The organism is Escherichia sp. 20412-1 (genome assembly GCF_003027595.1).
In the GTDB taxonomy this organism is placed as follows: domain Bacteria; phylum Pseudomonadota; class Gammaproteobacteria; order Enterobacterales; family Enterobacteriaceae; genus Escherichia; species Escherichia marmotae.
Map to the genome: position 1 here is coordinate 1 of NZ_PYQM01000007.1, position 114,849 is coordinate 114,849.

The window sequence follows — 114,849 nt, forward strand, 5'->3', positions numbered from 1 at the left end:
GACGGCGCTTGCGTAGCGTTACAGTACCTGATTCGGCAAGGCAACGAGAGATGAGTTCGGGGTCGAGGTAATCCCCCAGAGAAGTCAGTGGGTTACGCAGAGAATCGTAACGGGATACCAGATCAAGAGCCTGTCCAATGTGCATAAAAAAATCCGGAAACGAGTGAGCGTTTCCGGATTCTTACACAGCCACTGGATCGGTCAACTGATCCTTAACTGATCGGCATTAGAGCAACGTCTCCGGTTTTTTGTGCTTAACTCCGGCCTTAATTGGTCGCCGGATATTCCTGAATCGTAACCTGCAACGTTAACTGCTTATCGTCACGCATCACTACAACCGGGATCACCGAACCAGGGCGAATTTCTGCTACCTGATCCATCGTCTCCAGAGCAGAGATAGCCGGTTTGTTATCCACAGAGATAATCAGATCGTTGACCTGGATACCCGCGTTAGCTGCCGGGCCATCAGGTGACACTTCATTAACCACGATCCCTTGCAGTTGATCGATGCCGCCACCCTGGGCGTGCAGAGGAGCAATCTCGCGTCCACCGATACCAATGTAGCCACGGATCACGCGACCATCGCGGATCAACTTATCCATAATTTTGGTCGCTAACTGGAAGGGAATTGCAAAGCCGATACCTTCCGGCGTTTCGCCATCGTTACTCTTATCAAACGACAGCGTGTTGATGCCCATCAATTCGCCCAGCGAGTTAACCAGCGCGCCGCCGGAGTTACCGTGGTTAATGGAGGCATCGGTTTGCAGGAAGTTTTGCCGTCCGGTTGGGTTCAGGCCGATTCGACCCGTGGCGCTGATAATCCCCTGAGTAATGGTTTGTCCGAGGTTGTACGGGTTACCGATCGCCAGCACCACATCGCCAATGTGCGGTACGCGACGAGCATTAATTGGGATAGTGGGTAAACCGCCAGTGGCATTAATTTTAAGCACTGCCAGATCGGTCAGAGAGTCAGATCCCACCAGTAACGCTTCAAAAACACGACCATCCTGTAAGGCGACGATGATCTGATCGGCGTCGTTGATCACGTGTTTGTTGGTGATGATATAACCGCGTTGATCCATGATCACACCAGATCCCAGCGTGCGGATCTCAAGCTGATTGTGTGAGGTCGTATTTAAACCACGGTTATAGACGTTGACTACTGCTGGCGCAGCGCGGCGAACCGCCAGATTATAGCTGGCAGGCGTCTCATCGGTACTGTCGAATTGCGGCGTGGAAAGCGGGTTAATGCTGCGCAGCGAAGGCATGGCAACCAGCAGAATAGCGCCGACAATTAATCCAATCGCAACGGAACGTAAGAGCTTCACAAACATGATGGAGGCGTCGTTAATAAAGGGAACGGCAGCAGCATACCACGAGTTAACCGGACATCACACGTCAGCCTGATGCCCGGTTTGCGACATTAACGCATTAGTAAGTAGATGCTTTCATTGCCGCGTACAATCTGCAGGGCGATGATGGCTGGTTTGGTTGCCAGCACTTTGCGCATTTCAGCAATTGAGTTCACCCGATCGCGGTTTACGCCAATGATCACATCGTCTTTTTGCAAACCAGCCTGGGCGGCAGGGCTACCTTTAACCACTTCATCGATCTTAATGCCTTTGCTGCCATCTTTTAGCTGACCATCGCTCAACGTTGCGCCTTCCAGCGCTGGTGTGATCATCTCAGCACTGGCGGATGATGACGTGCTGGTATCGAGGGTCACTTCCACTTCCAGCGGCTTGCCGTTACGCAGCAGACCGAGCTTCACTTTCGTGCCCGGCTCGGTGGTCGCGATGCGCGAACGCAACTCGGCAAAGCTATTAAGTGGTTTGCCATTGAGGCTGGTAATAATATCACCCGCTTTCACGCCCGCTTTTGCTGAGCCAGAACCTGGTAGCACTTCGCTGACAAATGCTCCGCGTTGTACGTCAAGGTTGAAGGCTTTAGCGATATCGGCACTCATCTCTGTACCTTTGATACCTAACAGGCCGCGTTTGATTTCACCGAAGTCGATAAGTTGCTGTGCCAGGGTGCGGGCCATATTACTCGGAATGGCAAAACCAATCCCGACGCTACCACCGCCAGGAGCAAGGATTGCTGTGTTGATACCAATTAATTCACCGTTAAGGTTTAACAGCGCACCGCCGGAGTTACCACGGTTAATGGAGGCATCGGTCTGGATAAAGTTTTCCAGACCTTCAAGATTCAACCCGCTGCGACCTAATGCGGAAACAATCCCGGAGGTAGCGGTTTGCCCGAGTCCAAACGGGTTACCGACCGCGACGGCAAAATCACCGACGCGCAGTTTATCGGAGTCGGCAATGGCGATCTGCGTTAACTTGCCAGGATTCTGGATTTGCAGCAGGGCAATGTCGCTCTGGTCATCGCCGCCAATCAGCTTCGCATCAAACTCACGCCCGTCATTGAGCTGAATACTGATTTTCTGCGCCTGATTAATGACATGGTTGTTGGTCAGCACATAACCTTTACTGGCATTGATAATGACGCCGGAGCCTAAACCTTCGAAGGGTTGCGCTGGTTGATCCGGTAAATCATCACCAAAAAACTTTTTGAATTCTTCCGGAATTTTCTGCTCCTGGCTGGCGGTTCCTTCGACTCGAACGCTTACTACCGCGGGAAGCACTTTTTCCAGCATCGGGGCCAGACTGGGCAGTGGCGCTTGACCGGCAACCTGAGCGGGAATCGATGCGATGGCCTGAAACGGCGCCGAGAGAGTTAACCCGACACTTAACGCTAATGCACTCAACAGCTGGGTTTGTTTTTTCATTTATTCCTGCTCTCGTACCTGAATGATAAGAAAAAGAGATTCAAAACAGTTTGATGTTATTGAATTTTCAGATGGCTAACAATGAGACATCAAATTAAATGATAGTCGGAGGCGGGAGAAGAGGAGGGCGCAATGGCTGCGCCCGAAAAATAAATTAGTCGCGCTTCGCGCCAGTACGCAGCAGACCGGATGCGCCTTCAGAATAGTCACGCGGCATCTGCACTGGAGCCTGATCGTTGCTGGCTTCAGACTCGGCCAGACGATTGCGGAACGGGTTGGCCTCTGCGGACAGTTCCGGTAGCAGGCTGCTGGAGCTTTTCGCCATGTGTTGATATAGCTGGCGATAGTCGTGCGCCATGGTATCCAGCAATTCCGCACTGCGGGCAAAGTGATTAACCAGCTCTTCGCGATACTCGTCCAGTTCAGCTTTATTTTTTTCCAGTTCGTACTGTAACGCCTGTTGCTGGCGTAACTTGCGATTACCAAAACGCATGGCCACAGCACCAATAATGATGCCGACGACTAACCCAATTAGCGCATATTCCCAGGTCATGAACATCTCCCGTTGTCTTTTGTTTCCGTAGGGTGTTGGCTTCAGGCTCCATGCCTGCGGCTGATTATGCCACTATAACCGTTAATTCCACAGAAGTGGAATCCCGACTGCATATCGCGTAGTGTAGAACGGCCTTTTTTTCGTCAACCGTGAACAACGGTACACCGATTATTCAAGGAATAACAATAACATCATGCAAAGCGTTACCCCGACATCGCAATACCTGAAGGCGCTCAATGAAGGCAGCCATCAACCCGACGACGTACAAAAAGAGGCCGTCAGTCGCCTGGAAATTATTTATCAGGAACTCATCAGTAGCACGCCACCAGCCGCCAGGGTGAGCGGGATAATGGCGCGGGTCGGTAAGCTATGGGGTAAACGTGAAGATACAAGCAACGCGCCGGTGCGTGGCTTATATATGTGGGGCGGTGTAGGGCGTGGAAAAACCTGGTTGATGGATCTGTTCTATCAAAGTTTGCCGGGAGAGCGAAAACAGCGCCTGCACTTTCACCGTTTTATGCTGCGTGTGCATGAAGAATTAACCACATTGCAGGGGCAGAGCGATCCGCTGGAAATTATTGCTGATCGTTTCAAAGCTGAAACCGATGTGCTCTGTTTTGACGAATTTTTTGTCTCGGATATTACCGATGCTATGCTGCTGGGCGGCCTGATGAAAGCGTTGTTTGCTCGCGGTATAACGCTGGTGGCGACGTCAAATATTCCGCCGGATGAACTTTATCGAAATGGTTTACAACGTGCGCGTTTTCTTCCGGCTATCGACGCCATTAAACAGCATTGTGATGTGATGAACGTCGATGCTGGCGTTGATTATCGGCTGCGCACGCTCACTCAGGCGCATCTGTGGCTGTCGCCGCTCAATGATGAAACGCGTGAACAGATGGATAAGCTGTGGCTGGCACTGGCAGGTGCAAAACGAGAACAATCCCCCACACTGGAAATCAATCATCGACCGCTGGCGACAATGGGCGTAGAAAACCAGACACTGGCAGTGTCATTTACCACGCTGTGCGTCGATGCCCGTAGCCAGCATGACTATATTGCGCTCTCACGTCTGTTTCACACGGTGATGTTGTTTGATGTGCCTGTCATGACGCGGTTGATGGAGAGCGAAGCGCGGCGTTTTATTGCGCTGGTGGATGAGTTTTACGAGCGCCACGTCAAGCTGGTGGTGAGCGCGGAAGTCCCTTTGTACGAAATTTATCAGGGTGAGCGACTAAAGTTTGAGTTTCAGCGCTGTCTGTCACGTTTGCAGGAAATGCAAAGCGAAGAGTATTTGACGCGTGAGCATTTGGCGTAATTTATGCCATACGTCTTATCCTGACAGCGTACAAACAACCGCGTCATTGCTGATAAAACCTGCCACAAATCACAAAAAGGGGTCGATCTTTGACCCCGACTTCTCTATAATCCTGCGACCCCACGTTACAAGAAAGTTTTTTTCCCAAAACTTTTTGTGTGCTGGCATAGGCTATTCGAAGGGGTAGGTTTGCCGGACTTTGTCGTGTGAACCTCAACAATTGAAGACGTTTGGGTGTTCACCAACGTGTAACTATTTATTGGGTAAGCTTTTAATGAAAACTTTTACAGCTAAACCAGAAACCGTAAAACGCGACTGGTATGTTGTTGACGCGACCGGTAAAACTCTGGGCCGTCTGGCTTCCGAACTGGCTCTGCGCCTGCGCGGTAAGCATAAAGCGGAATACACTCCGCACGTAGATACTGGTGATTACATCATCGTTCTGAACGCTGACAAAGTTGCTGTAACCGGCAACAAGCGTACTGACAAAGTGTACTATCACCACACCGGTCACATCGGTGGTATCAAACAAGCGACCTTTGAAGAGATGATTGCTCGCCGTCCTGAGCGTGTGATTGAAATCGCGGTTAAAGGCATGTTGCCAAAAGGCCCGCTGGGTCGTGCTATGTTCCGTAAACTGAAAGTTTACGCGGGTAACGAGCACAACCACGCGGCACAGCAACCGCAAGTTCTTGACATCTAATCGGGATTATAGGCAATGGCTGAAAATCAATACTACGGCACTGGTCGCCGCAAAAGTTCCGCAGCTCGCGTTTTCATCAAACCGGGCAACGGCAAAATCGTTATCAACCAACGTTCTCTGGAACAGTACTTCGGTCGTGAAACTGCCCGCATGGTAGTTCGTCAGCCGCTGGAACTGGTCGACATGGTTGAGAAACTGGATCTGTACATCACCGTTAAAGGTGGTGGTATCTCTGGTCAGGCTGGTGCGATCCGTCACGGTATCACCCGCGCTCTGATGGAGTACGACGAGTCCCTGCGTTCTGAACTGCGTAAAGCTGGCTTCGTTACTCGTGACGCTCGTCAGGTTGAACGTAAGAAAGTCGGTCTGCGTAAAGCACGTCGTCGTCCGCAGTTCTCCAAACGTTAATTGCTTTCTGCTTCGGCAGAATACAATTTGCGAAAAAACCCGCTCCGGCGGGTTTTTTTATAGCTTAAGTCTGAATCTGTGTAAAAACAGAAAACGTGCTTTTTACTGCCACCCAACAGGAGGTAAAGGCAAAAACAACATCGCTGATAAGGGATTAAGTCAACCATTTCAGGCTAAGGAACATCTCTTTTTCCCCATTTCCGGCATCGACTTACCACAAAGGTCGCAAAATCTGGTAAACTATCATCCAATTTTCTGCCCAAATGTCGAGTATTGCTCATTTTTTGTTTGATTTTCGAACAGTGAAGGCAATTCCTCATTGGGTAACATAACTTCTGACCGGCCACCTGGTGGCTGGTAGCAGTAAAAATTCTGACTATACCTGGAGGTTTTCATGGCTGTCGCTGCCAACAAACGTTCGGTAATGACGCTGTTTTCCGGTCCTACTGACATCTATAGCCATCAGGTCCGCATTGTGCTGGCTGAGAAAGGTGTAAGTTTCGAGATCGAACACGTGGAAAAGGACAATCCGCCTCAGGATCTGATTGACCTCAACCCGAATCAGAGCGTTCCGACCCTGGTGGATCGTGAGCTGACCCTGTGGGAATCTCGCATCATTATGGAATACCTGGATGAGCGTTTCCCGCATCCGCCACTGATGCCTGTTTACCCGGTAGCTCGCGGTGAAAGCCGTCTGTACATGCACCGCATCGAAAAAGACTGGTACACGCTGATGAACACCATCATCAACGGTTCAGCCTCTGAAGCGGATGCCGCACGTAAGCAACTGCGCGAAGAACTGCTGGCCATCGCGCCGGTCTTCGGTCAGAAACCGTACTTCCTGAGCGATGAGTTCAGCCTGGTCGATTGCTACCTTGCTCCGCTGCTGTGGCGTCTGCCGCAACTGGGCATCGAGTTCAGCGGCCCGGGTGCGAAAGAGCTGAAAGGCTATATGACTCGTGTCTTTGAGCGTGACTCTTTCCTTGCTTCTTTAACTGAAGCAGAACGTGAAATGCGTCTGGGCCGGAGTTAATCTGTATGGATTTGTCACAGCTAACACCACGTCGTCCCTATCTGCTGCGTGCATTCTATGAGTGGTTGCTGGATAACCAGCTCACGCCGCACCTGGTGGTGGATGTGACGCTCCCTGGCGTGCAGGTTCCTATGGAATATGCGCGTGACGGGCAAATCGTACTCAATATTGCGCCGCGTGCAGTTGGTAATCTGGAACTGGCGAATGATGAAGTGCGCTTTAACGCGCGCTTTGGTGGCATTCCGCGCCAGGTTTCAGTACCGCTGGCTGCCGTGCTGGCTATCTACGCCCGCGAAAATGGCGCAGGAACGATGTTCGAGCCTGAAGCTGCCTACGACGAAGATGCCAGCATTATGAATGATGATGAAGCATCGGCAGATAATGAAACCGTTATGTCGGTCATTGACGGCGATAAGCCAGATCACGATGATGACCATCATCCTGACGATGAACCTCCGCAGCCCCCCCGCGGTGGTCGCCCGGCATTGCGGGTTGTGAAATAAATGATAAACAGGCCCATGTGGCCTGTTTTGCTATCTACCTTCTTTTCGCCTGATTTTAATACTGTGTTACGATAACTTCGCTATTATCCGTCAACATATTTTCCCAGAAGAGCCCTATGAACGCATTTGATCCGCAAGCAGAAGATTCTCCGGCTACTATCGGTCGTAACTTGCGTCGTCGTCCGCTGGCGCGTAAAAAACTCTCCGAAATGGTGGAAGAAGAGCTGGAGCAGATGATTCGCCGTCGCGAATTTGGCGAAGGTGAGCAACTGCCGTCTGAACGCGAACTTATGGCGTTCTTTAACGTTGGGCGTCCTTCGGTGCGTGAAGCGCTGGCGGCGTTAAAGCGCAAAGGTTTGGTACAAATTAATAACGGCGAACGCGCTCGCGTCTCGCGTCCTTCCGCGGATACCATCATTGGTGAGCTATCCGGTATGGCGAAAGATTTCCTTTCCCATCCTGGTGGGATAGCCCATTTCGAACAACTACGTCTATTCTTTGAGTCCAGCCTGGTGCGTTATGCGGCTGAACATGCCACCGATGAACAAATCGATTTGTTGGCAAAAGCACTGGAAATCAACAGTCAATCTTTGGATAACAACGCTGCGTTCATTCGTTCAGACGTTGATTTCCACCGCGTACTGGCGGAGATCCCTGGCAACCCGATCTTTATGGCGATCCACGTTGCTCTGCTTGACTGGCTGATCGCAGCTCGTCCGACAGTAGCTGACCAGGCGCTACACGAACATAACAACGTTAGTTATCAGCAGCATATTGCGATCGTTGACGCGATCCGGCGTCACGATCCCGACGAAGCCGATCGCGCATTGCAATCGCATCTCAACAGCGTCTCTGCCACCTGGCACGCCTTCGGGCAGACCGCAAACAAAAAGAAATAATGCCACTTTAGTGAAGCAGATCGCATTATAAGCGTTCTGTATGATGTGTTGCTTATTTGATCTGGTATAACAGGTATAAAGGTATATCGTTTTTAACAGGCAAGCATCACTTCAGAGGTATTTATGGCAACGAATTTACGTGGCGTAATGGCCGCACTCCTGACTCCTTTTGACCAACAACAAGCACTGGATAAAGCGAGTCTGCGCCGCCTGGTTCAGTTCAATATTCAGCAGGGCATCGACGGCCTGTACGTAGGTGGTTCAACCGGTGAAGCCTTTGTGCAGAGCCTTTCCGAGCGTGAACAGGTACTGGAGATTGTCGCTGAAGAAGCAAAAGGCAAGATTAAACTCATCGCTCACGTAGGTTGCGTCAGCACTGCGGAAAGCCAGCAACTTGCGGCATCTGCTAAACGTTATGGCTTTGATGCTGTCTCTGCGGTCACGCCGTTCTACTATCCTTTCAGCTTTGAAGAACACTGCGATCACTACCGGGCAATCATTGATTCGGCGGATGGTTTGCCGATGGTGGTGTACAACATTCCGGCACTGAGCGGTGTAAAACTGAGTCTGGATCAGATCAACACCCTGGTTACGCTGCCAGGCGTAGGGGCGTTGAAACAGACCTCTGGCGATCTCTATCAGATGGAACAGATCCGTCGCGAGCATCCGGATCTGGTGCTCTATAACGGTTACGACGAAATCTTCGCCTCCGGCCTGCTGGCGGGCGCAGACGGTGGTATTGGCAGTACTTACAACATTATGGGATGGCGTTATCAAGGCATCGTGAAGGCGCTGAAAGAAGGGGATATCCAGACCGCTCAGAAACTGCAAACCGAATGTAATAAAGTCATTGATTTACTGATTAAAACGGGCGTATTCCGCGGTCTGAAAACCGTTCTGCACTATATGGATGTGGTGTCTGTGCCGCTGTGTCGCAAACCGTTTGGTCCGGTGGATGAAAAATATCTGCCAGAACTGAAGGCGCTGGCCCAGCAGTTGATGCAAGAGCGCGGGTGAGTTCTTTTCCCTCACCCGCCCCTACCGGGTGAGGGGAAATAACCGCATCTGTACCCTACAACTTTCATACCAAAGCGTGTGGGCATCGCCCACCGCGGGAGACTCACAATGAGTACAACGATCCAGAATATCCCGTGGTATCGCCATCTCAACCGCGCACAATGGCGGGCATTTTCCGCTGCCTGGTTGGGATACCTGCTTGATGGTTTTGATTTCGTTTTAATTGCCCTGGTACTTACTGAAGTACAGGGTGAGTTTGGGCTGACGACGGTACAGGCAGCAAGCCTGATCTCCGCAGCCTTCATCTCTCGCTGGTTCGGCGGCCTGATGCTTGGCGCTATGGGCGACCGCTACGGACGTCGACTGGCAATGGTCACCAGTATTGTTCTCTTTTCTGCCGGTACACTGGCTTGCGGCTTTGCGCCTGGCTACATCACTATGTTTATCGCGCGTCTGGTGATCGGTATGGGGATGGCGGGTGAATACGGCTCCAGCGCTACTTATGTAATTGAAAGCTGGCCAAAACACTTGCGCAACAAAGCCAGTGGTTTTCTGATTTCAGGCTTCTCTGTGGGGGCTGTAGTTGCCGCTCAGGTTTACAGTCTGGTGGTTCCGGTCTGGGGCTGGCGTGCGCTGTTCTTTATCGGCATTTTACCCATCATCTTCGCTCTCTGGCTGCGTAAAAACATCCCGGAAGCGGAAGACTGGAAAGAGAAGCACGCAGGTAAAGCGCCGGTACGCACGATGGTGGATATTCTTTATCGCGGTGAACATCGCATCGCCAATATTGTGATGACGCTGGCAGCGGCTACTGCGCTGTGGTTCTGCTTTGCCGGTAACCTGCAAAATGCCGCAATCGTCGCTGTTCTCGGGCTGTTATGTGCTGCGATCTTTATTAGCTTTATGGTTCAGAGTACGGGCAAGCGCTGGCCAACGGGCGTGACGCTGATGGTGGTTGTGTTGTTTGCTTTCCTTTACTCATGGCCGATTCAGGCGCTGCTGCCGACGTATCTGAAAACCGATTTGGCGTATGACCCACATACGGTCGCCAATGTCCTGTTCTTTAGTGGCTTTGGTGCGGCAGTTGGCTGCTGCGTTGGTGGCTTCCTCGGTGACTGGCTGGGAACGCGCAAAGCCTACGTTTGTAGCCTGCTGGCCTCGCAATTGCTGATTATTCCGGTATTTGCGATTGGCGGTGCAAACGTCTGGGTACTCGGTCTGTTACTGTTCTTCCAGCAAATGCTTGGTCAGGGGATCTCCGGGATCTTGCCGAAACTGATCGGCGGTTATTTTGATACCGACCAGCGAGCGGCGGGACTGGGCTTTACCTACAACGTTGGTGCATTGGGTGGTGCACTGGCACCGATCATTGGTGCGCTGATTGCTCAACGCCTGGACCTGGGGACGGCTCTGGGATCGCTCTCGTTCAGCCTGACGTTTGTGGTGATCCTGCTGATTGGTCTGGATATGCCCTCCCGGGTTCAGCGCTGGTTGCGCCCGGAAGCATTGCGTACTCATGACTCCATCGATGGCAAACCATTCAGCGGTGCGGTGCCGTTTGGCAACACCAAAGATGATTTAGTCAAAACCAAAAGTTAATCCTGTAGCCCGGTTCTGAACCGGGCCTTTCGCGAAGGGAAGAAGTATGTCGTTACTTGCACAACTGGATCAAAAAATCGCCGCTAATGGTGGCCTGATTGTCTCCTGCCAGCCGGTTCCTGACAGCCCGCTCGATAAACCCGAAATCGTCGCAGCTATGGCATTAGCGGCAGAGCAGGCCGGTGCGGTTGCTATTCGTATAGAAGGAGTGGCAAACCTGAAAGCCACTCGTGCGGTAGTGAGCGTGCCGATTATCGGGATTGTGAAACGCGATCTGGAGGATTCGCCGGTACGTATTACCGCCTACATTGAAGATGTTGATGCGCTGGCACAGGCGGGCGCGGACATTATCGCGATTGATGGCACCGATCGCCCGCGTCCGGTGCCTGTTGAAACACTGTTGGCACGTATTCACCATCACGGATTGCTGGCGATGACCGACTGCTCAACGCCGGAAGACGGCCTGGCTTGCCAAAAACTGGGTGCTGAGATTATTGGCACGACGCTTTCTGGCTATACCACGCCTGAAACCCCGGAAGAGCCTGATCTGGCGCTGGTGAAAACGTTGAGCGATGCCGGATGTCGGGTGATTGCCGAAGGGCGATACAACACGCCAGCGCAGGCGGCAGATGCCATGCGTCATGGCGCATGGGCGGTGACAGTCGGTTCAGCCATTACGCGTCTTGAGCACATTTGCCAGTGGTACAACACAGCGATGAAAAAGGCGGTGCTATGACCATACTGGCGATTGATATCGGCGGTACTAAACTTGCTGCCGCGCTGATTGGTGCTGACAGGCAGATCCGCGATCGCCGTGAACTCCCCACGCCTGCCAGCCAGACACCGGAAGCATTGCGTGAAGCCTTAGCCACATTAGTCGCACCGTTGCAAGCTCATGCGCAGCAGGTGGCCATCGCTTCAACCGGGATAATCCGCAACGGCAGCCTGCTGGCGCTAAATCCACATAATCTCGGCGGATTGCTGCACTTTCCGCTAGTCAAAACGCTGGAACAGCTTACCGACTTGCCGACGATTGCCATTAACGACGCACAGGCCGCAGCGTGGGCAGAGTATCAGGCGCTGGAGAGGGATATTACCGACATGGTGTTTATCACTGTTTCCACTGGTGTTGGCGGTGGGGTAGTCAGCGACGGCAAACTGCTTACTGGCTCAGGTGGCCTGGCGGGGCATATTGGACATACGCTGGCTGATCCTCATGGTCCAGTCTGCGGTTGTGGACGTGTCGGCTGTGTGGAAGCGATTGCTTCCGGTCGTGGCATTGCGGCTGCGGCGCAGGGTGAGCTGGCGGGGGCGAATGCGAAAACCATTTTTACGCGCGCCGGTCAGGGCGACGAACATGCACAGCAACTGATTCACCGCTCCGCACATGCGCTGGCAAGACTGATTGCCGATGTTAAAGCTACGACCGATTGCCAGTGCGTGGTGGTCGGTGGCAGCGTCGGGTTGGCAGAAGGGTATCTGGCGCTGGTGGAAACGTATCTGGCGCAGGAGCCAGCGGCATTTCATGTTGAGTTACTGGCGGCGCACTACCGCCACGATGCAGGCTTACTTGGGGCTGCGTTGTTGGCCCAGGGAGAAAAATTATGATGATGGGTGAAGTACAGTCATTACCATCTGCCGGTTTGCATCCGGTATTGATGGATGCGTTAACGCTGGCGTTAACCGCCTGCCCACAAGAGAAATCGCCAGGTCGTTATGAACTGCGCGGCGATGATATCTTTATGAATGTGATGACATTTTCTACTCAGCCCGCAGAGAGTAAAAAAGCGGAACTACATACGCAATATGTTGATATTCAGCTTTTACTGAGTGGCGAAGAACGGATTAACTTCGGTGTCGCGGATTCCGCCCGTGCGTGCGAAGAGCTGCATGTGGAAGAGGATTATCAGCTTTGTAACGCCATTGAGAATGAACAAACCATTATCATGAAACCGGGGATGTTCGCCGTGTTTATGCCGGGAGAACCGCATAAGCCCGGGTGTATTGTTGAGTCCGTTGCTGAGATTAAGAAGGTGGTGGTGAAGGTGAATCGCCACATTCTTTAGCGCTATACTTTTAGCCCGGCTGAACCGGGCTTATTACTTTCTCAGGTTTGGGCGGAGCGCGATCACACCCCGACATTCCCGGCCTACAACTCTTCCATCAGATACTGGAAATAACACTCGGTCGTAAATTGCCCCGTACCCGCCGTATTGACTTCAACCGCAATGTTACTCAGCGTTTGGTCGTACGGCGAACTGTCAGCGACGACCGCCGTGACGTTACTGTTGCCACCCTCGACGTTTGTACATCCCTGGCTTGTGAGTTGGGTCATTTGGCTGACATAGCGACAGTAGCTGCCACGCGTATCATTCAGACTACCGTCACACAATTTGCCGCTTTCCATCAGATAGGTCGGCAGGTTGGCATGAACGACACCCCCCGTTGAGGCGATGTTGAGTAACTTGTCATTCTGGACGCGATCTTTACTCCAGGAAATATCAAATGATGCCACGGGAACGGTGGGGCAGATGGAACCATGAGAGACAGGGCCGTCATAGATACCATGGTATATACTTGCTGATGTCGCCCAGATATCGGCTACCCACGGGCAGCCGTAGGAGTCTGTCTGCGTATCCACTTTAATTTCAAACCAGGCACAGTTCCAACCATCCGGCAACGGGCCACAAAGAGCATTATCGACGTTGACATTATCATAATCAGTCACGGTAATCGTAGGATTCGGTGGAAGAGGCCCAGGGCCGTTGGCGAGGCTCCAAGTGGACATGTGATAGGGGACACCTCGAGCCATGTCACTGTTTAACGTACCTGTAAACAGGCCATTTGGCGTCAGGATATTTACATGGAGCTCCAGGCGGGTACGGCCGATATCATCTACGACGTAATATAACCTTTGGGTGTTGAATTGGACTTTGAGGTTAGGTTTAGCAAAACAGCTATTCGCGAATCCAATCGCTAATAACAAAAAGAGTAAAAACGAAGATATTTTTTTCATATCAGAAATACTCAAAAGTGGCGGTCATACTGGCGGAGAACTCGCCTGGTACAATCGTGACGCCGGGTTCAACCTGAAGCCAGGCATTGAAATTGAGCGTGGTATTCGGGGCGGTAAGCGGGAATGTCACTCCCGCTGTGCTATTAACCGGTACGGCGGTTCCGTTACTTGTTTCAATTCCAATACCGACCCCGCTGGCGCGTGAGCCCGAGGCGAGCGCGAGGAAACCCGCCGCCAATAACGGGTCTTCAGTGCCGGAAAATGTCACCTTGACGTTTTGCAGAGAACTTTCACAGTTCGCCAGTTTCAGCGTCACCGGCACGCGCGCCGACTGCCCGCTGGCCTGTAAATCTGCTGCATCTGCGGGCGGAAAGATGATTTCTTCCATCGCAGTTCCGACAATGACCGGCGAACAGGAGCCCGCCAGCAGGTTACCCGTGAAGTGGACGTTGTTCGCCGCATGAGCCGACGCCGCTAACATCCCGCACAGCGACAGCACCGATACTATTCGTTTCATCATTTCGCTCCCTGCTGTTATTGGTAATCCACGCGTAGCGTCGCCCAGGCCTCGAAATTCTGTTCGCTGAGGTTCGCGCTGACGCTTTTAACGGGGACAGCTTCCAGAACGGGCAAATTTGCCTCATCGACAGTAATGGTGCTGCCTGGCTTAAAGGGCTTACTGTTTTCCCAGATTTTGATCCCTAATCCGTCGGCATTGGTTTTGATGGCGGCGTCGTCAAAGTCCACGACATCTCCTGTTAGCGTCAGGGTCATTGCCATCGAATTATCGCGGACGCTTGAGTCGCAGGTAATTTTGTACTCCAGCGGCTGCCTGTAATTGTTGCCATCGATTCGCGTGATGATCACATCACGGAAATTGACGTCTATTCTGGCGTTGTTGCTGATGGTGCAAACAGGCGGTGTCACCAGGTGGCCAATAAAGGTCAGATTATCGGCATGACAAAGGCTGCATGCGGCTAAAAGTATCGTGCATACAATTGTTTTCATTGATAATCCACCACCAGTGTCGCCCCTGCGGTAAAGTCGCCTGAACTGAGCGTTGTCGCTGAATTTTTTACCGGTGTTGCTTCCAGCGCCGGGCCGCTGCCTGAAAAATTAAAATGGAACCAGGATGTGCTCCCTGGCTCGAGGAGGGTATGTTCATTCACCGTACGGACCCGTATTCCCAGCCCATCCACATTCGTTTTCAGTACGGACTCGCCGTTGATGGTGACAACCGTACCCTGCAACTGCATTTTCAGTGCATTCGCAATTCGCTTATCGCAATTCAGGCTGTAACCCACCGTTTGGGTATAGTTTGTGCCGTCGATTTTGGTCGTGAGCACATCGTTAAAGTTCACCGTTCCGCCGGTGACGGTGCAAGGTGGCGGCGCGTCGACGGCGATACGTAACGTCATTTTTACGCTTTTATTCCCTGCATATACCGATGCACTCAGTAACATCAGAGCGCTCAATGACAGTGAAAGAGGGGCACTGCTTCGCCTTCTCATTAAGCCTCCGAATTATCCTTTACTACTTCTGGCATCATCGACATGGCACTCTGCACCGCTGCACTGGAAATAGAGAGGCAGTCGTCCGCCGTAGTCGTTGACATACGTCAGTACCGGCGCACTTCCCAGATCGGATGCGCGGCCTTTCATCTCCTGACTGGTTGCGGGAGGCATCACCAGCGGTTCAAAGCCTGTGATGGGCTGACCGCCTTTCTGTGTGCTGGCGGAGCTGATAATGACGTAATAACTGGTTGGGTTTTTGACCAGGTAATGATCTCCCTGGCGACTCAGAGTGACCTGATGTTGCCAGGGGTGCTCAGGATCGACCTTTTTGGCCAGCGCGGCGGGGCGATAGAACAGTTTGATACGCGTTTGCAGCGCAATTTGCAGCGAATTGGGTTTATCGCTTTTCGGCGGAATTTCTCGCACATTAAAGTAAAACAGCGTCTCTTTATCCTGCGCTAAGGTGCTAATGTCAGGCATCCCCTGCACTTTGACCTGACCTTCCGTTTTCGCCTCAATGCGCTGCACGGGCGGCAGAACAGCCAGTGGCGAGGTGATTTTCTCGCCTTTTTCGTTTTCAACCCACGTCTGCGCTAAATAGGGCAGGGTTTGGCTGTCATTTTTGAGCGTCACGCTGATCGATTTCTCGCCGCCTTTATAGACCAGACGCGTGCGGTCTGGCGCAATGGCGGCCTGCGCGCAGGAGGTAAAAAAGAGAATTGCGCTCAGACAAGAAATATTCGTCTTCCACATCCCTGGTGCGTAAATGTTGTTATTTACCATGTTCCCTGTTCCTGAATAATTAATAGGCGTTGTCTGATAATGCTTCTGGTTTAGCCGATGGCGTAATGCGCTGTGTCTGCTCCTGGATAATCGGTTTTATCTCCATAGCAGGGTGCGGTTTATCCGGGTTGGCTAACTGACACGGCAATAACAAACCACTAAATAGGTTTTTCGGTAACGGGTCGGGCAATGAGACGTCACACTGTTTTTCGCCTGACCAGTAAACCTGTAAGTTTTCACCCGCTTTTACGCCAGCGAGATAGACATGCCCGTCGTCATCAACCAACCCGATTTGCTGCTGGTGGCTGTTTTTAACTTCCGCGCCAAAGGGGGGAGAGTCGCCATTTTCCATGCGCAGAACGGCCATCGCTTTTTCACCACTGATGACGCCAAATTCGCGATAGCCAATCGCACCTTCGGTAAGCGTGGCCTGCACAGTAGATTGCGTTGCCTCGGCATCTTCAGGCAATTGATTGATATCAATGCGAATTTGGTTGCGGTAATAGTCATTGACGTCCGTCAGAACGGCCTTGCCGAACCTATTGGAATAGACCGGAGAGTTGTAGCCGCCGATGGGGACATCAGCGACGCCGCCGGTATCGACCAGAATACGGCTGCCGCCAGAGAGATTCGTGCGATGTAACGCCCCACCTTTTGCGGTTAACGTTGCGCCGCCACGCATCGTCAGACCCGCAGAGGTGTAATCGCCTTCCTGATAGTTTGCGCTGACGTCAACGTCCACATAACTCCCTTCATGGCTGTAGAACCCTTCAGCCCGGGTGTTATTGCCGGACTGGCCCAGACTTAATTGATAGTTGCTGCGATCGTTCAGGCGCTGGTAATAACTGACCTGGCTGGAATTGTCGTCGTCGCTAAACATGCCGTTGTAGCTGATGGACTTATCGTTGCCCCAGGGGATCATCAGTGAAACATAGACACCATCGTCGGATTCATTGTCATATTCACTGCGATACGCGGTCAGAGAGAGGCTCATATTCTTCATTGAACCGATGTCAAAATAGTGAGAGACCATGAGGTTGTAGTTGTTCTGGTCTCCTCTGTCCCAATATGTCCGGCGGTTCCAGGTCAGGTAAACGTTGAGCGCGGGGTCGCTAAAATTCTGGCTATAGCTGACGGTGTACATCTCTTTATCGTGGCCTGCACGGACGTTGTCATCATGCAGCGCATCGAGATATTCGCTCATCGTCATGTAGTTTTCTTCGGAAAACCGATAACCGGCAAAGGTAAAGCGGCTGTTTAACTGATCAAAATCTTTGGCGTAGCTGATGCGATAGGAGTTCCCCTGGAGAGTACCGTGTCCATATTCGCCCGCTTCCGGGAGTTGAGTTCGTGAATGGGTGACGTCAAGGGCGAGCGCTCCCAGTACCGCCATATCGCGGCCGATACCAATGGCGACGGCCTGATAATGTTCTTCACCCACAGCACCGCCGTACAGCGACCAGCTATTGGCAAAGCCCCATGATGCTTCACCAGCGGCAAACGCGTTACCTTCAGCGTGATGGTTCCAGTCCTGTGGACGCCCCACCGTGCCTTTGTAACGCACCATGCCCTGGCGGGTTAAAAAGGGAATGGAGGCGGTACTGACGTCATATTCCTGAACCTGGCCGCTTTGCTCTTCAATGCGGACATGTAAATCGCCGGATACCGCTTCGTTGATATCCTGAATATGGAATGGGCCAGCAGGAACCTGTGACTCATAAATAACGCGACCTTGCTGCGTTACGGTGACTTTCGCATTGGTACGCGCGACGCCAGAGATGTCCGGTGCATAGCCACGCAGGTTTGGCGGAAGCATTTGATCATCGGTTTGTACGCTGGCACCGAGGTAGTTAAAGGTGTCGAAGATATTCGAGGCAAGAGCGTCTTCACCGAGCGTCAGTTTTGCCCCAAGGCCGGGTAATGCACGCCATGCGTAATAGCGGCTCCATTCCCAGTCACGCAGATCTTGCCTTTCACTGTCGCTGGTATTCAGATAACTGGCCTGCCAGTCAGCACGTAAGCGCCATGCGCCCAGGTTACCGCCAACAGTACCGTTCGCCGTGATGTCATGTTCATCGACGCCATCATTCTGCTGATGGCGAACCTGAGCATTCATGTTGTAATCGAATATCAACCCGGGAATACCTTCATCCCAGCGCGAGGGCGGATCCCATTCTGCGTCGGTATATTCCAGCCAGGCCTGGGGGATCGTCACCTCAAGCTGGGACTGACTTAAATTTGCCTGTATTACCATGCCTTCAATCTGGCCCGGTTGCAGGCATTGGCCGTCTTTAATCCATTGTAATGTTTCGACTAATTCTGGTTTTAGTCCCAGCTTTGATATGACATCGGGAGAAAGACAAGGGAAGCTGTTACTCGGGTCATCCTCTTTAGGATACCAATGAATGTCATTCTCCTCTGCCAGAGGATATTTATTTACGACAACCTGCAAGTTGTAATTTCCCGGAAGGACATAACCTTTATGGGAAAATTTCCCTAAATCAATTTTTGTCCCACCTTTTACGTCAAGAAATTGGGTATTAAATTCAACAGCCTCTTCTGCATTGCTTTTCCCGGAGAGACCGGTCAGCGTCATCATGATTGCCAGACTTAATATTCGTAAGCGGAAAGGGGCATGGTGTTGCATCAGATAAACCGTCCTGATAATAACAATAATGAGTGTTTTTAATTTTTATTAATGCCCTGACATTCCTTGTTCAGGGCATTGCACTTATTACAGCGGGTAAATTACAGGTAGCTAATCTGGAAATTAACCTGGCTATTGAATTCGCCAATATCAATTGTGCCAGTTGCGTCGCCTTTCACCCATGCGCTGAAATCGACTTCCTGGTTAGGCAGGCCTTTGGCCGGAGTGTTTCCATCCATCTGCAGTTTGGTTTCTGACGCAGTACCCAGTTTGAGTGCTGCACCTTTGCTGGTTCCGATAACAATACTGACCCCATTCATTTCACCGCTGGACCCCATCAGTGCCAGGTTGCCTGGGTTGGCCGTTGATTCGTTACCTGCTGCGCTGAACACCGTGGACATTTTGGTTTCAGTGGTGAATACGCAGTGTTCCATACGGATTTTAAACGGCACAGCCGTGGAGGATTTGCCGCCAGCCAGAGAGCCTGTACCGATATGGCCGAGGTTGATGGTCTGATGTTCGTCACCCACCACAATGGAGCACGGAGAGTCTTCAATCGTGCCGATGAAATTGACTGTGCCGGTATTGCTGCCCGCCGCATTTGCATAAGATGAAAATCCCATAACCATCGCCGTTGCCAGTGCAGCTTTTACTAACTTTTTCATTATTTGTCCTTAAATTTAAATGTGAATAAGCACTGTTTTCCGTTAACAGTTAACGTGAGAGCCGTGCTTGCGCTTTAAATTTTTATAGGGGCTATTAATAAATATATTATTTATTCTTGTATTTGGGTCTAAATAAAATATTGTTTGCTGACTTTTTTGTTGAATAACCCACGCATAAATAATTTACCCGAGGTAAATATTAATGCGGAAAGTCTACGGCGTTATTTAATATTATGGTAAATCTTTTTTTGTGGTTGATTATCAGATTAGTACCTGATTAATGATTTAATATATGTTATTCATGTTGTGAATTTAATTTGTCGTAAGGGTATTCTTAATTGTTGGGAGATAGATGCTTTTTTCGCTTAAAAACCGAACGGCTATTTTGCATTTTAATGTAATCTATACTATTTATTTCTACTTTGAATATGTTGGCATTAATATTTTATTAAAAATTAATGAGAATAACATTCACGCTGTGAATTGTTTTATCAATAATAATGTTTTTTAATTAGGTTTGATTAATGATTTTTTACCACTGTATTTATTACGACTTCATTTATTAAGTGAGATATTCAAATTTATTGTCAGGGGGGGAAATACTTTCAGACACAGAGTGTAATTTTCAGGAGAGAGATGTTTCGGGGGAGGGCTTCAGCCCTATCACCGGCCAGATAAAACGGATGATGATAGAGCCGTGAGAGGTTTTTGTTATACTTCCAGCCAGTTCATGATCCCGTCAGCAGCTTTGCGGCCTTCGGCAATTGCCGTTACCACCAGGTCTGAACCTCGCACAATGTCACCACCGGCGAAGATTTTCGGGTTGCTGGTCTGGAAGGCGTTGTCGCTTCGCTCTGGAGCGATAATGCGGCCCTGGGGATCCAGTTCGACGCTGTGTTGTGCCAGCCATTCCATGCTGTGTGGACGGAAACCAAACGCCATGATCACCGCATCTGCCGGAATGATATGTTCAGAGCCTGCGACAATCTCCGCGCGGCGACGGCCTTTAGCATCGGGTTCGCCCATTTCGGTACGCACCATTTTCACGCCGCTGACTTTGCCGTTGCCATTCACTTCAATACCCAGCGGCTGGACGTTGAATTTGAACTCCACACCTTCTTCCCGCGCGTTTTTCACTTCGCGACGGGAACCCGGCATGTTCTCTTCATCACGACGATAGGCACAGGTGACGTGCTTCGCTCCCTGGCGCACGGAAGTGCGCACGCAGTCCATCGCGGTGTCGCCGCCGCCAAGTACCACTACGCGTTTGCCTTCCATGCTGACGAACGGTTCTTCGTTGGTTTCGCCAAAACCCATTAACTGTTTGGTGTTGGCGATGAGGAACGGCAGCGCCGCGTACACGCCGTCGGCGTCTTCGTTTTCCAGTCCACCGCGCATTGACTGATAGGTCCCGACACCGAGGAACACTGCATCGTAATCGTTCAGTAGATCGTCCAGTTGTACGTCACGACCCACTTCGGTATTGAGTTGGAACTCAATGCCCATGCCGGTGAAGATTTCACGGCGGCGCGTCATCACCTCTTTTTCCAGCTTGAAGGCCGGAATGCCAAAGGTCAGCAGACCGCCGATTTCCGGATGACGGTCGAAGACGACAGCTTTCACACCGTTGCGCGTTAACACATCCGCACACGCCAGCCCCGCCGGACCTGCGCCGATAATCGCCACTTTTTTACCGGTCTGTTTTACGCCAGACATATCCGGACGCCAGCCCATTTCGAACGCTTTATCATTGATATAGCGTTCAATGTTACCGATGGTCACCGCGCCAAATTCATCATTCAGGGTGCAGGAGCCTTCGCACAGGCGATCCTGTGGGCAGACGCGTCCACACACTTCCGGCAGGGTATTAGTTTGATGCGACAGTTCTGCCGCTTCAAAAATCCGCCCCTCGTTGGCGAGCTTCAGCCAGTTTGGGATGTAGTTGTGTACCGGGCATTTCCATTCGCAGTATGGGTTGCCACACGACAGGCAGCGGTCAGCCTGCGCTTTGGCCTGGCCTTCGGAAAACGGCTCGTAAATTTCGACGAACTCAATTTTGCGGATCTTCAGCGGTTTCTTTGGCGGATCAACGCGCTGCAGGTCGATAAATTGATAAACATTCTGACTCATTGTTGCTACCCCTTACTGCGCCTGCACGCGCAACTCTGCTGCACTACGACTACGGTGACCCAGCAGTGCTTTTACATCACTGGACTTCGGTTTAACCAGCGCGAATTTGCTGGCGAAGGTTGACCAGTTAGCCAGGATCTCTTCACCACGCTGGGAACCGGTGTGTTGCACATGCTCGGTGATAAGACCACGCAGATGCTCTTCATGGATCGCCAGGGAGTCAACGCTTAACACTTCCACCAGTTCCGGGTTAACGCGTTTGCGGAAATCACCACTTTCGTCGAGAACGTAAGCGAAGCCCCCGGTCATGCCTGCGCCAAAGTTAACGCCGGTTTTACCCAGAATACAGACGATACCGCCGGTCATATATTCACAACCGTTGTCGCCAATGCCTTCTACCACAGTGATAGCACCAGAGTTACGCACACCGAAACGTTCTCCTGCACGGCCTGCGGCATACAGACGACCACCGGTCGCGCCATACAGGCAGGTGTTGCCGATAATGCTCGCCTCATGGCTGCGGAAGGCCGAACCCACGGGTGGACGAATGGCGATTAAGCCGCCTGCCATGCCTTTACCAACATAGTCGTTAGCATCGCCAGTCAGATACAGCTCCACGCCGCCTGCGTTCCACACGCCGAAGCTCTGACCCGCGGTGCCGTTGAAGTACGCTTTGATAGGATCGGCTGCCAGCCCCTGATCGCCGTGTGTTTGCGCGATGTAGCCAGAGAGTGATGCGCCCACGGAACGGTCGGTGTTGCGAATATCGAACCAGAAGGTTTTGCTCTGGCGCTCATCGACAAACGGTTTCGCCTGTTGCAGCAACTGCGCGTTGAGTATGCCGTTATCAAACGGTGGGTTTTTCTCAGTGCAATAGAGCGCTTTACCCGGATGTGGCTCGGCGGTCTCCAGCAGGCGAGACAGTTCCAGTTTCTGTTGTTTTGCTGTGTAGCCGTCCAGTTCTTTGAGCAGGTCGGTGCGACCAATCAGATCGACCAGACGTGTTACACCCAGTTGCGCCATCAGCTCGCGGGTTTCACGGGCGATAAACTCAAAGTAGTTAGTCACTTTGAACGGTAAGCCGTGATAGTGATTCTTACGCAGTTTTTCGTCCTGAGTTGCTACGCCGGTGGCGCAGTTGTTCAGGTGGCAAATACGCAGGTATTTACAACCCAGCGCCACCATCGGACCGGTGCCAAAGCCAAAGCTTTCCGCGCCGAGAATTGCCGCTTTGATGATATCAACGCCTGTTTTCAGGCCGCCATCAACCTGCAAACGAATTTTATGGCGCAGGCCGTTAGCCACCAGTGCCTGCTGAGTTTCCACCAGGCCCAGTTCCCACGGGCAGCCTGCGTATTTCACCGATGAGAGCGGGCTTGCGCCGGTGCCGCCGTCATAGCCCGCGATGGTGATTAAATCGGCATACGCTTTCGCAACGCCAGTTGCGATAGTCCCGACGCCTGGTTCAGAAACCAGTTTGACGGAGATCATCGCTTTCGGGTTAACCTGTTTCAGGTCGAAAATAAGCTGCGCTAAATCCTCGATAGAGTAGATATCGTGGTGTGGCGGCGGGGAGATCAGCGTTACTCCCGGCACGGAGTAGCGCAGTTTGGCGATATACGGCGTGACTTTATCGCCAGGTAACTGACCACCTTCACCCGGTTTCGCGCCCTGAGCGACTTTAATCTGAATCACGTCGGCGTTAACCAGATACGCCGGGGTTACGCCGAAGCGGCCAGAAGCGACTTGTTTGATACGTGAGACTTTATTGGTGCCGTAACGCGCCGGATCTTCACCGCCTTCTCCGGAGTTAGAGTTACCGCCGATGCTGTTCATCGCTTCCGCCAGCGCTTCGTGGGCTTCCGGGCTTAATGCGCCGATAGACATCGCTGCGGTATCGAAGCGTTTAAACAGTTCACTGGCTGGTTCAACATCAGCAATGTTGACCGCATCATCACCCGGAGTAATCGCCAGCAGATCGCGCAGTGTCGTTGCCGGACGCTCGTTAACCAGCTTCGCGTATTCCTGATAGTCGCTGTACTCGCCACTCTGAACTGCCTGTTGCAGTGCGCGCACGACGTCCGGGTTGTAGGCGTGGTATTCGCCGCCATGCACGTATTTCAACAAGCCGCCCTGGCTGATGGGTTTACGCGCCAGCCAGGCACGTTTTGAAAGATTCAGCAGATCCTGCTGGAAATCTTCAAAGCTCGCGCCGCCAATGCGGCTGACTGCGCCCTGGAAGCACAGGCTCATCACGTCATCGTGCAGACCGACTGCTTCGAACAGTTTCGAGCAGCGGTAAGAGGCGATGGTGGAGATGCCCATTTTGGACATGATTTTGTACAAGCCTTTGTTGATGCCGTTACGGTAGTTCAGCATCACGGTACGATAGTCTTTGGCAATCGCATGGGTGTCGATTAAGCGTCCCAGCGTTTCATAGGCAAGGTACGGATAAATGGCGGTTGCACCGAAGCCCAGCAGCACAGCGAAGTGGTGCGGATCGCGGGCGCTGGCGGTTTCGACGATGATGTTGGCATCGCAACGCAGGCTTTGATCGACCAGACGGGTCTGGATCGCGCCAACCGCCATCGGAGCCGGAACCGGCAGGCGATCTTTACCGATATTTCGGTCTGAAAGTACCAGTAGCACGGTGCCGCTACGTACCATTTTTTCGGCTTTATCGCACAGCTCTTTAACCGTCGCTTCAAGCGTGGTTTTGCTAACGTCAAAGGTGATATCCAGCGTATCTGCGCGATAGTGCTCCTCTTTCATGGTCGTGAGCTGTTTGAAATCGGAGTAGAGCAGAATTGGCGATTTAAAGCTTAAGCGGTGCGCCTGGCCTTCTGCTTCGCAGAAGACGTTCATTTCACGACCGATGCTGGTGGCGAGCGACATGACATGCGCTTCACGCAGGGGGTCGATTGGCGGGTTAGTCACCTGGGCAAATTGCTGACGGAAGTAGTCGTAAATAATACGCGGCTGGCTGGAGAGCACGGCGAATGGGGTGTCGTCGCCCATCGAACCGACGGCTTCCTGGCCGTTTTCGCCCAGTACGCGGATCACGGAATCCAACTCTTCCGCGCTGTAGTTAAACTGTTTCTGGTAGCTGGCAAGCGTGTCGTCGTCCAGTTCGCGACTCCCCACTTCTTCATCAGGCAAGTCTTCAAACGGCACCAGACGGCGGACGTTTTTCGCCATCCACTCTTTGTACGGATGGCGGCTTTTCAGGTCATCATCGGTTTCCGACGAGTGCAGAATACGCCCACTGCGAGTGTCGATCACCATCAGCTCACCTGGCCCGACGCGGCCTTTTTCCACCACTTCATCAGGCTGATAATCCCAGATGCCGACTTCAGAGGCGCAGGTGATCAACTTATCTTTGGTGATGACGTAGCGTGCCGGACGCAGACCGTTACGGTCGAGGTTACAGGCGGCGAAACGACCGTCGGACATCACGATGCCCGCTGGACCATCCCACGGCTCCATATGCATGGAGTTAAAGTCGAAGAACGCGCGCAGTTCCGGGTCCATATCCGGGTTGTTCTGCCAGGCAGGTGGCACTAACAGACGCATGGCGCGGATGATATCCATCCCGCCCGCCAGCAGCAGTTCCAGCATGTTATCCATCGAGCTGGAGTCGGAGCCGGTTTCGTTCACAAACGGTGCTGCGTCGTGTAAATCGGGGATTAGCGGCGTCTGGAATTTATAAGTACGGGCACGCGCCCACTGACGGTTACCGGTGATGGTGTTGATTTCACCGTTATGTGCGAGGTAACGGAATGGCTGCGCCAGTGGCCAGCGCGGCACGGTGTTGGTGGAGAAGCGTTGATGGAACAGGCAGATAGCTGATTCCAGACGCAGATCCGCAAGATCCAGGTAAAAGCGCGGCAAATCCGCCGGCATACACAGACCTTTATAGATGTTGACCAGATTCGACAGGCTACAGATGTAGAAGTCTTTATCGGATTCGAGACGTTTCTCAATGCGGCGACGGGCGATAAACAGACGGCGTTCCATATCGCGCGGACGCCAGCCAGCCGGAGCGTTAACGAAAATTTGCTCAATGCGTGGCAGAGAGGAGAGGGCAATTTCACCCAGTACGCCTTCGTTGGTGGGGACATCACGCCAGCCCACAATCGACAATGTTTCGCGTTGCAGCTCTTCTTCAATGATGCGGCGTGCGGCAGCGGCGAGTTCGGGATCTTTATTCAGAAAGATCATCCCGACGGCGTAGTTTTTCGCTAAACGCCAGCCGCGTTCTTGCGCAACGATGCGAAAAAAGCGATCCGGTTTTTGTAACAGCAAGCCGCAACCGTCGCCGGTTTTACCATCAGCGAGAATCGCGCCACGGTGCTGCATGCGGGCCAGTGCGTGTATTGCCGTACGCACTACCTTGTGGCTAGGTTCGCCTTCTATGTGGGCGATCAGGCCGAAACCACAGTTGTCCCTCTCAAGGGATTTATCGTACAACATATCGTGAACCTCCCCCAGGCTCTGCGGGAACCCCACTTCCGAACCGTAACGCACGGGCACAGAAAGAGCGTGGCGACGGGGTTTGCGTTTCATACGCTTACCTCGCATTCGCCCCCTTTTTTTGTCCTTTTCGCATCGGTTAATACGGTGAAGAGGGGATCTCAATTACTGCATAAATATGATGAGCAGGCTGCTCATCCAGAAAGCTTCCAGCGGATTTCCAACTTATCGGTAAAGGCGACACAGGTCAAATGGCAAGCTTATTGGTATAGAAATGTGCTTTAGCGCAAAAATATTCATTAATTTATTGAAATTAAATGAAATATCTTATTTTGAATTAAAGTGGGGTGAAAAAGGAAAACGTTGAGTTCCTGACTACTATAGAGGCGTGTTAACCCTTATCCTGCCTTGAACTGACGCTTAAACCAGCATTTTATACTGCATTGAGAGATAAAGGCGTTTCATACTACTGTTTTTGTTTAAAATCCATTAGCGGATAAAAAAATCCGACGCAAGATAAGGAAAAGTAATTAATACGATATTGCATTAAATCTCAGTAATTGTGATTGAATATGCAGTTGGTAAAGGCAGGCCAGGGCGATTGATCCAGGTCATCGCGGAATTGAGCTAAAAATGGCAGGCTTTGGCCTCTTTTCAAGGCGCGGTCTATCAGATTATGCAGTTACAGAAATTAGTCAATATGTTTGGTGGAGATCTTACCCGTCGTTACGGGCAAAAGGTGCATAAACTGACGCTGCACGGTGGTTTTAGCTGCCCGAATCGTGATGGCACCATCGGACGCGGTGGCTGCACATTCTGTAATGTTGCCTCGTTTGCCGACGAAGAACAGCAACATCGTTCTATTGCCGAACAACTGGCGCATCAGGCAAATTTAGTTAATCGCGCGAAACGCTATCTGGCTTACTTTCAGGCTTATACCAGCACCTTTGCGGAAGTTCAGGTACTGCGCTCTATGTATCAGCAGGCGGTGAGTCAGGCCAATATTGTCGGTTTGTGTGTTGGCACCCGCCCGGACTGCGTACCGGATGCAGTGCTGGATCTGCTTTGCGAATATAAAGATCAGGGTTATGAAGTGTGGCTGGAACTGGGACTGCAAACCGCTCATGACAAAACGCTACACCGTATTAACCGTGGCCATGATTTCGCCTGTTATCAGCGCACGACGCAACGGGCACGTGAACGCGGGCTGAAAGTGTGCTCGCACTTAATTGTCGGCCTGCCGGGTGAAGGACGCACTGAATGTCTGCAAACGCTGGAGCAGGTGGTGGAAACCGGTGTTGACGGCATAAAACTGCATCCGCTGCATATCGTGAAAGGCAGCATTATGGCGAAAGCATGGGAAGCGGGGCGTTTGAACGGTATTGAACTGGACGATTACACGCTGACAGCGGGAGAAATGATCCGCCATACACCACCGGAAGTTATCTATCATCGTATTTCCGCCAGCGCCCGTCGCCCGACGCTACTTGCCCCACTGTGGTGTGAAAATCGCTGGACGGGAATGGTCGAGCTGGATCGCTATCTTACTGAACACGGCGTGCAGGGATCGGCGTTGGGACGCCCGTGGATGCCACCTTCCTCGTAGTTAATCTGGGGAATTCCGCATTTCTCACACAATTTTCAGCGTAACTGTCAGAATTGGGTATTATTGTGGCAGGTTGTCGTGAAGGAATTCCTTAAATGAAGCAAATTCGTTTGTTGGCGCAGTACTATGTTGACCTGATGATGAAGTTAGGTCTGGTGCGCTTCTCAATGCTACTGGCGCTGGCGCTGGTGGTGCTCGCCATTGTGGTTCAAATGGCGGTGACCATGGTGCTGCATGGTGAAGTTGAAAGTATTGATGTTATCCGTTCCATCTTCTTTGGTTTGTTGATTACACCGTGGGCGGTTTACTTTCTTTCGGTAGTGGTGGAGCAACTGGAAGAATCACGGCAACGTCTGTCCCGGCTGGTGCAAAAGCTGGAGGAGATGCGCGAGCGCGATCTGAGCCTCAACGTACAACTGAAAGATAATATTACCCAGCTTAATCAGGAAATTGCCGTTCGTGAAAAAGCAGAAGCTGAATTGCAGGAAACCTTCGGTCAGTTGAAAATTGAAATCAAAGAGCGCGAAGAGACGCAGATTCAGCTCGAACAGCAATCCTCATTCTTACGTTCCTTCCTTGATGCTTCACCCGACCTGGTTTTTTATCGTAACGAAGATAAAGAGTTTTCCGGCTGTAATCGCGCGATGGAGCTGCTGACCGGGAAAAGTGAAAAACAACTGGTGCATCTGAAGCCTGCTGATGTTTACTCGCCGGAAGCCGCAGCAAAAGTCATTGAAACCGATGAGAAAGTGTTCCGTCATAATGTGTCGCTGACCTATGAACAGTGGCTGGATTATCCGGACGGGCGCAAAGCCTGCTTTGAAATCCGTAAAGTGCCGTACTACGACCGTGTAGGTAAACGCCACGGTTTGATGGGCTTTGGTCGCGACATTACCGAGCGTAAGCGTTATCAGGATGCGCTCGAACGCGCCAGCCGCGACAAAACTACTTTTATCTCGACAATCAGCCATGAGTTGCGTACACCGCTGAACGGTATCGTTGGATTAAGTCGTATCTTGCTGGATACGGAACTCACCGCTGAGCAGGAAAAATATCTCAAAACTATCCATGTTTCCGCCGTCACATTGGGGAATATCTTCAACGATATTATCGACATGGATAAGATGGAGCGGCGTAAAGTTCAACTTGATAACCAGCCGGTTGATTTCACCAGCTTTCTTGCCGATCTGGAAAACCTCTCCGCATTACAGGCACAGCAAAAAGGGCTGCGTTTTATTCTGGAACCGACGCTGCCGTTGCCGCATCAGATCATTACCGACGGTACACGTTTACGCCAGATCCTGTGGAACTTAATCAGTAACGCCGTCAAATTCACTCAGAAGGGGCAAGTGACCGTTCGTGTGCGTTATGACGAAGGGGGCATGTTGCATTTTGAAGTGGAAGATTCTGGCATCGGTATTCCGCAGGATGAACTGGATAAAATTTTTGCTATGTATTACCAGGTGAAAGACAGCCACGGCGGTAAACCTGCCACCGGCACCGGTATTGGTCTGGCGGTTTCTCGTCGGCTGGCGAAAAATATGGGGGGGGATATCACCGTCACCAGCGAACAAGGGAAAGGTTCAACCTTTACTTTGACGATCCATGCACCGTCGGTGGCGGAAGAAGTGGATGATGCGTTTGACGAAGATGATATGCCTTTACCGGCGCTGAATGTGCTGCTGGTAGAAGATATTGAACTGAACGTTATTGTTGCGCGCTCGGTGCTGGAAAAGCTCGGCAATACTGTCGACGTAGCGATGACCGGTAAGGCGGCGCTGGAGATGTTTAAACCTGGCGAATACGACCTGGTGTTGCTGGATATTCAGTTACCGGATATGACCGGGCTGGATATCTCTCGTGAACTGACGAAGCGTTATCCGCGCGAAGATTTACCGCCGCTGGTGGCTTTAACTGCCAATGTGCTGAAAGATAAACAAGAGTACCTCAATGCCGGAATGGATGATGTGCTGAGTAAGCCGCTTTCTGTGCCGGCGCTAACTGCGATGATCAAGAAATTCTGGGATACCCAGGATGATGAGGAAAGCACGATGACGACAGAAGAGAGCGGTAAATCGGAAGCATTGCTTGATATTCCTATGCTGGAACAGTATCTCGAACTTGTAGGGCCGAAGCTGATCACTGACGGGTTAGCGGTGTTTGAGAAAATGATGCCGGGCTATGTGAGCGTGTTGGAATCGAATCTGACGGCGCAAGATAAAAAAGGCATCGTCGAGGAAGGTCACAAAATTAAAGGTGCGGCGGGGTCAGTGGGGTTACGCCATCTGCAGCAGCTTGGTCAGCAGATCCAGTCTCCCGATCTTCCTGCGTGGGAAGATAATGTTGGTGAATGGATTGAAGAGATGAAAGAAGAGTGGCGTCACGACGTAGAAGTACTGAAAGCGTGGGTTGCGAAAGCTGCTAAAAAATGACCCCGGCTAGACCGGGGTGCGCGAATACTGCGCCAACACCAGGGAAATCTTGGCTGCGCCGTAAATTATTATGATGAGTTACAAGGGCGCAGCACTGTTTTTCAGGCCGCACGCAGTTAAGATAGCAAATCTTAAATGATTTGTTACATGAATCAGTTAAATGTGTGATGCGTAGCATTCTTATTAAAAAGATTAATGTGTTTCAGTCAGTTGCGAAAGGATGATCACAATGAAGAAAATTGGCGTAGTTCTGAGCGGGTGCGGTGTCTATGACGGTTCTGAAATCCATGAAGCGGTTTTGACGTTATTAGCAATTTCACGCAACGGTGCGCAGGCGGTCTGCTTTGCGCCGGATAAGCAGCAGGTTGATGTTATCAACCATTTAACTGGCGAGCCGATGGCGGAAACGCGCAATGTGTTGATTGAAGCAGCACGTATAACGCGTGGTGAGATCCGTCCACTGGCTCAGGCCGATGCCGCCGAACTGGATGCGTTGATTGTGCCAGGTGGTTTTGGTGCGGCGAAAAATTTAAGCAATTTTGCCAGCCTTGGCAGTGAATGCACCGTTGACCGTGAATTAAAGGCGCTGGCGCAAGCGATGCATCAGGCAGGTAAACCGCTTGGCTTTATGTGCATTGCCCCGGCGATGCTGCCTAAAATTTTCGATTTCCCGCTGCGTTTGACCATTGGCACAGATATCGATACCGCAGAAGTGCTGGAAGAGATGGGCGCAGAGCATGTGCCGTGCCCGGTCGATGATATCGTTGTTGATGAAGACAATAAGATTGTCACTACACCAGCGTATATGCTGGCGCAGAACATTGCGGAAGCGGCGAGCGGCATTGATAAGCTGGTTTCCCGCGTGCTGGTTCTGGCTGAATGAGTAAAAGCCGCTTAACGGCGTTCGGTTTCGTCCGCCGTTTTCTTCTGCGGTTAGTGGTTGCCCTTGCCGTGTTCTGGGGTGGGGGCATCGCGTTGTTTAGCATAGCGCCAGTTCCGTTCTCGGCGGTAATGGCTGAGCGTCAGGTGAGTGCCTGGTTGCATGGTAACTTTCGTTACGTGGCGCATTCTGATTGGGTTAGTCTGGATCAAATCTCGCCATGGATGGGGCTGGCGGTGATTGCCGCAGAAGATCAGAAATTCCCCGACCATTGGGGCTTTGATGTGGCTTCTATTGAGAAAGCGCTGGCGCACAATGAACGCAATGAAAACCGCGTTCGCGGCGCATCAACAATTTCACAGCAGACAGCCAAAAATCTCTTTTTATGGGATGGGCGTAGTTGGGTACGAAAAGGGCTGGAAGCCGGGTTAACATTGGGGATAGAAACGGTCTGGAGCAAAAAGCGTATCCTGACGGTTTACCTGAATGTAGCCGAATTTGGTGAAGGGGTATTTGGTGTTGAAGCCGCAGCGCAACGTTATTTTCATAAACCTGCCAGCAAACTCACCCAGTCGGAAGCGGCGTTACTGGCTGCAGTATTACCCAACCCACTCCGTTTCAAAGTCTCTGCACCATCAGGCTACGTGCGTAGCCGTCAGGCGTGGATTTTGCGGCAAATGCATCAATTAGGCGGTGAGTCGTTTATGCGACAACACCAACTATATTAAGCTTCGTGCGAAGTGAGTGAGAGTTTCTTGTTCTCACAAGATAGCGTCTCTTTCTGCAGCGCAACAGCTAGCGCGGGTTGCGCGATATCTTCTTCGTAACGGCATTGTTTAGCAAATTCGGTCAATGTAATAGACGGCTTGCCATCAAAATCGGCAATGACATCGTAGACATAACCGGTTCCGCAATCAGTCTCAACTGTACCGTGATAGCGTGGAATACCGCTCCAGTCTTTCAAACGACGACCAAGGTGCGCATAGTACTTTAACTCGCGGCGGATCTCTTTATCGCCACCGTCGCCACGGTGGTAGACAATCTTGATACAGCGTTGGGCATCTTCCGGATGCGCGTAACATTTCCGATGTCTTCCGGTGCCCAGGGGACTTTGTTCAGATAAGCGAATCATGCCATCTCCTGGAAATATTTTCTGACAGTCTCCAGTATGGGGGCTTAACTTAAACGAAACCTAAACAAGGCTTTTTAAGGTTTTCTTAAGGTTTTGTGTGTATGGAAAAGCGCACGAAATGTACAAATGACGTTCATTGATGACGATTTCAGTACGCGCTTTTCTTATTGCCCTGAAGGGCTGAGGAGGGGGAATTTAAATGTCAGAGGGATGAAGATTAATCTTCATCGAAACCGGAATTAAAGAGAGCAATAACCGCAGCCAGCGCTTCGACTTCCTGTGGGCCTGTCGCTTCGACTTCAATCTGTCGTCCTTTGGCAGAGTCCAGCATCAAGAGCGCAATAACGCTGTTGGCTTCAGCCTCGGTGCCTTCGTCATTACGTAACAGCACTTCAGCGTCAAAACCTTGCATTAATTCAAAGAGTTTCATAGCAGGCCGGGCATGCATGCCCAGCTTGTTAGTGATTTCGACAGTTTGCTTGACGGTCATGGTTTGCGTTTTTCCAGCGTGCGATGGCGTGACTGGACGTTTTTACCGCGTGAGCGGAAGTAGTCTGCCAGTTGTTCTGCAATATACACCGAACGGTGCTTCCCGCCAGTACAACCAATGGCGACCGTCAGGTAGCTACGGTTGTTGGTTTCCAGCATAGGTAACCATAGCTCAAGATAGCTGCGCGTCTGGTAGATGAAATTGTGTACTTCTGTGTGACGGTCGAGGAACGCAGCGACAGGTTTATCAAGGCCGGTCATCGGACGCAGTTTCGGGTCCCAGTGCGGGTTCGGCAGGAAACGCACATCAAAGACATAATCCGCATCAATAGGAATGCCGTGCTTGAAGCCGAAGGACTCAAAGACCATCGTCAGTTCACGCTCGCGTTTACCCAGCAGACGGGTACGCAGCATTTCCGCCAGCTCGTGAACGGACATTTCTGACGTATCGACAATCAAATCCGCCCGCGAACGCAGTGGCTCCAGCAGATCGCTTTCTTTGTCGATAGCGCTCTCCAGCGACAGATTTTTGCTGGAAAGTGGGTGCAGGCGGCGCGTATCGCTGTAACGGCGTATTAACGTGTTACGGTCGGCATCCAGGAACAGCAGTTGCGGTGAGAAAGCATCAGGCAGGTTGCTCATCGCCTGTTCGAATATTTCTGGCGACTCCGGCATATTACGAACATCAATGCTGACGGCGGCAGAAATCTCGCGATCGGCCAGGGTACGGGCCAGATCGGGTAACAACACCACGGGAAGGTTATCCACGCAGTAAAAACCCATATCTTCCAGCGCACGCAGGGCGACAGATTTACCTGAACCCGAACGTCCACTGACGATCATCAGTACCATGTACTGTTTCTCCTCACAACGTCTAAAAGAGACATTACAGAATAACTACGCTTCATCCGGAGTACCTTCGGTATCCGTAATGATTTGATACAGCTCTTCATCGCTTTGGGCTGCGCGTAAACGGCGGCAGATGGTTTTGTCCGCCAGACGTTTCGCCACCAGCGAAAGAGTATGCAGATGCGTTTTGGTTTGGTCAGCCGGTACTAGCAGGGCAAAAAGCAAGTCAACCGGTTGGTTATCGATGGCATCAAAAGCGATAGGCGTTTCGAGCTGAACGAAAACGCCAACAGCACGCAGAGTATCTTCTTCCAGTTTGCCATGCGGAATTGCAATACCATTACCAATACCGGTACTGCCCATTTTTTCCCGCGTCAGGATAGCTTCAAAAACCACCTGAGGCGGCAGGCTAAGTTGTTTCGCCGCCAGTTCGCTGATGATTTCCAGTGCGCGTTTTTTGCTCTGGCAGTGGACGCGGCTTCGCGTACATTCCCTGTTAAGAACACTGCTAAGCTGTAGAGTTGTATCATTATTTATCATAATTTCACCTAAGAGCCTGTCCACTCAAACAGTGGAACAGGCTCGGAGCATTAACCGTACAAATGGCCCGTTGTGCCACACAACAGGCCACCATGCACTTGCTAATCGCCCGGACAATTAGTGTTGTTTCAATTTATCTTTATGTTTAGTCAGTTGGCGTGCCAACTTATCGATTAAGCCATCAATGGCAGCGTACATGTCCTGACCTTCCGCGCTGGCATGAATTTCGCCACCGTTTACATGCAGTGTTGCATCTGAGGTATGGGTGACTTTCTCCACTTTCAGAACAACATAGACCTGGTTGATTCGGTCAAAATATTGCTCAAGTTTGGCAAATTTTGAGGTAACAAATTCTCGCAGGGCCTCGGTGATCTCGACGTTATTTCCGGTAATGTTGAGCTGCATAGTGTCTTCCTTATCGGTTGGGTCAAACGAGCTGTTTACGCTGGTTTGACGGCGGAATGGATAAAGACTCTCGGTACTTCGCAACAGTGCGGCGTGCCACCATGATACCTTGTTCCGACAGCAAAGAAGTTAACTTGCTGTCGCTCAACGGTTTCGCTGGGTTTTCCGCCGCGATTAATTTTTTCACCAGCGCGCGAATCGCCGTGGACGAGGCTTCGCCGCCGCCCTCGGTATTGACGTGACTGGAGAAAAAATACTTCAGTTCAAAAATGCCTCGTGGACTATGCAGGTACTTTTGCGTGGTCACGCGAGAGATCGTCGATTCATGCATTTCGACAGCCTGAGCGATATCTGCCAGTACCATCGGTTTCATATATTCTTCGCCTTGCTCAAAGAAGGCTTGCTGCTGTTCAACGATACAGCGACTCACGCGCAGTAGCGTATCGTTACGGCTTTCCAGACTCTTAATCAACCATTTGGCATCCTGCAGATTGCTGCGGATAAACTGGCTATCGCCATCATTGCGTGTGTTATTACACATTGAGGCGTAGTGCTGGTTAATTTGTAGCCGTGGAATGCTGTCGCTGTTGAGTTCAACCGTCCATTGACCGTTATGCTTGCGTACCAACACATCTGGAATGACATATTCCGGTTCGCCGGTCTGGATCGATTGACCAGGGCGTGGATCGAGCGACTGGATCAAGTTGACGGCTTCTTTCAGCACATCTTCTTTCAGGCGTGTTACGCGCATCAGTGTGCGGAAGTCGTGATTTGCCAGCAGATCGAGGTGATCGCTAATGATGAGTCTGGCCTCTTCCAGCCACGGCGTAGTTTTGTCGAATTGGGAGAGTTGGATCAGCAGACAGTCACGCAGATCTTTCGCTGCCACGCCAACCGGATCAAAGCGTTGGATTCGTTTGAGGACAGCTTCAACTTCATCGATGTCGATCTCTTCATCGCCCATACTTTCGAGAATATCTTCCAGTGGAACGGTGAGATATCCCGTGTCATCAACGGCATCGACAATCGAGGTGGCGATGGCGCGGTCAGTGTCAGAAAATGGCGTCAGCTCAACCTGCCACATCAGATAATCCTGCAAGGTCTGCGTCGTTTCGCCCTGATAGACCGGTAGCTCGTCGTCGATGTAGTCACCGCTGGTGCCGGATGGCGTACCGGCGGTGTAGATGGTATCCCAACTGGCATCAAGCGGCAGTTCTTCCGGCATCTCTTTTTGTTCGAGCGCGTCAGCAGTGTCTAACGTTTCGCTGTCTGGCGTTTCGTGAGTGTCGATTTCATCATGAGTGTCGATTTGCTCAAGCAGTGGATTACTTTCCAGCGCCTGCTGCAGCTCCTGTTGAAGTTCCAGCGTGGACAACTGCAACAGACGAATTGCCTGTTGTAGCTGAGGCGTCATCGCCAGTTGCTGGCTAAGCCTGAGTTGCAAACCTTGCTTCATGTTCAGAATCGTACTCTCCTGCTAAAACGTCGCGAGCTTCTACCCTATCAGAGTCTGAAGTCTTCCCCAAGGTATACACGCTTAACATGTTCGTCTTGTAAGATTTCTGTCGGCGTGCCGTGGGCGATTAAATGTCCCTGACTGACGATATAAGCACGTTCACAAACAGCCAGCGTTTCACGCACGTTGTGGTCGGTGATAAGTACACCCAGGCCGCTGTCGCGTAAATGCTCAATGATGCGTTTAATGTCGATGACTGAGATCGGGTCAACCCCGGCAAACGGTTCATCGAGCAGGATAAATTTCGGATTTGCAGCCAGCGCGCGGGCAATTTCTACACGACGGCGTTCACCACCGGAGAGCGATTGACCCATGCTGTCGCGCAGATGCTCAATGTGAAACTCTTCCATCAATTCGTTCGCACGATCTTCACGTTGTTCAGCGGATAAATCGTCACGAATTTGCAGTACTGCCATCAGGTTATCGTAAACGCTAAGACGGCGGAAAATTGAAGCTTCCTGCGGCAGATAGCCGATACCGCGACGCGCGCGTGCATGCAGCGGCAGCAGGCTGATATCGTCATCATCAATAATGATGTTGCCCGCATCGCGCGGCACAATACCGACGACCATATAGAAAGTGGTGGTTTTACCGGCACCGTTTGGCCCCAGCAGCCCGACAATTTCCCCGGAGTTAACGGTCAGGCTGACGTCTTCCACCACGCGGCGACCCTTGTAGGCTTTTGCAAGGTTCTTTGCTGTTAATGTTGCCATAACGAATTAATTACCCTTCTTCTGCGCCGGGGTCTGGCCTTTGTTGTTTTTGTCCTGCAACTGCGACGGCACCAGAACGGTGGTTACGCGCTTGCCTTTATCGCTGAAAGCCTGCATTTTCTGCTCTTTCACCAGATAAGTAATTTTATCGCCCGTTATATTGCTATCGACCTGCTGCAGATAAGCATTACCGGTCAGGATGACAAAATCTTTCGCCAGTTCGTAATGCATCTGGGAAGCGTGACCTTCGACTGGTTTACCGTTGTCCTGCATCTGATAGAACGTTGCCGGTTTACCGTAGCCGTCAATCACTTCTTTACCTTGTTCGCCGCCCGGACGAGTAACGACCACTTTATCGGCATTAATTTTGATGGTGCCCTGGGTAACGATGACATTACCGGTAAAGGTGACCACGTTGCCTTGCATATCAAGAGATTGCTGATCCGACTCAATGTGAATCGGCTGGTCAGTGTCTCCGGTAACGGCAAATGCCGGAATACTGGCGGCCAGAAGTGAGCTGGCAAGCACAAGATTAAGGCTGAGTTTGTTTGTTTTGAATTTCATAGGATGTTCTAACCTTTTCAATCAGCTCGGCGTTCTTGCTGCGTAAGTTGCCGCGCATTTTCAGACCGCTGGAGTTAAATGTTGTTCCGTATAACGTGACGAGGTCTTCAGAGGTAACATCCTGCGTCACCAGATTGATCTGCGCGTTATCCGTCGTGATTCTGCGAAGTTGAGAGTCCGGCACGAGTGCGTTGACTTCAACGTGTCCATATAAATAGAGCATCCGATCATTAGTCAGCTTGGCTTTATCCGCTTTTACCGACCATGTCGGGATTTTATCCTTATCAAACGTGGTAAGTACCGGTTGCGTAAACCACGAAACGGCCTGATCGGAATAATATTCAACGTGTTGAGCAATCAATCGATAGCTTAGCGCCCCTTCCGGGTTATAGACGAGCGTGTCCGTATGCTCGCTTTTATAGGTGGGATCATTGTTGTTGACGACCACCTGGGCGGTATCGTCTTTCTCGGTCATGTTAATGCCGATCATCACCAGAACCGCCAGTGATAACACAATGATAACCCAACGTCTGGCTTTACTCATATCGATTGCCCTTTGGCTTCATCCAGTTTGCCCTGCGCCAGGAGTAATAAGTCGCAAACTTCACGAACTGCGCCACGACCACCAGCAATGCGCGTCACGTAATCAGCGCGCGGAATCAACAGCGGATGTGCATCGGCCACAGCCACGCTTAAGCCTACTTTTTCCATTACTGGCCAGTCGATGAGATCATCCCCAACGTAAGCCACGTTTTCCGGGGCGATCGCCAGTTTTTCCAGCAGATCGCTAAAGGCGATAAGTTTGTTCGACTGCCCCTGATACAAATGGGTAATTCCCAATGTGGCACAACGATCTTCTACCAGTTTAGCCTTTCGCCCGGTAATGATGGCGACTTCAATATCAGAGGTGAGCGCACAACGAATGCCATAACCGTCCCGAACATTGAACGCTTTAAGTTCTTCGCCGTTGTTGCCCATATAAATCAGGCCATCTGACAGCACGCCATCGACGTCGAGAATTAGCAGACGAATGTTCTCCGCTTTTGCCATAACGTCGGCGCTGACAGGGCCGTAACAGGTCTCAAGCGACGTACCTGCTTTGCTCATTGTTGTTTATCCTTGAATCTTTACACTACGCCTGCACGCAGTAAATCATGCATATGTAACACACCGAGTAAATGGTCGCCATCGGCAACCATTACGGAGGTGATATGGCGGGATTGCATTAAGTTCAGTGCCTCAACGGCCAGAATGCCAGGGCGCACGCGGATTCCCCCCGGCGTCATCACATCGGCAATGCTTAATTGACGGACATCCACACCCATATCGAAGACACGGCGTAAATCACCGTCGGTAAAGATGCCTTCAATCATCATATTGTCATCGCAAATGACAGTCATACCAAGATTTTTGCGGGTAATTTCCAGTAATGCATCGCGCAGGCTGGCGGTTTTTTTGACATGCGGGATCTCATCACCCGTATGCATAATATCGCTTACGCGCAGCAGAAGTTTACGACCCAGTGCGCCGCCGGGATGTGAGAGCGCAAAATCTTCGGCGGTAAAGCCGCGCGCTTTTAACAGGGCGACGGCGAGAGCATCGCCCATCACCAGCGTGGCGGTGGTGCTGCTGGTCGGTGCCAGCCCCAACGGACAGGCTTCTTTCGCTACTTTAACACACAGATGCACGTCAGCGGCACGCGCCATGCTACTCTCCGGACGACCGGTAATGCAGATTAACGGCACGTGAAGACGCTTAAGCACCGGAATCAATGCTGCGATTTCACTGGATTCACCCGAATTAGAGATAGCAATCACCACGTCTTGTGGCGTAACCATGCCTAAATCGCCATGCGCGGCTTCGCCAGGATGGACGAAAAATGACGGAGTACCGGTGCTGGCAAAGGTGGCTGCCATTTTGCGCCCGATGTGTCCCGATTTGCCCATCCCCATAACTACGACTTTACCTTTACACCAAAACATCTTTTCACAAGCGAGTGTGAAATTCTGATTGATGTATTGATCAAGCTCCGCCAGGCATTCACGTTCAATCGCCAGGACTTCTTTACCTGCTTGCTGAAAGTCAAAACCCGGTTGCAACTCTACGTGCGACATAATGCGTTTCCAGTTATTCAACGAGTATTGGCGATAACCAGTACAACATCGCCAGCCATACGATAAATCCGCCTGTTAATAATACCCCTACGCCACGGCCAGGTTGAGGGGAGCGCCGCCAGCACAGCAACGCAAAAATAATGCTTACCAACAACATCACGCTGTAGTCACGGCTATACGCCAGTGGGTTAATCTCCCCTGGGGTAATCAGCGCCGGTAGACCCAGCACGATGACGATATTAAAAATATTCGCGCCGATGATATTACCGACGGCGATGTCGTTCTCGCCTTTGCGTACACCGGCTATCGCGGTTGCCAGTTCTGGCAGACTCGTGCCGATAGCGATTGCCGTCAGACCAATAGTCAACTCGCTGATAGCAAAGTAATTTGCCAGCACGGTAGCGTTATCAATCACCATCCGCGTTGCTACTGGCATGATGATCAGTGCAATGCCGAGCCATAAAAAAGCAACGGGTAAACCACCTTCACGCGGCAGTTCTGCAAGTTGCTCCCTGGTCAGGCTGTCAGTTCCCTGACGTTCAGCCTGATGTGCAAGTTTAACAATGAACAGCAGCCATAGCACAGCCAGAAAGAGGAGAAAGATACCATCGCTGCGGCTAAGTTGTCCGTCATAGAGTACGGAACCGGCTACAACGCTGACCAATAACATTAAGGGTAATTCACGGCGCAGAACATCAGAATGGACGGTAAAAGGGCGTACCAGCGCGGTCAGACCGAGGATCAGCAAGATATTGATAATGTTTGAGCCAAGCGCCGTACCGACAGCTAAATCTCGTTGTTCGTGCAGCGACGCGGCAAGTGAAACAATAATCTCTGGAAGTGACGTACCAATACTGACTACGGTCATACCAATGATCAGCGGTGGAATGCCAAAAGTGCGACAAAGAATGGAAGCGGCAAATACCAGTCGGTCGGCACTGTATACGACCAAAAGTAAACCAACAATTAACAGTGCCGTAGCTAAAAGCATCTAACGTCCTTTCTTCAGGTATACTCGCCGGTCCGCTGAAGATTTTCAGAAAGCCGTAATGGATTCTTAATTTTGACTTTATGCGGCTAAAAAGTAAAACAAATGCCAGCTTTCGCTAACCACGGCGGGTAATATTCTGTAAATATGTTGGGTTCAAGGTTAAATTGAGCGTCATGCTTAAAAAATCAACGCAAGACGAAGGGTGAATTATGGAGCAGTCTGTGGCGAATTTAGTCGATATGCGCGATGTCAGTTTTACGCGTGGCAATCGCTGCATCTTCGATAATATTTCCCTGACCGTGCCGCGAGGGAAGATCACGGCAATCATGGGGCCATCGGGCATCGGTAAAACGACGCTACTCCGACTGATTGGTGGGCAAATCGCACCTGATCACGGTGAGATCCTTTTTGATGGTGAGAATATTCCGGCGATGTCTCGTTCGCGCCTGTACACGGTGCGTAAACGCATGAGCATGTTGTTTCAGTCCGGGGCGTTGTTCACCGATATGAACGTATTTGACAACGTTGCCTATCCACTGCGCGAACACACCCAGCTCCCCGCACCATTGTTGCATAGTACGGTAATGATGAAGCTGGAAGCGGTGGGGCTGCGTGGAGCGGCTAAACTTATGCCTTCTGAACTTTCCGGCGGGATGGCTCGTCGCGCCGCACTGGCGCGCGCAATTGCCCTGGAGCCAGATCTCATCATGTTTGATGAACCGTTTGTTGGGCAAGATCCCATCACTATGGGCGTACTGGTGAAGCTGATTTCTGAGCTGAACAGCGCGCTGGGCGTCACCTGTGTGGTAGTTTCTCACGATGTGCCGGAAGTCTTAAGTATTGCGGATCACGCCTGGATTCTGGCGGACAAAAAGATTGTTGCTCACGGTAGCGCTCAGGCGTTGCAGGAGAATCCCGATCCGCGTGTCCGTCAGTTTCTGGACGGGATAGCTGACGGGCCTGTTCCGTTCCGCTATCCTGCCGGCGATTATCACGCTGATCTTTTACCAGGGAGTTAAGCCACTCATGCTGTTAAATGCGCTGGCGTCGCTTGGACATAAAGGGATTAAAACCCTGAGAACGTTCGGGCGGGCCGGGTTAATGTTATTCAATGCGCTGGTCGGCAAACCGGAATTTCGTAAACACGCGCCGCTGCTGGTGCGTCAGCTCTATAATGTCGGCGTCCTGTCGATGCTGATTATTGTGGTTTCTGGCGTATTCATCGGAATGGTGCTGGGTCTACAAGGTTATCTGGTTCTGACCACCTATAGTGCGGAAACCAGTCTGGGGATGCTGGTGGCGTTATCGCTGCTGCGTGAACTGGGGCCGGTGGTTGCCGCGTTGCTGTTTGCCGGACGCGCCGGTTCGGCGTTAACTGCTGAAATTGGTTTGATGCGCGCCACAGAACAACTCTCCAGTATGGAGATGATGGCGGTCGATCCGCTGCGTCGGGTTATTTCTCCACGTTTCTGGGCTGGGGTTATTTCATTGCCGCTGCTGACGATTATTTTCGTCGCCGTGGGGATCTGGGGCGGATCATTGGTCGGCGTTAGCTGGAAAGGTATTGATAGCGGATTCTTCTGGTCGGCAATGCAAAACGCCGTCGACTGGCGTATGGATTTGGTCAACTGTCTGATTAAGAGCGTGGTGTTCGCCATTACGGTGACGTGGATTTCGTTGTTTAACGGTTACGACGCTATCCCGACTTCTGCCGGGATTAGCCGGGCAACCACTCGCACCGTTGTCCACTCGTCTCTGGCTGTTCTGGGGCTGGATTTTGTGCTGACCGCATTGATGTTTGGGAATTGAGTTCATGCAAACGAAAAAAAATGAAATTTGGGTGGGAATCTTTTTATTAGCAGCACTGCTGGCGGCGCTGTTTGTTTGCCTGAAGGCGGCAAACGTGACGTCAATACGTACTGAACCAACCTACACGCTCTATGCGACGTTCGATAACATCGGCGGTCTGAAAGCGCGCTCTCCGGTTAGTATTGGTGGCGTTGTAGTCGGTCGGGTGGCAGATATTACGCTGGATCCAAAAACCTATTTGCCACGCGTGACGCTGGAAATTGAACAACGTTATAACCACATTCCTGACACCAGTTCGCTGAGCATTCGTACTTCCGGTCTGCTTGGGGAGCAATATCTGGCGTTAAACGTCGGTTTTGAAGATCCCGAACTGGGTACTGCTATCCTGAAGGATGGCGATACAATTCAGGACACCAAGTCTGCGATGGTGCTGGAAGATCTCATTGGTCAGTTCCTTTACGGTAGTAAAGGCGATGACAATAAGAATAGTGGCGATGCGCCAGCTACTGCGCCAGGTAATAATGAAACCACTGAACCTGTGGGTACAACGAAATAATTTCAGGAGAACCGACGCATGTTTAAACGTTTAATGATGGTCGCTTTGCTGGTGATTGCACCGTTGAGTGCGGCAACCGCGGCAGACCAGACCAATCCGTATAAGCTGATGGACGAGGCGGCGCAGAAAACGTTCGATCGCCTGAAGAATGAGCAACCGCAAATTCGGGCTAACCCGGATTATCTGCGTACTATTGTTGATCAGGAGCTACTGCCGTATGTGCAGGTGAAATACGCTGGTGCACTGGTGCTGGGTCAGTATTACAAGAGTGCTACCCCGGCCCAACGTGACGCGTACTTTGCCGCTTTCCGTGAGTACCTGAAGCAGGCTTACGGTCAGGCACTGGCGATGTATCACGGTCAGACTTACCAGATTGCGCCAGAACAGCCGCTGGGCGACAAAACCATTGTGCCTATTCGCGTCACCATTATTGACCCGAATGGCCGCCCGCCGGTACGTCTGGATTTCCAGTGGCGCAAAAATTCCCAAACTGGCAACTGGCAGGCTTACGACATGATTGCCGAAGGCGTCAGCATGATCACCACCAAACAAAACGAGTGGGGAACGCTGCTGCGTACCAAAGGTATCGACGGCCTGACTGCGCAACTGAAATCGATTTCTCAACAGAAAATCACTCTGGAAGAGAAAAAATAATGAGTGAGTCACTGAGCTGGGTGCAGACGGGTGACACTCTGGCATTAGCTGGAGAGTTGGATCAAGACGTACTGCTACCGCTTTGGGAAGTGCGTGAAGAAGCGATGAAGGGAATTACCTGCATCGATCTCAGTCGCGTGTCCCGCGTTGATACAGGTGGGTTGGCGTTGCTGCTCCACCTTATCAATCTGGCGAAAAAGCAGGGTCACAGCGTGACGCTTCAGGGGGTAAACGATAAAGTCTATACCCTGGCAAAGTTGTATAATTTGCCGTCTGATGTCCTGCCTCGTTAAATTTTTTCAGGCTGGATAAGGCGTTAACCGCCTGTCCAGCAAATCTGCCTGCAAGTTGAGCCTTGTTTGATACATCAGCAAGGCTTTTTGCTTATTTATGACTGCGCAACTTTGCTCTAAGATGTTTCGCTGGCTTATTAACTGATGAATGAAGATCCCATGGAAAATAATGAAATTCAGAGCGTGCTGATGAACGCTCTCTCCCTCCAGGAAGTCCACGTTTCCGGCGATGGCAGCCACTTTCAGGTTATTGCCGTGGGTGAGATGTTTGACGGCATGAGCCGGGTTAAAAAACAGCAGACGGTTTATGGTCCGCTAATGGAATATATTGCGGATAACCGCATTCATGCTGTGTCGATCAAAGCTTATACCCCTGCGGAGTGGGCGCGCGATCGCAAACTGAACGGCTTTTGAGCTATGGGCGATTTGCCGGTAGCAGATATGAATTGTTAACTGAGAACAAACTAAATGGATAAATTTCGTGTTCAGGGGCCAACAAAGCTCCAGGGCGAAGTCACAATTTCCGGCGCTAAAAATGCTGCTCTGCCTATCCTTTTTGCCGCGCTACTGGCGGAAGAGCCAGTAGAGATCCAGAACGTTCCGAAACTGAAAGACGTCGATACGTCAATGAAATTGCTGAGTCAGCTTGGTGCTAAAGTGGAACGTAATGGCTCTGTGCATATTGATGCCCGCGATGTAAATGTGTTCTGCGCGCCTTACGAGCTGGTGAAAACCATGCGCGCTTCTATTTGGGCGCTGGGGCCGCTGGTAGCGCGTTTCGGTCAGGGACAGGTTTCGCTGCCTGGCGGTTGTACAATTGGTGCGCGCCCGGTTGATTTACATATTTCCGGCCTTGAGCAATTAGGCGCGACCATCAAACTGGAAGAAGGTTACGTTAAGGCTTCCGTCGATGGCCGTCTGAAAGGCGCGCATATCGTGATGGATAAAGTCAGCGTTGGAGCAACAGTCACCATCATGTGTGCCGCAACTCTGGCAGAAGGCACTACCGTTATCGAAAACGCGGCGCGTGAACCGGAAATCGTCGATACCGCCAACTTCCTCATTACGCTGGGCGCGAAAATTAGCGGTCAGGGTACTGATCGAATAGTCATCGAAGGTGTGGAACGTTTAGGCGGTGGCGTCTACCGCGTGCTACCGGATCGTATTGAGACCGGCACGTTCTTGGTCGCTGCGGCGATCTCTCGCGGTAAAATTATCTGCCGTAACGCCCAGCCAGATACCCTCGATGCTGTGCTGGCGAAGTTGCGTGACGCCGGGGCGGACATTGAAGTGGGCGAGGACTGGATTAGCCTGGATATGCATGGCAAACGTCCGAAGGCTGTTAATGTGCGTACCGCGCCGCATCCGGCGTTTCCGACCGATATGCAGGCCCAGTTCACGTTGCTGAACCTGGTGGCAGAAGGGACTGGATTCATCACTGAAACTGTGTTTGAAAACCGCTTTATGCACGTGCCAGAACTGAGCCGTATGGGCGCGCATGCCGAGATTGAAAGCAATACCGTTATTTGTCACGGTGTCGAAAAACTTTCCGGCGCACAGGTTATGGCGACCGATCTGCGTGCTTCAGCAAGTCTGGTGCTGGCTGGTTGTATTGCGGAAGGAACTACGGTTGTTGATCGTATTTATCACATCGATCGCGGCTACGAACGCATTGAAGACAAACTGCGTGCCTTAGGTGCGAACATCGAGCGTGTGAAAGGCGAGTAATCGTCTGAAAGCTGGCAGCCCCGTTCGCGGGGCTACCGCCAGACAACTCATTTTTTCGGTTTGGTGTAGCTGCGCATTAACTGTGTTCTGTCGATAAACGCATGTGTCTGCGGATCGTGATAGCGTGATGGCCAGATTACCCAAGGTTCCGTTCCTAATGCTTTCGCAATAATCATCTCTCCCTTCGGCCAGGGACGTGATAATGCATTTGCCAGCGTCGAAGAACTTAAACCATTTCTGCGAGACTCCGCAGCCATTGATGTTCCTTTTTTCCGCAAACCAGCAATGATGTCGGCAGGATGCCAGTCAATGAAATTATTCTCCATCTTTCCTCACTCCTTAAGTTAGTCGCTTTCATTCAGAACATGCGTTCTGTCGAGCATCACTATACTCCTGATGGCGAATTGCTCTAAAAAGTTCATGTAAATAGCGTGAAGATTCAGAATATATAAAGAAAATGACCTGATTATTCAGAGAGTATTGCGCTGAATAAGTATTTTTATGGAGCTTACTGGAATTATCCCGCGCAATGCGCGGGATACAGGGAAGGGATTAGCGATCGCGTTGAACAGCGATGTGCGCGAGGCCGATTAATGCCTCTCGCCACGGAGTGTCCGGGAGTACCTGTAATGCTTCAATAGCTTTATCTGCTTCTTCCTCGGCACGCTGACGCGTCCATTCGAGAGAACCACAAGCGTTCATTGCTTCCAGAACAGGTTCCAGAAGATGACGCCCGTTGCCTTGCTCAATGGCGGTACGGATCATCTGCGCTTGTTCCGGTGTGCCATGATGCATTGCATGCAGCAGCGGTAACGTTGGTTTACCTTCGTTCAGATCGTCCCCGACGTTTTTACCCAACTGTTCACCGTCGGCATTGTAATCGAGCAAATCGTCGATTAGCTGGAAAGCGGTGCCGAGGTAGCGACCATAATCCTGCAGACCTTTTTCTTCTTCTGGCGTACAACCTGCCAGAATTCCGGAACACTGAGCAGCAGCCTCAAACAGGCGCGCGGTTTTGCTGTAAATAACGCGCATGTAGTTTTCTTCGGTGATGTCCGGGTCGTTAACGTTCATCAGTTGCAGCACTTCACCTTCTGCGATGACGTTTACCGCTTCGGACATCACTTCCAGCACTTTGAGCGAGCCGAGGCTGGTCATCATCTGGAAAGCGCGGGTATAAATAAAATCACCAACCAACACGCTGGCAGCATTGCCAAACGCGGCGTTGGCGGTAGCTTTACCCCTGCGCATATCTGATTCATCCACAACGTCGTCGTGTAGCAGGGTCGCCGTGTGGATAAACTCGATCAGGGCGGCGATAGTGACATGCGCATTCCCCTCATAGCCAACAGCTCGTGCAGCCAGTACAGCAATCATCGGGCGAATGCGTTTACCCCCGCCGCTGACGATGTAATAGCCTAACTGATTGATCAGTTGGACTTCGGAATTAAGCTGCTCGAGAATTGCCGCATTAACACCCGCCATATCTTGCGCGGTTAACTCATTGATTTTTTCTAAATTCATCGCAAAAGCCGGGCTTTTCGCCCCGATTACCTTACTGTGAACAAAGGCAACTTAGGGTTTATGGTTAGGAATATAGGGTGATTGTACTGAAAAAATGGCACAGATAAACGTTACCGTACAAGTTGTGTTTTTTTTCTTCGTGTATTGACTGTAGCACTTGTCAAAGGCGTGCGTTTTGCGTAATATTCGCGCCCTATTGTGAATATTTATAGCGCGCTCTGAATCATTGAAAAGGTGTGCGCGGAAGCGGAGTTTTATATGTACGCGGTTTTCCAAAGTGGTGGTAAACAACACCGAGTAAGCGAAGGTCAGACCGTTCGCCTGGAAAAGCTGGACATCGCAACTGGCGAAACTGTTGAGTTCGCAGAAGTTCTGATGATCGCAAACGGTGAAGAAGTCAAAATCGGCGTTCCTTTCGTTGATGGCGGCGTAATCAAAGCTGAAGTTGTTGCTCACGGTCGTGGCGAGAAAGTTAAAATCGTTAAGTTTCGCCGTCGTAAACACTATCGTAAGCAGCAGGGCCATCGTCAGTGGTTCACTGATGTGAAAATTACTGGCATCAGCGCCTAAGACCTGAGGAGAGATTTCAAATGGCACATAAAAAGGCTGGCGGCTCCACACGTAACGGTCGCGATTCAGAAGCTAAACGCCTGGGCGTTAAGCGTTTCGGTGGCGAATCCGTTCTGGCGGGTAGCATCATCGTTCGTCAACGTGGTACTAAATTCCACGCGGGCACCAACGTAGGTTGCGGTCGTGACCACACTCTGTTTGCTAAAGCAGACGGTAAAGTGAAATTCGAAGTTAAAGGCCCGAAAAACCGTAAGTTTATCAGCATCGAAGCTGAATAAGTTTTTCGCGTCCCGGTAACGGATGAAAGCCCCGCAACGTGTTGCGGGGCTTTTTACATTCGACAACCGGTAAAAATGCGCATCGTGCGGCGTTAATCCGCAAATGCGTTTTGCAGGGAATACGGTATGAAGCAGCAGGCAGGCATTGGCATTCTTTTGGCGCTCACCACAGCAATTTGCTGGGGGGCGTTGCCAATCGCAATGAAGCAGGTGCTGGAGGTGATGGAACCTCCGACAATCGTGTTTTACCGTTTCTTGATGGCGAGTATTGGCCTTGGTGCCATTCTTGCAGTGAAGAAAAAGCTGCCGCCATTACGCGTGTTTCGTAAGCCACGTTGGGTGATATTACTGGCGGTGGCGACTGCCGGACTGTTTGGGAATTTCATCCTGTTCAGCTCATCCTTGCAATACTTGAGTCCTACCGCCTCGCAGGTGATAGGGCAACTCTCGCCGGTTGGCATGATGGTTGCCAGCGTATTTATCCTGAAAGAGAAAATGCGTAGCACTCAGGTAGTGGGAGCATTGATGCTTCTGAGTGGGCTGGTGATGTTCTTTAACACCAGTCTGGTTGAGATTTTTACAAAGCTCACCGATTACACCTGGGGTGTTATCTTTGGTGTCGGTGCTGCAACGGTCTGGGTGAGTTATGGCGTGGCGCAAAAGGTTTTATTGCGTCGGTTGGCATCACCGCAGATCCTGTTTTTGCTGTACACTTTATGTACAATTGCGCTCTTCCCACTGGCGAAACCAGGGGTGATAGCGCAGCTTAGCAACTGGCAACTCGCATGTTTAATTTTTTGCGGGCTGAATACGTTGGTAGGATATGGCGCCCTGGCGGAAGCGATGGCACGCTGGCAGGCAGCGCAGGTGAGCGCGATCATCACGCTTACTCCACTGTTTACGCTGTTTTTTTCAGATCTTTTATCACTGGCCTGGCCCGATTTCTTCGCCAGACCGATGTTAAACCTTTTAGGTTATCTCGGTGCGTTTGTCGTGGTTGCGGGCGCGATGTATTCCGCCATTGGTCATCGTATTTGGGGCGGATTACGTAAGCATACAACGGTGGTATCGCAACCCCGCGCAGGCGAATGATTTACGGAGAATAAAATGAAGTTTGTTGATGAAGCATCGATTCTGGTCGTTGCAGGTGATGGCGGCAATGGTTGTGTGAGCTTCCGCCGCGAAAAATATATTCCGAAAGGCGGCCCGGATGGCGGCGATGGTGGTGACGGCGGCGACGTATGGATGGAAGCCGACGAGAACCTGAACACGCTTATCGATTACCGTTTTGAAAAATCTTTCCGTGCAGAGCGCGGTCAGAACGGTGCAAGCCGCGACTGTACCGGTAAGCGTGGTAAAGACGTGACGATTAAAGTGCCAGTAGGTACGCGTGTTATCGATCAGGGCACTGGTGAAACCATGGGCGATATGACCAAACACGGTCAGCGCCTGCTGGTTGCTAAGGGCGGCTGGCACGGCCTGGGCAACACCCGCTTCAAATCATCGGTTAACCGTACTCCCCGGCAGAAAACCAACGGTACGCCAGGTGATAAGCGTGAGCTGCTGCTGGAGCTGATGCTGCTGGCTGATGTCGGGATGCTGGGGATGCCAAACGCTGGTAAATCGACCTTTATCCGCGCAGTATCTGCGGCTAAACCGAAAGTGGCGGACTATCCGTTTACCACTCTGGTGCCAAGCCTTGGCGTGGTTCGTATGGACAATGAGAAGAGCTTCGTTGTTGCTGATATTCCGGGGCTGATTGAAGGTGCTGCTGAAGGTGCAGGTCTGGGGATCCGCTTCCTGAAGCATCTGGAACGTTGCCGCGTATTGCTGCACCTTATCGATATCGATCCGATTGACGGCACCGATCCGGTTGAGAACGCGCGCATTATTATTAGCGAGCTGGAAAAATACAGCCAGGATCTGGCGGCGAAACCACGCTGGTTAGTCTTCAACAAGATTGACCTGCTGGATAAAGCGGAAGCCGAAGAGAAAGCGAAAGCCATCGCTGAGGCGCTGGGTTGGGAAGATAAATATTATCTGATCTCTGCAGCGAGCGGGCTGGGCGTGAAAGACCTCTGCTGGGATGTGATGACCTTTATCATCGAAAACCCAGTGGTGCAGGCCGAAGAAGCGAAACAGCCAGAGAAAGTCGAATTCATGTGGGATGATTATCACCGTCAGCAGCTTGAAGAGATTGCTGAAGAGGATGATGAAGACTGGGATGACGACTGGGACGAAGACGACGAAGAGGGCGTTGAGTTCATTTACAAGCGTTAATCAGCAAAACCCCGGCACTGCGCCGGGGTTTCTTTTTAACTAATTGTTCTGATAAATATCTTTGTACAAGCGGCTTTCAAAGCGCACCAACGGAATGCGGCGATTACGTTGATCCGCCGGTTCTACCGCATAGCCAGAAAGATATTGTACAAATGCCATCCGTTGCCCACTTGCCGTGGTAATGAATCCCGCCAGGTTATACACGCCTTGTAACGATCCTGTTTTTGCCGAAACTTTGCCATCTACCCCCGCCTGATGCAGACCGGCACGGTACTGTAACGAGCCGTCATAGCCTGCCAGCGGCAGCATGGAGATAAAGTTAAGCTCGTTATCATGCTGGGCAATGTATTGTAGCACTTGCATCATGGTGGCTGGCGCAATCAGGTTATGTCGTGAAAGCCCTGAACCATCGGCAATAATGGTGTTGCCAATATCGACACCGGCTTGCTGACGCAGGATCTGGCGCACGGCATCGGAGCCGGCTCGCCATGTACCAGGCACATTAAAGCGCGCATGACCAATCATTCGAAAGACGGTATCTGCGATCATGTTGTCCGATTTTTTCAGCATAATCTTAAGCAGATCATGCAAAGGGGCCGACTGTTTGCTGGCGACCACCGTTCCCGGCTCATTAACCTGTGTCTGGCGCAGCAGTGTGCCGGTATAGGTGATGCCTGCCTGTTTAAGCTCATCTTTCAGAATCGCCCCAGCATAGCTGGCACCATCCTGTACGGCAAAGGCCAATGGAAGAGGCTCAGAACGTTGTGGCAGGCATCCAGTTAGCGTAAAGCGGTTAAGGTCACCAGGCACGACATCCAGCTCGCAATATTGCGCTTCGGCAGAACCACGGGGGAGGGTGCGTACCTGACTGAACATCGTAACGGGGTAATAAGATGCCACGCGAATAAAAGCCATATCACCGGGCTTTTGTGCGCTGTAGAGCGAGACAGAGAAGCAATTGCGGTCAACGATAGCGGCGGCTGGCGGAGCGCTAAAGCATTGTGTCATATCGTTCCAAGGCCAGCCGGGAGCCTTATCGTGACTGGCAAAAATGGAGGTATCTATAAGCACGTTGCCATTGATTTGCGTGATGCCAGATTTTTTCAGGGTTGTTACCATATTGCGAATATCCTGACGTTTTAGCGTCGGATCGGCACCAAATCGCGCCACTAAGTCACCTTTAAGCACACCGTTTTCCACATTACCTTTGGTTTCCAACGTGGTGGTAAAACGAAAGTCGGGGCCGAGTTGAATCAATGCCGCCAGCGCAGTGATGACTTTTTGCGTACTGGCGGGTAGCGCCATCTGCTGACTGTGGTAATCAATAGTGGGGGCAGACGCGCCGACTTTTTGCACCATCAGGGCAAGGTTGGCACCTGCGGGGAGTTGAGTAATGTACTCATCAACATTCGCGGCCTGAACACTGAACGCTATACCGCTGGTCAATCCGATGATAAATCTGGAAAATCGCATAATCTCGCGCTAACAACCTGGAATCGAGCCGTCATACTACGGCGCAACACCCTATAAAGTAAACGATGACCCTTCGGGAACTTCAGGGTAAAATGACCATCAAAATGTGAATTGTAGCTGACCTGGGACCTGTTTCCGGGTCGGTATTTTTTTGCTTCTGGCCCTGGTGAGGAGTTATGCCGGGCTGACCGAACAGCCGGGGTGGGTGGAGACTCGCCCCATCAGGAATATTCAAGAGGTATAACAAATGCAAGCTATTCCGATGACCTTACGCGGCGCTGAAAAATTACGCGAAGAGCTGGATTTTCTGAAATCTGTGCGCCGTCCTGAAATCATTGCTGCTATTGCTGAAGCGCGTGAACATGGCGATCTGAAAGAGAACGCCGAATACCACGCAGCTCGTGAGCAGCAGGGCTTCTGCGAAGGCCGTATTAAAGATATCGAAGCCAAGCTGTCGAACGCTCAGGTAATCGATGTCACCAAAATGCCGAACAATGGTCGCGTTATTTTTGGTGCTACCGTAACGGTGTTGAATCTGGATTCTGATGAAGAGCAGACTTATCGCATCGTAGGTGATGACGAAGCTGACTTTAAACAAAACCTGATTTCTGTAAACTCGCCTATCGCTCGTGGCTTGATCGGCAAAGAAGAAGATGATGTTGTGGTCATCAAAACGCCGGGCGGCGAAGTAGAATTTGAAGTAATTAAGGTGGAATACCTGTAAGAATTACCCAATACTCAAAATGTTGATGTATTGTAAAGAAAGGAAAAAGGCCGCTATGCGGCCTTTTATCAACGAACAGAGCGTGGCATTTTGCTCTCCTGCCTGCGGAAAATCCCTCGTTTTACACAGAAAATGTGTGTAACTTTAGGATAATCTTAGCGTGGCAGCGAGATTTTACGTTCTTTAGTTGGGCGATAAAGCACCAGCGTTTTACCGATGACCTGTACATTACAGGCGCCGGTTTCGCGCACGATAGCTTCCACGATCAAGGTTTTAGTTTCGCGATCTTCTGTTGCGATTTTCACCTTGATGAGTTCATGGTGCTCTAGCGCTTGTTCAATCTCGGCCAGCACCCCTTCGGTCAAACCATTACTGCCAAGCAGAACAACTGGCTTGAGCGGATGTGCCAGACCTTTCAGGTGCTGTTTTTGTTTAGTACTCAGATTCATCGTATTTTTTTGCTTACGTTGGGATTGAAAACGGGTCATTCTACCGCCATCTCCCATATATCACCAAATAGGCGCGTAAAAATTTACGCAATTGGTTACGATGAGTTATCCCAATGGGAAAGTTAAATGACAGGTAAGAAGCGTTCTGCCAGTTCCAGCCGCTGGCTTCAGGAACACTTTAGCGATAAATATGTTCAACAGGCACAGAAAAAGGGGTTACGTTCCCGTGCCTGGTTTAAACTTGATGAAATACAGCAAAGTGACAAACTCTTTAAACCGGGAATGACGGTAGTCGACCTTGGCGCCGCGCCGGGTGGTTGGTCACAATATGTAGTCACCCAAATTGGCGGCAAAGGCCGTATCATCGCTTGCGATCTTTTACCTATGGATCCTATCGTTGGTGTGGACTTTCTTCAGGGCGATTTTCGTGATGAACTGGTCATGAAGGCTCTGCTGGAGCGTGTAGGCGACAGCAAAGTCCAGGTTGTCATGTCAGATATGGCACCAAACATGAGCGGAACACCGGCGGTGGATATCCCCCGTGCCATGTATCTGGTGGAACTGGCGCTAGAAATGTGTCGTGATGTGTTAGCGCCGGGTGGCAGTTTTGTAGTGAAGGTGTTCCAGGGCGAAGGTTTCGATGAGTATCTAAGGGAAATTCGCTCCCTGTTTACGAAGGTTAAAGTTCGTAAGCCGGACTCTTCTCGTGCACGTTCGCGGGAAGTGTATATTGTAGCGACCGGGCGTAAACCCTAACCGGGAGATTTCAGACGAAAGTTTGAAAGATGCTGGATATAGAGTATCCTGACGCTGTTTTTAACACAGTTGTAATAAGAGGTTAATCCCTTGAGTGACATGGCGAAAAACCTAATACTCTGGCTGGTCATTGCCGTTGTGCTGATGTCAGTATTCCAGAGCTTTGGGCCCAGCGAGTCTAATGGCCGTAAGGTGGATTACTCTACCTTCCTACAAGAGGTCAATAACGACCAGGTTCGTGAAGCGCGTATCAACGGACGTGAAATCAACGTTACCAAGAAAGATAGTAACCGTTATACCACTTACATTCCGGTTCAGGATCCAAAACTACTGGATAACCTGTTGACCAAGAACGTCAAGGTTGTCGGTGAACCGCCTGAAGAGCCAAGCCTGCTGGCTTCTATCTTCATCTCCTGGTTCCCGATGCTGTTGCTGATTGGTGTCTGGATCTTTTTCATGCGTCAAATGCAGGGCGGCGGTGGCAAAGGTGCTATGTCGTTCGGTAAGAGCAAAGCACGTATGTTGACGGAAGATCAGATCAAAACGACCTTTGCTGACGTTGCTGGTTGCGACGAAGCAAAAGAAGAAGTTGCTGAGCTGGTTGAGTATCTGCGTGAGCCGAGCCGCTTCCAGAAACTGGGCGGTAAGATCCCGAAAGGGGTTCTGATGGTTGGTCCTCCGGGTACTGGTAAAACGTTGCTGGCGAAAGCCATTGCAGGCGAAGCGAAAGTTCCGTTCTTTACCATTTCTGGTTCTGACTTCGTTGAAATGTTCGTTGGTGTTGGTGCATCTCGTGTACGTGACATGTTCGAACAGGCGAAGAAAGCGGCTCCGTGTATCATCTTTATTGATGAAATCGATGCCGTAGGCCGCCAGCGTGGCGCGGGGCTGGGTGGTGGTCACGATGAACGTGAACAGACACTTAACCAGATGCTGGTTGAGATGGACGGCTTCGAAGGTAACGAAGGTATCATCGTGATCGCTGCGACTAACCGCCCGGACGTTCTCGACCCGGCGCTGCTGCGTCCTGGTCGTTTCGACCGTCAGGTTGTGGTTGGTTTGCCAGATGTTCGTGGTCGTGAGCAGATCCTGAAAGTTCACATGCGTCGCGTACCGCTGGCACCAGATGTTGATGCGGCAATTATCGCCCGTGGTACACCGGGCTTCTCTGGCGCAGATCTGGCTAACCTGGTGAACGAAGCAGCACTGTTCGCTGCACGTGGCAATAAACGAGTTGTTTCGATGGTTGAGTTCGAGAAAGCGAAAGACAAAATCATGATGGGCGCGGAACGTCGCTCCATGGTGATGACGGAAGCGCAGAAAGAGTCCACCGCGTATCACGAAGCAGGCCATGCGATTATCGGTCGCCTGGTGCCGGAACACGATCCGGTACACAAAGTAACGATTATCCCGCGCGGTCGTGCGTTGGGTGTGACCTTCTTCCTGCCTGAAGGCGATGCTATCAGTGCCAGCCGTCAGAAACTGGAAAGCCAGATCAGTACCCTGTACGGCGGTCGTCTGGCAGAAGAGATCATCTACGGACCGGAACATGTTTCTACCGGGGCGTCCAACGACATTAAAGTTGCGACCAACCTGGCGCGTAACATGGTGACCCAGTGGGGCTTCTCTGAGAAACTCGGTCCGCTACTGTATGCGGAAGAAGAAGGTGAAGTTTTCCTCGGTCGTAGCGTGGCCAAAGCTAAACATATGTCCGATGAAACTGCGCGTATCATCGACCAGGAAGTGAAGTCACTGATTGAACGTAACTACAATCGTGCGCGTCAGTTGTTGAACGACAACCTGGATATCCTGCATGCGATGAAAGATGCACTCATGAAATATGAGACCATCGACGCACCGCAGATTGATGACCTGATGGCGCGTCGCGATGTACGTCCGCCTGCAGGTTGGGAAGAGTCGGGAGCATCTAACAATTCTGACAATAATGGCACTCCAAAGGCACCGCGTCCGGTTGATGAACCACGCACGCCAAATCCGGGTAATACCATGTCAGAGCAGTTAGGCGACAAGTAAGTTCCCGCATCAGATGACTGTATTTGTACCGAAAACCCCGGGGCGTGCTCCGGGGTTTTTTCTTATCAATTTATACCAGGGATAACACCATGAAACTCTTTGCCCAGGGCTCTTCACTGGATCTTAGCCATCCTCACGTAATGGGGATCCTCAACGTTACGCCAGATTCTTTCTCTGATGGCGGTACGCATAACTCACTGACTGATGCAGTGAAACATGCGAACCTGATGATCAACGCTGGCGCGACGATCATTGACGTTGGTGGAGAGTCCACGCGTCCAGGGGCAGCGGAAGTGAGTGTTGAAGAAGAGTTGCAGCGTGTTATTCCGGTGGTTGAGGCAATTGCGCAACGATTCGAAGTTTGGATCTCGGTCGATACTTCTAAACCGGAAGTCATCCGGGAATCGGCAAGAGTGGGCGCTCACATCATTAACGATATCCGATCCCTTTCCGAGCCAGGTGCTCTGGAAGCGGCTGCGGAAACCGGTTTACCCGTATGTCTGATGCATATGCAGGGAAATCCAAAGACCATGCAGGAAGCACCGAAATATGATGATGTCTTTGCTGAAGTGAATCGCTACTTTATTGAGCAAATAGCACGTTGTGAACAGGCGGGTATCGCAAAAGAGAAATTGTTGCTCGACCCCGGATTCGGTTTCGGTAAAAATCTCTCCCATAACTATTCATTACTGGCGCGTCTGGCTGAATTTCATCATTTCAATCTGCCGCTGTTGGTGGGTATGTCACGAAAATCGATGATTGGACAGCTACTGAATGTTGGGCCGTCTGAGCGTCTGAGCGGCAGTCTGGCTTGTGCGGTAATTGCCGCAATGCAGGGCGCGCACATTATTCGTGTTCATGACGTCAAAGAAACCGTAGAAGCGATGCGGGTGGTGGAAGCCACTCTGTCTGCAAAGGAAAATAAACGCTATGAGTAATCGTAAATATTTCGGGACCGATGGGATTCGTGGTCGTGTTGGGGATGCGCCGATCACACCTGATTTTGTGCTTAAACTGGGCTGGGCTGCGGGTAAAGTACTGGCGCGGCACGGCTCCCGTAAGATCATTATCGGCAAAGATACCCGTATTTCTGGCTATATGTTGGAGTCGGCGTTGGAAGCCGGCCTGGCGGCAGCGGGCCTTTCCGCGCTCTTCACCGGCCCGATGCCAACACCGGCGGTGGCTTATCTGACACGCACCTTTCGTGCAGAGGCCGGGATTGTGATTTCTGCATCGCATAACCCGTTCTACGATAATGGTATTAAATTCTTTTCCATCGACGGCACTAAACTGCCAGATGCAGTCGAAGAAGCCATTGAAGCTGAAATGGAAAAAGAGATTAGCTGCGTTGATTCGGCAGAACTGGGTAAAGCCAGCCGTATTGTTGATGCTGCGGGTCGCTATATCGAATTTTGCAAAGCCACGTTCCCGAACGAACTTAGCCTCAGTGAACTGAAGATTGTGGTGGATTGCGCAAATGGTGCAACCTATCACATCGCTCCAAATGTACTGCGCGAGCTGGGAGCGAACGTAATCGCCATCGGTTGTGAGCCGAATGGTGTAAACATCAATGCCGAAGTGGGGGCAACTGATGTTCGTGCATTACAGGCGCGTGTACTGGCTGAAAAAGCGGATCTCGGCATTGCCTTTGACGGCGACGGCGACCGCGTCATCATGGTTGACCATGAAGGCAATAAAGTCGATGGCGATCAGATCATGTATATCATCGCGCGTGAAGGTCTTCGTCAGGGGCAGTTGCGTGGTGGCGTAGTGGGCACATTAATGAGCAATATGGGGCTGGAATTGGCGCTGAAACAGCTAGGTATTCCATTTGCTCGCGCAAAAGTGGGCGACCGCTATGTACTGGAAAAAATGCAGGAGAAAGGCTGGCGCATCGGCGCGGAGAACTCCGGTCATGTGATTCTGCTGGATAAAACCACCACCGGTGACGGCATCGTTGCCGGTTTGCAGGTACTGGCGGCGATGGCGCGCAACCACATGAGTCTGCACGACCTTTGCAGTGGCATGAAAATGTTCCCGCAGATTCTGGTTAACGTGCGTTATACCGCAGGCAGCGGCGATCCGCTTGAGCATGAATCAGTTAAAGCCGTGACAGCGGAAGTTGAAGCGGCGCTGGGTAGCCGTGGACGCGTGCTGCTGCGTAAATCTGGCACCGAGCCGTTGATTCGCGTGATGGTCGAAGGTGAAGACGAAGCACAGGTGACTGAATTTGCCCACCGTATCGCTGATGCGGTAAAAGCGGTTTAATGCGATTGCTAACTGGCTAAAAAGGCGGCGATTGTCGCCTTTGTTCTACTTATGTACATCGGTTTTGCTGTTTTTTTCCGCAGTTGATACAATGCAATAAAATTGCCCTTGCGAAGGTCATTCGCTTTGGTTAGTATTCACACCCGCTTCAGTGGGAAAGATTAAATTATCCCGCTTTATTGGTTGAAGCATTGGTACGCGGCAACTCCGCAAGGAACAGGTTGATTATGTACGAAGCTCTTTTAGTAGTTTTCCTTATTGTAGCAATTGGCCTTGTTGGTCTGATCATGCTGCAGCAAGGTAAAGGCGCTGATATGGGAGCCTCCTTCGGAGCAGGCGCTTCCGCTACGCTGTTTGGTTCAAGTGGTTCTGGTAACTTCATGACCCGTATGACGGCTGTGCTGGCAACGTTGTTCTTCATCATCAGTCTGGTGTTGGGTAATATCAACAGTAATAAAACCAATAAAGGTAGCGAATGGGAAAATCTGAGTGCTCCGGCGAAAACCGAACAGACTCAGCCTGCTGCTCCGGCTAAGCCGACCAGCGATATTCCGAACTAAGAGTAGTATCTGTGCTGAGGTGGTGGAATTGGTAGACACGCTACCTTGAGGTGGTAGTGCCCTAACGGGCTTGTGGGTTCGAGTCCCATCCTCAGTACCAATATTCCGAAAGAAAGACGCTGAAAAGCGTCTTTTTTCGTTTTTATAAGTTAAACATTCTGATAGTTATTTCCCCACCCGTAAGTCTGTTTCATCCAGTTTGAAATCTGTAATTTCTAACTTTTGCATTATTAACGGAAGCACCTGGTGAATTATTCTCATACCAGTAAGGATCTCGTTCATGTATATATCAGGATGAATGCGAGATTTATTGAAATCGAAACTTTCGGCTTCTGCTGCAACGCTAAGTTGGTCAGCAGTGTTATAAACCATATCCAGAAGTTCGGCTCTTAACGGGATTCCCGCCCTGAATGCCATCATCTTGAGTTGATTCAACCAATTTTCGTAGTCTTTTTGAACTTTATAACGAAACTGTTTAATGTTTGACGCAATAGGAGTATCAATTTCAATTTTGCATGCGGCAAGTGATATCAATGAACTCTGAATATTGATGGCTTCGTTGGAATAGACATCTAAATCATCATCCTGAACTAACTCATCAACATATGCTATGTAGAATCCATAAACGTCATTCAGAGCATGGTAAATATCATTGATTACGGAACAATGAGCGTTGCTCTCTATGACCTCCCAAAAAGCCTCTTTATGATCAGCATTTTTGCCGTCAATATTAAGTTCTTTGGGAAAGGAAAGAGGTGAAGGAAAACCTATGCGGTTCAACACATCTATTGTTTCTTCAACCAAAAAGCCATCTTCGTCAGTAAGAGGTCGTGTTATATAACCCGTTTCAGAGTCTTCCATAGCTTGTTGAGCAAGAAAATGGATAAGTCGATCCCATTTCTCAGCATTCTCGACTGAGCCCGCCCATTCAACTAGTTGAGGAGAGTAATGCCCTATTTGTGTAATATCTCTGAATTTTTTTCCATGTCAGTAGACATATGTTCCCCTTTTTTCCACTTGCTAATTTGTGTTGAGGAAACACCTAACTGGTTTGCTAAATCTTTTTGGGTACATTTCAGAGTATGTACTGCGAGGCGTACAAAATATTCACCATTCATTGGTCATTCCTTTTACTGAGCATGAAAGAATAAAGTAAAAATAGAATGGACTGATATTTACTTTATTTAATTTGAATTTTACTTTAACTCCGAAACCGGACATGTGAATCCCAAGCGTGGCCACATTCTCTTAGCCGTAAAAAAAGGCCGCAATGGCGGCCTTTAGCACGAACTCTCTGAAATTACTGACCTTTGTTTTCCAGATTCTCAACCTGCGGCACGCCCGAAGCGGCAGAAGAGGAGAGCAGGCCAGTTTTGGCATAACCGAAAAGTTTCTCGCGGGTGTCAGTGATATCCAGGTTACGCATGGTCAGTTGACCAATACGATCGTCTGGTGAGAACACTGAGTCACCTTTTTCCATTGTCAGACGCTCTGGCTTATAAGTCAGGTTGTCAGAGACAGTATTGAGGATGGAGTAGTCGTTACCGCGACGCAGTTCCAGGGTAACTTCACCTGTAATCTGGCTGGCAACCCAGCGTTGCAGGGAGTCTCGTAGCATCAGCGCCTGGGAGTCGAACCAACGCCCCTGATACAGCAGACGTCCCAACTGGCGACCATGCGCGTGATATTGCTCAATGGTGTCTTCGTTGTGAATACCGGTCAGCAGACGTTCATAAGCGATATGCAGCAGAGCCATCCCCGGAGCTTCGTAGATACCACGGCTTTTCGCTTCGATGATACGGTTTTCGATCTGGTCGCTCATGCCCAGGCCGTGACGGCCACCAATGCGGTTGGCTTCAAGCATCATTTCTACATCGTCGCTAAAGGTTTTACCGTTTAGCGCTACCGGATGCCCCAGCTCAAAACGTACCGTGACTTCTTCTGCCGGGATCTTCACGCTCTCGTCCCAGAATTTCACACCCATAATCGGGTTGACGATTTTGACGCTGGAGTTGAGGTATTCCAGATCTTTCGCTTCGTGCGTCGCGCCGAGCATGTTGGAGTCTGTGGAGTAGGCTTTTTCAACCGACATTTTGTAGTCGAAACCGCAGGCAATCATAAATTCAGACATTTCATGACGACCGCCTAACTCATCAATAAAGTCAGTATCAAGCCACGGTTTGTAAATCTGCAATTCGGCGTTGGTAAGCAGGCCGTAACGATAGAAACGTTCGATATCGTTTCCTTTATAGGTGCTGCCATCACCCCAGATGTTAACGCCATCTTCTTTCATCGCAGCAACCAGCATGGTGCCGGTTACGGCGCGGCCCAGTGGCGTGGTGTTAAAATAGGTCAGACCGCCGGTGGTGTTATGGAAAGCACCACACTGAATAGCGGCAATACCTTCAGCCACCAGTTGTTTGCGGCAGTCGATCAGACGAGCGTTCTCCGCGCCGTATTCCATGGCTCGACGAGGGATCGCATCATAATCCTCTTCGTCTGGCTGGCCCAAATTTGCAGTATATGCATAAGGGACAGCTCCCTTTTGTCGCATCCACAGCAGTGCGGCACTGGTGTCCAGACCGCCAGAAAAAGCGATACCAATACGTTGACCTACCGGGAGATGCTTGAGAATCGTCGTCATAAAATAACACCCTGCTTGATTAACTAATGATGAGCCTGTATTTCTGCTCTAACTGAATTTTTATGCAAAATAAATGAGTTTTCATTTAATCATCTTTTATCTGAGACAGGAAGAGTTTAGTGTGTTTTTTGTAAAATAATGCGCTTAAGAGAGGTAAGGAGAGGATGAAAGTATTCAACAAATGAAAGTGAACTGGATATCCATTCACATGATTAGCAATAAATGTTGACAAAATGTGGCGTGGATCACTATAATGGCCGCAGATTTTACGTCCCGTCTCGGTACACCAAATCCCAGCAGTATTTGCATTTTTTACTCAAAACAAGTAGAATTTGCCACGTTTCAGGCGCGGGGTGGAGCAGCCTGGTAGCTCGTCGGGCTCATAACCCGAAGGTCGTCGGTTCAAATCCGGCCCCCGCAACCACTTTCCCTTAGAGTTCTTTTTCAAATATACTGTGAAGACTTCGGCCTTCGTAGTGGGATTTGAAAAAATCCTTCTGGAAAGTGCTCCAGACCGCATTTGCGGTTATAGGGTTCAGTTATATAAAGCCCCGATTTATCGGGGTTTTTTGTTATCTGACTACAGAATAACTGGGCTTTAGGCCCTTTTTTTATGTCTTGGGGGTGGGCTTGTCCACATTAGAGCAAAAATTAACAGAGATGATTACTGCGCCAGTTGAGGCCCTGGGTTTTGAACTGGTTGGCATCGAGTTTATTCGCGGTCGCACATCCACACTGCGCATCTATATTGATAGTGAAGATGGCATCAATGTTGATGATTGTGCTGATGTGAGCCACCAGGTAAGTGCTGTGTTGGATGTTGAAGATCCCATCACCGTTGCTTATAACCTGGAAGTCTCCTCACCGGGTCTCGATCGCCCACTGTTCACGGCTGAACACTACGCCCGTTTTGTCGGAGAAGAGGTCACTCTGGTACTCCGTATGGCGGTACAAAACCGTCGTAAATGGCAGGGCGTTATCAAAGCGGTAGACGGTGAAATGATCACAGTTACCGTCGAAGGTAAAGATGAAGTGTTCGCGCTGAGTAATATCCAGAAGGCGAACCTGGTTCCCCACTTTTAATAGTCTGGATGAGGTGAAAACCCCGCGATGAACAAAGAAATTTTGGCTGTAGTTGAAGCCGTCTCCAATGAAAAGGCGCTGCCTCGCGAGAAAATTTTCGAAGCGTTGGAAAGCGCGCTGGCTACAGCAACCAAGAAAAAATATGAACAAGAGATCGACGTCCGCGTACAGATCGATCGCAAAAGCGGTGATTTTGACACCTTCCGTCGTTGGCTGATTGTTGATGAAGTCACTCAGCCAACTAAAGAAATCACCTTTGAAGCCGCGCGTTATGAAGATGAAAGCCTGAACCTGGGCGATTACGTTGAAGATCAGATTGAGTCTGTCACCTTTGACCGTATTACGACCCAGACGGCAAAGCAGGTTATCGTGCAGAAAGTTCGTGAAGCCGAACGTGCGATGGTTGTTGATCAGTTCCGTGAACACGAAGGTGAAATCATCACCGGCGTGGTGAAAAAAGTAAACCGCGATAATATCTCTCTGGATCTGGGCAACAATGCTGAAGCTGTGATCCTGCGTGAAGATATGCTGCCGCGTGAGAACTTCCGCCCAGGTGACCGCGTTCGTGGCGTGCTCTATTCTGTTCGCCCGGAAGCGCGTGGTGCGCAACTTTTCGTTACCCGTTCCAAGCCAGAAATGCTGATCGAACTGTTCCGCATTGAAGTGCCGGAAATTGGCGAAGAAGTTATTGAAATTAAAGCAGCGGCTCGCGATCCGGGATCTCGTGCGAAAATCGCGGTGAAAACCAACGATAAACGTATCGATCCGGTAGGTGCTTGCGTGGGTATGCGTGGTGCACGTGTTCAGGCTGTTTCCACTGAGCTTGGCGGCGAGCGTATCGATATCGTCCTGTGGGATGATAATCCGGCGCAATTCGTTATTAACGCGATGGCACCGGCAGACGTTGCTTCTATCGTGGTGGATGAAGATAAACACACCATGGATATCGCTGTTGAAGCCGGTAACCTGGCGCAGGCGATTGGGCGTAATGGTCAGAACGTGCGTCTGGCTTCGCAGTTGAGTGGTTGGGAACTTAACGTAATGACCGTTGACGACCTGCAAGCTAAACATCAGGCGGAAGCGCACGCAGCGATCGACACCTTCACCCGTTATCTCGACATTGACGAAGACTTCGCCACTGTCCTGGTAGAAGAAGGCTTCTCGACTCTGGAAGAACTGGCCTACGTGCCGATGAAAGAGCTGCTGGAAATTGAAGGCCTTGATGAGCCGACTGTTGAAGCACTGCGCGAGCGTGCTAAAAATGCACTGGCCACCATTGCACAGGCCCAGGAAGAAAGCCTCGGTGATAACAAACCGGCTGACGATCTGCTGAATCTTGAAGGGATGGATCGTGATTTAGCATTCAAACTGGCCGCCCGTGGCGTTTGTACGCTGGAAGATCTCGCCGAACAGGGCATTGATGATCTGGCTGATATCGAAGGGTTGACCGACGAAAAAGCCGGAGCACTGATTATGGCTGCCCGTAATATTTGCTGGTTCGGTGACGAAGCGTAATAAACTGTAGCAGGAAGGAACAGCATGACAGATGTGACGATTAAAACGCTGGCCGCAGAGCGACAGACCTCCGTGGAACGCCTGGTACAGCAATTTGCTGATGCAGGTATCCGGAAGTCTGCTGACGACTCTGTGACCGCACAAGAGAAACAGGCTTTAATTGACCACCTGAATCAGAAAAATTCAGGGCCGGACAAATTAACGCTGCAACGTAAAACACGTAGCACCCTTAACATTCCTGGTACCGGTGGAAAAAGTAAATCGGTACAAATCGAAGTCCGCAAGAAACGCACCTTTGTGAAACGCGATCCGCAAGAGGCTGAACGCCTTGCAGCGGAAGAGCAAGCGCAGCGTGAAGCGGAAGAGCAAGCCCGTCGTGAGGCAGAAGAATCGGCCAAACGCGAGGCGCAACAAAAAGCTGAACGTGAGGCCGCAGAACAAGCGAAACGTGAAATCGCTGAACAAGCAAAACGTGAAGCTGCGGAAAAAGACAAAGTGAGCAATCAACAAGACGATATGACTAAAACCGCCCAGGCTGAAAAAGCCCGCCGTGAGCAGGAAGCTGCAGAGCTTAAGCGCAAAGCTGAAGAAGAAGCACGTCGTAAACTCGAAGAAGAAGCACGTCGCGTTGCTGAAGAAGCACGTCGTATGGCGGAAGAAAACAAATGGACTGATAACGCGGAACCGACTGAAGATTCCAGTGATTATCACGTTACCACCTCTCAACATGCTCGCCAGGCAGAAGACGAAAGCGATCGTGAAGTCGAAGGCGGTCGTGGCCGTGGCCGTAACGCGAAAGCAGCACGTCCGAAGAAAGGCAATAAACATTCTGAATCTAAAGCTGATCGCGAAGAAGCGCGCGCAGCAGTACGTGGTGGTAAAGGCGGAAAACGTAAAGGTTCTTCGCTGCAGCAGAGCTTCCAGAAACCAGCTCAGGCTGTTAACCGTGACGTCGTGATTGGTGAAACCATCACTGTTGGCGAACTGGCTAACAAGATGGCGGTTAAAGGCTCTCAGGTCATCAAAGCGATGATGAAGCTGGGTGCAATGGCAACCATCAACCAGGTCATTGACCAGGAAACCGCACAGTTAGTTGCCGAAGAGATGGGCCACAAAGTTATCCTGCGTCGTGAAAACGAACTGGAAGAAGCGGTAATGAGTGACCGTGATACAGGTGCTGCGGCTGAACCGCGTGCACCGGTTGTGACCATCATGGGACACGTTGACCACGGTAAAACTTCTCTGCTGGACTATATTCGTTCAACGAAAGTGGCTTCTGGTGAAGCGGGTGGCATTACCCAGCACATCGGTGCATACCACGTTGAAACTGAAAACGGCATGATCACCTTCCTGGACACCCCGGGGCACGCCGCGTTTACTTCAATGCGTGCACGTGGTGCGCAGGCAACTGACATCGTAGTTCTGGTTGTTGCTGCAGATGACGGCGTAATGCCGCAGACCATCGAAGCAATCCAGCACGCGAAAGCGGCAGGTGTGCCTGTGGTGGTTGCAGTGAACAAAATCGATAAGCCAGAAGCCGATCCGGATCGCGTTAAAAACGAACTGTCTCAGTACGGCATCCTGCCGGAAGAGTGGGGCGGTGAAAGCCAGTTCGTACACGTATCTGCAAAAGCGGGTACGGGTATCGACGAACTGCTGGATGCGATCCTGCTGCAGGCCGAAGTCCTGGAACTGAAAGCCGTACGTAACGGGATGGCGAGCGGTGCGGTCATCGAATCTTTCCTCGATAAAGGTCGTGGTCCGGTTGCAACTGTACTGGTACGTGAAGGTACTCTGCACAAGGGTGACATCGTTCTGTGTGGCTTCGAATACGGTCGTGTTCGTGCAATGCGTAACGAACTGGGTCAGGAAGTACTGGAAGCAGGTCCGTCCATTCCGGTGGAAATCCTCGGCTTGTCCGGTGTTCCGGCAGCGGGTGATGAAGTTACCGTTGTACGTGACGAGAAGAAAGCACGTGAAGTTGCACTGTATCGTCAGGGTAAATTCCGTGAAGTTAAACTGGCGCGTCAGCAGAAATCTAAACTGGAGAACATGTTCGCCAACATGACTGAAGGCGAAGTTCATGAAGTGAACATCGTTCTGAAGGCTGACGTACAGGGTTCTGTAGAAGCGATTTCCGACTCCTTGCTGAAACTGTCTACTGACGAAGTAAAAGTGAAGATCATCGGTTCTGGTGTAGGTGGTATCACCGAAACCGACGCGACCCTGGCGGCTGCATCCAACGCGATTCTGGTTGGCTTCAACGTCCGTGCTGATGCCTCTGCGCGTAAAGTGATTGAGGCTGAAAGCCTGGATCTGCGTTACTACTCCGTCATCTATAACCTGATCGATGAAGTGAAAGCGGCGATGAGCGGTATGCTCTCTCCGGAACTGAAACAACAGATCATCGGTCTGGCGGAAGTTCGCGATGTGTTCAAATCACCGAAATTTGGTGCCATCGCAGGTTGTATGGTTACCGAAGGTGTGGTTAAACGTCACAACCCGATCCGCGTTCTGCGCGACAACGTGGTTATCTACGAAGGCGAGCTGGAGTCCCTGCGCCGCTTCAAAGATGACGTTAACGAAGTCCGTAACGGTATGGAGTGTGGTATCGGCGTTAAGAACTACAACGACGTGCGCACTGGCGATGTGATCGAAGTGTTCGAAATCATCGAGATTCAGCGTACGATTGCCTAAGGTTGATTGGGTGTAGGCCGGATAAGGCGTTTGCGCCGCATCCGGCAGCCGTTGCCTGACGCGACGCTCGTGCGTCTTATCAGGCCTACGTGAACAGCCCTTCCACCTGAAATTAATTTTAAAAAGGGGCTTATGGCCCCTTTTTTGTCAGGAGAATTTATTATGGCGAAAGAATTTGGTCGCCCGCAGCGCGTAGCGCAGGAAATGCAAAAAGAGATCGCTCTCATCCTGCAACGCGAAATTAAAGATCCTCGTCTGGGCATGATGACCACCGTTTCCGGTGTCGAGATGTCTCGTGACCTGGCCTATGCCAAAGTGTATGTAACTTTCCTCAACGACAAAGATGAAGATGCGGTAAAAGCGGGCATCAAAGCGTTGCAGGAAGCCTCCGGCTTTATCCGCAGCCTGCTTGGTAAAGCGATGCGCCTGCGTATCGTGCCGGAACTGACCTTCTTCTACGACAACTCACTGGTTGAAGGGATGCGTATGTCAAACCTGGTGACCAGTGTGGTTAAGCATGACGAAGAACGTCGTGTTAATCCGGACGACAGCAAGGAGGACTAATGAGTCGTCCTCGTCGTCGCGGCCGCGACATTAACGGCGTTTTGTTGCTGGATAAACCGCAGGGTATGTCCAGCAACGATGCGCTGCAAAAAGTGAAACGCATTTATAACGCCAATCGTGCTGGACATACCGGCGCGCTGGACCCGCTGGCGACCGGCATGTTGCCGATTTGTCTCGGGGAAGCGACGAAGTTTTCCCAGTACCTGCTGGACTCTGATAAACGTTATCGGGTGATTGCGCGTCTTGGACAGCGTACTGATACTTCTGACGCAGACGGACAAATCGTTGAGGAGCGCCCGGTAACCTTTAGTGCAGAGCAACTGGCGGCGGCACTCGATTCATTCCGTGGCGATATTGAACAAATCCCTTCGATGTATTCTGCGCTGAAATATCAGGGTAAAAAACTGTACGAGTACGCGCGTCAGGGCATTGAAGTGCCTCGTGAAGCACGACCGATTACCGTTTATGAGTTGCTGTTTATTCGTCACGAAGGCAATGAACTGGAGCTGGAAATTCATTGCTCAAAAGGCACCTATATCCGCACCATCATTGATGACCTGGGTGAAAAACTTGGCTGTGGCGCACATGTGATTTATCTGCGCCGTCTGGCTGTAAGCAAATATCCGGTTGAACGAATGGTGACTCTGGAACATCTGCGTGAACTTGTCGAGCAAGCCGAACAGCAGGGTATTTCGGCGGCACAATTACTTGATCCATTACTGATGCCAATGGACAGTCCAGCTTCGGACTACCCGGTGGTGAATCTTCCGCTAACGTCTTCTGTTTACTTCAAAAATGGTAACCCGGTTCGTACATCCGGTGCGCCACTGGAAGGACTGGTTCGTGTTACAGAAGGTGAAAACGGTAAGTTTATCGGTATGGGCGAAATTGACGATGAAGGCCGCGTTGCGCCTCGTCGCCTGGTGGTTGAATACCCGGCGTAATGCTATCCATCTTGCGATAACAGGTCGCTACGAGTAGAATACTGCCGCTTAACGTCGCGTAAATTGTTTAACACTTTACGTAACGTACACTGGGATCGCTGAATTAGAGATCGGCGTCCTTTCATTCTATATACTTTGGAGTTTTAAAATGTCTCTAAGTACTGAAGCAACAGCTAAAATCGTTTCTGAGTTTGGTCGTGGTGCAAACGACACCGGTTCTACCGAAGTTCAGGTAGCACTGCTGACTGCACAGATTAACCACCTGCAGGGCCACTTTGCAGAGCACAAAAAAGATCACCACAGCCGTCGTGGTCTGCTGCGCATGGTTTCTCAGCGTCGTAAACTGCTCGACTACCTGAAACGTAAAGACGTAGCACGTTACACCCAGCTCATCGAGCGCCTGGGTCTGCGTCGCTAATTCTTGCGAGTTTCAGAAAAGGGGGCCTGAGTGGCCCCTTTTTTCAAGCTGATGGCAGCAATTCACTGGAAACTAATGTATTGTTGCTATGAATGATCTTCCGTTGCAGAGGTTCGCGCGGCTAATGAGAGGCTTTACCCACATCAGGCTGGGTTAGGGTTGTCATTAGTCGCGAGGATGCGCAGAAGATCGGGTATTAACACCAGTGCCGTTAAGGTGCTGTCTAAGAAAGAGAAAGGATATTACATTGCTTAATCCGATCGTTCGTAAATTCCAGTACGGCCAACATACCGTTACACTGGAAACTGGCATGATGGCGCGTCAAGCCACTGCCGCAGTTATGGTTAGCATGGATGACACCGCGGTATTCGTTACCGTTGTTGGCCAGAAAAAAGCCAAACCAGGTCAGGACTTCTTCCCTCTGACCGTTAACTATCAGGAGCGTACCTACGCTGCTGGTCGTATCCCGGGTAGCTTCTTCCGTCGTGAAGGCCGTCCAAGCGAAGGCGAAACCCTGATCGCGCGTCTGATTGACCGCCCGATTCGCCCGCTGTTCCCGGAAGGCTTCGTCAACGAAGTTCAGGTTATCGCCACCGTGGTTTCTGTTAACCCGCAGGTTAACCCGGATATCGTTGCGATGATTGGTGCTTCCGCAGCACTGTCTCTGTCTGGTATCCCGTTCAATGGTCCGATTGGTGCTGCTCGCGTGGGTTACATCAATGACCAGTATGTACTGAACCCAACTCAGGATGAGCTGAAAGAGAGCAAACTGGATCTGGTTGTTGCCGGTACTGAAGCCGCTGTGCTGATGGTTGAATCTGAAGCAGAACTGCTGAGCGAAGACGTCATGTTGGGCGCAGTGGTGTTCGGTCATGAACAGCAGCAGGTTGTTATTCAGAACATCAATGAACTGGTGAAAGAAGCCGGTAAACCGCGTTGGGACTGGCAGCCGGAGCCGGTAAACGAAGCGCTGAACGCGCGCGTTGCTGCACTGGCTGAAGCTCGTCTGAGCGATGCTTACCGCATCACCGACAAACAAGAGCGTTATGCACAGGTTGATGTCATCAAATCTGAAACCATCGCTACGCTGCTTGCTGAAGACGAAACCCTGGACGAAAACGAACTGGGTGAAATTCTGCACGCTATCGAGAAAAACGTTGTTCGTAGCCGCGTACTGGCAGGCGAACCGCGTATCGACGGTCGTGAAAAAGATATGATCCGTGGTCTGGATGTGCGCACAGGCGTGCTGCCGCGTACTCACGGTTCTGCGCTGTTTACCCGTGGTGAAACTCAGGCGCTGGTTACCGCAACACTGGGTACTGCACGTGACGCACAGGTTCTTGATGAACTGATGGGCGAACGTACTGACACCTTCCTGTTCCACTACAACTTCCCTCCGTACTCCGTAGGCGAAACCGGCATGGTCGGTTCTCCGAAGCGTCGTGAAATTGGTCACGGTCGTCTGGCGAAGCGCGGCGTGCTGGCAGTAATGCCGGATATGGACAAATTCCCGTACACCGTACGTGTTGTGTCTGAAATCACCGAATCCAACGGTTCTTCTTCTATGGCTTCTGTGTGCGGTGCGTCTCTGGCGCTGATGGACGCAGGTGTGCCAATCAAAGCCGCTGTTGCGGGTATCGCAATGGGGCTGGTGAAAGAAGGCGACAACTACGTTGTACTGTCTGACATTCTGGGTGACGAAGACCACCTGGGCGATATGGACTTCAAAGTTGCGGGTTCCCGTGACGGTATCTCTGCACTGCAGATGGATATCAAAATTGAAGGTATTACCAAAGAGATCATGCAGGTTGCGCTGAACCAGGCTAAAGGTGCGCGTCTGCACATCCTGGGCGTAATGGAACAGGCGATCAACGCGCCGCGTGGCGATATCTCTGAGTTCGCTCCGCGTATCCATACCATTAAGATTAACCCGGACAAGATTAAAGACGTTATCGGTAAAGGCGGTTCTGTAATCCGTGCTCTGACTGAAGAAACCGGCACCACTATCGAAATCGAAGATGACGGTACTGTGAAGATCGCCGCGACCGACGGCGAGAAAGCAAAACACGCTATTCGTCGTATCGAAGAGATCACTGCAGAAATCGAAGTGGGTCGCGTCTACAATGGTAAAGTGACCCGTATCGTTGACTTTGGCGCATTTGTTGCCATCGGCGGCGGTAAAGAAGGTCTGGTACACATCTCTCAAATCGCTGACAAGCGTGTTGAGAAAGTGACTGATTACCTGCAGATGGGTCAGGAAGTTCCGGTAAAAGTTCTGGAAGTTGATCGCCAGGGCCGTATCCGTCTGAGCATTAAAGAAGCGACTGAGCAGTCTCAACCTGCTGTAGCACCGGAAGCTCCGGCTGCTGAACAGGGCGAGTAAGGTTGCCATTTGCCCTCCGCGTTGACGGGGGGCTTTTAACCGGGCAGGACGCCTTGTTAGCAACCGGGAACAGGACGTTCATTCAACCGTGGTCTTCGGGAGTGGGAAATGAAGCCTTTTTTGCGCTGGTGTTTCGTTGCGACAGCACTTACGCTTGCAGGATGCAGTAATACTTCCTGGCGTAAAAGTGAAGTCCTCGCAGTACCATTGCAACCGACTTTACAGCAGGAAGTGATTCTGGCACGTATGGAACAGATCCTTGCCAGTCGGGCTTTAACCGATGACGAACGCGCGCAGCTTTTATATGAGCGCGGAGTGTTGTATGATAGTCTCGGTCTGAGGGCATTAGCGCGTAACGATTTTTCGCAAGCGCTGGCAATCCGACCGGATATGCCTGAAGTATTCAATTACTTAGGCATATATTTAACGCAGGCAGGCAATTTTGATGCTGCCTATGAAGCGTTTGATTCTGTACTTGAGCTTGATCCAACTTACAACTACGCGCACTTGAATCGCGGGATCGCATTATATTACGGCGGTCGTGACAAGTTAGCGCAAGATGATCTGCTGGCGTTTTATCAAGACGATCCCAATGATCCTTTCCGTAGTCTGTGGCTTTATCTCGCTGAGCAGAAGCTCGATGAGAAGCAGGCTAAAGAAGTGTTGAAACAGCACTTCGAAAAATCGGACAAGGAACAGTGGGGATGGAACATTGTCGAGTTCTACCTGGGCAACATTAGCGAACAAACGTTAATGGAAAGGCTCAAGGCGGACGCAACGGATAACACCTCGCTCGCTGAGCATCTCAGTGAAACCAACTTCTATTTAGGTAAGTACTACCTAAGTCTGGGGGATTTGGACAGCGCCACGGCACTGTTCAAACTGGCGGTTGCCAACAACGTTCATAACTTTGTTGAGCACCGATACGCATTGTTGGAATTATCGCTCCTGGGCCAGGACCAAGATGACCTGGCAGAATCGGACCAGCAATAGCTGACGTACACATCAGCCCGTAATCTTATTTGATTGCCATCACCTTAACGGGTGAGGGCGTTGTTGTTCGTTAATACACCTACTTTGAGCCGGTTCACACTTTTCAATGAAAATTGCTGATCAATTTCATGATGAGTTATGTAGACTGGCCGCCATTAATTTTGAGGCACACGTACTACATGGCTGAATTCGAAACCACTTTTGCAGATCTGGGCCTGAAGGCTCCTATCCTTGAAGCCCTTAACGATCTGGGTTACGAAAAACCATCTCCAATTCAGGCAGAGTGTATCCCACATCTGCTGAATGGCCGCGACGTTCTGGGTATGGCCCAGACGGGGAGCGGAAAAACTGCAGCATTCTCTTTACCTCTGCTGCAAAATCTTGATCCTGAGCTGAAAGCACCACAGATTCTGGTGTTGGCACCGACCCGCGAACTGGCGGTACAGGTTGCTGAAGCAATGACGGATTTCTCTAAACACATGCGCGGCGTAAACGTGGTTGCCCTTTACGGCGGCCAGCGTTATGACGTGCAATTACGTGCCCTGCGTCAGGGGCCGCAGATCGTTGTCGGTACTCCGGGCCGTCTGCTGGACCACCTGAAACGTGGCACTCTGGATCTCTCTAAACTGAGCGGTCTGGTTCTGGATGAAGCTGACGAAATGCTGCGCATGGGCTTCATCGAAGACGTTGAAACCATTATGGCGCAGATCCCGGAAGGTCATCAGACCGCTCTGTTCTCTGCAACCATGCCGGAAGCGATTCGTCGCATTACCCGCCGCTTTATGAAAGAGCCGCAGGAAGTGCGCATTCAGTCCAGCGTGACTACCCGCCCTGACATCAGCCAGAGCTACTGGACTGTCTGGGGTATGCGCAAAAACGAAGCGCTGGTACGTTTCCTGGAAGCGGAAGATTTTGATGCGGCGATTATCTTCGTTCGTACCAAAAACGCGACTCTGGAAGTGGCTGAAGCCCTTGAGCGCAGCGGTTACAATAGTGCTGCCCTGAACGGTGACATGAACCAGGCACTGCGTGAGCAGACTCTGGAACGTCTGAAAGATGGTCGTCTGGATATCCTGATCGCGACCGACGTTGCGGCCCGTGGCCTGGACGTTGAGCGTATCAGCCTGGTGGTTAACTACGATATCCCGATGGATTCCGAGTCTTACGTTCACCGTATCGGTCGTACCGGTCGTGCGGGTCGTGCGGGTCGTGCGCTGCTGTTCGTTGAGAACCGCGAGCGTCGTCTGCTGCGCAACATTGAACGTACTATGAAGCTGACCATTCCAGAAGTAGAACTGCCGAACGCAGAACTGCTGGGCAAACGCCGTCTGGAAAAATTTGCTGCTAAAGTACAGCAGCAACTGGAAAGCAGCGATCTGGATCAATACCGTGCACTGCTGAGCAAAATTCAGCCGACTGCAGAAGGTGAAGAGCTGGATCTCGAAACTCTGGCTGCCGCACTGCTGAAAATGGCACAGGGCGAACGTACTCTGATCGTGCCGCCAGATGCGCCGATGCGTCCGAAACGTGAGTTCCGTGACCGTGATGATCGTGGTCCGCGCGATCGTAACGACCGTGGCCCGCGTGGTGACCGTGAAGATCGTCCGCGTCGTGAACGTCGCGATGTTGGCGATATGCAGTTGTACCGCATTGAGGTGGGGCGTGATGATGGCGTTGAAGTTCGTCATATCGTTGGCGCAATTGCTAACGAAGGTGACATCAGCAGCCGTTACATCGGTAACATCAAGCTGTTTGCTTCTCACTCCACCATCGAATTGCCGAAAGGTATGCCGGGTGAAGTGCTGCAACACTTTACGCGTACCCGTATCCTCAACAAGCCGATGAACATGCAACTGCTGGGCGATGCACAGCCGCAAACTGAACGTCGTGGTGGTGGTCGTGGTGTCAGTGGCGAGCGTCGTGAAGGCGGTCGCAACTTCAGCGGTGAACGCCGTGAAGGTGGTCGTGGTGATGGTCGTCGCTTCAGTGGCGAACGTCGCGAAGGCCGTGCACCGCGTCGTGAAGAGTCTACCGGTCGTCGTCGTTTCGGTGGCGATGCGTAATTCGCGCTGATCAGCGAATACATTCTGTAAAATAATATATACAGCCCTAATCATATCGATTGGGGCTTTTTTTATTTCTTTTGTACTCGCGTACTGGTACAGTGCAACACATAACAACGCAGTCGCACTATTTTTCACTGGAGAGAAGCCCTTATGGCAACACTAACCACCACCCAAACGTCACCGTCGCTGCTTGGCGGCGTGGTGATTATCGGCGGCACCATTATTGGCGCAGGGATGTTCTCCTTGCCCGTGGTCATGTCCGGGGCGTGGTTTTTCTGGTCAATGGCGGCGCTAATCTTCACCTGGTTTTGTATGCTGCATTCCGGATTGATGATTTTGGAAGCTAACCTGAATTATCGAATCGGTTCGAGCTTCGATACCATCACCAAAGATTTGCTGGGCAAAGGCTGGAATGTCGTCAACGGTATCTCTATTGCCTTTGTGCTCTACATTCTGACCTACGCCTATATTTCTGCCAGCGGTTCTATTTTGCATCACACCTTCGCGGAGATGTCGCTGAATGTTCCGGCCAGAGCGGCAGGTTTTGGTTTTGCACTGTTGGTGGCGTTTGTGGTGTGGTTGAGCACCAAAGCAGTCAGCCGTATGACGGCGATTGTGTTGGGAGCGAAAGTTATTACATTCTTCCTCACCTTCGGTAGCTTGCTGGGGCATGTGCAGCCTGCGACATTGTTCAACGTTGCGGAAAGCAATGCGTCTTATGCACCGTATCTGCTGATGACACTACCGTTCTGTCTGGCGTCGTTTGGTTATCACGGCAACGTACCAAGCCTGATGAAGTATTACGGCAAAGACCCGAAAACCATTGTGAAATGTCTGGTGTACGGTACGTTGATGGCGCTGGCGCTGTATACCATCTGGTTGCTGGCGACGATGGGCAACATTCCGCGTCCGGAGTTTATTGGCATTGCAGAGAAGGGCGGAAATATTGATGTGCTGGTGCAGGCATTAAGCGGTGTGCTGAACAGTCGTAGTCTGGATCTGCTGCTGGTAGTGTTCTCAAACTTTGCGGTAGCGAGTTCGTTCCTCGGCGTAACGCTGGGCCTGTTCGACTATCTGGCGGATCTGTTTGGCTTTGATGATTCGGCATTGGGGCGCTTTAAAACGGCACTGTTGACCTTTGCGCCACCTGTCGTTGGTGGCCTGCTGTTCCCTAACGGATTTCTCTACGCCATTGGTTATGCTGGTTTAGCTGCTACCATCTGGGCGGCAATTGTTCCGGCTCTGCTGGCCCGCGCATCGCGTAAACGCTTTGGCAGCCCGAAATTCCGCGTCTGGGGCGGCAAACCGATGATCGTTCTGATTCTGCTATTTGGTATTGGCAATGCATTGATCCATATTTTATCGAGCTTTAATTTGCTGCCGGTGTATCAGTAATCATCTGTGCCTTATCCGACATTTCTGCTGCCTGCACAATGCCTGATGCGCTTCGGTTATCAGGTCTACGTAGGGCGGCGTTGCCAGGTCGGATAAGGCTTCCCGCCGTATCCGACAAAATAAAACACACTATCCCAGTAAATCTTCCTTCACATCCATCGCCAGTTCAAACGAATGCAGCCGCGCCTGGTGGTCGAAAATCTGCCCGTTAACCATAATCTCATCAGCGTCGGTTTCGCGCAGGATCGACTGTAAACCGTGACGCACTTTCGCTGTATCGCCCACCAGCGACATACTCAGCGCCTGCTGCACGCCATACTGCTCGGACGGCGACCAGAACTGATCCATATTCTGAATCGGTGGTGGCAGTTGCCCGGTTTCACCGCGGCGTAGCTTCACAAAGGCTTGCTGCATCGAGGTAAACAGGAATTCAGCGTCGCGGTTGCTATCAGCGGCGATGATATTGATACACACCATTGCGTACGGTTTCTCCAGTCGTGCGGAGGGTTTGAAGTTGCTGCGATAAAGTTGTAGTGCCTGGAACAGCATATCCGGCGCGAAGTGTGAGGCAAAGGCAAACGGCAGGCCGAGCTGCGCCGCCAGTTGTGCGCTGTAAAGGCTGGAGCCTAATAACCACACCGGGATTTTCTCGCCATAGCCTGGCACCGGGCGTACATGTGGATTGGGATCACGAGCGTCAAACCAGTCCACCAGCTCAGCAACATCGCGGGGGAAATTATCAATATCACCACTCATATGGCGACGCAGCGCCATCATTGTTCGCTGATCGCTACCTGGAGCACGACCCAGCCCCAAATCGATTCGACCCGGATAGAGCGTATTGAGTGTGCCGAACTGTTCTGCAATTACCAACGGTGAATGGTTAGGTAACATCACGCCGCCGGAACCCAGATGCAGCGTGGTGGTATTCGCTGCCAGATAGCCAATCAACACCGATGTCGCCGCACTGGCAATGCCGGTCATATTGTGATGTTCCGCCAGCCAGTAGCGATGATAGCCGCGCTTTTCAGCCAGACGAGCCAGGTCCAGAGAGTGGGAGAACGCTTCTCGCGCCGTTGAACCTTCGGGGATGGGGGCCAGATCGAGTAGCGAAAACGGAATGGTTTTATCAGTCATAACAGCTCACTTTGTTACCGATTAATCTTTAATACTGCATTAAAGAGTAGTTAAAGTTGTTAACAAAGTGAGCTATTTACTTACGCTTGCAGTTCCAGCCCTGCCAGCCGTTTCCAGTAACCGTTGCAGTCGCTATTAGCCGTTAACGGCAGCGGCGCAGCGCCATTTTCATTGGCGCGGAAGGCGTCGAGCATAGCAAAAGTGTCTGTGCCCTGCGGTGACAGGCGAACCACATCGACCAGCCCCTGCATTGACGCCAGCTCGTTACCGAGGTTGTAAACATAGCCGCTCATGGTCTGAATGCCGTTGAGCACAAACACCTGCTGATCTTCCTGTGACAGCACGTTGCGCCCGTTCGGATATTTAATGCAGCAGGTTTCGCACTCATCTTTCGGGCGATCCTCCGAGCGTGCGGTGAAGCAGCGGGCTGAGTACGCCAGCGGCAGATGGCCGTAGCTCAAGACTTCCACTTCAAACTGGTTGCGAATACCCAGTTCATCACACTGATTGAGCAGATTCACCAGCCAGTCGCGGGAAAGTTCTACCGGCATACACCAGCGCATCATGCCCTGTTTGAGCAATATTTTCAGCGTCACTGCGTTGTAGCAGTTCAGCGCATGCCCGGCGACGAACGGGAGTTTGCGTTCGGCGCACATATTCACCACGCCGAGATCGCTGGCTTCAATCAGAAACTCGCCGTTCTCAACATAGCGTTTCAGTTCGCCCAGCTCGGAAGAGGCCTGTACCAGCGCCAGCGTGGAGAGCACAATCTGCTTGCCACTTCCGGCGAGCGATTTTGCCATCTCCAGCCAGTCGCCAACTTTCGTTGCCCGACGCTTGCTGCATACCGCTTCACCAAGATAAATCACGTCGGCGCTGCTGGTGGCGGCCTGCTGATAAAATTCTTCCAGCGTCTCTTTTGGCCAGTACCACAGCACTGGCCCTAAGGAATATTTCATTGCTTTTCTCACTGCCATTTACGGTGATATGCGCCAAGGGTGGTTTGCGTGCCTTCGGACATCGACCCGAGCGTCTCCATCCACGCGTTTTGTGGCACGAAGTTTTGCGGATCGGCCTTACAACGGTCGATAGCCTGACGCCAGACTTTCGCCACCTGGCTGACATACGCCGGGCTACGCTGGCGGCCTTCGATTTTCACCGAAGCAATATTCACCGCCATTAGCTCAGGCAGCAGTTCCAGGGTATTGAGACTGGTTGGTTCTTCCAGTGCGTGATAGCGCTCGCCGTCCACCAGATAACGCCCTTTACACAGCGTCGGATAACCTGCGTTTTCGCCGTCCTGATAACGGTCGATCAGCACCTCGTTAAGGCGGGATTCCAGCCCCTGCGGCGTTTGTTGCCAGCGCACGAAGCGGGCAGGAGAACACGCACCCACGGTGTTGGGCGACTCACCGGTCAGATACGACGACAGATAGCAACGTCCTTCCGACATAATGCACAGGCTGCCGAAAGCAAAGACCTCCAGCGGAACTGGCGTGACCCGTGCCAGTTGTTTCACCTGGTGAATCGACAGTACGCGTGGTAGCACCACGCGGGCGACATCAAAATGGCGATGATAAAAGTTAATTGCCTCTTCATTGGTCGCTGAAGCCTGCACCGACACGTGACGCTCAATATGTGGGTAACGCTCGGCGGCGTACTCCAGCATGGCAAGATCGGCAAGGATCAGCGCGTCGGCACCCAGTTGTGCCGCCATATCCACGGCACGTTGCCAGCGGGCGTAGCCGTCCGGGTGCGCAAAAGTGTTAATCGCGATGTGAAGTTTGCGGCGATGTTGATGGACAAAACTCACCGCTTCCTGCAATTTTTTCTCGGTAAAGTTAAGGCCGGCGAAGTGACGGGCATTGGTATCATCTTTTAGCCCGATATAAACAGCATCTGCGCCGTTTTCGATGGCCGCCTTAAGCGCCGGGAGATTTCCGGCAGGGCAGAGCAGCTCCATAATTTTTCCTGAAGGTTGCGCTATCAAAACGCAAAAATGTTAACGAACTGGGATTTTAGTTAACCTTGCTGCGACAATTTTTGATTTAAGGCAGTTAAAGTTGTATTGGTGGTAGCAGCAATTTCATATGGAATTGTTGATTTATACCGCTATGTTATTTTCCTGATATGGCAAAATAGGATGATTGTTGAAACAGGGAGTAAAACTCGTGTTGGATAAACTGCGTTCCCGTATTGTGCATCTGGGGCCATCTCTGTTGAGTGTACCGGTAAAACTGACGCCATTTGCGCTAAAACGCCAGGTTCTTGAGCAAGTCTTAAGCTGGCAATTTCGCCAGGCGCTGGACGATGGCGAGCTGGAGTTCCTTGAAGGCCGCTGGTTAAGTATTCATGTGCGTGATATTGACCTGCAATGGTTTACCTCGGTGGTGAATGGCAAACTGGTCGTTAGCCAGAACGCGCAAGCAGACGTGAGTTTTAGTGCCGACGCCAGCGATCTGCTGATGATCGCAGCGCGTAAACAGGATCCGGATACACTTTTCTTCCAGCGTCGGCTAGTGATTGAAGGTGATACGGAGCTGGGGCTGTATGTGAAAAACCTGATGGACGCCATTGAACTGGAGCAAATGCCAAAAGCCTTACGCATGATGCTGCTGCAACTGGCGGATTTTGTTGAGGCGGGGATGAAAACCACGCCTGAAACCAAACAGACATCGGTAGGTGAACCATGCTAATTCGAGTAGAAATTCCCATTGATGCGCCGGGTATTGATGCCCTGCTGCGTCGTTCATTCGAAAGCGATGCGGAAGCGAAGCTGGTTCACGATCTGCGTGAAGATGGCTTTCTGACGCTGGGACTGGTGGCGACAGATGACGAAGGCCAGGTCATTGGCTATGTGGCATTCAGTCCGGTAGATGTGCAGGGCGAAGACCTGCAATGGGTTGGCATGGCTCCGCTGGCGGTAGATGAAAAATATCGCGGGCAAGGGCTGGCACGCCAACTGGTCTATGAAGGACTGGATTCGCTTAATGAGTTCGGCTATGCCGCAGTGGTAACGCTGGGCGATCCGGCGCTGTACAGCCGTTTTGGCTTTGAACTGGCGGCGCATCACGATCTGCGTTGCCGCTGGCCGGGCACAGAAAGTGCCTTCCTGGTACATCGTTTAGCGGATGACGCGCTGAATGGTGTAACCGGGCTGGTTGAGTACCACGATCACTTCAATCGCTTTTAACCTCCGGGGTTTGCAGGCTACTTAATAACTCTGCAAACCCAGCGCCTTCCGCAACCAGGCATTCTTTCTGTCGTTTGGTCAGTTGCTTGACGCGATATTCCGCCCGTAATGCCAGCGAACGGTCGCCAACCGGTGCGGAAAATGCCAATGTCAGTTTGCCTTTCCCGCGCAGTGCTTTCGCCCCTTTACCGCTTTGATGCTGCTGATAGCGGCGTTCGACGTCCGTGGTGATCCCGGTATAAAGCTTATTGTCGGCGGTACGAATCAAGTAAAGGAACCAGGGTGTCATCGTCTGTGTCACATGTTAAGGTCTGGCCAACAGTATAAAAGAGAACAGAAATGGAAACACTCACCGCAATTAGCCGTTGGCTGGCAAAACAACATGTTGTCACCTGGTGCGTGCAGCAGGACGGGGAACTGTGGTGCGCCAATGCCTTTTATCTTTTTGATGCGCAGAAAGTTGCATTTTACATTTTGACGGAAGAAAAAACGCGGCATGCGCAGATGAGCGGGCCGCAGGCTCCGGTTGCCGGAACGGTAAATGGTCAGCCGAAAACGGTGGCATTAATTCGTGGCGTGCAGTTTAAAGGTGAGATCCGCAGACTGGAAGGTGAGGAAAGTGACCTCGCACGTCAGGCCTATAATCGCCGCTTCCCGGTTGCCCGGACGCTGTCGGCACCGGTGTGGGAAATCCGCCTCGATGAGATAAAATTCACCGACAACACGCTGGGCTTTGGGAAAAAACTGGTCTGGCAACGGTAACCTATAGTTAAACATGAGTACATATACAGGGCCGGAGGCAATATGAGTCAGGTTTTAATTACAGGCGCAACGGGGCTGGTGGGTGGGCATCTACTGCGGATGTTGATTAATGAACCGAAAGTACAGGCTATTGCCGCGCCGACGCGACGCCCATTAGCAGATATGCCGGGAGTCTATAACCCACACGATCCACAATTGACCGACGCGCTGGCGCAGGTCACCGATCCGATAGACATTGTTTTTTGTTGCCTTGGCACCACGCGGCGGGAGGCGGGCAGTAAAGAGGCATTTATTCACGCTGATTACACGCTGGTGGTGGATACGGCATTAACCGGACGGCGGCTGGGCGCGCAGCATATGCTGGTGGTCAGTGCGATGGGGGCAAACGCGCATTCACCATTTTTTTATAACCGCGTCAAAGGGGAGATGGAAGAGGCGTTAATTGCTCAGAACTGGCCGAAACTGACCATCGCTCGCCCGTCGATGTTGCTGGGCGATCGTAACAAACAGCGGATGAACGAAACCCTTTTTGCGCCACTGTTCCGTTTGCTACCAGGGAACTGGAAATCCATTGATGCGCGAGACGTGGCGCGGGTAATGCTGGCAGAAGCGATGCGGCCAGAGCATGAAGGCGTGACCATTTTAAGCTCTTCAGAATTACGCAAAAGAGCTGAATAATTATTCCCAATAATTGATGGTGAGCGTAATATTCTCGCGCTCAATTATCATAACTTTTTCCTGGGGAATGCTATGGCTGGTCAGTCTTCATCTCAGGCGGCAACGCCCATTCAGTGGTGGAAACCCGCGCTTTTCTTTCTCGTTGTCATTGCCGGACTCTGGTATGTGAAGTGGCAACCCTACTACGGTAAGGCCTTTACCGCCGCCGAAACCCACAGCATCGGTAAATCAATCCTCGCACAGGCGGATGCCAATCCGTGGCAGGCAGCGTTGGATTACGCGATGATCTACTTTCTTGCAGTATGGAAAGCGGCGGTGCTGGGTGTGCTCCTCGGATCGTTGATTCAGGTATTGATCCCTCGTGACTGGTTGTTGCGCACGCTTGGACAATCGCGCTTTCGCGGGACGTTACTGGGAACGCTGTTTTCACTGCCTGGAATGATGTGTACCTGCTGTGCGGCACCGGTCGCGGCGGGGATGCGCCGCCAACAAGTGTCGATGGGAGGGGCGCTGGCATTCTGGATGGGGAATCCGTTGTTAAACCCAGCAACGCTGGTGTTTATGGGCTTTGTTCTCGGCTGGGGTTTTGCGGCGATTCGCCTGGTGGCGGGTCTGGTGATGGTGTTGCTGATTGCAACACTGGTACAAAAATGGGTGCGTGAGACACCGCAAACGCAGGCACCGGTCGAAATCGACATGCCAGAAGTGCAGGGCAGATTTTTTAGCCGCTGGGGCAGGGCGCTGTGGACGCTTTTCTGGAGTACGATCCCGGTTTATATCCTGGCAGTGCTGGCGTTGGGGGCTGCTCGCGTCTGGCTGTTCCCCCATGCTGATGGCGCTGTCGATAATAGCCTGATGTGGGTGATAGTGATGGCGGTAGCGGGATGCTTGTTTGTTATTCCCACGGCGGCAGAAATTCCGATTGTGCAGACGATGATGCTGGCAGGGATGGGAACCGCTCCGGCGCTGGCATTATTGATGACCCTTCCGGCGGTGAGTTTGCCGTCGTTAGTTATGCTGCGCAAAGCGTTTCCGGCGAAGGCATTATGGCTGACGGGAGCGATGGTGGCGGTATCGGGTGTTATTGTCGGCAGTCTGGCGCTGTTGTTCTGATTCGAGGGAAAACATGTCGGATGCGGCGCAAGCGCCTTATCCGACCTGTGGTTTGTGCCATTGTAGGCCTGATAAGACGCGGCAGCGTCGCATCAGGCTTTACAAAGAGCTGTTATTTAATAAACGTAAATGCCGTGGTCACACGTTTCACACCACTCACCCGGCTGGCAATATCTGCCGCTGCTTTCGCCTCACGCTCAGTCACCAGCCCCATCAGGAACACTTCGCCGTTTTCGGTGGTTACTTTCACGTTAGACGATTTCACCAGGTCGCTTGCCAGCAACTGCGAGCGAACTTTAGTGGTGATCCACGTATCATTCGACGCTTCGCCCAGACCAATTGGTTGGCCCTGACGAATCTCGTTATACACTTCGTTGGCACCGTCTACGCCCATCGCAATCTGTTTTGCACGAGCCGAAAGTTCGGTGTTTGGTGACTGCCCAACCAGCAGCACTTTGCCCTGATAGGCCGTTACATTAATGCGCGCTTCTTTCTTAATTTGTTCATCTTTCGACAATGCGCTGTTAACGCGCACTTCCAGGGTGCCATCGTCCACCTGGGTGCCGACACTGCGCGGATCGGTCGCTGCTTTAGTTCCCACAGCGGCTGTACCCACAACGGCAGCAGCAACACAACCTTGCAACAGCAGTGCGGAAATAAGGACTGCGATTGGCGATAATGCCTTCATGTATTCTCCTTAATCATCCTGGTGAGGGAAAAGCGTGTTATCGATCAGATCGCACAGGCAATTTACCGTCAGCATGTGCATTTCTTGAATGCGAGCACTACGATGCGAAGGAATACGGATCTCCACGTCTTGCGGCCCTAACAACCCTGCAAGTTCACCGCCGTCATAGCCGGTTAATGCCACAATAGTCATATCACGCGTAACGGCGGCTTCAACAGCTTTAACGATATCGCGGCTGTTACCGCGAGTAGAAATGGCTAACAGCACATCTCCCGCATGTCCCAGCGCCCGTACCTGTTTTGCATATACTTCATCATGCAAGCGATCATTGGCAATCGCCGTTAAGACAACATTATCAGTATTTAGTGCAATGGCAGGTAAGCTGGGCCGCTCCGTTTCGAAACGGTTGATCATGCTGGCAGCAAAATGCTGTGCGTTGGCAGCGGAAGTCCCATTACCACAACAGAGGATTTTGTTGCCATTAAGCAGAGACTGAACCAGCGTCATGGCTGCACGGGAGATGGCATCCGGAAGCGCCTCTGCCGCCGCAATTTGAGTTTGAATGCTTTCAGTGAAGCAAGCTTTTATTCTTTCTAGCACGCTAATCCTTAAACCTTAATTATGAGTGGTCATTAAAGGCATCCTTAATCCACTCAACATCATTCCCGGTGAAGGCTACCACATCGAACCGGCAATCCACAGTATCAAAACTCCCATTATGGCGCGCGAGCCACAAGCGGGCAGTCTGTAATAATTTGTGTTGTTTGCTACGGGTCACACTGGCTGCTGCGCCGCCGTAGAGTGCAGAGCGGCGGTAACGCACCTCGACAAAAACGGTGGTCTGGCCTTCACGCATTATCAAATCGATCTCGCCGCCACGCTCGTTCACGTTGGCGGCGACAAACTGCAGTCCTTTGCCTTCCAGCCAGCGACGCGCTTGTTTTTCCCACGCATCGCCGGTCTGTTTAGTGGTTAACTGGCGGGGACTACCTGACCTTGTTGGTACTGTAGCCATGATAACTTCCTGTTAATCACGCAATCCGGGTTAGCCGTCAGACCTCCGGTATTACCGTTGATTTCAAACCCCTGAACCTGGCGCATTTGCGAGAAATGATTCGCCAGTGACCAGGCATCGACACCCATCGCATACATTCGCGCCAGCGAATAATCGTTGTTCACAGCACTGAGTGCCTGCTGCATTAATGACAGGTTACTCCCTGCCAGCATTGGGATTTCACTGTACTGTAAACCTTCCATCTCCAGGCGGAAATCAGGACCCGCGGAGCCTTGTGCGCTGCGGGAGCTGGCGTACAGCGTTGCGCCGCTCTGGCTGCCGTTACGCATGGTAATCATCGGCTTGATGAAGGCGATTTCGCCTGGCGTTGCCACAATGTATACCGCATCGACACGACCGCCATTATTGGTGAACTGGTCATCGGTTGGCGTGGTTTGCAGCGTTGGGTTGTTTGTGGTCATGCCGGAATCGGTTGTCGTTCTGGGGGTAATCGGACTCCCCGTTAAAGCGATACCTGAACCGCCGTTGACACCCGCGCGTAATTCGCTGGTAGAGCCGAATTTTTGTTGTAGAACGGTGCCGCCGCCCAGTTTCTGCCACTCTTGCGCAAACGCATTTGCTACGCGATCACCCAGCGAACTGCGCGGGATCAGCACCAGCGGCGCTTGTTTGCCCTGGTCACGAATATGACGTGCTGCATCGCGCGCTTCATCTTCCGGCGACAGCGCGAAATAACAGATGTTGGCACGGTTTTCGATATTTTCCGGCTGGTTAAGCGCCAGCACGTTCAGCGGGGTGTTGCTCTTCAGCAACTCTTCAACGTTATTTTTCAGCAGCGGGCCGACCACAATACTCGCGCCGTCCTGCTGTACCTGGTTGAGGATCTGGCTAAGCGGTTGTGAAGAAGTATCGTAGATTTTCAGTTCTGCTGACGGATTTGCTGGTGCGCTTACTGCTGCGGTGGTTGCAGTTGGGGTGTTTACAGGCACCGGCTGTGCCTCGGTTTCTTCACCCGTCAGATCGCTAACAGAGGCCTGTGCCGGGCTGGCAACGCCATCCACGGTTTGCGGTTGGGGCTGTTCTGTGACGTCCGCGGCAGGTGCGGCAGCTACCTGCGCTGCTACTGGTTGAGTACCGATATTTTTCGCCGCTTCAAATCCTTGCTGAATAGTGCGACCAAACACCGCGGCCTGACCATTCAACGGCAACAGCAGGGCGATTTTATTGGTTGACGCTGGTTTAAACGCTTTTACGTTTACCAACTGCGTTGGCAGCATTTTCGCGCCCGGATTGTTCGGGTAACGTTTCTGCCAGTCGGCAATGCCGGCCTTCATCATGTCGGGATCGTTGCGGTTATCAAACCAGACGCGTTGCAGATCCAGCCAGCCTTGCAGGATATTTTCGTCGGCGTTGATCACCAGCGTATTCGCCTGCTCCTGAGTCATGGAGGAGAGCGCCTGCCAGGTAGCGTCAATATTTTGCTGTTTTTCTTTCGCCCCGAGCAGCGGTTCCTGAGCAATTAAAGCGCGCAATAAATCAATGGAAGGACGCCCCTGGCTGGCATCGATTTTTGCCTGCCAGTAACGTGCCTGCTGGTTTGGCTCTAAATCTGCCGGAGTAATTTTAACCAGCAAGGTTTGCGCGCCAGTAAAATCTTTCTGTGCCAGTTTAATTTCTACTGCCAGCAGAGTTTTCTCGCGACGCTGGGTATCGTTCAGTTCCTGCGGCAGTTGGTTAAATAATTCTACCGCTTGCCCGGTTTTACCTTCTTTCACCAGTGCACGAATGGCGAGTAATTGCCAGTTGATCCTGGTATCATCAGAGCTTTGCTGCATCTGCTGCAGATAAAAGGCAGAATCAGCCTGCGCCGTGCCCTGCATATAGGCAGTGGACTGATCGGGGGTATGGGTGCCACAACCGGCGAAAATCAGGGCTGCCAGAACAACAGGCAGACAACGCGCGGCTTTCAAACGAGAAAATGTTGAGGGTACCATAATGTATCCAGTGATATTTTTTTACGCAATGCTCAATATTAAATCGGCAATACGGACGACACAATGAAACAACACCAATCGGCGGATAATTCTCAAGGTCAGCTCTACATTGTACCGACGCCAATCGGCAATCTGGCAGATATCACCCAGCGTGCGCTGGAGATATTGCAGGCCGTTGATCTGATTGCCGCCGAGGATACGCGTCATACCGGTTTACTGCTGCAACATTTTGGGATTAACGCCCGATTGTTCGCCTTGCATGACCATAACGAACAACAGAAAGCAGAAACACTGCTGGCGAAACTGCAAGAGGGGCAAAACATTGCGCTGGTGTCCGATGCCGGAACGCCGCTGATTAACGACCCTGGCTACCATCTGGTGCGCACCTGCCGTGAAGCGGATATTCGCGTGGTGCCGCTACCGGGGCCGTGTGCTGCCATTACAGCATTAAGCGCCGCGGGTTTGCCATCAGATCGTTTTTGTTATGAAGGTTTCCTGCCTGCTAAATCAAAAGGTCGCCGTGATGCGCTAAAAGCCATTGAAACGGAACCGCGCACGCTGATTTTTTATGAATCCACCCACCGTCTGTTAGACAGCCTGGAAGATATTGTCGCGGTGCTGGGCGAATCGCGCTACGTAGTGCTGGCTCGCGAACTGACCAAAACCTGGGAAAACATTCACGGCGCGCCCGTAGGCGAACTGCTGGCGTGGGTAAAAGAAGATGAAAATCGCCGCAAAGGTGAAATGGTGCTGATTGTCGAAGGGCATAAAGCACAGGAGGATGATTTGCCCGCCGATGCGCTGCGCACGCTGGCGCTGTTGCAGGCAGAACTGCCGCTGAAAAAAGCGGCGGCGCTGGCAGCAGAAATTCACGGCGTGAAGAAAAACGCGCTGTATAAGTATGCGCTGGAGCAGCAAGGGGAGTGATATATCTCCGTGGCCCCGTTTGAAGAACCCAGGGGCCACTTGCTTTTGCCTGGCTTAGGGGGATGTTAACGATGACGCATCCCATCAATCAAACATGTGAAATGGTTATGTAGCCATAAAAACGAAGCGGGGATAGTGGTGGAGACTGTGGCTGTGAGAAAACGTTCTGTCGCATCCTGCTTTCCTTCGCCAGTCACCAGTAGCAAAACTTCGCGGGCATTGAGAATATCCTTCAAGCCTAAGGTGATCCCCCGGGTTACGGGGTGACCAGCGGTTTTTAACATCTCATGTTGCTGGGTTTTCACATCAAGTTGGCTGATATGGCAGGCCGGTTGCAGGCTTTCTCCCGGTTCGTTCAGTCCCAGATGACCGTTTTTCCCCAATCCGAGAACGCACAAATCGAGACCACCTTTGCGCGCAATTAAATCCGTTACCCGCTCGCACTCTGTCTCGTTTATCCCTTCGGAACGAAAGCTGATGAGCTGGTCTTCACGTAACCCCAGCGGCTGCACGATATGTTGCTGAAGGAAGGTTTCGCAGGTGCCGGGCGCGGTTAATGGCAGATCTACCCATTCGTCGAGCTTCACGAAGGTCAGTTGGCTGGCATCAACGTGCTGCTGGTGGATTTTTTCCACCAGATAACTGTAGGTAAGCACGGGGGTTGCGCCGGTCGCGAGGCAGATGACTGCATTGGGGGTGTTGCGGATTAACGTCAGCAAATGTTCGCTGGCGTGTTCACTGAGCGCAGTGTAGTCATCGAAGTGCTGTAAGGTTTGCATGAGGAGAAATTCCTTGTGTAGAGAGGCACCGTCAGGCGCGATGCGAAGACCGATGACAAACGCTAAATTGCCTGATGCGCTACGCTTATCAGGCCTACGTGATCTCTGCAATATATTGAATTTGTGTGCTTTTGTAGGCCGGACAAGGCGTTCACGCCGCATCCGGCATGAACAAAGCGCACTTTGTCAACAATCTGAGGCACCGTCAGGCGCAGTGCCTCATTCCATTTACAAAATACCGAATGCGGAACAAACGATGGAAAGCACGAACGTGACGGCGATTAACAGCACCGGATGCGCTTTTTTCACCCGTAATAAGTAATACATCAACAGGGTGTAAGCCATCGGCAAAATATTCGGGAAGACTTTATCGAAGAAATCCTGTTGCAGCGCGACGCTGTGAGTACTGTCGATAGCAAACGACGTCACGACGTTAATATGTACATACGAAGCGATCAGCCCGCCGATTACCGTGATCCCGAGGATAGTTGCCGAACGGGCGATCATCTGCGAGTTCTCTCGCACTTTATCAATCGCCTTCACACCGACCGAATAACCAACGTGAGTCCAGCCAACGCGCAGGAAAAAGATAAGCAGGTAAACGGCGAAAAACAGAATCGGCCCCAACAGGTTTCCCTGGCTGGCAAACGATGAGCAAATCCCCGCCATAATCGGCAATAAGGTAAACCAGAAAATCGCATCGCCAATCCCGGCGATTGGGCCAAACAGCGCCACTTTGAGGCCTTTAATGGTGTCGCGATTTTCCCCTTTCTCTTCCATCGAAATGAGTAATCCCATCAGGAATCCGACCAGATTCGGGTGGGTGTTAATAAATTCGAGGTTATCTTTCATCGCCGCGCTTAAGCCCGGTTTGTCGTCCTTATAAATCTTTTTCAGGATCGGCAACATCGCCCAGGTAAATCCCCCCGCCTGCATCCTTTCGTAGTTAAAGCTCGCTTGCAGCAGCGATGAACGAAAGCCCAGACGGGTGATATCTTTTTTACTGATTTCAGATCCCATTGCTGTAGTCCTCTTCTTCATTTTTACTGGCAACGGGCTGCGGTTGCGCTTGCTGCCGGGATTTCGCATTGAAAAATTCATACACCGCAAAACCTGCCCCCAGTACGGCGACCGGTAACAGGTTGCTGACCTGGATGTAGCAAACAAACAGGAAACCGGCGATCAGGTAAGGGATGTATTGCGCTTTGAACATCACGCGCAGCAGCAGACCAAAACCAACGGCAGGTAAAATACCACCGGCCACTTCAAAACCATGAGTCAACCAGGCTGGCATCGCCTTTACCAGCGCCTGCATCGCGCCTTGCGCCAGGTAGGTACAAAGAAACGCAATCACTGCATATGAAGAGGCAACAATCAGCATCGTTATCCAGTTAAGTCGGGAAAACGCGGCCGTATCCGCCTCTTTTGCGCATTTATCCGCTTTGGTCATAAATAATGAGAAAGCGGAATAGAAAAACAGAATGACGTACTGCATTAACAAACTAAACGGCAGGCCAAGACCAATTGCCGTTTTGGCATCCACCCCCGTAGACCACGCAATGACGGTAGTCATCAGACCCGCCATGATAGGGTTGGGCGGTTGAACACCACCGGCAGGGGTTAATCCGGCGAACGCCAGTTCTGTCAGACCACCGGTAATTAAGCCGGTCTGAATATCACCGAGTATTGCTCCAGTAAGGGTACAAACGATTATCGGACGGAATAAAAACAAGGCTTCCAGCCAAAAATCAATCCCCAGAACGAAAACTAATGCCGCCAGGGATAGCCCCTGAATTAGGGTTATTTCATGCATTTTTATTACCTCAAACCAATATTAAGGCGATTTTAGATTTAGTCAGGTATTTGTTCTTTTTGATCACCGGGGACGTCCTGAATAAAAACATTCACGCCGCGTTGCTTAATAAAACGTAAATCAGCGAGATCCTGAAAATCGACATAAACTTTACTGCTGATTTGCTTTTTTCCTTCCGAGAAATGCATATTGCCGACGTTAACGTCTTTCAGTTCTATTTCCCCTTCCACCAATTTACGTACTGTTTGCGGTGTACGGCAAATCAGGAATATCTTCTGATGTGGTGCAGCTTTGCCGATGACGTTAATGGTTTTTTCGACAGTAAAGAAACGAATGCCAAAACCGTAAGTTTCCGCGGTAATGCCCATTAATTTCTGTTGAATATCATCATTAGCGACAACATCATCCACGACCACCAGCAAATTTGCGCCGATGGTGGATGTCCAGGTAACGCCAACCTGGCCATGAACCAGACGATTATCAATACGGGTTAAGAGAATATTTGGACTGCTCATTTTTAATCCTCACCATAAAAGTTGAATAATATAATTTATTTAAATATATTACTGTTGCGATATTATATTGGTGTATTTATTAAATTTTAATAATCTCCTTTGCCATTAAGGCACTACCCGATATTAACCGGGCAGCACACTCAAATAAATCGTAAAAAAATCAATAATTACGCGGAAATTCTATTTTCTGAACCACAGACATTAATTTTGTTTCTGACAACTTCTTTCATTGCATCCATGCCGACGCGCATATAATAACGAGGATCATTACCTTGCGGATTTTCCGCAAACCAGGCTTTTACTGCGCCAGCGAAGGCTATTTTTAATTCTGTGGCAACGTTCACTTTTGTGACGCCAAGTTCAATAGTGCGACGGACAAATTCATCCGGGACATCGCTGGCACCATGCAGCACCAGTGGAATATCCACCACTTCACGAATTTCCGCCAGTCGCTGGAAATCAATCTTCGGCGTTTTGCTGTATAACCCGTGCGCCGTACCAATCGCCACCGCCAGGCTGTCGACGCCCGTTAGTTCGACAAAGCGTTTAGCTTCTTGTGGGTCGGTAAGGAACGCGCTTTCGGCGTCAACGCTCATATCATTTTCCACACCGCCCAGGCGGCCCAGTTCCGCTTCCACGCTGCAATCCTGCGAGTGGCAGAAGTCGACAACCGATTTCACCAGCTTCACGTTCTCGACAAACGGGAAGTGACTGCCGTCGATCATCGCACTGCGCACGCCGGCGTGGACTTTACGGCGAATATCATCCAGCGATTCGTGGTGGTCGAGATGCAGAGCCAGCGGCATGTTGTAGGTCGTGGAATAGGCGCTACACAGGGCGTAGATCTCTTCCAGGGCGATATGTTTAAAGGTGCCCGGCGTCCCGGCGAGGATCACCGGCGATCGCATTTCACTACATACTTCGAGGATCGCCTGGATCGTCTCGGCGTTATGAATGTTAAAGGCAGGCACTGCGTAACCATTGGCCAGGGCATCCTGTAACAGATATTTGGTGGAGATAATGCTCATAATGCGATCCTCTTATGCCTGCCACGGATGAATAATGACACCTTGCACCACACGGTTAACGGTGCCGCTGGCTGATGGGGTATCCGGCGTATTGCCCATATGCAGCGACTGCATCAGTGCAAACGTCTGAGCGTATATCAGGAAGCAAAATGCCTGCTCAACGTCGATAAAGTGACGGGACGGCGGCAGGATGATATGCGGACCCACGGTGATAATGTCGTTGCTTTCAGCGGCGATGGCGATCACGCGCATTGCCTGGTTATCGCGGCGTAATTCTGCCAGCAGATCAAGATCATACTGACGGGTATAAGGGTGGCTGGAGACAAACACCACCACCAGCGTTTCGTCATTGACCAGCGATTTCGGGCCATGACGGAATCCAGTTGGGGAATCATAAAAGGCCGCCAGCTTACCCGCAGTCAGTTCCAGTACCTTCAACGCCGACTCGCGTGCCGCGCCTTGTAAGCCACCGCTGCCGAGATAAACGATCCGTTTCCACGGCGCGTAACCAAACACACCTTCGCTGAAATCGCCCAGCGAGGTCAGGATTACCTGGCAACGATCCGCCACGTCACGGAAGGTCTGGCTGTTGATCGTCTCTGGCGCGAAAACCGCGAGGCAACTGGCCATCATGGTGGTAATGCTGCTGGTCATCGCAAAGCCGCGATCGTGCGTTTCTGCTGGCATCAGCAGGGCAAACGCGTTGTCGCTGTTAATCGCGTTTTGATAGAGATCGCCCGCTTCGTTACAAGTGATCGGCAAGTGGTAGCACTCCGGCACAAACTGATTCGCCAGTTCCACGGCAGCGACGCTTTCCGGGCTGTTGCCGGAACGACCGAAGGAGATCAGCAGCAGAGGATGAGCTGGATTCAGGTAATCCATTGGATTAGTGACCAGATCGGTGGTCGGTACGGCGCTGAAGTTTTTTCCAGTCTGGCTGGCGAGCCATGGCGCGATGATGTCACCGATAAATGCCGAGGTTCCGGCTCCGGTCAGGATGATCCGCAGATCCTCTTTGCGCAGTAACGGTTCAAGGAAGTTATCGAGCGCAGAACGTAACGTGTCGATGTTGGTGAGCGAACGGATCCATGCGCGAGGCTGATGGCGGATCTCTTCTTCAGTCCATGTGCCGGTGGTTGCAGCAGCAGGGGTGTAATTTTCTGGCATAACGCAATCCTTAGTCTGATGAACTTGACTTCAGGCGGGTAGCTTTCGCTTGCCTTTCGTTTCATTTCACTTGGTTATTTCTTTCGTTGATTAAAATTTATAGAAAAGAAACTGAAAGTTCAATGGTGAAAAAAGAAATAAAACGAAATTTGTGATCGTTGAAAGAAAAGATAAGGGAAGTGAAAGGGATTGCATGATGGTGTAAATATCAGCATTGATTGCCGGATGCGGCGTAAACGCCTTATCCGCCTGGCTGTCACCAGCCGTAGGTCGGATAAGACATCCGACATTTACGCCGCAACGACGCTCCGTAGGTCGGATAAGACGCGTCAGCGTCGCATCCGACACCGGTGCAAAGGTCAAAACAAAAGAAAGACCTTGCGGGGGGAAGTGAAAGCCAGAAAAGAAACGAAAGTGTAAAACGTCACCCACTGTCTTTTACTAACAGCGGCGGGGCGCTTACCTTATATCCCTTCCTCGACCGGACATTCTTCATGGCAGCGATCCAGCTCGTCCACCAGACTGGTCAGCCCACGGTGTCCGCACTCCAACGCCTGCACGCGAAACTCTTCGCTACTTAACCCTTCACGTTCCAGCACCATCTCCAGTAACAGTTGCAAATTGGTGCCGGTGATCACTTCACAGCCCGGTTTTTGCATCGCCAGCGTTGAAGCCACGCGAAACGGCGTGCCGCCGAGCAAATCCGTTAGAAAAACAATGCCGTCTTCACAATCCAGTTGGGCGATGGCTTCTTCAAGCTGCGATGTAAGCAGCGCGGTGCTTGAGGTTTCCGGAAAATCGATGGCGATAAACTGCGATTGCTCACCGAGAATTTGTTTCATCGCTTTTTCCATGCCGCTGGCAAATCCGCCATGCCCTGTCAAAATAATACTTAACATCTATTACCTCATTGTATTTAAAGGAAATGGCAAAATTTACCGACGATGCCGAGAACCACCGTGATTGCAATCAGGCGCAACGGACTCCAGCCGCGACGTACCAGCCAGAACATGGTCAGGGTATAGACCAGCGGTAAGAAGGCAGGCATCAGTTTGTCGATAACGTCAGCCTGCAACTTAACCACTGCGTCGCCCGCCGTGATTTCCAGAGTGGTGCTTAAACGGACATAGGTTGCAACCAGCGCGCCGATTACCGTCATCCCGACGATAGACGCCGCATGGCCGACTTTTTTGGTATTCGCTTTAATCAGCGGGATCGCCGCGACGCCCATGCGATAAGCGTAATGCGCAAGGCCAAAACGCAGACCGAGATGCACCACGTTGAACAGAACAATAAATACGACAGCGCCGAGAATAGATCCTTGCAAAGCGAGACTGGCACCAATCCCGCCACAAATTGATAGCAACGTCAGCCAGAACATCGCATCGCCAATCCCGCCCAGCGGCGCACCGACAGCAATCTTGGTGCTCTGAATACTGTTAACGTCCTGCTTGGAACGCTCCATCGCGAGGATAATGCCAATAACAAACGTCACCAGAAACGGGTGAGTATTGAAGAAACCCATATGCCCTTTCATGGCGCGCGCCAGGTCGCGTTTATTGGTGTGGATCTTTTTCAGTGCAGGTAACAGACCATACAGCCAACCGGAAGCCTGCATACGTTCGTAGTTGAAAGAAGCCTGTAACAGCATGGAACGCCATGCGACGCGATTGATATCTTTTTTCGTTAGCTCTGCGCCAATGCTCTGATCTTCATATACGTTTTCATTGACGCCGTTCAGCAGTGTTTCTTCATTTTCGCTGACGTTCGGCAGGGTCGTTTGATTAGATGCCATCTTCAAATTCCTCTTTCTGTGCCGCAGGTTGAGTCGGTTCAGGAGATTTACGCAGCAGGTCGATCAGCGCCATCGCCAGCGCGGCGGCGGCAATAGCCAACACCGGTAACTTGAGCCAGGCGGCGGCAACGAACCCCAGGATGAAGTAAGGGATATAGACGTTTTTCATCATGATTTTCAGTAGTACGGCAAAACCGATTGCTGGCATGATGCCGCCCGCGACGCCGAGGCCGTCGATTAACCGTTGCGGCAGGACATCAATGATGGTTTTGGCATGTTCCGCACCGAAGTAAATTGGCAGGAAAGCGCAGAGAAAATAGAAGGTGCCGAGCGCCAGTAGCGCCAGATAGTTTACGCGCTCAATACCGCGCGTATCGGCATTCTCCGCCATTCGGTCGCAGCGGGACATCACACCAGACATCACCGAGAACAGGAAGGTAATCCCCATTTGTACCGCGACCGCGAAAGGTACGGCGACGCCGACCGCGACATCCGGTTTCACGCCGGTAGTGATGGCAAATGCCGTGCCGACGATAGTGCCGATAATCACGTTAGGTGGCTGTGCGCCCGCCAGCGGAGCCAGCCCCATCCACACCAGCTCCAGTGTACCGCCAGTTAAAATACCGGTATGCAGATCGCCAAGTACCAGTCCGACCAACGGCCCGAGAACCACCGGGCGGTGTATATGGGTTAAGCCGTTAAACATATCCAGGCCTGCGATAAAGGCGATAATGCCCAACGCGAATGCCTGCAACAGACTGATTTCCATGATGAATCCCTCAAAGTAATTTAAAGAGGTCCACAGCAGGTTCTGTCGGGACGCCCTGAACGAAGCATTCCACCCCTGCGGATTTCAGGTCGTTAAATGCCGCGATATCGCCCGCATCCACAGAAACCGTTTTGGCGATTTGCTGTTTGCCATTGGCGTAGTGCATATTGCCAACGTTAATGCGGTTAACCGGAACGCCACCTTTAACCAGCGTCAGGAAATCGGCTGGTGTTTTACAAACCAGCAAGATTTTCTGCCGATCAGCAGCGCGGTGGATGTTGTCGATCACTTTTTGTAGTGCCCAGAAACGCACGGCGATCCCTTCTGCCAGCACCATTTCCATCAGGTTTTGTTGTACCGGATCTTCGGCAACCTCATCATTGGCTACCAGAACCAGATTTGCCCCCGCAAATCCAACCCACTGAACGCCGACCTGACCGTGAATCAAGCGTTCATCAATCCGGCTTAAAACAATATTTGGCATAGCGTGTTCCTCGTTTTTGTTATGGCTTACTGGCCTTCACAGGCAGCGTGGTACTGCGCCAGGATGTCCTGAATATGGTTAATAATGAGTGCCCGTGGCGTTGGCTGTAGCTCACCGGAGCGAACTTTTACGTATTGCAGCGGCAGGTACTGGCTGATGAGTGGCTGCGGAATTGGCGCATCTGCCAGGTTGCGGACCAGGTGGGCGAAAGCATCATCAATCTGCCGGTCTGGCCAGTAATAACGCACGCGATCCGAGTAACTGTAGCCGCGTGCCAGACGACGCGCGTTCCCGTCCCTGTGGTAATGGCTTTGCCAGTATTCCGGACGGTCGAGCATCACGTTTTCCAGTACCTGACGCAGACCAGAACAGGCTTTTGCTGGCACCAGTTCTTCTTCGATAGCCGCCAGAGAAAACAGGGCTTCACGTAGGGCGAAGGTCAGCGCCGGGCCAACTTTCAGAATGGCAAAGTGGTCAATGACCAACTGGCGCAGCGATTGCGGTGTTTGATAATCGGTAGAATGAGCTTCGAAAATCAGTGTTTCGTAGTTTTCGACCATCTGACTTAAGGCGATCGCTTTTGCAGGCTGATAATCAATAACGTTGGTGTGATCGAATTCGACGCCGGGTTGTACCACCAGCGCAATAATACGTGGCCAGATGGCATTCAGACCTTGCTTTTCAAAAGCATGACGATGGGCTTCCAGCGTGGTGCGGGCGGCATCCGGTGTAGTCACTGCCAGTTCGCTTAAGGTTTCATGTGCGCCGCCAGGAACCGGAACTTCAGTTCCAATGACATACACCAGATCGGCCTCGCCAAAGTGTTCACGGCAGGTTTCTTCCGCCACTTTCGCCAGGCGAGCGGCGCGTTCAGCAACGATGTCATCGGTTAAGGGGATCGGATCGCCCTGACAGGACATGCTGCAATCAAGGTGAATTTTTTTGAATCCCGCCGTGACGTAGCTTTTTATCAAATCATCGGCATTAGCCATCGCCTGGGTTGCGGGCAGGTTTTGCCAGCGGTTAGGTCCCAGATGATCGCCACCGAGAATTAGCATGTCTTGTGGGAAATTCAGCGAGTCGGCAAGCTGGCAAACAAAGCCGCGAAAATCGGCAGGCGTCATTCCGGTATAACCGCCGAACTGATCCACCTGATTGGACGTTGCTTCAATCAGTAGTGGCGTTTGGTTTGAGAAGGCGTAGCGGATGGTAGCTTCCAGCACCAGCGGATGTGCGGAACAAACGGCATAAATCCCATTTGTTTTGCCCCCTTTGTGCTGCCTCACCATTTCTGTCAGATGTTTCACTTTCCTCTCCAGTTTAGATTACTGCAACCTTGATCTTTCGTTTTGTTTCAATTGATACTGCGTCATGGTGAGATAAAAATAAAACGAAAGATAATAGTTTTCTGATCTGATTCACAAAAGAAACATAATGAAAGCTTCTGAAACGAGGGGCGCTTGCGTCAATGGGCAATGTGGGCTTGCATTTGGTTAATAGAAAGGCGTTAATAAGCAAAACGAAATGAAACGAAAGTTTTACGAAAGGACTTACTATGAGTAATACCGACGCTTCAGGCGAGAAGCGAGTAACAGGCACCAGTGAGAGACGAGAACAGATCATTCAGCGCCTGCGGCAGCAAGGAAGTGTGCAAGTTAATGATCTATCGGCATTGTACGGCGTTTCTACGGTGACGATCCGTAACGATCTGGCATTTCTGGAAAAGCAGGGGATCGCCGTGCGTGCTTATGGTGGCGCGTTGATCTGCGATAGCACGACACCGTCAGTCGAACCTTCGGTGGAAGATAAAAGTGCGCTCAACACTGCGATGAAACGCAGCGTTGCGAAAGCTGCTGTTGAGCTGATTAAGCCTGGCCATCGCGTGATCCTCGACTCCGGAACCACAACCTTTGAGATTGCCCGTCTGATGCGCAAGCATACTGACGTGATTGCGATGACCAACGGTATGAACGTGGCTAATGCTTTGCTGGAAGCTGAGGGCGTTGAGCTACTGATGACCGGCGGGCATTTGCGCCGTCAGTCACAATCTTTTTATGGCGATCAGGCTGAACAATCGCTGCAAAATTACCACTTCGACATGCTGTTTCTCGGTGTAGATGCTATCGATCTGGAGCGCGGCGTCAGTACGCACAATGAAGATGAAGCCCGTTTGAACCGCCGGATGTGCGAAGTTGCGGAACGGATCATCGTGGTCACAGATTCCAGTAAGTTCAATCGCTCCGGTTTACATAAGATCATTGATACCCAGCGGATCGATATGATCATTGTCGATGAAGGCATTCCTGCGGATAGTCTGGAAGGGCTACGAAAGGCCGGGGTTGAGATGATTCTGGTCGGGGAGAACGCGTCTTCGCTATGACTTACTATGCCCGATAAACGTGTGCCATCGGGCATAATACAAATTGAGTTATCAAGTCACCGGTGCCGGGTTAAACACCGCCAGTTGGTTATGCAGTCCCCATTGGTCTGAGAAGGTTTTCTTCTTCCCGCTGGCAACGTCGAGAATAAAGTGGAACAGTTTCCAGCCCACCTCTTCAATCGTCTCTTCGCCGGTGGCGATGGTGCCCGCATTAATATCCATCAAATCAAACCAACGGTTCGCCAGTTCAGTGCGGGTTGCCATTTTAATGACCGGCACTGCCATCAGGCCGTAAGGTGTGCCGCGACCGGTCGTAAATACTTGAACGGTAATTCCTGAAGCCACCTGTTGGGTGCCACAGACAAAGTCGCTGGCTGGCGTCGCGGCGTAAATTAATCCACGTTTGGTCGGACGCTGCCCTGGCGACAGCACTTCTACAATCGCGCTTTTACCTGATTTGGCAATGGAGCCGAGAGCCTTCTCCACGACGTTTGCCAGACCGCCTTTTTTGTTTCCCGGCGAAGGGTTGGCGCTGCGGTCGGTTTTCCCCATATTGAGATAGTTGTCGTACCATTCCATCTCTTCCAGCAGACGCTTACCGACCTCTTCGTTAACGGCGCGCGGCGTCAGCAGATGAATGGCGTCGCGTACTTCCGTCACTTCCGAGAACATCACCGTTGCACCACAGCGCACCAGCAGATCAGACGCATAGCCAACCGCCGGATTGGCTGTCACGCCAGAAAACGCATCGCTGCCGCCGCACTGCATACCAACAACCAGTTCTGAAGCCGGGCAGGTTTCTCGCTGACGTTGATTCAGCTTGTGCAGATGGCGTTCGGCAACCTGCAAAATATCCTCAACCATTGACTGAAAACCGACATGCTTTTCATCCTGCAAGCTGACAATACTGGCGCTTTCCAGTGGAATAGCCTGCACATCGTCCGTACCGACCAGCAGGCGCTCTGGTTGCAATTTCTCGCATCCGAGGCCAATCACCATCACCTCGCCGCCAAAGTTTGGGTTCAGCGAAATGTTGTGAATGGTTCGAATAGGCACCACCGCCGCTGGGGCATTAATCGCCACGCCACAGCCGTACAGGTGATTCAGCCCCACCACACCATCGACGTTCGGGTATTTCGGCAGCAGGTCGCGCTCAATAATTTTCACCACGTAATCGACGACGCCTGCCACACAATGCACGCTGGTCGTGATGCCGAGCAGGTTCTTGGTGCCCACACTGCCATCGGCATTGCGATAGCCTTCAAAGGTATAACCTTCCAGCGGCGGTAAAGGTTCCGGCACTTTGGTTGCCAGAGGCAAAGTATGTAAGGGGGGCGCTTCAGGCAGAACCACCATCGATTCATCGATCCAGCTTCCACGTGGGATGGCGCGCATGGCGTAACCAATCACTTCGCCATAACGAATAATTTCGCCATCAGCAGGAATGTCGATCAATGCGACTTTATGCCCCTGGGGAATATGCTCAATTAATTCCAGGCCGTCCGGAAAACGCGTTCCTGCTTTCAGGCCATTATCATTAACAATAATTGCCACATTATCTGTGTCATGAACTTTTATATAAAACGCAGTCGGCGTTTCTTGTCTTATTTCGATATTGGCCATTGTTCAATATTCTCCAGCCAGGGGGATATTAAAATGAGCATTAGATCTCATTTAAAAATAAATAACTTCATTAGGTGAAATAAGAATGTCAGGAGTTTAACGGTAGAAATGTGATCAATGTCAATCATTTCAGGGATTGCGACGCTACCCGGCAAGGCAAAGCGTAAATCTGTGCTTTAGCGCGCAATGTTATGTGCATATGCTCAAAATAATATTTAAATTACATTATTTAAGTTCGCATTTGCACAATGATTATTATTACCCCGCTGCTTATACTAATTCACGAGGCCATTGTCATAACTATATGAATGGAACTCATAAATAATACCTTCCCAATAATAAAAATCAACATAAGTACCCGAGGTAAATAAAATGATTCTGGACACCATTGAAGAAAAAAAGAAAAGCGTGCATACCCGCTATTTAATATTATTTATTATTTTTATTGTGACAGCCGTTAACTATGCCGACCGTGCAACGCTGTCGATTGCCGGTACTGAAGTAGCAAAAGAACTGCAATTAAGCACGGTTTCGATGGGGTACATTTTCTCCGCTTTTGGCTGGGCCTATCTGCTAATGCAAATCCCTGGCGGCTGGCTGCTGGATAAGTTTGGATCGAAGAAAGTTTACACTTACAGCCTCTTTTTCTGGTCGCTGTTTACCTTCCTGCAAGGCTTTGTCGATATGTTCCCTATTGCCTGGGCAGGGATCTCCATGTTCTTCATGCGCTTTATGTTGGGCTTCTCGGAAGCGCCGTCATTCCCGGCGAACGCCCGTATTGTTGCCGCCTGGTTCCCGACTAAAGAACGCGGAACAGCTTCCGCCATCTTTAACTCGGCGCAATATTTCTCGCTGGCGCTCTTTTCGCCGCTGCTTGGCTGGCTGACTTTCGCCTGGGGCTGGGAGCACGTCTTTACCGTTATGGGGGGGATTGGTTTTGTACTAACGGCGCTGTGGATTAAGTTGATTCATAACCCGACAGACCATCCGCGCATGTCTGCGGAAGAGTTGAAGTTTATCTCCGAAAATGGTGCGGTGGTCGATATGGATCACAAAAAGCCAGGCGGTGCGACAGCAAGCGGTCCTAAGCTGCATTACATCAAGCAATTGCTCTCTAACCGCATGATGCTGGGGGTATTTTTCGGGCAATATTTTATCAACACCATCACCTGGTTCTTCCTCACCTGGTTCCCGATTTATCTGGTACAGGAAAAGGGGATGTCGATTCTGAAAGTCGGCCTGGTTGCGTCGATTCCGGCATTGTGTGGATTTGCTGGCGGCGTGCTTGGGGGTGTCTTCTCGGATTATCGATCAAACGCGGTTTGTCACTGACTCTGGCACGTAAGCTACCAATTGTGCTGGGAATGTTGCTGGCTTCCACCATCATCTTATGTAACTACACCAACAACACCACGCTGGTGGTCATGCTGATGGCGTTAGCCTTCTTTGGCAAAGGATTTGGCGCACTGGGCTGGCCGGTGGTTTCCGATACCGCACCGAAAGAGATTGTTGGCCTCTGCGGCGGCGTCTTTAACGTCTTTGGCAATGTCGCCTCCATTGTCACTCCACTGGTGATTGGTTACCTGGTTAGTGAACTGCATTCCTTCAATGCGGCGCTGGTATTTGTGGGATGTTCGGCGCTGATGGCAATGGTCTGCTACCTCTTCGTGGTTGGTGACATTAAACGTATGGAATTGCAGAAATAAGCAAAGGTATAAGCGATGAATAACGATATTTTCCCCAATAAGTTCAAAGCCGCGTTGGCTGCGAAACAGGTACAGATTGGCTGCTGGTCAGCACTTTCTAACCCGATCAGCACTGAAGTTCTTGGTTTGGCTGGCTTTGACTGGCTGGTGCTGGATGGCGAACATGCGCCAAACGATATTTCCACGTTCATCCCGCAGTTGATGGCGTTGAAAGGTAGCGCCAGTGCGCCAGTAGTGAGGGTGCCGACCAACGAACCGGTGATTATTAAGCGCCTGTTAGATATCGGTTTTTACAACTTCCTGATCCCCTTTGTCGAAACGGAAGAAGACGCGGTACAGGCGGTAGCATCAACGCGTTATCCACCAGAAGGTATTCGCGGCGTCTCCGTTTCTCACCGCGCCAATATGTTTGGCACCGTACCGGACTATTTCGCCCGGTCGAATAAGAACATCGCCATTCTGGCGCAAATCGAAAGCCAGCAGGGCGTCGATAACGTTGACGCCATCGCTGCGACCGAAGGCGTTGATGGCATTTTCGTTGGCCCCAGCGATCTGGCGGCGGCATTAGGTCATCTCGGCAATGCGTCACATCCGGAGGTACAAAAAGCGATTCAACATATTTTCAACCGCGCCAGCGCTTACGGTAAACCCAGTGGCATCCTCGCGCCAGTTGAAGCCGATGCACGCCGTTATCTGGAATGGGGTGCCACATTTGTCGCTGTCGGCAGCGACCTCGGTATTTTCCGCTCCGCCACGCAGAAACTGGCAGATGCCTTTAAAAAATAACGACCACCGCAACAAGAGAGATGATTGATATGACTATGAAAGTTGGTTTTATTGGCCTGGGTATTATGGGTAAACCAATGAGTAAAAACCTTCTGAAAGCAGGTTACTCGCTGGTGGTTTCTGACCGTAATCCAGAAGCTATCGCTGACGTGATTACCGCAGGTGCAGAAACCGCGTCTACGGCTAAAGCCATCGCTGAACAGTGCGATGTCATCATTACCATGCTGCCAAACTCTCCGCACGTGAAAGAAGTGGCGCTGGGGGAAAATGGCATCATTGAAGGTGCAAAACCAGGGACGGTATTAATCGATATGAGTTCAATCGCTCCGCTGGCAAGCCGTGAAATCAGCGAAGCACTGAAAGCGAAAGGTATTGATATGCTGGACGCCCCGGTGAGCGGCGGTGAACCGAAAGCCATCGATGGCACCCTGTCAGTTATGGTGGGTGGCGACAAAGCTATTTTCGACAAATACTATGACTTGATGAAAGCGATGGCGGGATCCGTTGTATATACCGGAGAAATCGGTGCAGGCAACGTCACCAAACTGGCAAACCAGGTCATTGTAGCGCTGAATATTGCGGCGATGTCAGAAGCGTTAACGCTGGCAACCAAAGCGGGCGTTAATCCTGATCTGGTTTATCAGGCGATTCGTGGTGGGCTGGCGGGAAGTACTGTACTCGATGCAAAAGCGCCGCTGGTGATGGACAGGAATTTCAAGCCGGGCTTCCGTATCGATCTGCATATTAAGGATCTGGCAAATGCGCTGGATACCTCCCATGACGTTGGTGCGCAATTGCCGCTGACCGCAGTGGTCATGGAGATGATGCAGGCGCTGCGTGCCGATGGGCTGGGAACAGCAGACCACAGCGCTCTGGCGTGCTACTACGAAAAACTGGCGAAAGTCGAAGTCACTCGCGAGTGACGTCGTGCCCGGATGGCGTGGTGCAATCCGGGCTGGGAGCCAGGCCGAATAAGAGAAACGCCCTCCGGCGTCATGTGGTAACAGGCAAAGATATGAAAATCGTAATCGCCCCAGATTCTTACAAAGAAAGTTTATCTGCCAGCGAGGTTGCGCAGGCGATAGAAAAGGGATTTCGGGAAATTTTTCCTGATGCACACTATGTTTCTGTTCCCGTTGCTGATGGCGGTGAAGGAACGGTGGAAGCGATGATTGCTGCCACTCAGGGGACCGAACGTCAAGCCTGGGTTACGGGGCCGCTGGGTGAGAAGGTGAATGCCTGTTGGGGGATCTCTGGCGACGGTAAAACCGCGTTTATTGAAATGGCGGCGGCCAGTGGGCTGGCGTTGGTTCCAGCGGAAAAGCGTGATCCGTTGGTGACCACTTCTCGTGGTACGGGTGAATTAATCTTGCAGGCGCTGGAGAGCGGCGCAACCACTATTATTATCGGCATTGGCGGCAGTGCTACCAATGATGGCGGCGCGGGAATGGTGCAGGCGCTGGGAGCGAAGTTAAGCGATGCCAGTGGTAATGAAATCGGCTTTGGTGGCGGCAGCCTCAATACCCTGAATACCATTGATATCTCTGGCCTTGATCCACGCTTAAAGGATTGTACGATTCGCGTCGCCTGCGATGTCACCAATCCGCTGGTGGGCGACAGCGGCGCGTCACGTATCTTTGGCCCGCAGAAAGGGGCTAATGAAGCCACGATTGTTGAGCTGGACAAGAATCTCTCTCACTATGCTGATGTCATCAAAAAATCGCTGTATGTTGATGTGAAAGACGTCCCCGGATCTGGTGCTGCGGGCGGTATGGGGGCGGCGCTAATGGCGTTTCTTGGTGCAGAGCTAAAGAGCGGCATTGAGATTGTGACTACGGCGTTAAATCTGGAAGAACATATTCACGATTGTACGTTGGTGATCACCGGAGAAGGGCGCATTGATAGCCAGAGTATCCACGGCAAAGTACCGATTGGCGTAGCGAATGTCGCGAAGAAATATCATAAACCGGTAATTGGTATTGCAGGGAGTCTGACGAAGGATGTCGGCGTTGTGCATCAGCACGGCATCGATGCCGTATTCAGCGTGTTGAACAGCATTGTTACCCTGGATGAAGCTTTCAGCGGGGCTTATGACAATATTTACCGCGCTTCACGCAATATCGCCGCCACACTGGCGATTGGAATGCGCAGTGCGGGGTGACAAGGGCGCGCAAACCCTCTATACTTCGCGCCGAAGCTGACCAGACAGTCGCCGCTTCGTCGTCGTCCTCTTCGGGGGGAGACGGGCGGAGGGGAGGAAAGTCCGGGCTCCATAGGGCAGGGTGCCAGGTAACGCCTGGGGGGGAAACCCACGACCAGTGCAACAGAGAGCAAACCGCCGATGGCCCACGCAAGTGGGATCAGGTAAGGGTGAAAGGGTGCGGTAAGAGCGCACCGCGCGGCTGGTAACAGTCCGTGGCACGGTAAACTCCACCCGGAGCAAGGCCAAATAGGGGTTCATAAGGTACGGCCCGTACTGAACCCGGGTAGGCTGCTTGAGCCAGTGAGCGATTGCTGGCCTAGATGAATGACTGTCCACGACAGAACCCGGCTTATCGGTCAGTTTCACCTGATTTAACAAAGCCCGTCAGTGCAAGCTGGCGGGTTTTTGCTTTTTTGGGAGGGCGGGAAGATGAATGACTGTCCACGACGCTATACCCAAAAGAACGCGGCTTATCGGTCAGTTTCACCTGATTTAACAAAGCCCGTCAGTGCAAGCTGGCGGGTTTTTGCTTTTTGGGGCGGGCAGGAAGATGAATGACTGTCCACGACGCTATACCCAAAAGAACGCGGCCTGTTGGTTTAATATAAACACTCTTTTTAGCCATCCTGTGGTCTATGCTGATAACTTACTTCGAATAGCAATTATTAGTTTTGTGATCCTCAACACAAAATGCTATTCGGTAACCGTAAAACAAGAATAAATCATGGGAAACGATTGCGTTCACAAAATGACGTCCTGCCATTGAGAGGAAAAATGACGTTAATAAATTGTTTTGTTTGTTTAATATATGTTTGTTAGGTTTTAAGCTTTTGCTATAATCAATGTTTCATCTTCAACAAATGGCGCAAAAAAATGTGATGTGCCGCATTATTTATCTATGAAAACGATTTGTTTATAATAAAATTTGATAACTTGCTCATTAAATTTAACTTAAAATTCGTCTGCGAAATACACGGTAATTGATTGAAATATCGTCTAAGCGCATTTTCTAATAAGAAAAATCAAGCGTGTTGTTATCGCCATAAAATATGGTTATCCCCCCTTGTTTTTTTGATAAAAGTCAGGCTTTGTGTTGATTTTTATTGTCTAACTCATTGATATTAAATGGATATATCGCTTTAAGGATTTACCTGGAAAACTATTGAAAGTTAATTTGTGAGTGGTCGCACATATCCTGTTCATTCCATTTTGATACAATTCATTCCGTCAATGAGGTAATTAACGCAGGTTGTTATGAGCACTATTCTTCTTCCTAAAACGCAACACCTGGTAGTCTTTCAGGAAGTCATCAGAAGTGGCTCTATTGGATCGGCTGCAAAAGAATTAGGGCTAACTCAACCAGCGGTAAGTAAAATCATTAACGATATTGAAGATTATTTTGGCGTTGAATTAGTCGTTCGGAAAAATACCGGCGTAACGCTGACACCTGCTGGTCAATTGTTGCTCTCTCGTTCCGAATCCATTACCCGCGAAATGAAAAATATGGTTAATGAGATTAGCGGTATGTCCACTGAGGCTGTAGTGGAAGTCTCATTTGGTTTTCCATCGCTGATTGGCTTTACCTTTATGTCCGGGATGATCAACAAATTCAAAGAGGTGTTCCCGAAAGCGCAGGTCTCAATGTATGAAGCGCAACTGTCTTCGTTCTTACCGGCTATCCGCGATGGGCGCCTGGATTTTGCGATAGGTACGTTAAGTGCAGAAATGAAGCTTCAGGATTTGCATGTTGAGCCGCTGTTCGAATCAGAATTCGTGCTGGTTGCCGGTAAGTCCCGAACATGCACCGGCACCACCACGCTGGAGTCTTTGAAGAACGAACAGTGGGTGTTGCCACAAACGAATATGGGATACTACAGCGAGCTACTCACCACGCTACAAAGAAATGGCATCAGTATTGAAAACATCGTTAAAACCGACTCGGTCGTCACCATTTATAATCTTGTTCTCAATGCTGATTTCTTAACCGTTATTCCCTGCGATATGACTTCACCTTTTGGTTCTAATCAATTTATTACTATTCCGGTTGAGGAAACGTTGCCGGTGGCACGATATGCCGCAGTATGGTCAAAAAATTATCGTATCAAAAAAGCAGCATCAGTTTTGGTGGAATTAGCTAAAGAGTATTCATCTTATAATGGGTGTCGACGAAGGCAATTAATAGAAGTTGGTTAGTTATTTGTTTTTTATTTAAACATGAATAATCCACCTGTATTTTTACAGGTGTTGGTTACGGTTACCTACAAATTTAATTCAGGCGAAGAGGTTTTATAATGCATATTACATACGATCTGCCGGTTGCTATTGATGACATTATTGAAGCAAAACAACGTCTGGCTGGGCGAATTTATAAAACAGGCATGCCTCGCTCTAACTACTTTAGTGAACGTTGCAAAGGTGAAATATTCCTGAAGTTTGAAAACATGCAGCGTACTGGTTCATTTAAAATTCGAGGTGCATTTAATAAATTAAGCTCCTTAACCGATGCCGAGAAACGCAAGGGGGTAGTGGCCTGTTCGGCGGGCAACCATGCACAAGGGGTTTCGCTTTCCTGTGCGATGCTGGGGATTGATGGTAAAGTCGTGATGCCGAAAGGCGCGCCAAAATCCAAAGTTGCGGCAACGTGTGACTACTCCGCTGAAGTCGTACTGCATGGCGATAACTTCAACGATACCATCGCCAAAGTAAGTGAAATTGTCGAAACGGAAGGTCGCATCTTTATTCCCCCTTATGATGATCCGAAAGTCATTGCCGGCCAGGGAACGATTGGTCTGGAAATTATGGAAGATCTCTATGATGTCGATAACGTAATTGTACCAATTGGCGGTGGTGGTTTAATTGCCGGTATTGCAGTGGCGATTAAATCTATTAACCCAACTATCCGTGTTATTGGTGTGCAGTCAGAAAACGTTCACGGTATGGCGGCTTCTTTCCACTCGGGAGAAATAACCACGCACCGAACTACCGGCACCCTGGCGGATGGTTGTGATGTCGCTCGCCCGGGTAATTTAACTTACGAAATCGTTCGTGAATTAGTCGATGATATCGTGCTGGTTAGCGAAGACGAAATCAGAAACAGTATGATTGCCTTAATTCAGCGCAATAAAGTCGTCACCGAAGGCGCGGGCGCTCTGGCATGTGCTGCATTATTAAGCGGTAAATTAGACCAATATATTCAAAACAGAAAAACCGTCAGTATTATTTCCGGCGGTAATATCGATCTTTCCCGCGTCTCTCAAATCACCGGTTTCGTTGGCGCTTAATTAATTCGTTGAGGATAGGATATGAGTACTTCAGATAGCATTGTATCCAGCCAGACAAAACAATCGTCATGGCGTAAATCAGATACCACATGGACGTTAGGTTTGTTTGGCACGGCAATCGGCGCCGGGGTGCTGTTCTTCCCTATCCGCGCAGGTTTTGGCGGACTAATTCCGATTCTGCTGATGTTGGTATTGGCATACCCAATCGCGTTTTATTGTCACCGGGCGCTGGCGCGTCTGTGCCTTTCCGGCTCTAACCCTTCCGGCAACATTACGGAAACGGTGGAAGAGCATTTTGGTAAAACCGGCGGCGTGGTCATTACGTTCCTGTATTTCTTCGCGATTTGCCCACTGCTGTGGATTTATGGCGTTACCATTACCAACACCTTTATGACTTTCTGGGAAAACCAGCTCGGCTTTGCGCCACTGAATCGCGGCTTTGTGGCGCTGTTCCTGCTGCTGTTGATGGCCTTCGTCATCTGGTTTGGTAAGGATCTGATGGTTAAAGTAATGAGCTACCTGGTATGGCCGTTTATCGCCAGCCTGGTGCTGATTTCTCTGTCGCTGATCCCTTACTGGAACTCTGCGGTTATCGATCAAGTTGATCTCGGTGCGCTGTCGTTAACGGGTCATGATGGCATTCTGATCACCGTCTGGTTGGGGATTTCCATTATGGTCTTCTCCTTTAACTTCTCGCCAATCGTCTCTTCCTTCGTGGTTTCTAAACGTGAAGAGTATGAGAAAGATTTTGGACGCGACTTCACCGAGCGTAAATGTTCACAAATTATCTCTCGTGCCAGCATGTTGATGGTTGCGGTAGTGATGTTCTTCGCCTTTAGCTGCCTGTTTACTCTTTCTCCGGCGAATATGGCGGAAGCGAAAGCGCAGAATATTCCGGTACTTTCTTATCTGGCTAACCACTTTGCGTCCATGACCGGCACCAAAACGACGTTCGCTATTACGCTGGAATATGCGGCTTCCATCATCGCACTGGTGGCTATCTTCAAATCTTTCTTCGGTCACTATTTGGGGACGCTGGAAGGTCTGAACGGTCTGATTCTGAAGTTCGGTTATAAAGGTGACAAAACCAAAGTGTCGCTGGGTAAACTGAATACTATCAGCATGATCTTCATCATGGGCTCTACCTGGGTTGTCGCCTACGCCAACCCGAACATTCTGGACCTGATTGAAGCGATGGGTGCGCCGATTATTGCCTCACTGCTGTGCCTGTTGCCGATGTACGCCATTCGTAAAGCGCCGTCTCTGGCGAAATACCGTGGTCGTCTGGATAACGTGTTTGTCACCGTGATTGGTCTGCTGACCATCCTGAACATCGTATACAAACTGTTTTAATCTGTAACTCAGGATGAGAAAAGAGATGAATGAATATCCGGTTGTTTTAGTTATTAACTGTGGTTCGTCTTCAATTAAGTTTTCTGTGCTGGATACCTCAGACTGTGAAGTATTAATGTCAGGTATTGCCGATGGTATTAACTCGGAAAATGCATTCTTATCCGTAAATGGAGGAGAGCCAGCACCGCTGGCTCACCACAGCTACGAAGGTGCATTGAAGGCAATTGCATTTGAACTGGAAAAACGGAATTTAAATGACAGAGTGGCCTTAATTGGCCACCGTATCGCCCACGGCGGCAGTATTTTTACCGAGTCCGCCATTATTACCGATGAGGTCATTGATAATATCCGCCGTGTTTCCCCGCTTGCGCCGCTGCATAATTACGCCAATTTAAGTGGTATTGAATCGGCACAGCAATTATTTCCAGGTGTAACTCAGGTGGCGGTATTTGATACCAGCTTCCATCAGACAATGGCTCCAGAGGCTTATTTATATGGCCTGCCGTGGAAATATTACGAAGAGCTTGGCGTGCGTCGTTATGGCTTCCACGGAACCTCGCACCGCTACGTTTCTCAGCGCGCCTATTCGCTGCTGGATCTGGCGGAAGATGACTCCGGTCTGGTGGTCGCGCATCTTGGCAATGGTGCATCTATCTGTGCAGTTCGCAATGGTCAGAGCGTGGATACCTCAATGGGAATGACGCCGCTGGAAGGGTTGATGATGGGCACGCGCAGTGGTGATGTTGACTTCGGTGCGATGTCCTGGGTGGCGAGTCAAACCAACCAGAGCCTGGGCGACCTGGAACGCGTGGTAAATAAAGAGTCGGGATTATTAGGTATTTCCGGTCTTTCTTCCGACTTGCGCGTACTGGAAAAAGCCTGGCATGAAGGCCATGAGCGTGCACAACTGGCAATTAAAACCTTTGTTCACCGAATTGCCCGCCATATTGCCGGACACGCTGCCTCATTACATCGCCTGGATGGAATTATATTCACCGGTGGAATAGGGGAGAACTCAAGTTTAATTCGTCGTTTGGTTATGGAACATTTAGCTGTATTAGGAGTAGAGATTGATACAGAAATGAATAATCGATCTAACTCTTACGGTGAACGAATTATTTCCAGTGAAAATGCGAGCGTAATTTGCGCCGTTATTCCGACCAACGAAGAAAAAATGATTGCCTTAGATGCGATTCATTTAGGCAAAGTAAACGCCCCCGCAGAATTTGCATAATTTAGTTGAAGTATTGTAGAGAGATTATTTTTCATGAAGGTAGATATCGATACCAGCGATAAGCTGTACGCCGACGCATGGCTTGGCTTTAAAGGTACGGACTGGAAAAACGAAATTAATGTCCGCGATTTTATTCAACACAACTATACACCTTATGAAGGGGATGAATCTTTCCTTGCCGAAGCAACGCCTGCAACCACGGCGTTGTGGGAAAAAGTAATGGAGGGCATTCGTATCGAAAACGCGACTCACGCGCCGTTAGATTTCGATACCAATATTGCCACCACCATTACCGCTCATGATGCGGGATATATTGATCAGCCGCTGGAAAAAATAGTGGGTCTGCAAACGGATGCGCCGTTAAAACGCGCGCTGCATCCGTTCGGTGGCATTAATATGATTAAAAGTTCATTCCACGCGTATGGCCGTGAAATGGACAGCGAATTTGAGTACATCTTTACCGATCTGCGTAAAACCCATAACCAGGGGGTATTTGATGTTTATTCACCGGATATGCTGCGCTGCCGTAAATCTGGGGTACTGACCGGTTTGCCGGACGGTTATGGTCGCGGACGTATTATCGGAGACTATCGCCGCGTGGCGTTGTACGGCATCAGCTATCTGGTGCGTGAACGCGAACTGCAATTTGCCGATCTTCAGTCTCGTCTGGAAAAAGGCGAAGATCTGGAAGCCACTATCCGTCTGCGTGAAGAACTGGCAGAACATCGTCGTGCGCTGTTACAGATTCAGGAAATGGCAGCGAAATATGGCTTTGACATTTCCCGTCCGGCGCAAAATGCGCAGGAAGCGGTGCAATGGCTCTATTTCGCCTACCTGGCGGCGGTGAAATCGCAAAACGGTGGTGCGATGTCACTTGGTCGTACCGCGTCGTTCCTCGATATCTACATTGAACGCGACTTTAAAGCCGGTGTGCTCAATGAGCAGCAGGCGCAGGAACTGATCGACCACTTCATCATGAAGATCCGCATGGTGCGCTTCTTGCGTACACCAGAATTTGATTCGCTGTTCTCCGGCGATCCAATCTGGGCTACGGAAGTGATCGGCGGGATGGGGCTGGATGGCCGCACACTGGTGACCAAAAACTCCTTCCGTTATCTGCATACCCTGCACACTATGGGGCCAGCACCGGAACCTAACCTGACTATTCTGTGGTCGGAAGCGCTGCCGATTGCCTTCAAAAAATATGCGGCGCAAGTGTCTATCGTCACTTCTTCCTTGCAGTATGAAAACGACGATCTGATGCGCACTGACTTCAACAGCGACGATTACGCGATTGCCTGCTGCGTCAGCCCAATGGTGATTGGTAAGCAGATGCAGTTCTTCGGCGCACGCGCTAACCTGGCGAAAACATTGCTGTATGCAATCAACGGCGGGATGGACGAGAAGCTGAAGATTCAGGTGGGCCCGAAAATGGCTCCGCTGATGGACGACGTGCTGGACTACGACAAAGTGATGGATAACCTCGACCACTTCATGGACTGGCTGGCGGTGCAGTACATCAGCGCGCTGAACCTCATCCACTACATGCATGACAAGTACAGCTACGAAGCCTCGCTGATGGCACTGCACGATCGTGATGTTTATCGCACGATGGCATGCGGGATTGCTGGCTTGTCGGTGGCGACGGACTCCTTGTCCGCAATTAAATATGCTCGCGTGAAACCGATTCGTGACGAAAACGGTCTGGCGGTGGACTTCGAAATTGACGGTGAATATCCGCAGTACGGCAACAACGACGAGCGCGTAGACAGTATTGCCTGCGACCTGGTTGAACGCTTTATGAAGAAAATTAAAGCGCTACCAACCTATCGTAACGCCGTGCCGACCCAGTCGATTCTGACGATCACCTCAAACGTCGTGTATGGACAGAAGACCGGTAACACGCCGGACGGTCGTCGTGCGGGTACTCCGTTTGCCCCTGGCGCTAACCCGATGCACGGTCGTGACCGCAAAGGGGCCGTGGCTTCACTGACCTCTGTGGCGAAACTGCCGTTCACCTACGCCAAAGACGGTATTTCGTACACCTTCTCAATTGTCCCTGCGGCGTTGGGCAAAGAAGATCCGGTACGCAAAACCAACCTTGTCGGTCTGCTGGATGGCTATTTCCACCACGAAGCGGATATCGAAGGCGGTCAACATCTCAACGTCAACGTTATGAACCGGGAAATGTTGTTGGATGCCATCGAGCACCCGGAAAAATACCCTAACCTGACAATCCGTGTCTCTGGCTACGCTGTGCGCTTCAACGCGCTGACCCGTGAACAGCAACAGGATGTGATTTCACGTACCTTTACCCAGGCGCTCTGACGCCGGAGGATGTATGAAAAAAATTATCGAAACGCAACGTGCCCCGGGTGCAATCGGCCCTTATGTTCAGGGTGTGGATTTAGGCAGCATGGTCTTCACTTCCGGGCAAATTCCGGTTTGCCCGCAGAGCGGCGAGATCCCGGCTGATGTGAAAGATCAGGCACGTTTAAGCCTGCAAAACGTCAAAGAGATTGTTGTCGCTGCCGGTTTGTCCGTGGGCGATATCGTCAAGATGACGGTATTTATCACCGATCTGAACGACTTCGCCACCATCAATGAAGTCTATAAGCAGTTCTTTGATGAGCATCAGGCGACCTACCCGACCCGTAGCTGCGTGCAGGTCGCGCGTTTGCCGAAAGATGTGAAGCTGGAAATCGAAGCTATCGCAGTACGTAGCGTGTAAAGCCCGGAGTGGGGCGGCCGCAGAGTCGTCCCACTCCTCTTCACAGAGTGGCAATCCGAGAGTGTGGTTATGATTAGTGCATTCGATATTTTCAAAATTGGTATTGGTCCCTCCAGTTCGCATACCGTGGGGCCAATGAATGCTGGAAAAAGTTTTATCGATCGGCTGGTAAGTAGTGGTTTATTAACCGCAACGAGCCACATTGTGGTCGATCTTTACGGGTCGTTGTCACTGACGGGCAAAGGCCATGCCACGGATATCGCTATCATCATGGGACTGGCAGGGAACAGTCCGCAGGATGTTGTTATTGATGAGATCCCTGCATTTATTGAACTTGTGACGCGCAGTAGTCGACTCCCGGTGGCGGCAGGCGCACATGTGGTTGATTTTCCTGTAGCAAAAAACATTATTTTTCATCCGGAAATGTTGCCGCGTCATGAGAACGGAATGCGGATTACTGCCTGGAAAGGGCAGAAAGAACTCTTAAGCAAAACCTATTATTCTGTCGGCGGCGGTTTTATTGTTGAAGACGAACACTTCGGCCTGACGCATGATGTCGAAATGCCAGTACCTTATGACTTCCATTCGGCAGGCGAACTGCTGAAAATGTGTGATTACAATGGGCTGTCTATTTCTGGTCTGATGATGCAAAACGAACTGGCGTTGCGCAGCAAAGCGGAAATTGACGCTGGTTTTGCGCGTATCTGGCAGGTGATGTCTGACGGTATTGAACGCGGCATGAATACCGAAGGCGTATTGCCTGGCCCGCTCAATGTCCCACGCCGGTCGGTGGCGCTGCGCCGCTTGCTGCTTTCTAGTGACAATATCTCTAACGATCCAATGAATGTGATCGACTGGATCAATATGTTTGCTCTGGCGGTCAGTGAAGAAAACGCCGCTGGTGGACGTGTAGTGACGGCACCCACTAACGGCGCTTGCGGTATTATTCCGGCGGTGCTGGCCTATTACGATAAATTCCGCCGTCCGCTCAATGAGCGCTCTATCGCTCGTTTTCTACTGGCGGCTGGTGCTATCGGCGCGCTATATAAAATGAATGCCTCCATTTCCGGTGCGGAAGTGGGGTGTCAGGGGGAAATTGGCGTGGCCTGTTCGATGGCAGCGGCAGGGCTAACCGAACTGCTGGGCGGTAGCCCGGCTCAGGTGTGTAATGCGGCGGAAATCGCCATGGAGCATAACCTTGGGCTGACCTGCGATCCGGTAGCCGGGCAGGTGCAAATTCCGTGTATTGAGCGGAATGCGATTAATGCCGTGAAAGCGGTGAACGCAGCGCGGATGGCGATGCAGCGTACCTCTGCACCACGTGTTTCGCTCGATAAAGTGATCGAGACGATGTATGAGACTGGCAAAGATATGAACGATAAATACCGCGAAACTTCACGCGGAGGACTGGCTATTAAAGTGGTCTGCGGCTGACATTGTTGTCAGCTTTCATCCTTGGGTGCACAAAATGTGCACCCTTTTTTATTGTGATCTGCCGCAAATAGAGAATAACCATTTCCTATTTATCGATTTGGTAGAAAATTATTATCCATCACCGTTATTTCAAAGTCTTGATTGTGAAGATTTTCTCTGACCTCACGCGTATCATTTCTTTATTCTAATAACTCGCCTGCAAAAAACGTAGACCGCATATCGCCTTGATGCGGCTCGGAAAAAAATAATAAGCCCTACAAAATATTGAGCGAGAAATTATGGAAATTGCATCGAATAAAGGCGTTATTGCAGACGCTTCGACCCCGGCGGGTCGTGCTGGAATGAGCGAAAGTGAGTGGCGTGAAGCAATCAAATTCGACAGTACCGACACCGGTTGGGTGATTATGAGTATTGGGATGGCGATTGGCGCGGGGATTGTTTTTCTCCCGGTGCAGGTCGGTTTGATGGGATTGTGGGTATTTTTGCTCTCATCAGTGATTGGTTACCCGGCAATGTATCTGTTTCAGCGGTTGTTTATTAATACGCTGGCCGAATCGCCGGAGTGTAAAGATTATCCGAGCGTCATCAGTGGCTATTTAGGCAAAAACTGGGGCATCCTGTTAGGTGCACTTTATTTCGTGATGCTGGTGATCTGGATGTTCGTCTATTCCACCGCCATCACCAACGATAGTGCCTCCTATCTGCATACTTTTGGCGTGACCGAAAGCGTGCTGTCAGACAATCCGTTTTATGGACTGGTACTGATTTGTATTCTGGTGGCGATCTCCTCACGCGGCGAGAAACTGTTATTCAAAATTTCAACCGGCATGGTGCTGACCAAACTGTTGGTAGTCGCGGCATTAGGCGTGTCGATGGTCGGAATGTGGCATCTGTATAACGTGGGTTCGCTGCCGCCGCTGGGGCTGCTGGTGAAAAACGTGATTATTACGCTGCCGTTTACTCTGACCTCAATCCTGTTTATTCAGACTTTAAGCCCGATGGTGATTTCCTATCGCTCGCGGGAAAAATCGATTGAAGTGGCGCGACATAAAGCGCTACGGGCAATGAACATTGCATTTGGCATTTTGTTCGTCACTGTCTTTTTCTATGCCGTGTCGTTCACCCTGGCGATGGGACATGACGAAGCGGTAAAAGCCTATGAGCAGAATATTTCTGCCCTGGCGATTGCCGCGCAGTTTATTAGCGGTGATGGCGCAGCGTGGGTAAAAGTGGTCAGCGTCATTCTCAATATCTTTGCCGTAATGACCGCGTTCTTTGGCGTCTATTTAGGCTTTCGCGAAGCCACGCAAGGGATAGTAA

General features: G+C 51.0%; 111 protein-coding genes, 2 tRNA genes, 1 other RNA gene and 3 pseudogenes (1 of these 117 only partly in view). 65 read left to right on the forward strand and 52 right to left on the reverse strand.

What is annotated here, in order from left to right; all coding sequences use genetic code 11:
* From C7B16_RS07075 to zapG, 4 genes are all read right to left on the reverse strand, one after another.
* On the reverse strand, positions 1-145 hold a 145-nt coding region (locus tag C7B16_RS07075; RefSeq protein WP_001538604.1), incomplete at its 3' end, for a transposase domain-containing protein.
* A gap of 121 nt (positions 146-266) precedes the next feature.
* Positions 267-1,334: an outer membrane-stress sensor serine endopeptidase DegS gene (degS, locus tag C7B16_RS07080; protein WP_000497718.1), complete on the reverse strand. Its 1,068-nt coding sequence runs from the start codon at positions 1,332-1,334 to the stop codon at positions 267-269.
* 89 nt (positions 1,335-1,423) lie between these two features.
* A complete protein-coding gene (gene degQ / locus C7B16_RS07085) occupies positions 1,424-2,791 on the reverse strand; it encodes a serine endoprotease DegQ (RefSeq protein ID WP_000745037.1) in 1,368 nt (455 codons plus the stop codon).
* 154 nt (positions 2,792-2,945) lie between these two features.
* On the reverse strand, positions 2,946-3,344 hold the full coding sequence (zapG, locus tag C7B16_RS07090) for a Z-ring associated protein ZapG (protein WP_010345273.1): 399 nt from the start codon (positions 3,342-3,344) through the stop codon (positions 2,946-2,948).
* A gap of 193 nt (positions 3,345-3,537) precedes the next feature.
* Here zapG and zapE point away from each other — a divergent pair, with 193 nt between their 5' ends.
* From zapE to nanQ, 11 genes are all read left to right on the forward strand, one after another.
* Positions 3,538-4,662: a cell division protein ZapE gene (gene zapE / locus C7B16_RS07095; RefSeq protein WP_001517181.1), complete on the forward strand. Its 1,125-nt coding sequence runs from the start codon at positions 3,538-3,540 to the stop codon at positions 4,660-4,662.
* A 274-nt stretch (positions 4,663-4,936) separates the two neighbouring features.
* Positions 4,937-5,365 carry a 50S ribosomal protein L13 gene (gene rplM / locus C7B16_RS07100; RefSeq protein ID WP_001517180.1) on the forward strand — a complete coding sequence of 143 codons (429 nt, stop codon included), beginning with the start codon at positions 4,937-4,939 and terminating at the stop codon, positions 5,363-5,365.
* 15 nt (positions 5,366-5,380) lie between these two features.
* The gene (rpsI, locus tag C7B16_RS07105) at positions 5,381-5,773 is read left to right on the forward strand and encodes a 30S ribosomal protein S9 (protein ID WP_000829818.1); all 393 of its coding nucleotides are present in this window, start codon (positions 5,381-5,383) and stop codon (positions 5,771-5,773) included.
* Between the two features lie 394 nt (positions 5,774-6,167).
* Positions 6,168-6,806, forward strand: a complete 639-nt coding sequence (sspA, locus tag C7B16_RS07120; protein ID WP_000257293.1) for a stringent starvation protein SspA — start codon at positions 6,168-6,170, stop codon at positions 6,804-6,806.
* 5 nt (positions 6,807-6,811) lie between these two features.
* A complete protein-coding gene (gene sspB / locus C7B16_RS07125) occupies positions 6,812-7,309 on the forward strand; it encodes a ClpXP protease specificity-enhancing factor (RefSeq protein WP_000366123.1) in 498 nt (165 codons plus the stop codon).
* 116 nt (positions 7,310-7,425) lie between these two features.
* Positions 7,426-8,208, forward strand: coding sequence for a transcriptional regulator NanR (gene nanR / locus C7B16_RS07130; protein WP_000990909.1), 783 nt, complete (start codon positions 7,426-7,428; stop codon positions 8,206-8,208).
* A 123-nt stretch (positions 8,209-8,331) separates the two neighbouring features.
* On the forward strand, positions 8,332-9,225 hold the full coding sequence (nanA, locus tag C7B16_RS07135; protein ID WP_000224706.1) for an N-acetylneuraminate lyase: 894 nt from the start codon (positions 8,332-8,334) through the stop codon (positions 9,223-9,225).
* Between the two features lie 108 nt (positions 9,226-9,333).
* A complete protein-coding gene (gene nanT, locus C7B16_RS07140; protein ID WP_000108263.1) occupies positions 9,334-10,824 on the forward strand; it encodes a sialic acid transporter NanT in 1,491 nt (496 codons plus the stop codon).
* A gap of 46 nt (positions 10,825-10,870) precedes the next feature.
* On the forward strand, positions 10,871-11,560 hold the full coding sequence (locus C7B16_RS07145) for an N-acetylmannosamine-6-phosphate 2-epimerase (protein ID WP_000054233.1): 690 nt from the start codon (positions 10,871-10,873) through the stop codon (positions 11,558-11,560).
* Entirely contained in the window at positions 11,557-12,432 is an 876-nt protein-coding gene (gene nanK / locus C7B16_RS07150) for an N-acetylmannosamine kinase (protein WP_001517179.1), read from the forward strand. Before C7B16_RS07145 ends, nanK begins: the two co-directional genes overlap by 4 nt.
* A complete protein-coding gene (nanQ, locus tag C7B16_RS07155; protein WP_001517178.1) occupies positions 12,429-12,890 on the forward strand; it encodes an N-acetylneuraminate anomerase in 462 nt (153 codons plus the stop codon). Before nanK ends, nanQ begins: the two co-directional genes overlap by 4 nt.
* Positions 12,891-12,973: 83 nt before the next feature.
* Here the strand turns inward: nanQ and C7B16_RS07165 are convergent, their stop codons facing one another.
* The 9 genes from C7B16_RS07165 to gltB all read right to left on the reverse strand — a co-directional run bounded on the left by C7B16_RS07165 (position 12,974) and on the right by gltB (position 26,052).
* Positions 12,974-13,840 (reverse strand): StfH/YfcO family fimbrial adhesin, encoded by an 867-nt coding sequence (locus C7B16_RS07165; protein ID WP_107179550.1) that lies wholly within the window; start codon positions 13,838-13,840, stop codon positions 12,974-12,976.
* 1 nt (position 13,841) lies between these two features.
* Positions 13,842-14,357 (reverse strand): fimbrial protein, encoded by a 516-nt coding sequence (locus C7B16_RS07170; protein ID WP_016262597.1) that lies wholly within the window; start codon positions 14,355-14,357, stop codon positions 13,842-13,844.
* 17 nt (positions 14,358-14,374) lie between these two features.
* Positions 14,375-14,848, reverse strand: a complete 474-nt coding sequence (locus C7B16_RS07175) for a fimbrial protein (protein WP_107179525.1) — start codon at positions 14,846-14,848, stop codon at positions 14,375-14,377.
* Complete coding sequence (locus tag C7B16_RS07180; protein ID WP_085449318.1) at positions 14,845-15,351, reverse strand: fimbrial protein; 507 nt, start codon at positions 15,349-15,351, stop codon at positions 14,845-14,847. The genes C7B16_RS07175 and C7B16_RS07180 overlap by 4 nt, the downstream gene beginning before the upstream one ends.
* Positions 15,352-15,363: 12 nt before the next feature.
* Entirely contained in the window at positions 15,364-16,107 is a 744-nt protein-coding gene (locus C7B16_RS07185; protein ID WP_029329883.1) for a fimbria/pilus periplasmic chaperone, read from the reverse strand.
* Positions 16,108-16,156: 49 nt separating this feature from the next.
* Complete coding sequence (locus tag C7B16_RS07190; protein WP_107179526.1) at positions 16,157-18,784, reverse strand: outer membrane usher protein; 2,628 nt, start codon at positions 18,782-18,784, stop codon at positions 16,157-16,159.
* Positions 18,785-18,885: 101 nt separating this feature from the next.
* The gene (locus tag C7B16_RS07195; RefSeq protein ID WP_107179527.1) at positions 18,886-19,449 is read right to left on the reverse strand and encodes a fimbrial protein; all 564 of its coding nucleotides are present in this window, start codon (positions 19,447-19,449) and stop codon (positions 18,886-18,888) included.
* Positions 19,450-20,160: 711 nt separating this feature from the next.
* Positions 20,161-21,579, reverse strand: coding sequence for a glutamate synthase subunit GltD (gltD, locus tag C7B16_RS07200; protein WP_000081688.1), 1,419 nt, complete (start codon positions 21,577-21,579; stop codon positions 20,161-20,163).
* A gap of 12 nt (positions 21,580-21,591) precedes the next feature.
* The gene (gene gltB / locus C7B16_RS07205) at positions 21,592-26,052 is read right to left on the reverse strand and encodes a glutamate synthase large subunit (RefSeq protein WP_107179528.1); all 4,461 of its coding nucleotides are present in this window, start codon (positions 26,050-26,052) and stop codon (positions 21,592-21,594) included.
* Between the two features lie 676 nt (positions 26,053-26,728).
* Between gltB and C7B16_RS07215 the strand changes: the two genes are divergently transcribed.
* The 4 genes from C7B16_RS07215 (at position 26,729) to mtgA (ending at position 31,698) form a co-directional block, all read left to right on the forward strand.
* Positions 26,729-27,658 carry a TIGR01212 family radical SAM protein gene (locus tag C7B16_RS07215; RefSeq protein ID WP_001517170.1) on the forward strand — a complete coding sequence of 310 codons (930 nt, stop codon included), beginning with the start codon at positions 26,729-26,731 and terminating at the stop codon, positions 27,656-27,658.
* Between the two features lie 95 nt (positions 27,659-27,753).
* A complete protein-coding gene (gene arcB, locus C7B16_RS07220; RefSeq protein WP_000809746.1) occupies positions 27,754-30,090 on the forward strand; it encodes an aerobic respiration two-component sensor histidine kinase ArcB in 2,337 nt (778 codons plus the stop codon).
* Between the two features lie 229 nt (positions 30,091-30,319).
* Positions 30,320-30,973 carry an isoprenoid biosynthesis glyoxalase ElbB gene (gene elbB, locus C7B16_RS07225; protein ID WP_001517169.1) on the forward strand — a complete coding sequence of 218 codons (654 nt, stop codon included), beginning with the start codon at positions 30,320-30,322 and terminating at the stop codon, positions 30,971-30,973.
* Positions 30,970-31,698 carry a monofunctional biosynthetic peptidoglycan transglycosylase gene (gene mtgA / locus C7B16_RS07230; RefSeq protein WP_000047056.1) on the forward strand — a complete coding sequence of 243 codons (729 nt, stop codon included), beginning with the start codon at positions 30,970-30,972 and terminating at the stop codon, positions 31,696-31,698. The genes elbB and mtgA overlap by 4 nt, the downstream gene beginning before the upstream one ends.
* A gap of 77 nt (positions 31,699-31,775) precedes the next feature.
* Here mtgA and C7B16_RS07235 read toward each other — a convergent pair.
* The 12 genes and pseudogenes from C7B16_RS07235 to C7B16_RS07290 form a co-directional block, all read right to left on the reverse strand.
* Positions 31,776-32,102 (reverse strand): annotated as a pseudogene (locus C7B16_RS07235) (YrbL family protein); the annotation flags it as partial.
* Between the two features lie 217 nt (positions 32,103-32,319).
* The gene (gene npr / locus C7B16_RS07240; protein WP_000216792.1) at positions 32,320-32,592 is read right to left on the reverse strand and encodes a PTS phosphocarrier protein NPr; all 273 of its coding nucleotides are present in this window, start codon (positions 32,590-32,592) and stop codon (positions 32,320-32,322) included.
* A complete protein-coding gene (rapZ, locus tag C7B16_RS07245) occupies positions 32,589-33,443 on the reverse strand; it encodes an RNase adapter RapZ (protein ID WP_000243741.1) in 855 nt (284 codons plus the stop codon). The genes npr and rapZ overlap by 4 nt, the downstream gene beginning before the upstream one ends.
* Before the next feature lie 45 nt (positions 33,444-33,488).
* Complete coding sequence (gene ptsN / locus C7B16_RS07250; protein WP_000609336.1) at positions 33,489-33,980, reverse strand: PTS IIA-like nitrogen regulatory protein PtsN; 492 nt, start codon at positions 33,978-33,980, stop codon at positions 33,489-33,491.
* 117 nt (positions 33,981-34,097) lie between these two features.
* Positions 34,098-34,385: a ribosome hibernation promoting factor gene (hpf, locus tag C7B16_RS07255; protein WP_001176602.1), complete on the reverse strand. Its 288-nt coding sequence runs from the start codon at positions 34,383-34,385 to the stop codon at positions 34,098-34,100.
* A 22-nt stretch (positions 34,386-34,407) separates the two neighbouring features.
* Positions 34,408-35,841 (reverse strand): RNA polymerase factor sigma-54, encoded by a 1,434-nt coding sequence (gene rpoN / locus C7B16_RS07260; RefSeq protein ID WP_000809027.1) that lies wholly within the window; start codon positions 35,839-35,841, stop codon positions 34,408-34,410.
* A 47-nt stretch (positions 35,842-35,888) separates the two neighbouring features.
* Entirely contained in the window at positions 35,889-36,614 is a 726-nt protein-coding gene (gene lptB / locus C7B16_RS07265; RefSeq protein ID WP_000224099.1) for an LPS export ABC transporter ATP-binding protein, read from the reverse strand.
* 6 nt (positions 36,615-36,620) lie between these two features.
* Positions 36,621-37,178: a lipopolysaccharide ABC transporter substrate-binding protein LptA gene (gene lptA, locus C7B16_RS07270; protein ID WP_000669775.1), complete on the reverse strand. Its 558-nt coding sequence runs from the start codon at positions 37,176-37,178 to the stop codon at positions 36,621-36,623.
* Positions 37,147-37,722, reverse strand: coding sequence for an LPS export ABC transporter periplasmic protein LptC (gene lptC / locus C7B16_RS07275; protein ID WP_000030542.1), 576 nt, complete (start codon positions 37,720-37,722; stop codon positions 37,147-37,149). The genes lptA and lptC overlap by 32 nt, the downstream gene beginning before the upstream one ends.
* Positions 37,719-38,285 carry a 3-deoxy-manno-octulosonate-8-phosphatase KdsC gene (gene kdsC, locus C7B16_RS07280; RefSeq protein WP_000030047.1) on the reverse strand — a complete coding sequence of 189 codons (567 nt, stop codon included), beginning with the start codon at positions 38,283-38,285 and terminating at the stop codon, positions 37,719-37,721. Before kdsC ends, lptC begins: the two co-directional genes overlap by 4 nt.
* 20 nt (positions 38,286-38,305) lie before the next feature.
* Positions 38,306-39,292, reverse strand: coding sequence for an arabinose-5-phosphate isomerase KdsD (kdsD, locus tag C7B16_RS07285; RefSeq protein ID WP_001517166.1), 987 nt, complete (start codon positions 39,290-39,292; stop codon positions 38,306-38,308).
* Between the two features lie 13 nt (positions 39,293-39,305).
* Positions 39,306-40,283, reverse strand: a complete 978-nt coding sequence (locus C7B16_RS07290; RefSeq protein WP_000922895.1) for a calcium/sodium antiporter — start codon at positions 40,281-40,283, stop codon at positions 39,306-39,308.
* Positions 40,284-40,492: 209 nt separating this feature from the next.
* Between C7B16_RS07290 and mlaF the strand changes: the two genes are divergently transcribed.
* The 7 genes from mlaF to murA all read left to right on the forward strand — a co-directional run bounded on the left by mlaF (position 40,493) and on the right by murA (position 45,323).
* Entirely contained in the window at positions 40,493-41,302 is an 810-nt protein-coding gene (gene mlaF, locus C7B16_RS07295) for a phospholipid ABC transporter ATP-binding protein MlaF (RefSeq protein WP_000438247.1), read from the forward strand.
* A 7-nt stretch (positions 41,303-41,309) separates the two neighbouring features.
* On the forward strand, positions 41,310-42,092 hold the full coding sequence (mlaE, locus tag C7B16_RS07300) for a lipid asymmetry maintenance ABC transporter permease subunit MlaE (protein ID WP_000925792.1): 783 nt from the start codon (positions 41,310-41,312) through the stop codon (positions 42,090-42,092).
* A 4-nt stretch (positions 42,093-42,096) separates the two neighbouring features.
* Positions 42,097-42,648 carry an outer membrane lipid asymmetry maintenance protein MlaD gene (mlaD, locus tag C7B16_RS07305; protein ID WP_001517165.1) on the forward strand — a complete coding sequence of 184 codons (552 nt, stop codon included), beginning with the start codon at positions 42,097-42,099 and terminating at the stop codon, positions 42,646-42,648.
* Positions 42,649-42,666: 18 nt separating this feature from the next.
* The gene (mlaC, locus tag C7B16_RS07310; RefSeq protein WP_000476484.1) at positions 42,667-43,302 is read left to right on the forward strand and encodes a phospholipid-binding protein MlaC; all 636 of its coding nucleotides are present in this window, start codon (positions 42,667-42,669) and stop codon (positions 43,300-43,302) included.
* Complete coding sequence (mlaB, locus tag C7B16_RS07315; RefSeq protein ID WP_000004490.1) at positions 43,302-43,595, forward strand: lipid asymmetry maintenance protein MlaB; 294 nt, start codon at positions 43,302-43,304, stop codon at positions 43,593-43,595. Before mlaC ends, mlaB begins: the two co-directional genes overlap by 1 nt.
* Positions 43,596-43,754: 159 nt before the next feature.
* Positions 43,755-44,009 (forward strand): BolA family iron metabolism protein IbaG, encoded by a 255-nt coding sequence (ibaG, locus tag C7B16_RS07320; RefSeq protein WP_010379217.1) that lies wholly within the window; start codon positions 43,755-43,757, stop codon positions 44,007-44,009.
* Positions 44,010-44,063: 54 nt separating this feature from the next.
* Entirely contained in the window at positions 44,064-45,323 is a 1,260-nt protein-coding gene (murA, locus tag C7B16_RS07325) for a UDP-N-acetylglucosamine 1-carboxyvinyltransferase (RefSeq protein ID WP_000357277.1), read from the forward strand.
* Between the two features lie 47 nt (positions 45,324-45,370).
* Here murA and sfsB read toward each other — a convergent pair whose 3' ends face one another.
* Positions 45,371-45,649, reverse strand: coding sequence for a DNA-binding transcriptional regulator SfsB (gene sfsB / locus C7B16_RS07330; protein WP_000429729.1), 279 nt, complete (start codon positions 45,647-45,649; stop codon positions 45,371-45,373).
* Between the two features lie 226 nt (positions 45,650-45,875).
* Positions 45,876-46,847 carry an octaprenyl diphosphate synthase gene (gene ispB / locus C7B16_RS07335; protein ID WP_001047349.1) on the reverse strand — a complete coding sequence of 324 codons (972 nt, stop codon included), beginning with the start codon at positions 46,845-46,847 and terminating at the stop codon, positions 45,876-45,878.
* 258 nt (positions 46,848-47,105) lie between these two features.
* Between ispB and rplU the strand changes: the two genes are divergently transcribed.
* The 4 genes from rplU to cgtA all read left to right on the forward strand — a co-directional run bounded on the left by rplU (position 47,106) and on the right by cgtA (position 49,975).
* Positions 47,106-47,417, forward strand: a complete 312-nt coding sequence (gene rplU / locus C7B16_RS07340; protein ID WP_000271401.1) for a 50S ribosomal protein L21 — start codon at positions 47,106-47,108, stop codon at positions 47,415-47,417.
* Positions 47,418-47,437: 20 nt separating this feature from the next.
* Entirely contained in the window at positions 47,438-47,695 is a 258-nt protein-coding gene (gene rpmA / locus C7B16_RS07345) for a 50S ribosomal protein L27 (protein WP_000940596.1), read from the forward strand.
* 126 nt (positions 47,696-47,821) lie between these two features.
* On the forward strand, positions 47,822-48,787 hold the full coding sequence (locus tag C7B16_RS07350; RefSeq protein WP_107179530.1) for a DMT family transporter: 966 nt from the start codon (positions 47,822-47,824) through the stop codon (positions 48,785-48,787).
* A gap of 15 nt (positions 48,788-48,802) precedes the next feature.
* Positions 48,803-49,975 (forward strand): Obg family GTPase CgtA, encoded by a 1,173-nt coding sequence (gene cgtA / locus C7B16_RS07355; RefSeq protein WP_000673561.1) that lies wholly within the window; start codon positions 48,803-48,805, stop codon positions 49,973-49,975.
* Positions 49,976-50,014: 39 nt separating this feature from the next.
* Here the strand turns inward: cgtA and dacB are convergent, their stop codons facing one another.
* The gene (gene dacB, locus C7B16_RS07360; RefSeq protein ID WP_001212669.1) at positions 50,015-51,448 is read right to left on the reverse strand and encodes a serine-type D-Ala-D-Ala carboxypeptidase; all 1,434 of its coding nucleotides are present in this window, start codon (positions 51,446-51,448) and stop codon (positions 50,015-50,017) included.
* 247 nt (positions 51,449-51,695) lie between these two features.
* Here dacB and greA point away from each other — a divergent pair, with 247 nt between their 5' ends.
* Complete coding sequence (gene greA / locus C7B16_RS07365) at positions 51,696-52,172, forward strand: transcription elongation factor GreA (RefSeq protein ID WP_001148001.1); 477 nt, start codon at positions 51,696-51,698, stop codon at positions 52,170-52,172.
* A 155-nt stretch (positions 52,173-52,327) separates the two neighbouring features.
* On the opposite strand, the gene yhbY is transcribed toward greA, so the two are convergent.
* Entirely contained in the window at positions 52,328-52,621 is a 294-nt protein-coding gene (yhbY, locus tag C7B16_RS07370) for a ribosome assembly RNA-binding protein YhbY (RefSeq protein WP_001054420.1), read from the reverse strand.
* 126 nt (positions 52,622-52,747) lie between these two features.
* Here yhbY and rlmE point away from each other — a divergent pair, with 126 nt between their 5' ends.
* The 6 genes from rlmE to C7B16_RS07400 all read left to right on the forward strand — a co-directional run bounded on the left by rlmE (position 52,748) and on the right by C7B16_RS07400 (position 58,339).
* Positions 52,748-53,377, forward strand: coding sequence for a 23S rRNA (uridine(2552)-2'-O)-methyltransferase RlmE (rlmE, locus tag C7B16_RS07375; protein WP_000145975.1), 630 nt, complete (start codon positions 52,748-52,750; stop codon positions 53,375-53,377).
* 99 nt (positions 53,378-53,476) lie between these two features.
* Positions 53,477-55,411 carry an ATP-dependent zinc metalloprotease FtsH gene (ftsH, locus tag C7B16_RS07380; protein WP_001107478.1) on the forward strand — a complete coding sequence of 645 codons (1,935 nt, stop codon included), beginning with the start codon at positions 53,477-53,479 and terminating at the stop codon, positions 55,409-55,411.
* An 89-nt stretch (positions 55,412-55,500) separates the two neighbouring features.
* Positions 55,501-56,349 (forward strand): dihydropteroate synthase, encoded by an 849-nt coding sequence (gene folP / locus C7B16_RS07385; RefSeq protein WP_000764718.1) that lies wholly within the window; start codon positions 55,501-55,503, stop codon positions 56,347-56,349.
* Positions 56,342-57,679 (forward strand): phosphoglucosamine mutase, encoded by a 1,338-nt coding sequence (gene glmM, locus C7B16_RS07390; RefSeq protein ID WP_000071146.1) that lies wholly within the window; start codon positions 56,342-56,344, stop codon positions 57,677-57,679. Before folP ends, glmM begins: the two co-directional genes overlap by 8 nt.
* 227 nt (positions 57,680-57,906) lie before the next feature.
* Positions 57,907-58,239: a preprotein translocase subunit SecG gene (secG, locus tag C7B16_RS07395; protein WP_001517162.1), complete on the forward strand. Its 333-nt coding sequence runs from the start codon at positions 57,907-57,909 to the stop codon at positions 58,237-58,239.
* Positions 58,240-58,252: 13 nt separating this feature from the next.
* Positions 58,253-58,339 (forward strand) — tRNA-Leu (locus C7B16_RS07400).
* A gap of 65 nt (positions 58,340-58,404) precedes the next feature.
* On the opposite strand, the pseudogene C7B16_RS07405 reads toward C7B16_RS07400, so the two are convergent.
* Positions 58,405-59,357 (reverse strand): annotated as a pseudogene (locus C7B16_RS07405) (helix-turn-helix domain-containing protein).
* Between the two features lie 182 nt (positions 59,358-59,539).
* The gene (argG, locus tag C7B16_RS07410) at positions 59,540-60,883 is read right to left on the reverse strand and encodes an argininosuccinate synthase (RefSeq protein WP_001517161.1); all 1,344 of its coding nucleotides are present in this window, start codon (positions 60,881-60,883) and stop codon (positions 59,540-59,542) included.
* Between the two features lie 347 nt (positions 60,884-61,230).
* Between argG and C7B16_RS07415 the strand changes: the two genes are divergently transcribed.
* The 12 genes from C7B16_RS07415 to mtr all read left to right on the forward strand — a co-directional run bounded on the left by C7B16_RS07415 (position 61,231) and on the right by mtr (position 74,941).
* Positions 61,231-61,307 (forward strand) — tRNA-Met (locus tag C7B16_RS07415).
* Positions 61,308-61,513: 206 nt separating this feature from the next.
* Positions 61,514-61,966, forward strand: a complete 453-nt coding sequence (gene rimP, locus C7B16_RS07420) for a ribosome maturation factor RimP (RefSeq protein ID WP_001300397.1) — start codon at positions 61,514-61,516, stop codon at positions 61,964-61,966.
* Positions 61,967-61,993: 27 nt separating this feature from the next.
* The gene (gene nusA, locus C7B16_RS07425) at positions 61,994-63,481 is read left to right on the forward strand and encodes a transcription termination factor NusA (protein ID WP_107179531.1); all 1,488 of its coding nucleotides are present in this window, start codon (positions 61,994-61,996) and stop codon (positions 63,479-63,481) included.
* 24 nt (positions 63,482-63,505) lie between these two features.
* Positions 63,506-66,178 (forward strand): translation initiation factor IF-2, encoded by a 2,673-nt coding sequence (gene infB, locus C7B16_RS07430; protein ID WP_105270059.1) that lies wholly within the window; start codon positions 63,506-63,508, stop codon positions 66,176-66,178.
* Positions 66,179-66,340: 162 nt separating this feature from the next.
* Complete coding sequence (gene rbfA, locus C7B16_RS07435) at positions 66,341-66,742, forward strand: 30S ribosome-binding factor RbfA (protein ID WP_001040205.1); 402 nt, start codon at positions 66,341-66,343, stop codon at positions 66,740-66,742.
* The gene (gene truB, locus C7B16_RS07440) at positions 66,742-67,686 is read left to right on the forward strand and encodes a tRNA pseudouridine(55) synthase TruB (protein ID WP_000089692.1); all 945 of its coding nucleotides are present in this window, start codon (positions 66,742-66,744) and stop codon (positions 67,684-67,686) included. Before rbfA ends, truB begins: the two co-directional genes overlap by 1 nt.
* A 148-nt stretch (positions 67,687-67,834) precedes the next feature.
* A complete protein-coding gene (gene rpsO / locus C7B16_RS07445) occupies positions 67,835-68,104 on the forward strand; it encodes a 30S ribosomal protein S15 (RefSeq protein ID WP_000059469.1) in 270 nt (89 codons plus the stop codon).
* 247 nt (positions 68,105-68,351) lie between these two features.
* The gene (gene pnp / locus C7B16_RS07450) at positions 68,352-70,487 is read left to right on the forward strand and encodes a polyribonucleotide nucleotidyltransferase (protein ID WP_000933928.1); all 2,136 of its coding nucleotides are present in this window, start codon (positions 68,352-68,354) and stop codon (positions 70,485-70,487) included.
* A gap of 108 nt (positions 70,488-70,595) precedes the next feature.
* Entirely contained in the window at positions 70,596-71,480 is an 885-nt protein-coding gene (gene nlpI, locus C7B16_RS07455; RefSeq protein ID WP_000802080.1) for a lipoprotein NlpI, read from the forward strand.
* A gap of 106 nt (positions 71,481-71,586) precedes the next feature.
* Positions 71,587-71,667 carry a protein YrbN gene (yrbN, locus tag C7B16_RS07460; protein WP_010723222.1) on the forward strand — a complete coding sequence of 27 codons (81 nt, stop codon included), beginning with the start codon at positions 71,587-71,589 and terminating at the stop codon, positions 71,665-71,667.
* On the forward strand, positions 71,660-73,543 hold the full coding sequence (gene deaD / locus C7B16_RS07465; RefSeq protein WP_107179532.1) for an ATP-dependent RNA helicase DeaD: 1,884 nt from the start codon (positions 71,660-71,662) through the stop codon (positions 73,541-73,543). Before yrbN ends, deaD begins: the two co-directional genes overlap by 8 nt.
* A 153-nt stretch (positions 73,544-73,696) precedes the next feature.
* On the forward strand, positions 73,697-74,941 hold the full coding sequence (mtr, locus tag C7B16_RS07470) for a tryptophan permease (RefSeq protein WP_001517158.1): 1,245 nt from the start codon (positions 73,697-73,699) through the stop codon (positions 74,939-74,941).
* A gap of 129 nt (positions 74,942-75,070) precedes the next feature.
* Here mtr and C7B16_RS07475 read toward each other — a convergent pair whose 3' ends face one another.
* The 3 genes from C7B16_RS07475 to ubiU form a co-directional block, all read right to left on the reverse strand.
* The gene (locus tag C7B16_RS07475) at positions 75,071-76,078 is read right to left on the reverse strand and encodes a luciferase-like monooxygenase (RefSeq protein ID WP_107179533.1); all 1,008 of its coding nucleotides are present in this window, start codon (positions 76,076-76,078) and stop codon (positions 75,071-75,073) included.
* An 80-nt stretch (positions 76,079-76,158) separates the two neighbouring features.
* Positions 76,159-77,037 (reverse strand): U32 family peptidase, encoded by an 879-nt coding sequence (locus C7B16_RS07480; protein ID WP_001517156.1) that lies wholly within the window; start codon positions 77,035-77,037, stop codon positions 76,159-76,161.
* An 8-nt stretch (positions 77,038-77,045) separates the two neighbouring features.
* A complete protein-coding gene (gene ubiU / locus C7B16_RS07485) occupies positions 77,046-78,041 on the reverse strand; it encodes a ubiquinone anaerobic biosynthesis protein UbiU (RefSeq protein ID WP_107179534.1) in 996 nt (331 codons plus the stop codon).
* A gap of 208 nt (positions 78,042-78,249) precedes the next feature.
* On the opposite strand from ubiU, the gene ubiT reads away from it, so the two are divergent.
* Both ubiT and C7B16_RS07495 read left to right on the forward strand, forming a co-directional pair.
* The gene (gene ubiT / locus C7B16_RS07490) at positions 78,250-78,774 is read left to right on the forward strand and encodes a ubiquinone anaerobic biosynthesis accessory factor UbiT (protein ID WP_001517154.1); all 525 of its coding nucleotides are present in this window, start codon (positions 78,250-78,252) and stop codon (positions 78,772-78,774) included.
* The gene (locus C7B16_RS07495; protein WP_000908549.1) at positions 78,768-79,271 is read left to right on the forward strand and encodes a GNAT family N-acetyltransferase; all 504 of its coding nucleotides are present in this window, start codon (positions 78,768-78,770) and stop codon (positions 79,269-79,271) included. Before ubiT ends, C7B16_RS07495 begins: the two co-directional genes overlap by 7 nt.
* On the opposite strand, the gene yhbQ is transcribed toward C7B16_RS07495, so the two are convergent.
* Positions 79,258-79,560 carry a DNA damage response exodeoxyribonuclease YhbQ gene (gene yhbQ, locus C7B16_RS07500; protein ID WP_000189335.1) on the reverse strand — a complete coding sequence of 101 codons (303 nt, stop codon included), beginning with the start codon at positions 79,558-79,560 and terminating at the stop codon, positions 79,258-79,260. The two genes, C7B16_RS07495 and yhbQ, sit on opposite strands and share 14 nt — an antisense overlap.
* 50 nt (positions 79,561-79,610) lie before the next feature.
* Between yhbQ and C7B16_RS07505 the strand changes: the two genes are divergently transcribed.
* The 3 genes from C7B16_RS07505 (at position 79,611) to C7B16_RS07515 (ending at position 81,824) form a co-directional block, all read left to right on the forward strand.
* Positions 79,611-80,033, forward strand: a complete 423-nt coding sequence (locus tag C7B16_RS07505) for a YhbP family protein (protein ID WP_000449448.1) — start codon at positions 79,611-79,613, stop codon at positions 80,031-80,033.
* Positions 80,034-80,075: 42 nt separating this feature from the next.
* A complete protein-coding gene (locus C7B16_RS07510) occupies positions 80,076-80,711 on the forward strand; it encodes an NAD(P)H-binding protein (protein WP_001517153.1) in 636 nt (211 codons plus the stop codon).
* Between the two features lie 72 nt (positions 80,712-80,783).
* On the forward strand, positions 80,784-81,824 hold the full coding sequence (locus tag C7B16_RS07515) for a permease (RefSeq protein WP_016249242.1): 1,041 nt from the start codon (positions 80,784-80,786) through the stop codon (positions 81,822-81,824).
* A gap of 112 nt (positions 81,825-81,936) precedes the next feature.
* Here the strand turns inward: C7B16_RS07515 and dolP are convergent, their stop codons facing one another.
* From dolP to lpoA, 4 genes are read right to left on the reverse strand one after another with little or no spacing between them, the layout of a single operon-like run.
* Positions 81,937-82,512, reverse strand: coding sequence for a division/outer membrane stress-associated lipid-binding lipoprotein (gene dolP / locus C7B16_RS07520; protein ID WP_000646038.1), 576 nt, complete (start codon positions 82,510-82,512; stop codon positions 81,937-81,939).
* Between the two features lie 9 nt (positions 82,513-82,521).
* On the reverse strand, positions 82,522-83,112 hold the full coding sequence (diaA, locus tag C7B16_RS07525; RefSeq protein WP_000893477.1) for a DnaA initiator-associating protein DiaA: 591 nt from the start codon (positions 83,110-83,112) through the stop codon (positions 82,522-82,524).
* 19 nt (positions 83,113-83,131) lie between these two features.
* Positions 83,132-83,527, reverse strand: coding sequence for a YraN family protein (locus C7B16_RS07530; RefSeq protein WP_000246845.1), 396 nt, complete (start codon positions 83,525-83,527; stop codon positions 83,132-83,134).
* Positions 83,485-85,521 (reverse strand): penicillin-binding protein activator LpoA, encoded by a 2,037-nt coding sequence (gene lpoA, locus C7B16_RS07535; protein ID WP_016249240.1) that lies wholly within the window; start codon positions 85,519-85,521, stop codon positions 83,485-83,487. Before lpoA ends, C7B16_RS07530 begins: the two co-directional genes overlap by 43 nt.
* Positions 85,522-85,584: 63 nt before the next feature.
* Here lpoA and rsmI point away from each other — a divergent pair, with 63 nt between their 5' ends.
* Positions 85,585-86,448 (forward strand): 16S rRNA (cytidine(1402)-2'-O)-methyltransferase, encoded by an 864-nt coding sequence (gene rsmI / locus C7B16_RS07540; protein WP_061091068.1) that lies wholly within the window; start codon positions 85,585-85,587, stop codon positions 86,446-86,448.
* Between the two features lie 65 nt (positions 86,449-86,513).
* Here rsmI and C7B16_RS07545 read toward each other — a convergent pair whose 3' ends face one another.
* From C7B16_RS07545 to kbaZ, 12 genes are all read right to left on the reverse strand, one after another.
* Positions 86,514-87,227 (reverse strand): galactosamine-6-phosphate isomerase, encoded by a 714-nt coding sequence (locus tag C7B16_RS07545; RefSeq protein WP_001194135.1) that lies wholly within the window; start codon positions 87,225-87,227, stop codon positions 86,514-86,516.
* A 228-nt stretch (positions 87,228-87,455) separates the two neighbouring features.
* Positions 87,456-88,247 carry a PTS galactosamine transporter subunit IID gene (gene agaD / locus C7B16_RS07550; protein ID WP_000534352.1) on the reverse strand — a complete coding sequence of 264 codons (792 nt, stop codon included), beginning with the start codon at positions 88,245-88,247 and terminating at the stop codon, positions 87,456-87,458.
* Entirely contained in the window at positions 88,237-89,040 is an 804-nt protein-coding gene (gene agaC / locus C7B16_RS07555) for a PTS galactosamine transporter subunit IIC (protein WP_000544465.1), read from the reverse strand. Before agaC ends, agaD begins: the two co-directional genes overlap by 11 nt.
* A gap of 38 nt (positions 89,041-89,078) precedes the next feature.
* Positions 89,079-89,555, reverse strand: a complete 477-nt coding sequence (gene agaB / locus C7B16_RS07560) for a PTS galactosamine transporter subunit IIB (protein ID WP_107179535.1) — start codon at positions 89,553-89,555, stop codon at positions 89,079-89,081.
* Positions 89,556-89,722: 167 nt separating this feature from the next.
* Positions 89,723-90,583 (reverse strand): tagatose-bisphosphate aldolase subunit KbaY, encoded by an 861-nt coding sequence (gene kbaY, locus C7B16_RS07565; RefSeq protein WP_107179536.1) that lies wholly within the window; start codon positions 90,581-90,583, stop codon positions 89,723-89,725.
* Between the two features lie 12 nt (positions 90,584-90,595).
* The gene (locus tag C7B16_RS07570; protein WP_107179537.1) at positions 90,596-91,750 is read right to left on the reverse strand and encodes an AgaS family sugar isomerase; all 1,155 of its coding nucleotides are present in this window, start codon (positions 91,748-91,750) and stop codon (positions 90,596-90,598) included.
* 90 nt (positions 91,751-91,840) lie between these two features.
* Positions 91,841-92,182 carry a hypothetical protein gene (locus tag C7B16_RS24510; RefSeq protein ID WP_143192589.1) on the reverse strand — a complete coding sequence of 114 codons (342 nt, stop codon included), beginning with the start codon at positions 92,180-92,182 and terminating at the stop codon, positions 91,841-91,843.
* Between the two features lie 32 nt (positions 92,183-92,214).
* Entirely contained in the window at positions 92,215-92,649 is a 435-nt protein-coding gene (gene agaF, locus C7B16_RS07575; protein ID WP_000948828.1) for a PTS galactosamine/N-acetylgalactosamine transporter subunit IIA, read from the reverse strand.
* Positions 92,650-92,666: 17 nt separating this feature from the next.
* Positions 92,667-93,545: a PTS N-acetylgalactosamine transporter subunit IID gene (agaE, locus tag C7B16_RS07580; protein ID WP_107179538.1), complete on the reverse strand. Its 879-nt coding sequence runs from the start codon at positions 93,543-93,545 to the stop codon at positions 92,667-92,669.
* Entirely contained in the window at positions 93,535-94,314 is a 780-nt protein-coding gene (agaW, locus tag C7B16_RS07585; protein WP_000406200.1) for a PTS N-acetylgalactosamine transporter subunit IIC, read from the reverse strand. The genes agaE and agaW overlap by 11 nt, the downstream gene beginning before the upstream one ends.
* 10 nt (positions 94,315-94,324) lie before the next feature.
* Positions 94,325-94,798, reverse strand: a complete 474-nt coding sequence (gene agaV / locus C7B16_RS07590) for a PTS N-acetylgalactosamine transporter subunit IIB (RefSeq protein WP_016249235.1) — start codon at positions 94,796-94,798, stop codon at positions 94,325-94,327.
* 26 nt (positions 94,799-94,824) lie between these two features.
* Positions 94,825-96,105 (reverse strand): tagatose-bisphosphate aldolase subunit KbaZ, encoded by a 1,281-nt coding sequence (kbaZ, locus tag C7B16_RS07595; protein WP_107179539.1) that lies wholly within the window; start codon positions 96,103-96,105, stop codon positions 94,825-94,827.
* A 248-nt stretch (positions 96,106-96,353) separates the two neighbouring features.
* Here kbaZ and agaR point away from each other — a divergent pair, with 248 nt between their 5' ends.
* The gene (gene agaR / locus C7B16_RS07605) at positions 96,354-97,178 is read left to right on the forward strand and encodes an aga operon transcriptional regulator AgaR (RefSeq protein WP_107179540.1); all 825 of its coding nucleotides are present in this window, start codon (positions 96,354-96,356) and stop codon (positions 97,176-97,178) included.
* 51 nt (positions 97,179-97,229) lie between these two features.
* On the opposite strand, the gene garD is transcribed toward agaR, so the two are convergent.
* Positions 97,230-98,801 (reverse strand): galactarate dehydratase, encoded by a 1,572-nt coding sequence (gene garD, locus C7B16_RS07610; protein WP_001273732.1) that lies wholly within the window; start codon positions 98,799-98,801, stop codon positions 97,230-97,232.
* Positions 98,802-99,173: 372 nt separating this feature from the next.
* Between garD and garP the strand changes: the two are divergent.
* The 13 genes and pseudogenes from garP to C7B16_RS07680 all read left to right on the forward strand — a co-directional run.
* A pseudogene (gene garP, locus C7B16_RS07615) lies at positions 99,174-100,507 on the forward strand (galactarate/glucarate/glycerate transporter GarP).
* Positions 100,508-100,522: 15 nt separating this feature from the next.
* Positions 100,523-101,293, forward strand: coding sequence for a 2-dehydro-3-deoxyglucarate aldolase (gene garL, locus C7B16_RS07620; RefSeq protein ID WP_001058055.1), 771 nt, complete (start codon positions 100,523-100,525; stop codon positions 101,291-101,293).
* Between the two features lie 29 nt (positions 101,294-101,322).
* Positions 101,323-102,216: a 2-hydroxy-3-oxopropionate reductase gene (garR, locus tag C7B16_RS07625; RefSeq protein ID WP_001517144.1), complete on the forward strand. Its 894-nt coding sequence runs from the start codon at positions 101,323-101,325 to the stop codon at positions 102,214-102,216.
* Positions 102,217-102,308: 92 nt separating this feature from the next.
* Positions 102,309-103,454 carry a glycerate 2-kinase gene (gene garK, locus C7B16_RS07630; protein WP_016249234.1) on the forward strand — a complete coding sequence of 382 codons (1,146 nt, stop codon included), beginning with the start codon at positions 102,309-102,311 and terminating at the stop codon, positions 103,452-103,454.
* Between the two features lie 32 nt (positions 103,455-103,486).
* Positions 103,487-103,864: RNase P RNA component class A (gene rnpB / locus C7B16_RS07635), an RNA gene on the forward strand.
* Positions 103,865-104,750: 886 nt separating this feature from the next.
* On the forward strand, positions 104,751-105,689 hold the full coding sequence (tdcA, locus tag C7B16_RS07645; RefSeq protein ID WP_000104220.1) for a transcriptional regulator TdcA: 939 nt from the start codon (positions 104,751-104,753) through the stop codon (positions 105,687-105,689).
* Between the two features lie 98 nt (positions 105,690-105,787).
* Entirely contained in the window at positions 105,788-106,777 is a 990-nt protein-coding gene (gene tdcB / locus C7B16_RS07650; protein WP_000548354.1) for a bifunctional threonine ammonia-lyase/L-serine ammonia-lyase TdcB, read from the forward strand.
* Positions 106,778-106,798: 21 nt separating this feature from the next.
* Positions 106,799-108,130 carry a threonine/serine transporter TdcC gene (gene tdcC, locus C7B16_RS07655; protein WP_000107717.1) on the forward strand — a complete coding sequence of 444 codons (1,332 nt, stop codon included), beginning with the start codon at positions 106,799-106,801 and terminating at the stop codon, positions 108,128-108,130.
* Between the two features lie 25 nt (positions 108,131-108,155).
* Positions 108,156-109,364, forward strand: a complete 1,209-nt coding sequence (gene tdcD / locus C7B16_RS07660) for a propionate kinase (RefSeq protein ID WP_010379154.1) — start codon at positions 108,156-108,158, stop codon at positions 109,362-109,364.
* Between the two features lie 33 nt (positions 109,365-109,397).
* The gene (tdcE, locus tag C7B16_RS07665; RefSeq protein WP_001517141.1) at positions 109,398-111,692 is read left to right on the forward strand and encodes a 2-ketobutyrate formate-lyase/pyruvate formate-lyase; all 2,295 of its coding nucleotides are present in this window, start codon (positions 109,398-109,400) and stop codon (positions 111,690-111,692) included.
* A gap of 13 nt (positions 111,693-111,705) precedes the next feature.
* Positions 111,706-112,095 (forward strand): enamine/imine deaminase, encoded by a 390-nt coding sequence (locus C7B16_RS07670; protein WP_000719985.1) that lies wholly within the window; start codon positions 111,706-111,708, stop codon positions 112,093-112,095.
* A gap of 69 nt (positions 112,096-112,164) precedes the next feature.
* On the forward strand, positions 112,165-113,529 hold the full coding sequence (gene tdcG / locus C7B16_RS07675) for an L-serine ammonia-lyase (RefSeq protein WP_000622150.1): 1,365 nt from the start codon (positions 112,165-112,167) through the stop codon (positions 113,527-113,529).
* Between the two features lie 278 nt (positions 113,530-113,807).
* On the forward strand, positions 113,808-114,849 hold the 5' portion of the coding sequence (locus C7B16_RS07680) for an amino acid permease (protein WP_107179541.1). Its footprint extends 290 nt past the window's final position; only the first 1,042 of its 1,332 coding nucleotides appear in the window; the start codon lies at positions 113,808-113,810; its stop codon lies off the right edge, out of view.

What these genes read in the sequence shown, in the direction of transcription:
- zapG (WP_010345273.1), bottom strand. Translation starts at nt 3,344, where the DNA reads ATGACCTGGGAATATGCGCTAATTGGGTTAGTCGTCGGCATCATTATT.
- folP (WP_000764718.1), top strand. Translation starts at nt 55,501, where the DNA reads ATGAAACTCTTTGCCCAGGGCTCTTCACTGGATCTTAGCCATCCTCAC.
- lptA (WP_000669775.1), bottom strand. Translation starts at nt 37,178, where the DNA reads ATGAAATTCAAAACAAACAAACTCAGCCTTAATCTTGTGCTTGCCAGC.
- infB (WP_105270059.1), top strand. Translation starts at nt 63,506, where the DNA reads ATGACAGATGTGACGATTAAAACGCTGGCCGCAGAGCGACAGACCTCC.
- elbB (WP_001517169.1), top strand. Translation starts at nt 30,320, where the DNA reads ATGAAGAAAATTGGCGTAGTTCTGAGCGGGTGCGGTGTCTATGACGGT.
- tdcA (WP_000104220.1), top strand. Translation starts at nt 104,751, where the DNA reads ATGAGCACTATTCTTCTTCCTAAAACGCAACACCTGGTAGTCTTTCAG.
- nanR (WP_000990909.1), top strand. Translation starts at nt 7,426, where the DNA reads ATGAACGCATTTGATCCGCAAGCAGAAGATTCTCCGGCTACTATCGGT.
- ptsN (WP_000609336.1), bottom strand. Translation starts at nt 33,980, where the DNA reads ATGATAAATAATGATACAACTCTACAGCTTAGCAGTGTTCTTAACAGG.
- C7B16_RS07175 (WP_107179525.1), bottom strand. Translation starts at nt 14,848, where the DNA reads ATGAAAACAATTGTATGCACGATACTTTTAGCCGCATGCAGCCTTTGT.
- tdcB (WP_000548354.1), top strand. Translation starts at nt 105,788, where the DNA reads ATGCATATTACATACGATCTGCCGGTTGCTATTGATGACATTATTGAA.
- mtgA (WP_000047056.1), top strand. Translation starts at nt 30,970, where the DNA reads ATGAGTAAAAGCCGCTTAACGGCGTTCGGTTTCGTCCGCCGTTTTCTT.
- rplM (WP_001517180.1), top strand. Translation starts at nt 4,937, where the DNA reads ATGAAAACTTTTACAGCTAAACCAGAAACCGTAAAACGCGACTGGTAT.
- C7B16_RS07505 (WP_000449448.1), top strand. Translation starts at nt 79,611, where the DNA reads ATGGAAACACTCACCGCAATTAGCCGTTGGCTGGCAAAACAACATGTT.
- C7B16_RS07510 (WP_001517153.1), top strand. Translation starts at nt 80,076, where the DNA reads ATGAGTCAGGTTTTAATTACAGGCGCAACGGGGCTGGTGGGTGGGCAT.
- mlaF (WP_000438247.1), top strand. Translation starts at nt 40,493, where the DNA reads ATGGAGCAGTCTGTGGCGAATTTAGTCGATATGCGCGATGTCAGTTTT.
- mlaC (WP_000476484.1), top strand. Translation starts at nt 42,667, where the DNA reads ATGTTTAAACGTTTAATGATGGTCGCTTTGCTGGTGATTGCACCGTTG.
- tdcE (WP_001517141.1), top strand. Translation starts at nt 109,398, where the DNA reads ATGAAGGTAGATATCGATACCAGCGATAAGCTGTACGCCGACGCATGG.
- yhbQ (WP_000189335.1), bottom strand. Translation starts at nt 79,560, where the DNA reads ATGACACCCTGGTTCCTTTACTTGATTCGTACCGCCGACAATAAGCTT.
- agaF (WP_000948828.1), bottom strand. Translation starts at nt 92,649, where the DNA reads ATGTTAAGTATTATTTTGACAGGGCATGGCGGATTTGCCAGCGGCATG.
- glmM (WP_000071146.1), top strand. Translation starts at nt 56,342, where the DNA reads ATGAGTAATCGTAAATATTTCGGGACCGATGGGATTCGTGGTCGTGTT.
- ubiU (WP_107179534.1), bottom strand. Translation starts at nt 78,041, where the DNA reads ATGGAGCTGCTCTGCCCTGCCGGAAATCTCCCGGCGCTTAAGGCGGCC.
- kdsD (WP_001517166.1), bottom strand. Translation starts at nt 39,292, where the DNA reads ATGTCGCACGTAGAGTTGCAACCGGGTTTTGACTTTCAGCAAGCAGGT.
- C7B16_RS07545 (WP_001194135.1), bottom strand. Translation starts at nt 87,227, where the DNA reads ATGCAAACCTTACAGCACTTCGATGACTACACTGCGCTCAGTGAACAC.
- kdsC (WP_000030047.1), bottom strand. Translation starts at nt 38,285, where the DNA reads ATGAGCAAAGCAGGTACGTCGCTTGAGACCTGTTACGGCCCTGTCAGC.
- rlmE (WP_000145975.1), top strand. Translation starts at nt 52,748, where the DNA reads ATGACAGGTAAGAAGCGTTCTGCCAGTTCCAGCCGCTGGCTTCAGGAA.
- lptB (WP_000224099.1), bottom strand. Translation starts at nt 36,614, where the DNA reads ATGGCAACATTAACAGCAAAGAACCTTGCAAAAGCCTACAAGGGTCGC.
- C7B16_RS07350 (WP_107179530.1), top strand. Translation starts at nt 47,822, where the DNA reads ATGAAGCAGCAGGCAGGCATTGGCATTCTTTTGGCGCTCACCACAGCA.
- mlaE (WP_000925792.1), top strand. Translation starts at nt 41,310, where the DNA reads ATGCTGTTAAATGCGCTGGCGTCGCTTGGACATAAAGGGATTAAAACC.
- garL (WP_001058055.1), top strand. Translation starts at nt 100,523, where the DNA reads ATGAATAACGATATTTTCCCCAATAAGTTCAAAGCCGCGTTGGCTGCG.
- sspA (WP_000257293.1), top strand. Translation starts at nt 6,168, where the DNA reads ATGGCTGTCGCTGCCAACAAACGTTCGGTAATGACGCTGTTTTCCGGT.
- C7B16_RS07185 (WP_029329883.1), bottom strand. Translation starts at nt 16,107, where the DNA reads ATGTGGAAGACGAATATTTCTTGTCTGAGCGCAATTCTCTTTTTTACC.
- C7B16_RS07290 (WP_000922895.1), bottom strand. Translation starts at nt 40,283, where the DNA reads ATGCTTTTAGCTACGGCACTGTTAATTGTTGGTTTACTTTTGGTCGTA.
- greA (WP_001148001.1), top strand. Translation starts at nt 51,696, where the DNA reads ATGCAAGCTATTCCGATGACCTTACGCGGCGCTGAAAAATTACGCGAA.
- agaD (WP_000534352.1), bottom strand. Translation starts at nt 88,247, where the DNA reads ATGGGATCTGAAATCAGTAAAAAAGATATCACCCGTCTGGGCTTTCGT.
- dolP (WP_000646038.1), bottom strand. Translation starts at nt 82,512, where the DNA reads ATGAAGGCATTATCGCCAATCGCAGTCCTTATTTCCGCACTGCTGTTG.
- garD (WP_001273732.1), bottom strand. Translation starts at nt 98,801, where the DNA reads ATGGCCAATATCGAAATAAGACAAGAAACGCCGACTGCGTTTTATATA.
- lpoA (WP_016249240.1), bottom strand. Translation starts at nt 85,521, where the DNA reads ATGGTACCCTCAACATTTTCTCGTTTGAAAGCCGCGCGTTGTCTGCCT.
- ispB (WP_001047349.1), bottom strand. Translation starts at nt 46,847, where the DNA reads ATGAATTTAGAAAAAATCAATGAGTTAACCGCGCAAGATATGGCGGGT.
- gltB (WP_107179528.1), bottom strand. Translation starts at nt 26,052, where the DNA reads ATGTTGTACGATAAATCCCTTGAGAGGGACAACTGTGGTTTCGGCCTG.
- rapZ (WP_000243741.1), bottom strand. Translation starts at nt 33,443, where the DNA reads ATGGTACTGATGATCGTCAGTGGACGTTCGGGTTCAGGTAAATCTGTC.
- rsmI (WP_061091068.1), top strand. Translation starts at nt 85,585, where the DNA reads ATGAAACAACACCAATCGGCGGATAATTCTCAAGGTCAGCTCTACATT.
- garK (WP_016249234.1), top strand. Translation starts at nt 102,309, where the DNA reads ATGAAAATCGTAATCGCCCCAGATTCTTACAAAGAAAGTTTATCTGCC.
- tdcG (WP_000622150.1), top strand. Translation starts at nt 112,165, where the DNA reads ATGATTAGTGCATTCGATATTTTCAAAATTGGTATTGGTCCCTCCAGT.
- C7B16_RS07165 (WP_107179550.1), bottom strand. Translation starts at nt 13,840, where the DNA reads ATGAAAAAAATATCTTCGTTTTTACTCTTTTTGTTATTAGCGATTGGA.
- dacB (WP_001212669.1), bottom strand. Translation starts at nt 51,448, where the DNA reads ATGCGATTTTCCAGATTTATCATCGGATTGACCAGCGGTATAGCGTTC.
- sspB (WP_000366123.1), top strand. Translation starts at nt 6,812, where the DNA reads ATGGATTTGTCACAGCTAACACCACGTCGTCCCTATCTGCTGCGTGCA.
- truB (WP_000089692.1), top strand. Translation starts at nt 66,742, where the DNA reads ATGAGTCGTCCTCGTCGTCGCGGCCGCGACATTAACGGCGTTTTGTTG.
- rpoN (WP_000809027.1), bottom strand. Translation starts at nt 35,841, where the DNA reads ATGAAGCAAGGTTTGCAACTCAGGCTTAGCCAGCAACTGGCGATGACG.
- nanQ (WP_001517178.1), top strand. Translation starts at nt 12,429, where the DNA reads ATGATGATGGGTGAAGTACAGTCATTACCATCTGCCGGTTTGCATCCG.
- C7B16_RS07215 (WP_001517170.1), top strand. Translation starts at nt 26,729, where the DNA reads ATGCAGTTACAGAAATTAGTCAATATGTTTGGTGGAGATCTTACCCGT.
- sfsB (WP_000429729.1), bottom strand. Translation starts at nt 45,649, where the DNA reads ATGGAGAATAATTTCATTGACTGGCATCCTGCCGACATCATTGCTGGT.
- secG (WP_001517162.1), top strand. Translation starts at nt 57,907, where the DNA reads ATGTACGAAGCTCTTTTAGTAGTTTTCCTTATTGTAGCAATTGGCCTT.
- C7B16_RS07570 (WP_107179537.1), bottom strand. Translation starts at nt 91,750, where the DNA reads ATGCCAGAAAATTACACCCCTGCTGCTGCAACCACCGGCACATGGACT.
- agaC (WP_000544465.1), bottom strand. Translation starts at nt 89,040, where the DNA reads ATGCATGAAATAACCCTAATTCAGGGGCTATCCCTGGCGGCATTAGTT.
- C7B16_RS07530 (WP_000246845.1), bottom strand. Translation starts at nt 83,527, where the DNA reads ATGGCTACAGTACCAACAAGGTCAGGTAGTCCCCGCCAGTTAACCACT.
- ibaG (WP_010379217.1), top strand. Translation starts at nt 43,755, where the DNA reads ATGGAAAATAATGAAATTCAGAGCGTGCTGATGAACGCTCTCTCCCTC.
- C7B16_RS07475 (WP_107179533.1), bottom strand. Translation starts at nt 76,078, where the DNA reads ATGACTGATAAAACCATTCCGTTTTCGCTACTCGATCTGGCCCCCATC.
- C7B16_RS07190 (WP_107179526.1), bottom strand. Translation starts at nt 18,784, where the DNA reads ATGCAACACCATGCCCCTTTCCGCTTACGAATATTAAGTCTGGCAATC.
- degS (WP_000497718.1), bottom strand. Translation starts at nt 1,334, where the DNA reads ATGTTTGTGAAGCTCTTACGTTCCGTTGCGATTGGATTAATTGTCGGC.
- agaW (WP_000406200.1), bottom strand. Translation starts at nt 94,314, where the DNA reads ATGGAAATCAGTCTGTTGCAGGCATTCGCGTTGGGCATTATCGCCTTT.
- yrbN (WP_010723222.1), top strand. Translation starts at nt 71,587, where the DNA reads ATGAAAATTGCTGATCAATTTCATGATGAGTTATGTAGACTGGCCGCC.
- C7B16_RS07670 (WP_000719985.1), top strand. Translation starts at nt 111,706, where the DNA reads ATGAAAAAAATTATCGAAACGCAACGTGCCCCGGGTGCAATCGGCCCT.
- agaR (WP_107179540.1), top strand. Translation starts at nt 96,354, where the DNA reads ATGAGTAATACCGACGCTTCAGGCGAGAAGCGAGTAACAGGCACCAGT.
- arcB (WP_000809746.1), top strand. Translation starts at nt 27,754, where the DNA reads ATGAAGCAAATTCGTTTGTTGGCGCAGTACTATGTTGACCTGATGATG.
- lptC (WP_000030542.1), bottom strand. Translation starts at nt 37,722, where the DNA reads ATGAGTAAAGCCAGACGTTGGGTTATCATTGTGTTATCACTGGCGGTT.
- nusA (WP_107179531.1), top strand. Translation starts at nt 61,994, where the DNA reads ATGAACAAAGAAATTTTGGCTGTAGTTGAAGCCGTCTCCAATGAAAAG.
- tdcD (WP_010379154.1), top strand. Translation starts at nt 108,156, where the DNA reads ATGAATGAATATCCGGTTGTTTTAGTTATTAACTGTGGTTCGTCTTCA.
- cgtA (WP_000673561.1), top strand. Translation starts at nt 48,803, where the DNA reads ATGAAGTTTGTTGATGAAGCATCGATTCTGGTCGTTGCAGGTGATGGC.
- zapE (WP_001517181.1), top strand. Translation starts at nt 3,538, where the DNA reads ATGCAAAGCGTTACCCCGACATCGCAATACCTGAAGGCGCTCAATGAA.
- rpmA (WP_000940596.1), top strand. Translation starts at nt 47,438, where the DNA reads ATGGCACATAAAAAGGCTGGCGGCTCCACACGTAACGGTCGCGATTCA.
- nanK (WP_001517179.1), top strand. Translation starts at nt 11,557, where the DNA reads ATGACCATACTGGCGATTGATATCGGCGGTACTAAACTTGCTGCCGCG.
- C7B16_RS07145 (WP_000054233.1), top strand. Translation starts at nt 10,871, where the DNA reads ATGTCGTTACTTGCACAACTGGATCAAAAAATCGCCGCTAATGGTGGC.
- agaE (WP_107179538.1), bottom strand. Translation starts at nt 93,545, where the DNA reads ATGGCATCTAATCAAACGACCCTGCCGAACGTCAGCGAAAATGAAGAA.
- deaD (WP_107179532.1), top strand. Translation starts at nt 71,660, where the DNA reads ATGGCTGAATTCGAAACCACTTTTGCAGATCTGGGCCTGAAGGCTCCT.
- gltD (WP_000081688.1), bottom strand. Translation starts at nt 21,579, where the DNA reads ATGAGTCAGAATGTTTATCAATTTATCGACCTGCAGCGCGTTGATCCG.
- rpsI (WP_000829818.1), top strand. Translation starts at nt 5,381, where the DNA reads ATGGCTGAAAATCAATACTACGGCACTGGTCGCCGCAAAAGTTCCGCA.
- mlaB (WP_000004490.1), top strand. Translation starts at nt 43,302, where the DNA reads ATGAGTGAGTCACTGAGCTGGGTGCAGACGGGTGACACTCTGGCATTA.
- nanT (WP_000108263.1), top strand. Translation starts at nt 9,334, where the DNA reads ATGAGTACAACGATCCAGAATATCCCGTGGTATCGCCATCTCAACCGC.
- kbaY (WP_107179536.1), bottom strand. Translation starts at nt 90,583, where the DNA reads ATGAGCATTATCTCCACCAAATATCTGTTACAGGATGCCCTGGCCAAT.
- C7B16_RS07195 (WP_107179527.1), bottom strand. Translation starts at nt 19,449, where the DNA reads ATGAAAAAGTTAGTAAAAGCTGCACTGGCAACGGCGATGGTTATGGGA.
- C7B16_RS07495 (WP_000908549.1), top strand. Translation starts at nt 78,768, where the DNA reads ATGCTAATTCGAGTAGAAATTCCCATTGATGCGCCGGGTATTGATGCC.
- agaV (WP_016249235.1), bottom strand. Translation starts at nt 94,798, where the DNA reads ATGCCAAATATTGTTTTAAGCCGGATTGATGAACGCTTGATTCACGGT.
- agaB (WP_107179535.1), bottom strand. Translation starts at nt 89,555, where the DNA reads ATGAGCAGTCCAAATATTCTCTTAACCCGTATTGATAATCGTCTGGTT.
- rpsO (WP_000059469.1), top strand. Translation starts at nt 67,835, where the DNA reads ATGTCTCTAAGTACTGAAGCAACAGCTAAAATCGTTTCTGAGTTTGGT.
- npr (WP_000216792.1), bottom strand. Translation starts at nt 32,592, where the DNA reads ATGACCGTCAAGCAAACTGTCGAAATCACTAACAAGCTGGGCATGCAT.
- C7B16_RS07170 (WP_016262597.1), bottom strand. Translation starts at nt 14,357, where the DNA reads ATGAAACGAATAGTATCGGTGCTGTCGCTGTGCGGGATGTTAGCGGCG.
- C7B16_RS07515 (WP_016249242.1), top strand. Translation starts at nt 80,784, where the DNA reads ATGGCTGGTCAGTCTTCATCTCAGGCGGCAACGCCCATTCAGTGGTGG.
- murA (WP_000357277.1), top strand. Translation starts at nt 44,064, where the DNA reads ATGGATAAATTTCGTGTTCAGGGGCCAACAAAGCTCCAGGGCGAAGTC.
- hpf (WP_001176602.1), bottom strand. Translation starts at nt 34,385, where the DNA reads ATGCAGCTCAACATTACCGGAAATAACGTCGAGATCACCGAGGCCCTG.
- C7B16_RS07180 (WP_085449318.1), bottom strand. Translation starts at nt 15,351, where the DNA reads ATGAGAAGGCGAAGCAGTGCCCCTCTTTCACTGTCATTGAGCGCTCTG.
- tdcC (WP_000107717.1), top strand. Translation starts at nt 106,799, where the DNA reads ATGAGTACTTCAGATAGCATTGTATCCAGCCAGACAAAACAATCGTCA.
- nlpI (WP_000802080.1), top strand. Translation starts at nt 70,596, where the DNA reads ATGAAGCCTTTTTTGCGCTGGTGTTTCGTTGCGACAGCACTTACGCTT.
- ftsH (WP_001107478.1), top strand. Translation starts at nt 53,477, where the DNA reads ATGGCGAAAAACCTAATACTCTGGCTGGTCATTGCCGTTGTGCTGATG.
- yhbY (WP_001054420.1), bottom strand. Translation starts at nt 52,621, where the DNA reads ATGAATCTGAGTACTAAACAAAAACAGCACCTGAAAGGTCTGGCACAT.
- C7B16_RS07480 (WP_001517156.1), bottom strand. Translation starts at nt 77,037, where the DNA reads ATGAAATATTCCTTAGGGCCAGTGCTGTGGTACTGGCCAAAAGAGACG.
- garR (WP_001517144.1), top strand. Translation starts at nt 101,323, where the DNA reads ATGACTATGAAAGTTGGTTTTATTGGCCTGGGTATTATGGGTAAACCA.
- degQ (WP_000745037.1), bottom strand. Translation starts at nt 2,791, where the DNA reads ATGAAAAAACAAACCCAGCTGTTGAGTGCATTAGCGTTAAGTGTCGGG.
- argG (WP_001517161.1), bottom strand. Translation starts at nt 60,883, where the DNA reads ATGACGACGATTCTCAAGCATCTCCCGGTAGGTCAACGTATTGGTATC.
- rplU (WP_000271401.1), top strand. Translation starts at nt 47,106, where the DNA reads ATGTACGCGGTTTTCCAAAGTGGTGGTAAACAACACCGAGTAAGCGAA.
- mtr (WP_001517158.1), top strand. Translation starts at nt 73,697, where the DNA reads ATGGCAACACTAACCACCACCCAAACGTCACCGTCGCTGCTTGGCGGC.
- rbfA (WP_001040205.1), top strand. Translation starts at nt 66,341, where the DNA reads ATGGCGAAAGAATTTGGTCGCCCGCAGCGCGTAGCGCAGGAAATGCAA.
- nanA (WP_000224706.1), top strand. Translation starts at nt 8,332, where the DNA reads ATGGCAACGAATTTACGTGGCGTAATGGCCGCACTCCTGACTCCTTTT.
- mlaD (WP_001517165.1), top strand. Translation starts at nt 42,097, where the DNA reads ATGCAAACGAAAAAAAATGAAATTTGGGTGGGAATCTTTTTATTAGCA.